This is a genomic window from Halobiforma nitratireducens JCM 10879 (genome assembly GCF_000337895.1).
GTDB classification, from domain to species: Archaea; Halobacteriota; Halobacteria; order Halobacteriales; family Natrialbaceae; genus Natronobacterium; species Natronobacterium nitratireducens.
The window spans coordinates 1-81,102 of record NZ_AOMA01000146.1 but is presented as its reverse complement, the minus strand read 5'-3'; the positions used below and the strand labels follow the sequence as shown (position 1 = coordinate 81,102).

The window sequence follows — 81,102 nt, the reverse complement described above, 5'->3', positions numbered from 1 at the left end:
CGCTACCGCCTACGTCACGATCCTACTTCAACGTTCAAAGCTGAGTTTTTGAGTCGTGTAGTCCGGTTCGAGAGTCCCATCGTCGACGTGGCGGCGGCGGATCGGCGGGCTACTCGACGGAAACGGCAAGCGAGGCCGTTACTTTGCGAGTACCGACCCGAGGGGGTGATCGGATGGGGGTCCCACTGTCTTACCGTGTCGCGAGTGGCGTCCGAGTACGGTGCCCGATGCGAACAGTTCTTTTATTGCTCGGCTCGTATGCGGGGTCGTGACCGTCCAGTTTCCGACTGACCGCGAGGGCGACGTCTCGATCCGGCCCGCCGAACGCGCGGACCTGCTCGCGGTCGTCCGGATCGAAAACGCCTCGTTTCCCCAGCCGTGGCCGTACGACGCGTTCGATCGGTTCCTCGGGGAGCCGGGCTTTCTGGTCGCCGTCGTCGAGGGACGGGTCGCTGGTTACGTCGTCGCCGACGTGACCTCGAGCGTCGGGCGACGCGTCGGCCACGTCAAGGACATCGCGGTACACCCCGAGCGCCGCGGCGAAGGCGTCGGCTCGGCACTGCTCTCCCGAGTGCTCGCCGTGATGGCCGCTCACGGAGCCGAGAGCGTCAAGCTCGAGGTGAGACGCTCTAACGAACGGGCCAAGCGTCTTTACCGGGAGTTCGGATTCGAGGCACTCCGACGGGTGCCGGACTACTACGACGACGAGGATGCGATCGTGATGATCCGGAAGCTCGAGTGAGTCGCGGTCCGTGTGGCTCCGTTCTCGGTCGGAGGAAACAAGCGTCACCGACCGGAGAACGCAGTGGTTTCGAACGAGCGTGACGGGGACGTTTTACCGCTTGCCACGTACCGTTCGAACATGGGATACGCCTGCCCTGTCTGTGACGCCGACCAGGCCGACGCGGCCCACCTCGCGAACCACCTCGCGATCACGGCCTCGCTCGGCCGCGAGGAGCACCGCGAGTGGCTCGAGGAGCACGCACCCGATTGGGGCGATCGAAACCCCGACGAACTGGGAAAGATCGTCGCCGAGCATGCACCCGAAATCGAGACGCCGGAGTTCGAAGGCGGGCCGGGACACGATCACGGCCATGACCACAGCCACGACCCTGGTCGTCCCAAGGGGATAGACGGGTTCGAGGACGGGCTCGCCCGCCAGAGCCGAGGCCCTGGTCGTGGCGCGCTCACCTCCGAAGCCGAGAGCGTCCTGCAGGAAGCGAGAGAACTGACTCGGCGAATGCAGGAGGGAGGTGGGGACGCCGGCGTCGACGGTCAGAGGGAGTCCGACGCCGAGCATCGACACGAATCCGAGGGTGGGTCCGACACGGCAGATGGCGACCGTGACGGCGGCGACGCGTAACTGGTAACTCCCTGCCGATGTCACGCTCTCCTATGCATACGGTCGGAACGCTCTCGCCGTCGTCGATCGAGGAAGCACACACGCAGTACGAGACGGTCGGGCCTGCAGCCCAGACGGTCGTCAGCGAGGTGGCGAAAGCCATGGAGTTCGACCGCGAGGAGTACGACGAGCGAGTTACGAGCGAGGTTGTCGAGACCGCTCGCGACGCGCTGTTTGCGAGCCTGCTCGAGGTACGGGTCGGCAGTCGTGGGGAGTTCGATTCCTGGCAGGAGTCGTACGATGGAGAGGTGACGACGGTCGGACACGAGAACGTCGATCGGGTCGTCTGGCACGCCGGACCGGACGGACAAGCAGTGGCCGCGACTTTCCAGGAGAAAGAGGACGCAGCAGTCGCGACCCTCCGCCGGCAGGCGTTCGGACGGCTGTACCGCGATCGACTGTAAGCCGTCGTTGTCGGCTGGTTCCGTCGTCTATCGCCACCTATTCGACCCTCGAGAGCACAGCGTTCGACGATGACGCCACCGGACGAGTCGACGGCGAACACCGGTACCGGGCCCGACGCGGACGACTGGAGTCTCGTCGAGGAGGTGACCGAGTACGAGACTGGCTGGTACGACGGCGGCTACGATCTGGTCGAACAGCCCGACGGCACCGAGAAACGCTACTACTGGGCGGACTTGCCGCCAGCGGTCGTCGTCGTCGCTCGAATCGACGGAGGCGTCCTCGCTGAGACTGAGGACGGCTTCACGGACGATGGGGCCGACGACGAGGATCGACTCCTGTTCGTCGAACAGTATCGTCCCACGATCCGCGAGACCCATCTCGAGTTGCCCGCCGGTATCGTCGAGGACGGCGAATCGTACACGACGGCAGCGGCTCGCGAACTCGAAGAGGAGACCGGGTTTCGACCGTCGAGTACGGCGCTTTTACAGGAGTACGCGGTCGCAACCGGTGTGCTCCGACACGATCGTGGCGTCGTCTACGCCGAGGGACTGGAACCCGGACAGCGGGAACTGGACAACAACGAGTTCCTCGCGGTGACGACGGTGCCGGTCGACGAGGCGCTCGAGCGTGCTCGCGAGCAGCCGGCAAACGACTCGACGATGACGGCACTGTCGCTGGCGAAAGAAGACGGGTTCCTCTGACCACCTGCTAGGACTGGAGTCGTGGGGTTCGTGTTGCAGCCTGTAATTGGACTTCGGGAATCGGTGGGTACGTTGCACGGGAGGCACGGCCGACTGCGGGCTCGAGTCAGTACAGTTGTTGCATCGAGTCGGTGCTCCGTCTCGAGACGAACCCCTCGATGGCAGTTACTTCTCCGCCGTCGTACACGCCCTGTCCGCGCTCGCGGACGGGAACGACTTCGCCGCGGGCGGTCTCGATCCGGTAGGCGATATCGAACGCACGCCGCTCTTCGAGAGCCTCCTGTACCGCCGACCAGACGGCGTCGCTGTCGTCGTCGTGAATGACGTCCTCGCCAAGCGAGACCTGCCCGGAAACGAGCTCCTCTCCCTCGTAGCCGGTGAGACGCTTGGTTCCCTCGGAGGCGAACAGTACCGGCCACCCCTCCTCGTTGGCGACTCGGTATGCCATTCCCGGCAGATTGTCGACGTACGACGTCAGGTGATCGACGATCTCGACCTGTCGATCGACCAGACCGTCGGCGTCGTTCATTTCGCGGTCGACACGGTCGGCCCGTTCGTCGATGCGTTCGACGCTGTCACTGATCGTTTCGACGGTCTGGGCCTGATTGTCGTTGACGTCGGCGACCTCTTCGACTCCCGTCGCGGCCTCGTCGATGGTTTCGGTGATCCGCTCGAAGCGGTCGATGACTACCTCGAGTTCGGCGCTCGTTTGCCGGAGGTACTCGTCGGTTTGGTGTGCCTCTCGTCGGGTCTCGCTCGTTCGTTCCTGCAGCGCCTCGAGCTGGTCCGAAATCTCGTCGGCGTGATCGCTTGTCTCCGCTGCGAGCGATTTGACCTCGTCGGCGATGACTGCGAATCCGCTCCCGTCGCTTCCGCTGCGTGCAGCCTCGATCGAGGCGTTCAGCGCCAGTAAGTTGGTCTCGTCGGCTACGTCCGAGATGACCTCGATGACCGCATCGACCTCGTCCATCTTTGCCTCGAGTTCCTCGGTGACGGTCGTGAGGCGTTCGGCGGAGTCGNCAGCCTCGATCGAGGCGTTCAGCGCCAGTAAGTTGGTCTCGTCGGCTACGTCCGAGATGACCTCGATGACCGCATCGACCTCGTCCATCTTTGCCTCGAGTTCCTCGGTGACGGTCGTGAGGCGTTCGGCGGAGTCGACGACATCGACCATCGTCTCCCAGACCTCCTGGCTGGTTTCCTGGCCCTCCTGTGCGGCTTCCCGGGCGTTGACGGCTGCGTTCGACACTTCCTCGGAGGTCGCTGCGACTTCCTCGAGCGAGGCCCCCAGGTCCTCGATCTCCCGGTAGAGATCGGATATCTCCTCGCTCTGGACGGTCGCGAGATCGGACGTTTCCTCGACGTGGTCCCCGATCGTTCGCACGTGGTCGACGGCTTCGGCGAGTTCGCCTCGCCCCTCGTTTGTCATACCTGGTGATGGCCACAGAGGTGTATAAGAATTCTTGCCAACGGGGGTGACGAAGCTGCGGGGTGGCGAAGACGGGGGTTAGTGGTCGTGGTCGTGATTGTGATCGTGGTCGTGGTCGTGGTCGTGCGAATGCCCACCGTCACTCGCTTTCCCGATGTCACCACCGGCGACGAGTGCGTCGTGGTCTCCTTCGATCATGTCCATGTTCTTCAGGTTGTCCCGCTCCTCGAACTCCTCGACAGCGTGGAGCAGGTCTTCCTGTGTGAGTGTGGTCCGATCCTCGGTCAGCGCCTCGAGGACTGCCTCGCGCAGTACCATCCGGAGGTCGCTGCCGGTCAGCCCTTCGGTCGCCTCCGCGATGAGTTGGGGATCGAACTCCTCGATGTCCATCTGTCGGGTGATGACCTGAAGGATGTCCGCCCGCATGTTGTAGTCGGGTTTGGGGAAGTTGATGATCTCGTCGAAGCGCCGCCAGGCGGCGTCGTCGAGCTGATCCGGGTGGTTCGTCGCGCCGATCAGCAAGACGTCGTCCTCGATCAGCGAGATGTTGTCGATGCTCTTGAGAAGGGTGTTCACCGCCCGTTTGAGGGCAGCGTGCTCGTCGCTCCGGCGAGTCTTGGCGACGAAGTCGAACTCGTCGATAAAGAGGATACACGGCGAGAGTCGTTTCGCGACCTCGAACGTCTTGTCGACGTTTTTCGCCGTTTCGCCGAGGTACTGTGAGGTAATCATCGAGAGTTTGACCTCGACGAACGGCAGGTCCATCTCGCGGGCCAGGGCCTGTGCGGTCGAGGTCTTCCCGGTTCCTGGCGGTCCGACGAACAGCAACTTCCCGATCTCACGGAGGCCGATCTCTGAGAGATAGTCCCGGTGTTCGATCGCCTTCGCGATCTTGTCCAGTTCGTTCTCCTGGCCCTCGGTGAGTACCAGATCGTCGAGCGTGATCTCGACTTCCTCGGGTGCTCGGACGTCGACGAGATCGAGCATGTCCTCGTCTTCTTCCTCGTCGAAGTACTCGTCGAGCAGCCCGTCGATCCAGACGCGGTCGGCCTGGATCGGGCGATTGCGCTCGCGAGCCTCCTCGTGGGTGGCGTCGCCCTCGTAGACCTCGTGGTCCTCGAAGTGGTTCGAGAGAGTCGGGTTCTCGAGGAGTCGCTCGTCGTCGACGCGTTCGAGGAACCACTCTTCGGCGAGGTCCTGCTGGGTCAGCGTGATCGTCCCCGAGAACTCGTCGCGTTCGGTAAACATAAGATCGGAGACGGCTTCCCAGGGCCGGTCGACGCCGGTCGCCTCGCGAGCGGTGGCGTTCGTCGCCGAGAGGGGCCGGGTGATGCCGGCGCGGCGTCGTCCCCCGTCGTCGTTGGCGTCGCTGTCGTCGCCGTCCCCGCTCGAGCCGGGACCGGAGCTGGAATCCGAACCCGAACCCGAACCCGCCCCGGAGCCCGATCCCGAGCTGGTCCAGAACACCTGGCGGAACGACGGCGGCAGATCGTTTTCGTCTAACGTCCGGTCGTCCGAGTACACGCTCGTCGTGAGCAGAAACTCGACGACGTCGAGCGCCGCGTCACTCATTCGTTCGACGTAACGCACACACGGTCTTAACAGCGTCGTCCTCGCTATCGGTTGTGAGTCACTCGCTCGCTGTCGTCAGCCCGGTATCTTTCGGCCTCGAGCCGCCAGTCTCGAGCCCGTTTGGCGACCGCACCCGGCATAACGGTTTTCGTCCGTCGGCGCACACCTGTCCGTATGGACGTACTGATGGGTCTCGGGGGCAGCGACGAATCGATCAAGACCCTTCGCCGCACGATCGAGCGGACGAAGGAGGTCGACGACGAACTTACCGTCGCGATTCTCGAGAAGCCGGAGTCGAAACGGTCCCAGGAGGAGATGCGCGAACGGGCGGAAACGCTACTCGAGGACGCGGATATCGACGCCGAGGTCGTCGTCCTCGAAGGTGATCCGGGAAGTGCACTCGTCGACTACGCGGAACAGGGGGAGTTCGATCAGTTGGTCATCGGTGGCGGTACGCTGAGTCCGATGGGGAAGATCCAGCTGGGTCCGATCACCGAATTCGTCCTGCTGAACGCGCCGACGACGGTTAAACTGGTTCGATAACGATGTCGGGAACTTACGAGCGTGACTATCCGGACGACTCGTCGGGTCCGTTCCCCGCACCGCCGACGACGTTCGAAGACGGGGACGGCCGGCCGATCGACGTCCGTGCGCCGGACTCCTTCGACGCGGTCATCGACGACGTGGTCGGGATGTACGACGCCTTCGATCCGACCGACCGCGCCCAGGGAATTCCGCCGACGGGCGAAGATCGCATCCGAAACTGGCTCGAGACGATCTCCGGCGAGAGCATCAACGTCGTCGCGCGACACGACGGCGACGTGGTCGCTCACGCGATGCTGGTGCCGGACGCCGACGAACCGCCGGCGCTCGATCTGGGCGAGAACGAAAACGAGAACGCGGGCGAGGAGTCCCCTCTCGGCCCCGGGGACATCGAGTGGGAACTCGCTATCTTCGTCCTTCAGGAGTACCAGCGCGCCGGGATCGGAACGGTGTTGTTGAAACAGTTGCTCGGTCACGCCGGGTCGGTCGGTATCACACACGTCTGGCTGACCGTCGAGCGGTGGAACAATCCGGCGATCGCCCTCTACGAACGGGTCGGGTTCGAGAGGACCGGCGGCGAGAGCTTCGAACAGGAGATGGCGATCCGGTTGGAACCTACCGACGGCGGTGAGTCCGACTCGAGTCAGACCGAGTAGGAGTAGGAGTAGGAATACGAACCCGGACTCGAGTCAGACCGACAACACCGGCTGACTCGCGTACGAGAGCACGTACTCGGCGGCTTTCTCGAGCACTTCGGCGGACGGTTCGGTCACTGGCTCCCGGGGGAGGACGATGAAGTCGGCGTCGAGTTCGTCGGCGGTGTCGAGGACGACGTTGCCCGGATGCCGGGTTTTCCGGCTCTGTGAGAAGCCGTCGTCGACCGACGTCGACAGCGACACGCCGTACTCGTCGGCGATCGATCCGACGTCTTCGAAGAACCCCTGTGTCTTTTCGGCGATGTCGTCCTCGTCGACCGTCCCGGCATCGAGCCCCCGAACGACGCCCCGACCGAGCACGAACAGGGCGTGGACGTTGGCGTCGTACCGATCCGCGACGGCGACGGCGTGCTCGACGGCGGTGGCGGACTCGTCGCTGCCGTCGACCGGCGCGAGGACGGTGTCGACGGAAAACTGCTCGCTGTCGTCCATACGGCCCAGTCTGTGCCCCGACCAAAAAAACCCTCCCCCACGGGTTACACCTCGCGGGAGCGGAGCTGTCTCCCTGCATTCGACCCGAGGCTCCGTTCAACCGGGCTTTCGGCCGGGAATCGCCGGCCGGTTGCCGTCCGCTCGAGCGCCGGCGTTCCGGTGGAATTTAAGCGGGTTCGACCGTAACGACTGGATATGTTCGACACGGTCGTGGTCGCCACCGACGGCTCCGAGAGCGTCGAGCGGGCCGTCGACGTCGCGCTCGATCTCGCCGACCGCTTCGATGCCGAGGTACACGCGCTCTCGGTCGTCGACGCCAGCCAGGTCGATGCCTCACCCGAGCAGCTCCGGGACGAACTTCGTACCGCGCTCGAGACGACTGCCGATGCTGCCCTCGCTACCGTCGAGGATCGAACCGACGACGACACCGAGGTCGCGACGGCGGTCCGGGAAGGACGTCCGGCCAGTGAAATCTGTGAATACGCCCGCGAGGTCGACGCCGACGTGATCGCGACCGGCACCCGGGGCCGGCACGGTGAGAACCGTCTCCTGCTGGGCAGTGTCGCGGAACGCGTCGTCCGGACTTCTCCGGTGCCGGTACTGACGGTACGACAGCTCGATCCGATGGCCGGCGAGGAATCCGCCGACGCCTGATACGGGTTGCTGTACCGATCTCCTGGTGCAACCGCCTCGGAGTCGCGGTTACTCCGGAACTGACTACAGCCGTCCGAAGTTCGGTTCGGCGGCGTCGCCCGGAGCTCTCACGGAGTCCTCACGGAGTCCTCACGGAGCCCTCACGGAGGGCGAGGAGGCCGAGAGGGCGAAGAGACCAAGGAGACCGACAGTAAGCGTGTCGACTCACCGTCGTTCACAAGCGTTCACACTCACACTCTCGAGACCGGCGCTTACTTCCCCCACCGTCCCCCATCGGTGGACATGTACGACGAACTCATCGATAGCGGCGACCTCCCGATCGCCCGGAAGTCCGTGCTCCCGGGAACCGGCTTCTTCCTGCCCGACTCCCTCGAAGAGGATCTCGAAGCCGAACGGACGGCGGCCGCACTCGAGGGGGCCGAAGTCGCAGTGGTCGCGGACCCGGATGCGGACGGTCTGGCTTGTGTTGCGTTGCTCAGAGAAGCCTACGACGACGTGCGAGCGGTTCCGGAGCCCGAGAACGCCGACGACGAAGCCGACACGGACACGGCCGCCGACCCCGAAGCCGACCCGACCGATGAGACAGTTGACGAACCGCTCGACCTCTCCACTCCCGAGGAAGCCGTCGACGCACCGGAACCAACGCCCCACGAGGTCGCGTTGATCCCTGCCAGCCCTCACGATGTCGAGGACGCGCTCGGGCGGGTAGCCGAACACGCTGCCGAGGGAATCGACCTCTACGTCTGTGATCTCTGCCCCGACCGCTACGAGTACGTCGAGGCGGAACTCGAGGCAGCCCTCGAGACCGCCGCCTCCGTCGCCTGGTACGACCACCACCAGTGGGACGACGCGGTCGCCGAGGCCGTCCGCGAGGCGGGCGTCGACCTCGTCGTCGGCGACTCCGACGAGGAGTGTTCGGCCGACGTGGTCTATCGCTCCCTCGAGTACGAGTTCAACCCAGTCTACGAGGAACTCGCGGCAGTCACGCGGGATCACGACCTCTGGCTGCAGGAGGACCCCCGCAGCGACGACCTCGCGGACTACGCCTACTGGACGGACCCCGCCGAGTACGTCGAGGTCGTCCGCGAGTACGGCGTGGACCTGCCCGACTGGGTCCGGGAGTTCATCGAGGAGCGACGAGTCGAGAAGGAGGCGTTGATCGACCGTGCAGTCGCCCGCGCGGAGTTTCGCGAGATCGGCGACTACACGGTCGGGGTCACCTACGGCCGCTGTTCCCAGAACGAGGTCGCCGAGGCGATGCGCGAGCAAGGTGCGGACGCCTCCGTCGTGGTCAAACCCGCCGGGTCGGCCTCCATCCGGGGGACCGAGGCGTTCGACCGCTGTCACGAGGTCGCGGGCAAGGTCAACGGTGGCGGGCACCCGAAGGCTGCGGGCTGCAAGCCCGATATCTACGACGACATGCTCGACTACGCGAACCACTGGACCTCCCGCGGTGCGGTGACGAAGCAGGTCATCCTCGACGCGTTCCGGGAGGTTGTCGAGGCCGAAGCGGACGACGAAAGCGACGACAGTCAGGCCGCGGCGTAACGTCCGTCGAAACTCGCCGGCGACGCTATCTTCCGTGCGTCTTTCATCGGTTTACTCCGCAGCGTCGGCCGACACCTCGAGCGATGGCAACGTCTCGAACTCGGCCGGCTCGAACCCGAATACCTCGCCGTAGAACGCGAGCTCGAGTTCGTACGCGCGCTTTCTCGACTCCGCGCGACGGAAGCCGTGTTCCTCGTCTTCGAAGACGGCGAGTTCGTGGGGGACGTCGCTGTCCGCGAGCGCGCCGGCCATCGACTCGGCCTGCGAGAGCGGGACGACGGGATCGTCCTCCCCCTGGAGGAGCAGGACTGGCGCGTCGATCTCGTCGGCGTGGTGGAGCGCCGACCGCTCCCGGTAGGTCTCCTCGGCTTCGGGGTAGGGGCCGACCAGCTGGTCGAGATACCGCGATTCGAACTTGTGGGTGAGTTCCGCGAGTCGCTCGAGGTCGGCAACGCCGTAGTAGCTCGTGCCGGCCGCGAACGCGTCGTGGAAGGCGAGCGCAGAGAGGACGACGAACCCACCCGCGCTCCCGCCCCTGACCGCGATCCGGTCGGGATCGACCCGACCCTCCCCGGCGAGGTGACGGGCGGCATCGATACAGTCCGTGACGTCGACGTGTCCCCACTCGTCGTACAGCGCCTCGCGGTACGCCCGACCGTAGCCCGTCGAACCGCGGTAGTTGACGTCCGCGACGGCGAACCCGCGGCTGGTGAAGTACTGGATAGCGGGGTCGAACCCCGGTTGGGTCGTGCTGGTCGGGCCGCCGTGGACGAATACCAGCAGCGGCGGCTTCTCGCCTTCGGGCGGCTCGGCGTCGGGGTTCGTCGGCGGGTAGACGAACGCGTGGGCGTCGGCCCCGTCGCGGGTCTCGTAAGTGACGTGCTCAGGTCGGGAGAGGTAGGCGTCGTCTCCCTCGTCTGCCGTCTCGCGCCGGAGCACGTCCCGACTCGAGTCCTCTGGTGACCATCGCACGATTCCGGTCGGTTCGGTTGGACCGCCGGCCGGCACGAGCACCGATTCGCCGGCGTCGTCCGTCACGAGTCGCGGCGCGTACGTGTCGTACGGGAGGTCGACGACCTCGCGGGACCCGTCCTGCTCGAGCAACTCGAGTGACCGTTCGCCGTCGCGGGTAACGATCGCGGCGACGCGGCCGTCCGCGAGGAAGCCGTACGTCGAGAACCCCAGCAGCCACTGGGGGACGCCGTACTCGGCTGCCTCCTCCCGATAGGGGACCCACTCGTCGCCGTCGCGACGGTAGAGGTTCCACCAGCCGGTTCGGTCGGAGACAGCGTGAAGCGCCCCGTCGGCCCGCCACTCGGGCTGGCAGACGGATACGGATTCGTCGGAGCCACCCATGACGATGCGCTCGTTCTCGAGATACCCGTCCTCGGTGACGTCGGCGAGGTGGAGTTCGGTGCCGTCCCAGGGCAGTCCGGGATGGTCCCAGGTGAGCCAGGCGAGCGCCGTTCCGTCGGGTGAAAGCCGCGGTGCGGCGTAGAAGTCGTGACCCGCCGCGACGACCTGCGGCTCCTCGCTCCCGTCGGCCGCGAGTCGGACGAGCGTCGAGACCGGTTCGTCCGCGTCGCCGTCTGTTTCCTCGCTCGCGGCGTCGTGGTTCTCCCGGACGCAGTACAGGAAGCCGTCGCCGCCGGCCTCGAAGTCCGCGTACCGGAGTCCCCGTTCGGTCGCCGGCTCGGGTGTGATCGGCTCGGGACCGCCGTCCTCGCTTACGGACTGGCGATAGACGCGCTGGTCGTCGTAGCGAACGTAGAAGACGACGCCGTCCCTGACCTCGAAGTCAGCGCCGCCGTACTCGTGGACGAGCGTCCGGACGTTGTCGTCCTCGGGCGTTACTTCCTCGAGGTCGTCGTCTCCAGCCCCGTCGTCGCGTTCTCCGTCCGCGTCGCTGCGGCGGACGACTACCCCTCGTCCTCCTTCGTCGGGACGTTGCTCGCGCCAGTAGGCCGTGTCGCCGTCGACCGTCAGATGCTCGAGATCGATCCCGCCGTTCGCGACCAGTTCCGCGGAGACCGGCGACTGCCAGGTCCCGTATGGAGCTCGGGCCTCGTCAGTTGGTTTCACACCTCGCGAATGCTCGAACGGTCCCCATGAACGCTCCGGTCACTCCCCACAGGAGGGCAGTGCCTGTTTGCATATTCGACGGCGGATGCGAACGCGTCGACGGCGTCGACAACGGCCGCTGTTTGCTGTGTCGGATTGACCGTCGAGCCCGCGCGACTCGCGTTCGTGATCGATCGAAGAGAACGCTGAGAGGTGGGTTACTCCTGGGACGCGAGATACCGCATCACGAGCTGCAGAACGTGAACGAAGACGCCGGCCACGGCGATGTAGACGCCGATGATCTGCAAGCCAGTCGAGACGTTCCGTCGGTCCCTGACCTGCCAGATTTCGTAGCCGAGTCGAAGCATAAAGCCGAGGAAGATCAGGACGAACCCGACCGACAGCAGGATCGGCAGAACGAACGAGCCGACGGCGATGACGATCACACCGCCGATAAACGAGACGTTCGCGAACCGACCCCAGTGCTCGAACGTCGCCGAACGGGCGTAGACGTATCCCGTCACGCCGGCCGTCATCAGCGCAGTGACGATCGCCGTTATCCCGAGAATCTCGAGGCGGGCTTCCGGCGTCGTAACCTGGAGAACGCCGGCACCGAAGATTCCGAACGCCAGTTGCAAGAGTACCATGCCACCGAAGGCCGTCCCCATGTCGTCGTTTTTGACGCCGCGCTCGGCGATCAACTCGCCGACGAAGATCGCCGCACCGTAGACGAGCACGCCGAGTATCGGCGCGGCCCCGAACAGGACCTCGTTGACGACGGCGAGTTGCGTGCTTGCGAAGACGTACATCAATGCGACCGTGATTACCATCAAGCCGCTCGCGCCACCGATGACCCGGCCTTCTCGTCCGGTCAGCCTGAATCGGCCGGTCTCGTGGGGCGTATCGAAGGAACTCATCGCTGGAGCGTATCTCCTGGCCGGTGAAAAGGATACTCCTTACGGCCGCCCGCCGACCCAGACACGAGCGACTACTCGCCGTCCGCGAGGCCTGTATCGATGTCGGCGTCGGCGTCGCTTGGGTTCCATCGATCCGAGTACGCCACCCCGCAAGAACACTGTGCGTAGGCGTGGACGACGTCACCCTCGGCGTATATCCCGCCGACGTCTTCGTTCTGTTCCTCGGTGAACGCGAAGACGAACTGGACCTCGTGGTCGGCGTCGTCGCCCGGGGTCTCCGGACAGGTACCACCTGCGAGATCCGCGTTTACGATCCCCTCGTGGTCCATCGCCGATTTGGCGAACTGCATCGCGCCGGTGCCCGTCGCGGCCTGGAACGCGCTGCGGCCACGCTCGCCGTCGACGACGATCAGCGTCCCGCCCGCGACGCGCTCGCCGAACTCCGTCAGCCGATCGTCGGAGACGTAGGAGTCGGCCAGAAAGAGGGCGACGTCGTCGGGTCGATCGCCCGCAAGGAACTCCGCGCGGGCGGGAAACTCGCCGTCTGCGTCCGCATCCGTGGTCATGCCCCGCTGTCGGCCTTCGAGGGGGATAAAAGCCGCGACCCCGTCCGAGACTGGCTCCGGGTCGATGCGGTGGCGACCTCGACTCGAGGTCACCGGTTCCGACACATGAAGATTACGGCCAGGGCCTTCGAGAGGCGGTCTACCTGCAAAAACACTTATCTGTGTTACCTTCCCTTTCACGACTATGTCCGGAACCGACGGGTCTCGCGTTCGCCGGAAGCGGGGTGGTAGTTGCGAGCGCGGTCCCGGCGGAATCCGAACGCGATCGCGATTCGAGCACGTCCAGTCGATCGACATCGTACGAGTACGTCGACTCGAACGCGAACGACAACCTCAACGAGCCTGACTCACTATGGCAACGACGAACCAGACCAAACGGCAGACCCAGAACGCGGACGCGGAGACAGAGTCGGACGGCATCACCACGCACGTCCTCGAGTTCAGTCTCGGGGAGAACCGGTACTGCGTCGACATCGGCTACGTCGCGGAGATCGTCAACACCGAGGAGTTGACACCGGTTCCGAACACGCCCGACCACATCGAGGGCGTCATGGACCTGCGCGGGGAGACGACCAAGATCGTCAACCTGCGGATGATCTTCGGGGACGAGGACCCGTCGCTGGGCAGCCGGATCATCGTGTTCAAGCGCAAGCGCGGTTCCGACGAGCGAATCGGCTGGCTCGCCGACGAGGTCCACCAGGTCGAGGAGATCAACACGAACGAGGTCGACACCTCGGTCGAAGGCGAAGGAATCGCCGGCGTCATCCGTCGTGACGACGAGTTCGTTCTCTGGATCAACCCGACCGACGTACGCGTGTAAACGACCCCACCCTACTTCGCTCACCGCATAGGCGGTTCGCTCGTTGGGGGAGCGTGGGAGCGAAGGTCCCGCACGACTTGAGGCCGGGGGCTCTGCCTCGAAATTTCTGAGGCGGTCCGCCGGGTCGATCGATTCACTGCGTTGCCCCTCGAGCAGCCTCACGGACGAGTCAGACCCTCTGTATCGACGTTTACCAGGATGGGGCGACCCCTGGTACGGTTTACTGTCGTCAACCACCGCCGATCGCCGACCCCGTTCTGGTGATCGGCGGTAGACAGTTACAGCAATCCGTCTCACTCCCACAGTCACCCGACCAGTGGGAGCTCGACGACTACCACGCTTCCCACGGGTTCGTTGTCCTCGATCCACACGTCTCCCTCGTACCGGTCGACGAGGGTTTCGACGAGATAGAGGCCCAGTCCCGTCCCGTCGCTGTCGAGCCCTTTCTCCCCTTCACGGAAGATATCCGCTTTTTGATCGGCGGGAATCCCAGGTCCGTTGTCCTCGATTCGAACGCAAACGACGTTCTCGTCGGCGTGTGCGGAAACGGTGACTTCCGGTACGTCTTCGTCGTTGTGTACGATCGCGTTCGCCAGCAGATTTCGGAACACGGACTCCAGCAACTCGTCGGCCAGTACGGTGACATCCGGGAGCGGACCGTCCACGGTGAGCAACGCTCGTTCGTGGTTCGAGCGGATATCGTCGACCTGACTCCTGAGAACGGACCGCAATCGGACGGGTGAACGGTCGACACCGACCTGTAGCAGCACTTCCGTGACGTCGCGGGCCGTCTCGGTGATATCGACCGCGCTACGGGCCGCTTCCAGCACCTGCTCGACGGCCTCGCCGTTCTCATCGTCGACACGTTCCAAGAGGAGTTCGGTGTACGCAAGCACGACTTGAAGCTCGTTGCGGACGTCGTGGCGGACGACCTGGTTGAGTAGCTCGAGGTCGTCCCGCTGTCGTTCGAGGGTGCGTTCGTACTCTTTCCGTTCGGTAACGTCTCGAGCGTAGCCGAGCACGGCGTCGTTGCCGCTGCCGGACAGCTCGTAGGGAATCTTGACCGTATCGAACGTCTTGGTTTCGCCGTCGGCAGTCGTCAACTGCTCTTCCGGAATCTCCTTGCGCTCACCGGATTCGATGACCTCGAGGTCGTCGGACCGGAACTGTTCGGAATCCTCGATCGAGGGGATGATCTCGGATTCTTTGCTCCCTTCGACGTCCGCAGGCGTCGTTCCGTACGCGTCGGCGGTCGCCTCGTTTGCGAGCAGGTACTCGCCGTCCTGGTCTTTGGCGAAGATCAGATCCGGAATGAGATCGACGATCTGTCGGAGCTCTTCGTGGGCCCGCTGGATAGCCCCTTCGTACTCGGTGCGTGCACTCACGTCGCGATAGACCCAGAGGCGACCGTACCGCCGATCCGCGTCGACGACCGGCGTCGAATAGAACTCGAGTACCCGGCCGTCCGTAAACTGCAGTTCGGAGTCGTGTACGTCGTCGGGACGGTCGTACAACCGCTCGACCGTGGCGGTGAACTGTTCGGGCTCCGGCTGTTCGAGCACGTCGACGGCGTCCGCCAGCAACGCTTTCCCGTCGCTTGGCACCTCGTCTCGATCGGCCAGGTCCCACAACTCGAGGAATCGGTCGTTGTAGTGAAGCACGTTCCAGTCGAGATCGGTCACAAGCGTCCCGTCTTTGGTCGCCTCGGTCACGGCCTCGAGAAGAGAAGACTGGCGTTGCAGTCGTTCTCGCCGTCGCTTTCGCTCGGTGATGTCCGTCGAAACGGCACAGACGGCCTCGACGGTTCCGTCGTCGCCGTACACCGGCGACTTCCGCGTCAGCCGAACGGTCTCGCCCGCTGCTGTCGGCACTGTCTCCTCCGTTTCGATCGGCTCGCCGGTCTCGAGGACGCGCTGATCCTGCTCCCGAGAGGCGGCAATTCGGTCTTCGGGAAACAGGTCTTCGTCGGTGAGCCCCGAGACATCCGCGTCCGCGTCGATCCCGAACAGGTCGCGACACGCCCGGTTCATCAGGAGGAACCGGCCGTCGGTATCCTTCAGAAACACTGCGGCGGACATGGTCTCGAGGATGGCCTCGAACCGACGGTGCATACGGTTCAGCGTTCGCTCCTGTTCGTTTCGTTCGGTCACGTTCCGCGAGGTGCCGACGATTCCGGTCACCTCGCCGTCCTCGAGGATCGGTGTCAGCTTCGTCTCCCAGCTCGTCGTACCGGCGTCGAACGACAGCGTCTCCTCGTACTCGATCGGCTCGCCCCGTTCGACACAGCGTCGGTAGTTCTCGGTGACTGCTGTCCCCTGGTCGTCCCCGAGGAGTTCCTGTGGCGTCTGTCCCCGGAGTTCGTCCTCGCTGAGGCCGGTCTGTTCCCGGTGGGAGGCGTTGTTTCGCCGGAAGGTGAACCTGTACTCGCCGCCTGCTCTGTCGTCTCTCCGTTCGACGTCGACCAGAAACACGGCGTCGTCGATGGCCCGAAAGATCGTCTCGTAGACGTTTTCCGACCGCGTACCGAGTGCGTCTCTCGAGTCGTTATCGGCGGCTGTCTCGGAATCGTGTCCCATCGTGTCTCATCTCGAGGGACACCTCTAGGCGAACGATACTGATATGTCTCGCGGCCGGAAGCGAGAGCCTGCCACGAAACCACGACCAACTGCTTGGCTGTGTCGTTCCGCGAGCCACCGAGAATCGGTCGAGCCGCTCTGTCACCGCCGCTACCGCACGGTTCCCTCGGTTCCCTCGGTTCCCTCCGTTTCCGTCTGTAACTCGTCGACCTCCTCGACCAGTTGATCGATCGTCTGTTGCTGGTGGTCCGTCGCCGCGACGACCCGAGCTGCCGCCGCCTCGCTCTCGTCGGAGCGGTCCCGTACCGTCTCCATAGTCGAGGTGAGTTCCTCGACGCTTGCCGTCTGGTCGTCGACGACGCGGGCGACCTCCGAGATTCCGTCAGTTGCCTCCTGGACCGACTCCGTGATCCCCTCGAGTGTGTCCAGGACCGCCTCGATCTGCTCGTCGGCGTGGTCGATCCGCTCCCGGGACCGATCGACTGCGTCCGTCGTCTCCGTCGATTGTGCCTGGAGCTCCTCGAGGCTGGCCGAAATCTCTTCGGTGTGCTGTTGTGTTTCGTCGGCCAGCGTCTTCACGTGGTCGGCGACGACCGCGAACCCGTCGCCGCTCTCGCCTGCACGCGCGGCCTCGATGTTGGCGTTGAGCGCGAGCAGGTTCGTCTCGTCGGCCACGTCGGCGATGACCTCGACGACCTCGCCGATCTCGTCCATCTTCTCCGAGAGAGCGCCGACGCTGTCGACGAGTTCGTCGCCGATCTCGACGACGTCTCCCATCGCCTCCCGTGCGTCCTCACCGGCCTCGAGACCGTCATCGACAGCATCGCTCGCGTCTTCGGCTGCCGAATCGACCTCGTCTGCCTGTGCAGCCAGCTCTTCCATCCCGGCCGCGAACGACTGCATCTCGGTTACCGAGTCCTCGAGGAGGTCGTGCTGTTCGGAGACGTTCCCCGAAATCTCGTCGGCGGCTGCGCTGGCTTCGTCGACGGCGGCTTCCATCTCGGCCGCGCGTTCGGTGACCCGGCCGGTAAGCGTCTCGAGGGTATCGGCCATGTCGTTGACGTCGTCGATGATCGCCGTCAGATCCGCATCGAGCACGGCGAACTCCGCCCGGTGATCGGCTCGGGCCGTGAGGTCCCCGCGGCCGATCCGGTTCGCCGTCGCCTGGACTTCACGGACGAGATCGGCCGTGGCGTCCCGCTCGGTTACCACGTCCGTCTGGTCGACGACGACCTCGATGACGCCGACGAGCTGGTCGTCCTCGTACAGCGGGGTCGCCGAGAAGTCGATGTGTTTCTCGTCGCCGTGGCGATCGACCATCGTGCTGGTGTCGCCGTAGCGGTTCCGTGACGGGTCGGACAACTCCACGTCGAACTCCCGGTGGGCCCGTTCGGGTGCCTGCAAGACCTTGTCCGCCAGGGTATCCGCCCGGCGGCCGTCCGGGTAGAACAGCTCCGAGACGCGGTCGTGACCGATTGCCTCTTGGCGGTCGACCCCCGTCAGCTCGGCGATGGCCGCGTTCCACTCGCGGACCTGCCCGTCTGCGTCGAGCACGAACGTCGGCACCCCAGTGCCGTCAAACAGCTGCTGGTAGCCGGCACGACGGAGCGTTTCGGCGTCGCCCGGTTCGTCGGCTCCGACTCCCGACGGCTCGGCTCCGTCGTCGGTCTCCGTCTTCTCTCCGCGGTTCGCTCGGTCGACCGTCCGTTCACTCATTCCTATCACTCTGAAGGTCAAACCTGGGGTAGTTAAATCTCGTGGCGGAATCGCCGGTTTCGGGACGGGTTTCCCGGAACCAGCGCTCGAGTTTTCCGTTTTCTCGTTTGGGTCCGATATCGTCTCTGTCTCTCGTCTCTGTCTCTCATCGCTCGCTCGGAGCCGGTCGCTGCTCGAGACCAACAGGCAGGTGGTGCCAACAGACAAAAAAGATCGCGGCCCGGGAGACCCAGGCATCAGATTCCCGTTTTCCGATCGTCTGTCTCGGTTTGGCCCCGCGTTACGCTTCCGTCGCTGCCGGGGCGTGTTCCGTCGAGATGTTGTCGATAATCTCGTCGACGTCCAGCCACGTAACGAGCGTCGTCTCTCCGTTGGTGTTTTTCTTGACGATCCCTTCGACGAACTCGTGTTGGGCACCGACGTCGCCGTCCATCGCGCTGTTTGGATCGTCGATCTGGGATTCGCGGTAGGTGACCGCCTGGGAGACGTCGGTCACGCGAACGCCCAACTTCTGTTTGTCGTCGTCGCGTTCCAAGACGACGATGTAGTGATCCTCGGAGAGTTCGTTACGCTCGACGTCGAGCATGGCAGTCGGATCGAGGACGCCGGTGATCTCACCGCGGAGGTCGGTCACGCCGTCGATCGCGTCGGGGCCGCGGGGGAACCGCGTGATGTCTTTCATCTCGACGATCGCGCTGACCCGATCGATCTCGATCGCGTAGCGGCTATCCCGAAGGTAGAACTCGAGCATCTGGATCGTGTCCTCCTGGTTGTGCGTCGAGGCGATCAGCGAATCCCCTTGCTCGAAGACCTCCTTCCGGCGGGCGATGGTCGCGTCGCCGTACGTGTCCTCACCCTGTCCGACTGCGGAGGCGTCGACGATGCTTTCGCCGCCGACGACGCTCCCGTCTCCGGTGCCGGCGATCGCACCGCGCAAGGCGGGATCGATCCCGTCCGCGGTCTCGTCGCCGACGGCGTCGACCATCGCCTCGAGCCCGTCGTCGGAGTCCGTCTCGGTTTCGGATGCGGATTCGTCCTCTTCGGGGTCGGATTCGTCGGCGCTGGCGTCGTTTTCGGCGGTGTCTTGGTCTTGGTCTTGGTCTTGGTCCTCGTCGTTGTCCACGTCGTCACTCCCAGCGATCCCCTGTTCGTCGTAGGTGACGGTTTCTCCATTTCCGTCTGCATCCCGGGCACCGTCTCCGTCACCATCCGTAGTTGCTTTCGACCTCGACTCCGGCTCCGATTCCGGTCCGGACTCCGATTCCGAGGACGCCTCTTCCGAACTCGAGTCAGCCGCCGGCGTCGCCGTCCCATCGACGCCTTCGTCTCCCGCGTCAGCCTCCGTCGGTTCTGTGTGTGCGTTTCCGGACGTGGCTTCGTCGTCGGTTTCGGTCCCGGCCTCGTCGTTCTCACTCTCGGTTCGGCTCCGTCCCGATCGGTTCCGTATCTCCCGGATGCGCCGTGCTCTGTCGTCGGTCATGCTGATACCTCTCGTTTCGTGAGCCGTTCGTCGAGCGTTGCAGCCATCGACGCGAACACGTCTCGCATGTCGTTTTCCTCCTCGACCGCGAAGATCGAATTACCGGCCGCGAACGCCCGTTGGAAGGCAACTCGCTTCCGGACCCGGTAGATCGGCGTCTCCGGCAGCGCGTCTTCGAACCACTCGAGCATCTCGTCGGCCGCGTTCGTGTTCTCGATGCGGTTCGCCACGAGCGCTCGTGGTTCGATGTCGACGTCGTGATCCATCTCGAGTGCGCCGACGTAGTCGAACAGCAACTCGAGCGAGCGCTTGCTCGTGGGTTCGGCAAGCGCCGGAATGATCAGATTTTGCGCGGCGACCAGCCCGTTGTCCGTCACTGCACCCAGGTGTGGCGGACAGTCCACGACGACGAAGTCGTAGTCGTGGGTCCCACTCTTGCTCTCGCTCTCGAGCCGCGTCAGCAGCCGATCGAGACGCAGTTCAGCGTCGGCTTCGGCCGCAAGCGTCGACGCGGCGGCGTTCATGTCCACGTTGCTCGCCACCACGTCCATCTCCTCGTGTTCGTAGACGATCTCTTCGCGGGGGACGTCGTCCGGATCGACGAGCGCGTCGAGCAGTGTCGGCGGCTCGGCGTCGTAGGCCTCGAGCAGGCCGAGTCCCTCCGTCGCGTTCCCCTGGGGATCGAGGTCGACGAAGAGTACGTCGCGACCGCGATCGTTCAGCGCGCCGGCGAGGTTGATCGCGACGGTCGTCTTCCCGACACCTCCCTTCTGATTTGTCACACAGAGCCGAGCGGGTTCCGCCATTCTCCTGGGTCGTTCCCGCTCTGCCCACATAACTCACACGGCCAACCGCCGAAACGGCGGCGAGCGATGGGTCGAATCGGCCAAACTCTTTATCAAGCGAACATCACAATTCAGTTAGCATGGTAGGGAACGTATCGTCCGCTGACCACGCCGACGGCGGCCGACCGTACCGATCGGACGGCCTGCAATCGTCGCCAACGAGGGCCTGACGCAGTGACACGTATGAGCACTATCTTCTCTTCCAGCACGGGACGACGGAACCGACCGGCCGCGGCCGGTATCGGAAAGGAATCGCGGGCGAGCTATCGCCTCGAACGCGAGCGTCAGCTTCGGTGTCACTGATGGTCCGGGCCGTCATCGCAGACGACTCCGCCGTCATGCGGGAAACCCTCGGGAAGATCCTCGAGGACGCCGGTATCGACGTCGTCGGGCGGGCCAAAAACGGTACCGAGGCCGTCGACCTCATCGTCGACGTCGAGCCCGATGTCGCGACGATCGACATCCAGATGCCGGGGTTGACCGGCCACGAGGTGATCGAAGAGGTGATGGCCCAGAAGCCGACGCCGATGCTGGTCATCAGCTCGCAGACGACGAAAAACGCCGAGGCGACGTTCGAGGCACTTGAGGCCGGGGCGGTCGACTTCATCGCCAAACCCAGCGGCGACAACTCCGTTCCGATCTGGTCGAAACAGGACGAGATCGTCGACCAGGTGCGGGCCGTCGCCAGGGCGGACGTGTCGGCCACGACCCGGGCCGACTCCGACGGCGGTGCCGGCACTGCTGCGGGCCGCTCGAGTCGCCCCGAACCGACCACCGTCGAGGTGGATGCGACCGAGGAGTTCCCCAACGATCCGACGCTCGTCATCGGCGCATCGACCGGCGGCCCTCGGGTCGTCGAACGAGTGCTGTCCGAACTGCCCGAGCGCGCAGGGTTACGAATTCTCGTAGTTCAACACATGGCTGATCACTACACAGAACGCTTCGCGACGCGTCTCGACGAACGTACCGACTACGACATCCGCGAATCGACCGGCCGCGACCGCGTCGGGCCCGGAGAGGGTGTCCTGGCCAAGGGCGGTCGCCACCTCGCGGTCACCGGCTTCAGGAACGGTCGACTCACCGTCGAACACGACGACGGTCCCGAGCGACACAACGTCAAGCCGGCCATCGACGTGACGATGGAAACCGCAGCCGAGACGATCGGCCACCGCGGAAATCTCGCGGGCGTCGTCCTGACCGGGATGGGTGCCGACGGCGCTGCGGGGCTGGCCGCGATCAAAGACGTCGGGGGCAAGGCTATCGCTCAGGACGAATCGACCTCCCGTGTCTACGGGATGCCCAAGGAAGCCGCAGATCAGGTCGATCTCGACATGGTGCTGCCGAAAGACCGGATCGCGGAAGGCGTCGTCAACGCCTTCCGGGGGTGGTCCTCGTGAGCGATCCGACCAGTACGTTCGTCCAGGAGAGCAAGGAAGACGTCCGGAAACTCAACAACGCTCTGCTGGAACTCGAGGACGCGTCGAACCCCGAGGAATCGAACGCGATCGAGACGGTGTTTCGGGTCGCGCACAACCTGAAAGGGAATTTCGGCGTGATGGGCTATACGAAGGCCAGCAATCTGGCCCACGCCATCGAGGACCTGCTCGATTGCATCCGTGATGGCGAACTCGCAGTGACCGGCGAACGGATGGACCTGATCTTCCGGGGGGTCGACCTGCTTGAGCAGATGGTCAACGAGATCTCCGACGACGGCGAGACGGAGACGAACCCGGAGGAGACGATTTCGGCGATCCGCGACTCGATCGAGGAAAACACCGGTGCGGACGCGGCCGAGGACGACGTCGACGCCGGGAACGATGGTGCCGACGAGGAACTCACCGACACTCACGACGTCCCCGTCGAGTCCCTCCGTGAGACCGTCGACCTCGCCGCCGACGAGGAACTGGTTCGGGCGGTCGTCGTCATCGACAACGAGGAAGCGCCACACGTCGACGCGATGTTCGTACTCGACGCGACCGAAGACGAGTACGACCTCGTCGAGACCGTTCCGGGCGATGACGTCCTCGAGTCCGAGGAGTTCGACGGGACACTCGACACGTATCTCCGGACGGACGCGAGCGTCACGGCCGGCGATGTCGTCGGGTTCTACGAGGACAACCGGTACGTCGCCGAGGCGACGGCGACGCCGGTGACAGCTTCGGTCGCGGGTGACTCAGGCCAAGGTCCAGGGACCGACGACACCGACGATGCAGCCGCCGGAAGCGACGACGGAGCCGACGGCGAGTCGGACGCCGACGACGACACCGGCACTGAGACGACCCACAGCACCCAGGAGGTCGAGTCCATCCGCGTCGACGTCGAACAGATCGACCAGCTCTACAATCAGGTCGAGGAGATGGTCACGAGCCGGATCAAGCTCCGCAAGATCATCGAGGAACACGACCTCGTCGAAGCCGAAGACGAACTCGAGGAGCACGGCAAGATCACCTCGAGTCTCCAGGATACCGTCCTCGAGATTCGGCTGGTCCCGCTGAAGAAGATCGTGGGCAACTTCCCTCGGGTCGTCCGGGACCTCTCGCGCAAGCAGGACAAGGAGATCGACTTCCAGATGGAGGGAGTCGACATCGAGATGGATCGTTCGATCCTCAACGAGCTGGGCGATCCGCTGATGCATCTGATCCGGAACGCGGTCGACCACGGGATCGAATCCCCGGCGGAGCGCGAGAAGAAGGGCAAATCCCGTGAAGGAACGATCAAGCTGGTCGGCGAGCGCGAACGTGATCGCGTATCGGTCACGGTCGAAGACGACGGCCGCGGCCTCGACGTCGACGAACTCCGGGAGAAGGCCGTCGAGCAGGGGGTCAAGACCGAAGAGGAGATCAAGGTACTCGACGACTCCGAAGTGTACGACCTGATCTTCCACCCCGGCTTCTCGACGACAGAGGAGGTCACCGAGGTCAGTGGCCGTGGCGTCGGCATGGACGTCGTCAACCAGGTCGTCCGTGGCGTCGACGGGTCGATCAACGTCGAGAGCGAACCCGACGAGGGGACCTCTATCACGCTCATGTTGCCGGTCAGCGTCGCTATCGTCCGAGTGCTGTTCGTCACCGTCGGCGACGAGCAGTACGGCGTCCCCATCAAGAACATCGACGAAATCTCCGAACTCGAGGACGTGACCGTCGAGACCGTCGAGGGGAGACCGGCAGTCACCCACGACGATCGGGTCTATCCGCTGCTTTCGCTTGGCGATCGACTGGACGTGCCGGATGCCGAGCACGCGAGCGACGACATGGTCGTTCGCATCAAAGACGACGTTCGCCAGGCCTGTCTGCGTTGTTCGGACGTCGTCGGCCAGGAGGAAGTCGTTATCAAGCCGTTCGAAGGCGTGCTCAGTGGGACCCCTGGGATCAGCGGTGCGTCCGTCCTCGGGGAGGGTGAGGTCGTGATGATTCTCGACGTGGAGACACTCTAAGTTTTACTAACTTGTTAGGTTGAATTTTCCACTCTTTCTCTATCGATAGCGGTACAGATAACCGTTCCGTCCTTCGTGTGCCGCGAAAACGACATCGGATCGGTCAACATCGTTAAGTCGGATGGGTGTATTCACTCCCCTATGGACGTATTGATCACAGACGATTCCGGGTTCATGCGGGATCTTCTTCGCGAAATCCTTGAGGAAGACCATAATATCGTCGGTGAGGCCGAGAACGGCGTCGAAGCAGTCGAACTTTACCAGGAAGAAGAGCCGGACATCGTTTTCATGGATATCGTGATGCCGATCAAAGACGGAATCGAGGCGACCGACGAGATCACGGACATGGACCCCGACGCGAAGGTCGTCATGTGCACCAGCGTCGAGCAGGCCGAGCAGATGAAAGACTCGATCAAGGCCGGGGCCGAGGGATACATCACCAAGCCGTTCCAGAAGGAGAGCGTGCTCGAAGAACTCAACAGCATCGCTGCCGGGTAACTCGCCATGGAGATCGACATCCGCGAACTCGAGACTTACCAGCAACTCGCCCACGACGGCGCACAAGCGGCTGCCGACTCCCTCTCGCAGCTGACGGGCATCACCACGAACGTCCAGATCACGAACGTCTCCTTGATGTCCTCCGCCGATCTCAAACAGGAGTTCATCGGCAACGAATTCGCCGGCGTCAGCGTCGATCTGAACGGCGAAATTTCCGGCGAGGTCGCCCTGGCGTTCGACGAAGAAGGGCGGCGAGCGATCACGGACACGCTCGTTCCTGCCGACGATCCCGGGAAGAAAAAAAGCAGCATCGAGGAAGTCGGCAACATCATGTCGAGTGGTTTCGTCGACGGCTGGGCGAACTACCTCAACGCCCGGATCAAAAGCTCGCCACCGACCTACATTCAGGGGACAGGAACCGACGTACTCCCCCAGTCCGCGACCGAAGGTGACAACCACCTCTTCGTCTTCCGTAGCCGCGTCGAAGCCGGCCAGGACGTCGACGACGCCGTCGACTTCCGCATTCTCCTCGTGCCGGACTCGACTTCCCTCGAGCGGACCATGGAACCCGAGACCGCGGGCGGAATCTCCTTCGAGAAGCTCGAGGTCTTCACCGATATGACCAAGGAGGGTGCCGAAAAGGCAGCGACGAACATCACCTCGATGACGGGGATCGACACGACGGTCAACGTCAGCCGGCTCACGCTGGTCCCGATCGAAGACATCCCGACGGCCGTCGGCTCCAAACGCTACGTCGGCACCGTCATGGAGTACGAAGGCAAGATCAGTGGCTTTCTCGTCATCCTGTTCGACGAGCCATCGGGCCGGGCGGTCGTCGACTCGTTGGTCCCGATGGAGACCGACGAGCAGTGGGGCGACGTCGAGCAGGAGGCGCTCAAGGAGCTGTCGAACATTATGACGAGCGGCTTCGTCGACGGCTGGGCGAACGTGTTGAACGCCGAAATCAAACACCAGCCGCCACAGTTCGTCGCCGACACTGGCGCATCCGTAATGACACCGATCACGGCGCGTATCGGCGAGACCGACGACCACGCGTTCTTGCTGGACTCGAGTATCGAGACCAACAGCGACCAGGTCTTTTCCTGCCAGATGCTCGCACTCCCGCGGCGGGACGAACTCGAGCAGGCACTGGACGACCTGCTGGTCGAAAACTCGGAGAACACGCGAGTCGATCCCGAGGATCTCTTCGAACAACAGAAGAAAGACTACTGACCGGTCTGCTGGCGGTGGTTTCCGCCACACTCGGTCCCGAACCCGGAACCGACCCAGACCCGACCCGGACGGCGATCGGGACCTAATCGTTACGCTAGTCCACTCGAGTCGACGGTCGTGATCGTGTTCGAGCGCAACGACCAACCGATCAGGTGTTGACGTCTTCGATCCGTTCGCTGACGATGATTCGCCCTTTCGGCGTCAGCGAGATATTGTCGCCGCTCTCGACGATCAGATCCTTCTCCCGGACGGAGTTCAACACGTTCGTCACGTAGGCTGGATCGCCGTCCAGCATGTTCGTAAAGTCGATCTCGCCGCCGGTGGCGTGGACGCTGACGAGGACGCGCTTCTCGGGGTTCGAGAGGTCGATCTCGTCGACCTCCTCGCGGAGATCGTCGAACTCGAGGCGGAGGAACCTGGCGAGCAGGTTCACGTACTGGCTCTTCGAGGGCGCGATCAGCGATGTCTTGGTTAGCCCGCCGTCGTCGATGTACTTCACGACGAGCGTGACGCGGTCGTCGCTGTCGCCGATCTTGTTGCCACGGTCGATCGACATGACTCGCTCGACGTCGAAGCTGAAGTTGTCCTGCTTCGTCCGGACCTCGATCCGGCGGTTCTTGATCTTCAGTTTCCCGGGGACGACCGGCGTGTCTTTTACCCGGCCACCGACCCTGGCCGGGTGTTTTACCGCGACCCTCCGTCCGTTCAGCAGACAGCGAAAGAGGAGCGCGACGAACTTTTCGGCGGTTTCACCCTTGCTCTCGATCACCGCACTTCTGGTCGATCCTTCTTCGTCGCGGTAGCCGACCGTCACGGTGTCGTTGAAGAACTGCCTGACGTGGTTCGGGACGCTGCCGACGTTGACGTCGATGACCCGCGAGAGCGGGACCGTCTCCTTTCCGTCGCCGGAGGCGAGCACGAGCCGCCGTTTCGTCATGATGACCCGGCCGCTCACCGGCTTCCCACTCGATCCGTCGTCCCCACTGCCTCGGTTCCCGAGAAAGAAGCGGCCGGTGAAGTCGGCGACGATGTCTTCGTTCATGGTCGGTCGTTCTGAATGCCGTACTGTAGCGGTTTCGGCGTCATATTCGTTTTCATTGGCCGATCCCGTCCGACTCGATGTTCGATTCGCCGGCGGACCGAGTAGATATCCGACTCAGCGCTGTTTCACCGTGGAACAGGTCAGTCCGGCCGCGTGATGTGGAACGGTAGCCCTTCGACCCCGTCGCGCTGGAACGACTCGATCGTCGAGTTGACCTCGTGGTACTCGAGGATGTTCTCCTGGATCATCCGCTCGATGATGTCGGCCCGGAACTCCAGGTCGTCGTAGATGTCCCGGGTTTCGGCGTACCCCAGCAGGGTCGCAATCTGCTCTTCGAGGACGTACGAGTTGTTCATCCCCTGGAAGATGATCTCGTCCTCGACGGGGTCCCAGTAGAACACCTGTCGGGTGACGACCCCGTCCATCTCCTCGGAGTAGCCCTCGATCTCCTGGACCGAGGTGACCCGACGGAGGACGTCGTCGCCCTGCTTGACGCGGTTCTGGAACAGCGCCACGTCGGCGTTGTCCATGAACGTCTCGGGGACGTTGATCGGGTCGCCGGTAAACCGCTGGATCATCGAGACGATGTCGCTCGCGTGGAAGGTCAGCATGACGGGGTGGCCAGTCTGGGCCGCCTGGAACGCCATGCGACCCTCCTCACCACGGACCTCACCCACGACGATGTATTCGGGACGCGAACGCAACGCGGCCTCGACCAGGTTGAACATGTCGACGTCGGCGCTGTCGTCGCTGCGACTCTCTCGGGTGAGGAGTTGCTGCCACGTGTTGTGTGGCGGCAACACCTCGGCGGTGTCCTCCGCGGTGTAAATCTTCGAGTCTCGCGGGATGAACGACATAATCGAGTTCAGTGTCGTCGTCTTCCCCGACGCCGTCTCGCCGACGACGAACACCGTCCGCTCGTTCTCGAGACAGAGCCAGAGGTACGCGGCGAGTTCCGGCGAGAGCGTCCCCCAGTTGGTAATCTGGGTCACGGAGAGGGGGACCTCGTCGCCCTGACGGATCGTCAGGGAGGGACCTTTCACACTGACGTCGTCGCTGTAGATGACGTTCAGACGCGAACCGTCCGGCAGCGTCGAGTCAATGATCGGCTCGGCGTCGGTCNCCGCTCAGAGATGTGTATAAGAGACAGCCTCGGGCGTCCCGAAGTCGACGGACGTTTCGACCAGCCCGAAGACCCCGTGATCGACGTAACACTCGTTGGGACCGATCACGTGAATGTCCTCGTTCTCCGGGTCACGCATAACCGGCTCGAGCGGTCCCAGTCCGACTATGTCACGATTCAGTCGGTAGCGGATGTTCTCGTAGGTCTCCTGTGGAACCTCCTGGATACCGGGGTGGAACTTGACCCGCAGCCGGTCGATGAGGTTGTCGAGGTCTTCGTCTTTGATGTGGGTCGTCTCGTCGAGGAGTTCCTCGATGCGGTCGTCGTACTCGGCTTCTTTCTCGGGGGCCTCCTTGGTCGCACTCCGGCGCAGCAGGGAGTCTTTGATCTTCTCGAAGACGTCTTGCTCTTCCTGGGTTAGCGTCGGCTCGACCGCGAAGTACTGCATCTTCGTCCCGACGTCGCCGTAGACGTGGCTGTAGATTGGCCCCCCGACGGGGTAGATGACGTTCGGGTGGGCAACCTCGTGTTCGTCCGTCGGCTCGTCGACCAGCATCGGGAACTCGCCGGTGATCTGGCGGAACTTCTTTAGATGTTCCCTGAGGTGCGGTCGGCGAGCTGCAAGCTCTTGGAGCTCGTCCGACGGCTTTGGCCTCCCCATTTCGGTCATCCGACAACCACCGCGTTAGGCAACGCTGCGGTTCTCGATGACGATACCAGTTCCGGATCGGACCGAGTACCCGATCCGATCACCGACCTGTTCGCCCATGCCCGCGAACCGCTTGATGAACAGCTGTCGGCGGATGTCGTTGCCGACCTCGATCATCTCGAGTTCGATGAAGACGTCAGCGATAGAACGGAACGGGCCGATCGCCTCCTCGCCGACCGTCGAGGGGTCGACGGTTAGAACGATCACCTTCCCCTGGGAGATGACGTCCCGGAAAAACGAGATGATCTCCAGGGCCGCTTGTCGTTCCTCGTTTTCCCTGACCAGCGCCTCGAACTTCGGGTCGTTACGCAGGATGGCGTCGAACGTGTCGACGACGATGATGTCGGCCGACCAGATGGTATCTTCCTCCATCAAATCCGTCAGGAGGTCCTGGCGGTTCTGCTCTTTGTCCGAGGAGAGCACGCCGCCGCTATCGAGATCGCCGTGCAGAAACAGCATGTTCTCGAACAGCAGGTGTTCCTCCACGTTGTAGTTCAACGAGTCCATCTGCTCGATGAACCCTTTGACCTCGAGTTCGGTCGAGAGGAAGGTCACCGATTTACCGGTTTCACAGAGGCCGTACGCGAACCGCTGGGAGAGGGCACTCTTCCCGGCCCCGTAGTCGCCTTCCATGAGGACGATGCTGCCGGTCGGGATGCCACCGCCCAGTTCCTTGTTCAGTCGGTCCCGATCGTCGAGTCCGATCGAGAAGATGTTGTTTAGCTTACTCATGGTCGGTCTCGTCGGAGATCAGGACGGAGTTGATGAACTCGACCTGCCACGGCTCGAGGTCCGCGCCGTCGTCGGGGACGAGAACGGGCTTGCCTCGGTCGTCAGGGTCGGCGTACCCGTAGTAGTCGTCCCGAAGTTCCGTTCCGGACTCGGTCTGGACGACTTCGGGGTCGGCCCAGACCATCGGATCGTGCTCTCGGTCCCGGTTTCGATCGCGTTCGGTCGTCTCGGTTTCGACGACGCCCGATTCGTCGATGACGATTCGCTGTGTCGTATTCGACTCGTTCCCGTCGTTTGCTTCCGTCCAGCGGTCGTCGGCGTCGGGTTCGACGTGGGCGTTCGTTCCTGGTTCGCTTTCGGCTTCGATTCCGATTTCGTTTTCGGATGTCGGCTCGCTTTCGGCTTCAATTCCGATCTCGTTTTCGGATGCTGGCTCGCTTTCGGCTTCCCCTTCGAACCCGATGTCCGCTGACTGATCCGGTTCCGTCTCCGCGACCAGTTCCTCCGGACTCACTTCGCCGACATCTGGCCCGTCGGTCGTCTCGGCCGCGTTCGTAGCGTCGTCGACTGCGTCGACCGGCACGTCGACGGCGTCGTCGACGGTCACGTCCGTCACCGTCGCGTCGCTGATCTCCGTAGCTTCGGCGGGACCGTCGCTTTCACCTTGGCGTTCGCCTTCGGCCGTAACACTGGGGGACTCGTCTGCAGACTCGACTTCCGTGTACGTGAGCTCGGTCTCTTCGTCGTCGGCGTCGGTTTCCTCGACCACGACCGGGTCTTCGTCGTCGGTCTCGAGGGAAGCTTCGAGCGGTTCTTCGCCGTCTTCTCCGGTTTCCTCTTCTGTCACGTCGCTGTCGTCGGCTGCGGGGCTCTCGTCGGCCTCGGCGTCGAGGTCAGGTTCGGAATCCGACGCGGGATCGGACGCGGACTCGTCGTCCGTTTCGCCCGGTTCCTCCACCTCGATCTTCCGACGGGTGGAAATACCCTCGTCGGCGAGCCACTCGTCGAACGGCTGGCGTTTCTTGGCCGGCGTCGCGATCTGACTGATCCGCCACAGGCTCCGTTTGTGATCGACACCGAGCGAGGAGCGTGGCTCGGGGTCTTCCAGGTCGGGGCCGCCGTCGAACCCGTTCAGCATCGTCTGCAGGTACGATTCGACCGACGCCGAGACCCAGCCGATCGTCTCGTAGAACCGCAGCGTCTGGGCCGCCCCGTCGAGACCGGCCTGTTCGACGAGGTACTCGAGCCAGTCCATCACGACGTACTCGGTGTCGTACTCGGAGGGAATCTCTGCCAGGTACGGTCGTCCGCCGTCGTCCCACGGAATGTGTTCGTCCTGGTCGCCAGCGTCATCCTCTTCGAGCTCCGAGATCGGAGCCGATTCGGCGGTGTCGTCCCCGACGTCCGGTTCGTCGAACGTCGCGGTCTCGTCAGTGTCGTCGGCCAACTCTTCGCCAGTGTCGTCGACGCCGAGTTGGTCTTCTAGTTCGTCGTCGGATTCCTCGACGACGCCGATACCGGCCTCCTCGAGTTCGTCGCTGGGGCTCGTCGTCTCCCCGTCGTCGAACTCGAGGTCGTCACCGTCGTCGCCGTCGAAGTCGTCCTCGTCTTCGCTTCCTGTACTGGCGGCATCCCCCTCGTCCCATTCGGCTTCGCCCGACTCGTACTCCGATTTCAACTCGTTGAACGAGAGATCGTCGCCGGTGGCATCCGCGTCGGTGTCGGGCTCGGTTTCCGTACTCGAATCTTCGTCGAAGTCCTCGAGATCGTCGCCATCGTCGAAATCGTCCATGCCGCCGTCGTCGAAGTCGTCCTCGACGTCCTCGAACCCATCGTCCATACCGAGGTCGTCGAAGTCGTCACCATCGTCTTCGTCGATGACGCTCTCGTCGAGGAACTCCTCGGCTTCGGCGTCTGTGATGTCCTCGTCTACGTCGTCGTCGCCCGACTCCTCGTCACCGCCGTCGAAGAGGCTCTCGCCACCGAAGTCGCCGGTTCCACCGGCCATTCCGGCAGCAGCGCCGCCCCCGCCTCCGTCGAACTGGTCGCTCAGGGAGTCGCCCTCGACGAACGGGTTGACACCCTGGGTCACCATCTCGTAGACTTCCAGCAGCTTGCGAATGTCCTCTTCGATCTCCTCGAGCGAGTCGCTGATCTTCTCGTTCTCGCTTTGAACCGTGTTGACAGTCGACGAGAGCGATCCGACATCGTTTTCCATCTCTTCGACGCGAGCCTCGAGTTCGCTCGAGTGGCCGTTCCCGTCGTCGTCCATCTCGTCGAGGGACATGTCGTCGCCGCCGAGTCCCTCGTCTTCGAGGAAGTCGTCGCCACCGTCGAAGTCGTCGCCTTCGTCTTCCAGGAGATCGCCGCCACCCATGCCTCCGTCGTCGCTGGTACTACCGCCGCCACCGCCTCCGGCATTGGGCATTAGCCCCTGATCGCTCGTGCTTCCCGTTCCGGAGAAGTCGTCGCCCATCAGGTCGTCGTTCCCGGAGTCGCCCGTGCTCCCGTCCTCGTCGTCTCCGAGTATGTTTCCGATTATTGACAGTAACATAGTAGCGTGTCACTCGAGTGGCTCGATCCGTTCGCAGCCCCAGCGTGTTCGCCCGTGCCCATCCGATCGGGGCCGCGATACGTACTCATCTGTGAATGCTTTGCAAGTCGATGTATTAAGTAATTCTGGCCGTCCGTCGGGAAGTCGCGACTGCCGACCGGCAGTCGTCGTTCGCGCCCGCGGAATCGGCTCCATATCGACGCTTCGGAACGTCTCTCCGGGCGAAGGTTTCTTTTCTCGTGGTCCCGAACTACGCGTATCGGTCCGGACATGCCAGAACGTAACGAGGGACGGAACTCGAGTTCGAACGAGACATCGAACTCGGGTTCGAACCCAAACACGAACCCGAAAGACAACGCTGACGTACCGCCCGTCCTGCCCAGCGAACAGCAGACTGCTTCCGAGGCCGGCGGCGTCCTCTCGCCCGAGGATCTGGACATCTCCGACAGTCCCTACGTCAGCGAAATTTCCGACGGCCGGTACGTCGTCTCAGCCGACAAATCGTCGCCAAACGTCCCGGATAAAAGCGAGTCGCTCCCGTCCCGGAAGTCCCAATCGAGCGCCCCGGCCGGCTCGGGTGCCGGGGCTGGGGGGAACCGGAACCAGGACCCCAGCCTCGAGGCCGACGCTGGACGGAGTCACGGCGGTGCGGGGGCTCCTGCGGATCGTCCGGGCCCGAACCAGGGCCAGGGCCAGGGACAAGGACAAGGGCAAGATCGACGCCACCCTCGAGAGCAAGCAGCCGACCGCGGACGGGGAGCGGGCGCACCGATACAGAGTCCCGAAACCGCACGCTCGGTCCTCGCCGACGAACTCGAGCGCGTCGATGCCCGGTACGCCGTCGACATCGTCTCCCGGTTCGGAAACGAAACCGTTCGCCACCGGATGACATCCGACGACGTCCTCGATACGTTCAACAGCCTCGTGTTCTGGTACGCCCGGAACGTCGCCCGCGACACCAGGACCGACCGGGCCGCATCGCTGCTGTTCGCCAAGTCCGACTTCGACGCTCCGCTCTCGGAGCCACAGGTTCGGACCGCCCTCCGGGAGCACGGACTCGACGAATCCGACTCGATCGAGGACCTCCTTGAGTCACTCGAGTAGCTTACCGTTCTTTTCGACACCTCTCGTGGCCTCTCGATTCCTCTCAAAAACACCGGTTTCAGCCCGTCCCGTCCGTTTTTACGATCTTTCAAAACTGACGGTTGCACGGACTGACACGTCAGAGCGAACGGCAGTTATAATACTGGCACGATCATGTTATACGTTATAAGAATAGAAATTACATTCCGGCGAAACAAAAAGAAGACGCGATGTTTGCGTTAGCGGAGAGCATCCACGCGTATATCTGGGACCTCATTCGAGATAGCGACATCTGTAGTTGTGAGTGACGGGAATCCACACCTCTGGTTCTGCTGCTCGATCGCGAAGTTCGTGCCCGAGGGTGGATCGCGCTACGTCGACCGGCCGATATCAGTGGCCGGTCCCGTTCAGGAAGATGACTCCGGCCATGAACAGCGAAAGAACGATGGTGAAACTAAACAGGAGGATCGCGCTGTGGACCGATTCGATTCCTCGATTCGGAAGCGATAATCGGTGACCGTCGTCGGGACTCATTTCGTCCGATAGTTGGGACTCGGGTATAAACCGTTTTTCGGCCGTTTCGCCAGTAGTCGAGAACGAACCGAGTACAGGCTACAGATCGACCGTGATCAGCGCGTCGATGAGCCGCTGGGTGATCGCCCCGGTGATCGCGCCGAGCCAGAGCAAGGCCGTGAAGTGAATGTACGAGTTCCCGAAGTGACCGCCGTCGGTTACTCGGATCACCATCGAGGAGATGAACGCGTTGAAGATCAGCACGATGATGATCAGATATCGGAGCATGAGGATGTCGTACTGTTCGGTGTGAATGAGCGAACCACCGATATCGGGCCCCATTCCCGCGGCAGTATCTACGTCGAAACCCGACATCAGAATAGCGAGCTCGAGGCCGATGAAGAACGCAAACGCCGACGCGGCCGTGATCCCGTAGATGACGCCGATGAGCGTCGTCGTCTGCTGTTTACGCTCCTCGCGCAGATTGACGATCTCGTTCATGTTCTGACTGATGAGCTCCCCCAGCCGCTTGGGGCTCCCGCCCATATCGCGGCCGACGAGGTACATCTCGCTGAACTTCTGGATCAGATAGGAGGCGACGTCGCCGGTGAAGTACGTCCAGGATTTCTCCGTGCTCAGGCGCATGCTCAATCGGCGGTACAGGTCGTCGACGGCGTCGGTCAGCGGCCCGAAGTCCTTCGTCCGCAGCGTCGACAACACTTCGGAGGTCGTCGCCTGCTTCGCGCTCTCGCTGGTTCCAAGCGCCCTGATGAAGTTCGGGAACTCCCGGTCGCGGTTGAACACTTGCCGTTCGTAGTACCAGAAGACGAACCCGGGAATCAACAGCGGCGAGGTCGCGATCGGCATGTAGAGCAACAGCGGAATCGCTCTGATCGGGACGTGTTCCGAGCCCGGGATAACCTTGAAAAAGATCAGCGTCATCACGACGATAAAGACCGTACTCAGTGCAACCCCGACGACCGTCGAGGCCAGGAGGAGTTTCTTGGTCCGCGTTCGGTAGCCGTTCTCGAGGTACCAGATGGGGTCCGACGGCACGACGGCCCGGATCACGAACATGAACCCGAGCTGGACGAACAGGAACAGGACGATCACGAGCACGACCATCAGTGTCGGGTCGGTTCCCGTCAGTAGCGGCAGGACGACGGCGAACACCAGCGCGAACGTCATCGAAATCAGCAGCGCGAGGTACAGGTCCTTCAGGACGTCCAGGTTCCCCAGCGATTGCCTGTAGGCCGTCGAGTACTTCTCGATCAGTACTTCCTGCTCCTGGACGAGGAACTCGTCGAGTCCCTGACCGGCCTCGAGGGTGTAAGCCATCCGTTCGAAGAGGTCTGAGACGGATTCACTGGGAACCGCTTTCGCCCGCCGTCGACAGGCATCGCCGAGGCTCATGTGCCAGACGTCGACGAGGTCGACGACGCGTTGCATTTCGACGGCTAACTCGCCGTACTCGTCTTCCTTGGCGAGTTGTCGCATCACCTCCATCCTGTCGATGTTCGTCGTCGACAGGATCGTCATGTGGATCACGAACAGATGGAACCGGTTTTCCATCTCGATCCGGCGACTGTCGACGGCGATCTTCGGATAGCCCAGCGCCGATCCGAGGATCAGCAGGCCGAACACCGGGATCAGTAGCTGGACTAGGAAGAACGCATCGATCCAGAAGGCAAGCACGATCGACCCGAGAAAGAGCAGGAACGCGGGAAGGAGAATCGCGAGTACGTACAGCCGTGCCGGGAGTTCCATCTCTTCGTAGGCGCGAACGATGGACTGCCCGAAGTTGGCTGCCGACGAGGCGCTTTCAGCGATACTCATGGGGGGTCGTCGCGACGAGGCCGTCAGTCACGGGGAACGACCGACGGCGATCGGCCCGTTCGTACGACGCACGTCGTCATGCTCGGAATACAAAACTTCCGGCCCAGACGTTTTCGTTGCGCTTCTAGTACGGCTTCGTGCACTGCTATACGGTGTCGACGCCGAACTCGTCGGAGCCGGATGCTGACGCGTCGCCGTCTTCACCGTCCGACTCCGATGGCTGTTCGTCAACTGGCTCTTCTTCCACACCGGTCGGTTCCGGCTCTCCATCGAGCAATCCGGGGTTCGGCGCTCGTTCCGGCGTCGCGATCCAGGCGACGTACTGGAGGCTGCGCTTGTGATCGTCCGAGTTCAACGCCGAGCGCGGTTCCGGGTCGTCGGTCCGTGGGCCGCCGTCGAATCCGTTCAGCATCGAGTGCAAGTACGTCCGAACCGGGTCGGAAATCCAGCCGATCGATTCGTAGTACGCAACCGTCCGCGACGCACCGTCGACCCCTGCCGCGTCGACGAGGAACTCGAGCCACTCGAGGGTCAGCAACTCGGCGTCGTTGCGAGAGGGGATTTCGACCAGGTACGGCGGTTCGTCGAGGTCGCCATTGGCGGGCGTATCGTCGGTATCGTCGTGGTCCACAACGTCGGATTCGCCGTCGGAAGTGCCGTCCTCCTCGAGCGATTCCAACTCCGCCGGCTCGTCCTCGCCTTCTTCGCGGCCACCGTCGAGTGGCGCATCCTCCTCTCGGTCGTCGAACGTGTCATCGTCGGGTTCGTCCTCGAGGGGGTCGGTCTCGAGATCGTCGTTTTCGTCTTCGTCGAACTCGTCGGCCAGCGGATCGTCGGTCTCGTCCTCGATTCCGTCGTCGAACGCTTCGAGATCGTCGTTTCCGTCTTCGTCTTCGTCTTCGTCTTCGTCTTCGTCTTCGAGTTCGACTTCCTCCTCTTCTTCCTCGAGGGCAACGTCGTCTACGAAGTCGTCATCGTCGTCCTCGGAGTNTTCGTCTTCGTCTTCGTCTTCGTCTTCGAGTTCGACTTCCTCCTCTTCTTCCTCGAGGGCAACGTCGTCTACGAAGTCGTCATCGTCGTCCTCGGAGTCGTCGAAATCGTCGTTCAGGAAGTCTTCGGCTTCCGCCTCTGCAAGCTCGTCGTCGATGTCGTCCTCCTGGGTTCCGAAGGCCCCTTCCGTGGCGCTCTCGAAGGCGTTGCCGATCTCTTGATCGCCGACGAAGGGGTTGATCCCCTGCGTGACGATCTCGTACATCTCCACCAGCTTCTCGACGTTCTGTTCGACGGTGTCGACCGAGTCGCTGATCTTCTCGTTTTCCCCGCGAACGGCTTCGACCTGTCCCTCGAGTGAGTCGATCTCCTTCTCGACCTCGTCGAGCCGATAGTTGAGTTCCTGCTCATCGTCTTCGTCGTCTTCGCCGTCTTCGAACAGCGAGTCGTCGCCCATCAGGCCGTCGTCGGCACCGCCCAACAGGTCATCGGCGTCCCCGCCGTCCGCTTCGTCCGGTTCGTCGTCGCCGTCGTCGAGTATGCTCATGGTTGTGTGGTCGAAGTTCGTTGCGCTATTCGCTCCCGTCCTCGGTTGGAACGTGGAAATCGATGCTGTCCTCGTTGCCGTTCACGATTGCGGTCACTCGCGTGTCGCCGCTGACAGTTACGTCGCCTTTGTTCTCGATGTCGACTGTCACCTCGACGACCCCGCCCGGTCGCCAGGAGTCGTCTTCGACGTCGACACGCTGAACCTCGAGGTAGTCACTCGAGACGTAGCGACCGTCGACGAGAATATCGACCTCCGAAGTGGTGGCGTCGAGACTCCCGGAACCGATGTTTTTGACGAGGATGGTGAGTTCGGTGACCTCTCCCGTTTCTTCGTCTTCCTCGTACAGTGCGTCGACGTGGCCCGCGTCGCTCGTAATCTCGATATCGGTTTCGATTTCTTCGGCCACGTTCGAGCCTCTGGTTTCGACCGCGTCGCTTAGCTGATTGACCTCCATGACTACGGTGCCAGCGATGCCGGCCGCGACGATCATGCTCGCGACGAAGAGGATGATGTGGGTGGCGGAGACACTCGCCATTTAGCTCCCCTCCGATTCAGCGACGGCTTTGGCGTCCGAAACACCTGTTTCGGTCACGAGTTTGACGCGCTCGAGGTCGTCGTGTGTGAACCCGTACTCCGTCTCAAGCGTGTCGTTGTCTTCGTCGATCGTCACCTCGAGGTCGGTTCCTGGTCGCCAGATCGCGGTGTCCTCGAGTCGTTCCTCCTCGCCGTCGGGCTGGTGGTCGATCACGACGGTCTCGAGGTCGTCGGGATCGACGAACTGCCCGTTTAGCAGCAGGTCGGTATCGCGCAGATCGAGGGCGAGCGTGCCGGTATTCTCGGCGGTGACGACGGTTTCGTCGCCGTTGCCATCGTCGTCGGTGTCTTCCTGTTCGACCGATTCGATCCCGATCTCCGTGTTCAACTGATCGCGGGTCTGGTCCGCCTGGGCGGCGAAGGCGTCGCCGGTTTCGGAGCCGGCGGTAAAGACAGTGGGGAAGATCACGCTCGCCGCGATGAGAAACGCGATGAGCATGACGGCAGCAGCAGCGCTCGTACTAAACCCCATTATTTCCTCCCGAAGTAAGCCACCTGCAAAAACGCTCCGGCCGACGTGACTGCGTGTTGGCGTGGTTGTGTGTGCGCTGACGTGTTCCGTGGTGGTGGTCGGATTCGTGGAGTGGGCGTGCTCGAGTCGTTCTGTAGCGGTTCGAAATAGTACAGCAACACTCCGAAAGCCCCTGTCCCGCTCGACCCTCCGGGGCTCGCTGTGCGCGCTCGCTTCGCTCGTGTGCTTACGTCGCCCGGGAGGGATCGACCGGGACAGCCCCTTTCAGTCCCACCCGCGGTGGTTTGACCGGTAGGCTACGAGTCGGATGGTAGTCTCTCCGCTCGAGTGGGCCGTTCTGGTTCGATCTCGAGAAATGAGCCGTCACTTCGTGACTGTCGGGGCTCGAGCACCGATCACAACCGCACCGTGTCGCCGTCGTCGCCGTCGAGGACGCTCGGCACTCGTAACTCCGTCACGACCTGGGCGCTGTCCTGGGTCACGACCGTCACCTGTGCGTCGTCACCGCTCTCGAGGTGCTCGAGCGCGTCGGCCTCGTCGAAGTCGATCCGGATCGTTCCGTGGTCGTCGCCCGACTCGAGGACGGCCCGTTCGTCGTCGCCGTTGACCGAAACTGTGACGCCGTTGTCGTCGCCGTCGGCCTGGAGGTACGCCTGCCCGTTCGGGCCGACGAAATCGAGGACGGACCGCTCGAGGTCGATCGGATCGGAGCCCGCCCCGAGGCCGACGGTGACCTCGACGGTGTCGACGGTGGTGCCGTCAGCCGTGTCGATTTCGCCGACGGCGGTGTATATATCGAGGTTGTTCGCCACCTCGGCGGTACTTTGCTCGCCGGTGGCCTGAGCCTGATTCTGTAGCTGGCCGGCAGTGTTGATCAGCACGCCGGCGGCGATAGCCGCGACGAGTACCATCGCGACGAAGAGAATGAGGGTCCCGATGCCGACCTGGGCACGGTCGCGTCCGGGGCCTTCTGTATTCGTGCCGGTCTCGGACTCGAAATCGAGGTCGTGTCTCGCACGAGCGGCCTCGAGACCGGAGTTGGCACTCCGTCCGGGTCCGGACCCCATCCGTCCGGACTCGCGTTCGTGCCCGTCCTCGTCGGTGCTCGTCGCGCTCATCGATAAAAGGGGGGTCGACTTTTACCGACTTAGAGGGTGACTGCAGACGTTTCCGTCAGCGTCGATGGAGCCATCAGCAACTCGACAGTCTGGGAGCCGTCCGCGGTCGTGATCAGGAACTCGGCGTCTTCACCCGACTGGATCGGGGAGAAGTCGTCGTCACCCGTCAGGTCGAGCTCGATCTCGAGTTGTGTGTCGGACTCGAGGATCGCGTCGAAGTCGGTGTCGTCCGTGTAGCTCTCTCCGTTCGACAGCTCGTAGATGTCGAGGTCGTCGAGCTCGTCCGCAGTGCCGCGCTCGGTGTCGTCGCCGACGAACTCGAAGGTCGCCGCTTTCAGGTCGACCGGGTCGGAACCGGGTCCGAGCGAGACCATCATCGAGGCGGTATCGACGTGGTGATCAGTCTGGAGGAGGGTGATCTCTTCTAAGTCGACGTTGTCGCTTTCTTCACCGCCGAGCGTAATTTCGACCTCCTGGTCACCGTCGATATTCTCTTCAGTGATCTCTACTTCTGTCTGTAACACGATCTCATCATCGAAGTCTCCAGATGGCGTTCCATCGACTTCGATTTCGACTTCGTTGTTGTCAGACAGATCGACGCTACTCGACTCTCCGTCACTGCCACTAGTATCGACGTTTTCATCGAGGCCGTTATTGTTGTCCAAGCTAACTTCCTCGATATCTAGGGAGTGGTCGTCGACAATCGTGATGACAACATTGTCTTCTAGCGTCCCGTGATCGTCTGGTTCCGCAACGTTACCCGTTGCAGAATCGATCTGGACGACGTTGGAGACCTGTGCCGTACTCTCTTGACCCGTTGCCTCTGCCTGGGACTGCAAGAGCCCCGCGGTGTTGATCAGGACNGCCGCGATCGCGGCGACCAGCACCATCGCGATGAAGACGATGAGGGTCCCGATCCCCACCTGACCGCGTTCTTCCTCGTCTGTTACTCGTTCGAACATGGTTGGAATATGTTTGTTGCGTCCGGCGAGTGCAGGTGACACCACATGGCTCCCGCTGGTAGTCGCCGGAACGTATCAGTCTCTTCTAACTAATCTCTCTTAAGTCTGTTCGCCATCCTTACACTATATAACTCTTTTTTCCGACCAGGGGCCTGAAAGGCTGGTTTACAACCCAAAACTTGCTGTCAGACTAATTTATAGAAACGCAATAATGTCTGAAACTAAATTATCGGTATCTGAAAGAAGTGAAAATAACCGCTCGGTTGACCGTCGTTCGGGTCGTGATTCCGGCGGTTAGAGCGTGACTGCGGAGGTCTCCGTCAGCGTCGACGGTGCCATCAGCAGTTCGACGGTCTGGGAACCGTCAGCCGTCGTGATCAGGAACTCGGCGTCCTCACCGGAGTGGATGACCGAGAAGTCATCGTCGCCGTCGAGGTGGAGCTCGATCTCGAGTTGCGTGTCGGACTCCAGAACCGGGTCGAAGCTCCCCGGATCAGCGTTGTAGGAGTCGCCGTTCTCGAGTTCTTTGATGTCCAGATCCTCGAGTTCGTCGACAGTACCGCGCTCGGTGTGATCGCCAACGAACTCGAAGGTAGCTGCGCTCAGGTCAACCGGATCGGAACCGGGACCGAGCGAGACCATCAGCGAGGCGTCAGTGACGACGTGTTCGGTGGTGACGCCTTCGCCTTCGCCCTGGTCAACAATGGTAACGTCACCGTCGGCGAGTGTATCGAATTCATCCGTGTCAGTGTCGTCCTGTTCTCCGGAAATCTCGACAGTGATCGTCCCATCGATTACGTCATCAGAGTCGAACGTGTCCGTAGCCGCATCCGCGCCGCTTTCGTCGTCGACGGAGATGACGTAGTCGTCTTCGTCAGTCAGGTCTAGACCTTCGAACTCGTCTTCGAGTGCTTCTCGAAGCGTTTCGTCCCCACCAACCTGGACTTCTGCCTCTTCAGCACCCGACCCGTCTAATTCGACTACGTACTCCAGATCTTCAATATCTTCTCCGCCCGCTTCGGTTATTTCGTTGTTAAATTCGATATCGACATCCTCGAGCGGATCGATCTCGATTTCGTTTACGTCACCAGTCGCGGAGTCGATCTGGACGACGTTAGAGACCTGTGCTGTACTCTCTTGACCCGTTGCCTCTGCCTGGGACTGCAAGAGTCCCGCGGTGTTGATCAGGACACCGGCCGCGATTGCAGCGACCAGCACCATCGCGATGAAGACGATGAGGGTCCCGATCCCCACCTGACCGCGTTCTTCCTCGTCGGTTACTCGTTCGAACATGATTGTGCGTTGTTTTGCGTCCGGCACCCGCCCTGACGACCGTAGCGTCGCTGCGCAACTGCCGGAGCGTATCAACGCCTTTCAACTACCGCGTAATAAGGCTATTCGCCGATCTGACACTATTTAACTCTACTTGCCGACGTTTCTCCCAATTAAAGAATTTGGCCGATAGATAATCTGTTACTTAACTCTACTTGCCGACCAGGAGGGCACCTATACCAGTTGCTACCTACCAAAGTGACAGAAAGAAAAAGTTCGCTGCCGATCTACAGCGTCACTGCAGAGGTCTCGGTCAGCGTCGAGGGTGCCATCAGCATCTCGACCGTCTGAGAGCCGTCAGCAGTCGTGATCAGGAACTCCGCGGACTCTCCGGAGGCGATCGGCGAGAACTGGTCGTTGTCACCGTCGAGTGCCAGTTCGATCTCGAGTTGCGAGTCTGCCTCGAGAATCGCGTCGACGTCGTTACTCGAGGTGTAGACGTCGCCCGTGTCGACTTCTCTGATGTCGAGGTCGTCGAGCTCTTCGACGGTACCGCGCTCGGTGTCGTCACCGACGTACTCGAAGGTGGCAGCGCTGAGGTCAACCGGATCGGAGCCAGGTCCAAGCGAGACCATCAGCGAGGCTTCGTAGACCTGAAGTTCCGTCTCAGGCTCGTACTCTTCACTAGGTGCTTCTATTTCTACGTCGAGGGCAGCGAACTCTCCACCGTCGTTCTCACCGTCGACTTCAATAGTGATGACTCCATCTTCATTCACGTCACTTTCTTCGATAGTTACAGATTCGCTGGTCCCCTCTTCGTCGTCCACTTCAACCTCGTACTCTCCATCTGTAAGATCCAACCCGAGGAATTCGTCATCAAGGTCTTCCAGGTCTTCCGAAGTACTGAACTCCTCGGTCACTTCTGTGTCTCCTTCATCTGCAGCCAACTCGATTACGAAATTCACGTCCTCTAATTGGTTATCATCGACGTTGTCTGCTCCTTCGACGAACTCAATATCGACGTCCTCGAGTGCTTCACTCACTGGGACTTCGCCAACCTGTCCCGTCGCAGAATCGATCTGGACGACGTTGGAGACCTGTGCCGTACTCTCTTGACCCGTTGCCTCTGCCTGGGACTGCAAGAGCCCCGCGGTGTTGATCAGGACNGCCGCGATCGCGGCGACCAGCACCATCGCGATGAAGACGATGAGGGTCCCGATCCCCACCTGACCGCGTTCTTCCTCGTCTGTTACTCGTTCGAACATGATTGTGCGTTGTTTTGCGTCCGACATCTCCCCTCCCGTGTCGTTGCCGGGAAACTGCCGGAACGTATCAACTGTTTCTAACTACCGTGTAATAAGGCTGTTCGCCGTTTTGACAGTATTTAACTCTACTTGCCAACTCCACAGAAAGCGCGCATAGGCGATGTCTTCCGTCTCGATTACCACATCTCGACGTTCCCTGGAGCCCTTCTAATACGGAATCATGTGATCGTACTGTCTGTTCAGTATCGGCTAATGCGCCGGTACAAGTTATACATCTTTCAATAATAGCCGCTGGTTTCCCGGTCCGTTGGGGGGTCCCTCTAGAAAAGAATACCGAGCTGATTGACGTGACTATCGCGGCACTGTGAAGGACGAAAAGAAAGACGGTCCGTCCGGTTACAGCGTCACTGCGGACGTCTCGGTCAGCGTCGAGGGTGCCATCAGCATCTCGACCGTCTGAGAGCCGTCAGCAGTCGTGATCAGGAACTCTGCGGACTCACCGGACTGAAGCGGGGAGAAGTTGTCGTTGGCTCCAGTCAGGTGCAGTTCGATCTCGAGCTGGTTGTCAGCCTCGAGGATACCCTGGAAGTCGCCGTCTTCGCCGAGGGTGCCGCCGTCACCGTTCTCGAGTTCGTGGATGTCGAGATCGTCGAGCTCAGCGGCCGTGCCGCGCTCGGTGTCGTCGCCAACGAACTCGAAGGTGGCCGAGCTGAGGTCAACCGGGTCCGAGCCTGGGCCGAGCGAGACCATCATCGACGCCTCGTAGACGGCGTACTCGTTGCCCTCGTATTCGTCGGGGCTCTCGAGGTCGAACTCGTCGGTAGTGTCCCCGGTTATGGTGATTTCGATTTCGTCTGCTTCGTTCACGACACCGACTGTGAAGTCTTCCGAGACCGTGGTGGTGAAGTCACCAGTGTCGTCGACCTCAACGTTGAGTTCGTCTACACCGAGAACATTGATTTCGTCGGAGTCTTCACTATCCTCAGCGTCTTGGAGATCGAATTGCGCAGTGTCTCCTGTCTCAGCAGTGATTGTTACACTATCTCCGATGTCGTCGTCGTGTTCATCCACTACTGTAATATCAACGTTGTCGAACTGCTCGTCCTCATCGAAGAGCTCAGCAACCTGCCCGGTCGCTGAATCGATCTGGACGACGTTGGAGACCTGTGCCGTACTCTCTTGACCCGTTGCCTCTGCCTGAGACTGCAGGAGACCCGCGGTGTTGATCAGTACCCCTGCCGCGATCGCTGCGACAAGCACCATCGCGATGAACACGATGAGGGTACCGATACCCACCTGACCGCGTTCTTCCTCGTCTGTTACTCGTTCGAACATTGTTTGTTAGGTCGTCCGGCTTCCCCCGAACACCACGTGTTCAGTAGCCGCCGGAACGTGACCGTCGATTTTTATTGTCCGGTATTAAATCTACTCGCCGCCCGTACCGCACTTAATTCTACTTGCCACGGCCTCTACCGTATAAATCTACTTGCCGAGTTTCGCTCTTCACTTTTATATCTACTCGCCGAATCCCCCATCCCTAAGTAGGCACACTGGTCCGGCAACCAACACGTCGTCCTCGTATCGCGTTGCTCGAGTCCCGTCCCACGCAGTCGAGTGGTCCGTCTCGTCTCAGCTCTTCTCTCTCTCTCCCACTTCCCCCGTCGCTTTCCCCACCACCCCAAAGTCGAGCCACCGTTCGGCGTCCCCGCTCGACTCCGACCAGCCTGCTGATACGGGTTCCTGTAGTCACTTCCTGTCGATCACCAGAACGGGTCGGCCATCGGCAGTAGAGAGTTACAGCAATCCGTATGAGACCTCGCCGACCGAATCCGACTCGTCGTTTGCCGTGGGCTGACCCTCGTTCACGTGACCTCACCCACGGCCGTGGCACTTATCCCGTCGCTTTCCCCTTGCTGTAGCATGGAAATCATCGACGGCGACAAGGTAGAGTGTAGCCGCTGTGACGAACTCCTCTCGCTTGACGACGCCAACGTCCTCGGCAAAACTAACAACCGATCCTACGCGAAGCCGATCTGTGGCGACTGTCTCGAGAAGGTGGGGGTTCCCCAGGGGTACGAACTCGAGCGTGACGTCAGCTATCTCAAACAGGATTCGAAGGCGACCGAGTAGCTCCTCCTCTCGCATTGGGATCGTTTTTCTCGCGACCTCGCGTCTCGAGTTGCCCTGACCGATCGGAGTCGTATCTGTGACTCCCTGACCGTCTTACTGATACTCGCTTTGGTGGCACAGCGTTCCGTAGTCACGATCACAACAGAACGCTTTCGAGTTGCGACCAGCGAGGACGGCCTCGTCTCTCGTTGCACAGACTCGGATGCCCTCCGATCTCACGAAACGAGAAACAACCCTGCGACAGTCGCAAGGAGGGCAAACTAACGCTCGCGTTTTTGTCGCGCAAAACCCGAATCCGTCACTTGCTGTTCATCGCTTCGCTCGCGATGTTCCGTCCACGTGGCTTCAACGCCACTTCCCGTCGTACCCGTACCTCCTCGAGGACGTCCAGTTCGATCAGTCGCTCGTAGATTTCTTCGACTTCGTCGATGTTCATGTCGAGGAACTCGGGGACCTCGAACGGCGAGACACCGGAATAGATCGCCATCAACACTTCCTCTTCTTTCCCCGAGAGCTCGATCTGGGAGGCGTTTTTCTCGGCCCCACGATCCAGTACCGACTTCAGGATCGCGCAGTTCTGGGAGCCACCCGACAGATACGTCTGGACGCTCGAGCCGTCTTCGGTGTGTTCGGCTTCGATAACGGGTCGTTCCTTCGAGCGGACGGTTCGCTCCTCGCTTTCGACGGTACCGACGTCGTCGACCTCGATCTGGACCAGCGAGCCGGACTCGACGGCGAAGTTCGCGACTCCCTCGTTGATCTTCACGCGAGCTTTCTCCCAGGAGCTGTCCTGGACGACCCCGCCTTTCACCGCGGGGTGTTTGATGAGGACGATCTCCCCGTCCAGAATGGCCTTCTGTATCTGGAGTTCGAACTCCTCGACGTTGCCCATCGAGACGAGGTAGACGTCGGCTCCGTAGTTGATGCTGATGTAGTCTGAAACCTTCGCGACGGTCTGGTTGACGTCGTAGCGACCGCGGATCGACTGTATCTCCGACAGCGGAATCGTCGCCTTTCCATCGTTGCTCGCGATGACGATCCGCTTGTTCGACAGGATGATCCTGCCGTTCGACCAGTCGGTGTCGGAAAGCTTCCGGCCGTCCCGCATCACCTGTGTGAACTGACCGGTTACGTCCGCGAGTTTCTGTTCGGACTTGCTCATGCGAAGTCACCACTCGGCATCCCAGCGCCGCCGAGTTTCGAGAGAGCGGAGAAGCCTCGTTTCCGCAACCGATCGCTTTCGGTTCGATCGACGAACCCGGAGAGCCTGTTTCGTGAGGTCTCGGTGCCGATCTTTCCGAGGACGAACAGCGCCTTTACGCGGGCCTCTTCGTCCCGGGCGTCGTCTTCGACCAGATCGAGCAGCCGCCTCTCGAGGTTGTCGCCGTCCAAAAGCGACAGACTCGTCGCGGCGAACTTCGAGGTCATCTCGTCGTCGTCGGCCAACGTCTCGATCAACGCGTTCTGGGCCTCGCGACGATACTCGTCGGTCGCGATTCGTCCCAGCAACCACGCCGCGTTCCGACGCTGGGCCGTCTCCGTGCTCCGATCGAGGATGTCGATCAGCGGCTGTACGACTTCGCTCTCGGTGACGGCCTCGAGTTCGCCGACGATCTTCTCTCGCACTTTGTGGCTCGCGTCGGCCGGTGCCTCGGACAGCAACTGGACCAGCGAGAACATCGCGGTTCGACGGACGCTTTCGGACTCGTCTCGCAGTGCTCCGGCGAGCACTTCGACGGCTTCGACGCTGCCGAGCCGTCCGAGCGCGTCGACGGCGATACGTCGCAGCCGTTCGTCGTCCGCGTCGGCAACGTCTACCAACTCCCGCAAAGCGTTGTTCGTCCCGATGTCGGCCAGCGCGTACGCGACCTCGACGCGAACGCCGTACCGGTCCTGGTGTAGTCGCTTGGAGAGCGCTGGAACGCACTCGGGAGACCCGATTCGACCGAGCGCACGCGCGACCCGCGTCCGGACGCGTGGGTCCGTGTCCTCGAGACGTTCGACCAGCGGTTTGACGACGTTGTCCTCGCCGATCCGGCCGAGACCGGTTGCGGCTGCCATCCGTAGTTCGGGCCGGTCGGCGGTCAGCCCTTGTGCCAGTACCTTCGCTTTCTTCCACTCGGCGACGCCCTCGATCTCCTGGCCCGAAACCTCGCCGATGAACGTCTCGAGTGCGTCCTGGCCGTACTGATCGAGAGCGTCGATGGCTGCCGCTCGGACATCGTCGCCGTCGTCTTCCTGTGATGCGGTGACGAGCGCGTCGACGACGTCGTCGCGCGGATAGCGTGCGTCGTCGGTTTCGGATTCCAGACTCCCGAGTATCTCCGCTGCTCGCCGTCGCACGTCGTCGTTCGAACTCTCCTCGAGGATCTCGACGAGACGTTCGAATTCGGCGTTGCGCTCGAGTTCGAATAGGGACATCTTCTAGATCACCGTCACACCATCGATCGGGACCGGTACGCCGCGAGTACGGTGGTCGCGTCGGTATCGTCGGTCGTCGCTGGCGTCGTCGTTATCGTTGTCGTTCGTATCTGTTCGACCGGTGAATATTCAACGTTCTTGCCGTCGTCGGCTTGGGCTGGGCTCTCGGACTCGAGACTGTCGTCGGGGTCGATGTCGATCTCGGGTGCGGGACTGGAACCGAATCCGACGTCGCGTCCGAGTACGATCGTCGAAGCGAGAGCGATGGCCGATCCTGTACTGGAATCACTCGTCCTCGTCCTCACCGTCGTCACCTGCGTGATCATCGCTGTCGGCGTCGGTTTCACTGCCCGTTCCGTTTCCGTTTCCGTCTCCGTCTCGGTTTCCGTCAGCACCGTCTGCTTCCTCGAGTTGATCTTCGTCCAGATAGCGGTGCTCACCCTCGTAGACTTTGTGATCGACGATGTTCTCCCACAGTTCGTGCTCGTCGATCTCTCCGTTTTGGTGTTGTTCGACCCAACGCCGCTCGATCCGCCAGCCGTCGACCTGCCCGTCGAACCCGCCCTTGACCTCGGTAAACAGGTACTCGACGTCCGAGCCGCGGTCGATGAGACCGCCGCTGAACACCTGGTAGATCGTTCCGATCTCGGCGTCGGATTCGGGGAAATCGTCGGCGTCGGATTCGTAGAACAGGATGAGTTCGCCTTCTTCGGGGTTGTGATACAGTTCGTCGACCCCGATTCCGTTTTGCTCGAGCAGGAAGTAGAACTCGCCCGGTGTTCCGTCCGGGTTCTCGCCGGGTTCGGTCGGCGTCACTTCGGTCTGGTCGCTGAAGACGTTCAGTGGCGAGCTCAGGCAGCCAGCCGTCGCTGCGATCGACACCGATCCGAGGGCCGACAGCGCCTGTCGGCGGCTCAGCGTCGATCGCCCGGCTGACTCTCGAGATGTCGCCGATCGGCGTCGGCGCTCGTCCTCGAGCTCGTCGGCGGTAGTGGTGTCAGTATCGTCGATCGCACGCCCGCGACCCGTAGTCATCGTTACGGTATCGTCTCACCAATGGGTGAAAAGCGCGTCGGCCGTTCTTCCGATCCTATCAGCTCTGTTTACACAATCGCCCAGAGAGTATATTACGGGCCCCTGCAAACAGTTGCGAACACACGACTGGTGCCGCCTCGATGAACGTAACTTCCATCTCCGCCGTAGGGTCCTCTTTGCGAGCCTCCCTCTGTCGTTTCGTTCCCTCCCGTATTCGGGTAGCTCGTCTTTCGACTGAAGGGGAATGTAACCGCTCCACCGGAACGGCGGTAACTCTTCTCGTCCTCGCTCTCGTGTTCGTTTTCCTCGTCGGCTTCGGAACCTCTTTCGCCGCGGGGGCTAGCGTCGGTATCGACCCTGGACCTTCGAGCGACGACGACCACTCCCATGCTCTCTCCGCCACGGATGGACACCACTCCCCGTCCATTGGGGCCGAAGAGAGAACCACACACGAAGCCGTTGCGAGTCCGCTCGAGAGCCCGATCGGTCCGCCAGAAGACGATCTCGCCGTCGTACGGTTCGAAGACGAACACGTCGTTTCGGGTTCGATCGTCGAGAATCTTCCACCAGACCCGGCGGTCTCCGCCGGAGGTGATGAACTCGTCATCGACGAACACGACGACTACGACCACAGAGTTCTACAGACGACGAACGGAGACGTTGCGACGGTCGACAGTGGAGATTCGAGTATCGACAATCGGCCCATCGAACGCGTCGAGAATGATCCGGACCTCGTCATCGTCGGCGAGAACAACACGGTACGGGACGAACTCGAGATAGATCGGGGCGATGGAATCGTCCGGACTGCCGGGAGCGGCGATCCGATCGTCGTCGGCGACGATCCTGTTACCTATTCGAAACACAATACTGTCGATCTGGACGTAAACATTACTGACGTCACCGACGTCGAGGAAGGTGAAACCCTGGCGGTCGATGCCGAAGTATCCAACTCGATGTGGGCCCACGCGTCCGGTGAAACTATCACGTTCCGCTTGCTGGATTCCAGTGGCAACGTTCGAGCCACGTCGGAGGATACCATCAGCGTCGACGGGAACGATCGGACCCCGCTGACGTTCTTCCACGAAACCAAGACGGGAGACTACCTCGCCGACGAAGTCGAAGTCGAACTTTCTCTCGACGACCACGATGGAAGTGGTGACGTGGACACCGCTGACGTGGATATCGGTGCTGCGGGCGTAGCCGTCGCTATCACCGACACGAATCGGCCAGTGGAGGGCGGCGATCTCATCGTCGATGTCGAAATCGATCGGTACGGCGCTGAGCCACCGGGAGAGCAGCGCTATCCGATCAGCTTCTTCGTCGACGGAGAAGAGCAGGAGACGCAGGTACGGTCGCTGTCCCCGGGAAGTTCGACGACCGAAACGTTCAGGTACGAAACCGACGGCGACGACCTGCCGGAAGTCGAAGCGATGGTGACGAGCCGTACCGATACGCACACTGTCGATGTCCCATTGCTCACTCGAGAGGAACACGAGAACAACATCGAGGCAACGATCACCGAGACGAACGTCGATCAGCTGAACCTGACCGGCGAACTCGAGGTCGACGCAACGTTTGACTACGACGGCGAGACGCCGACCGGCCAAACCACGTTCCCGGCGAATTTCACGATCGACGGTACAGTCGAAGAACAGCGAAACGTGACGGTGACGGACCCGTCGCCGACGAACGAGACGTTCGTGTTCGACCGCAACGAGACCGACCCGCCGATTCAGGATGTCGTCATCGCGACGCCAGGTGAGAACGCGACCGTTGTGTTCGATCGCCGAACCGACCTCGAGTTCGTCGACGTTACCGATCCGGCAGCGCGCAACGATACGCTCGAGACGACGGTATCGGTCGAAGATGTCGGTGAAACGCCCGGACAGGACACTTTGACGATCGAAACGGTGAACCCGGTCGCTGCCGACAACGCGACGCGGAACCGAACGATCTCTCTCGAGGGTGGCGAGTCGACGACCGAAACTGTCGCGTTCGACCTCACCGACGATGCCCCACCTCGACTCGAACTCCGGGCGAGCACCGGTGACGCGGCCGAGACCAGGACGGTCGAAGTACGGGACAACGTCCCCGTGTTCGCGGTCGAAGATGTCCGTATCGAGGGGGCTGACGATCCCGACTCCGAGATCGGGGTGATCGGCACGCTCGTCAACGAAGGTGGGGCGACCGGGACCCAGACGGTCGAGCTCACGTTCGATGGCGACCCGATCCGTACCCAGGAGCTCACGCTCGAGCCGGACGAGTCGGAGACACTGTCGGCCGGTGTGCCGACCGCCGATCCGGGGACGTACGCCTACGGTGCGACCACCGCCGACGATACGTACAGTGACACGACGACGGCCGACGAGATGGCCTCGGACTCGTCGCTTTCGCTCCCGTCGCTCCCGGTCGGCCTCACCGGTATCGTTGCCGTTCTCGCGTCGGTTCTGGGCCTCGTCGCGATCGGCGCTGGTGCGCTCAAGTACCGAGAGAATCCGGCCGCCGTCCGTGCTCAGGTTCGCCAACTGCGTAACACCGTCCTCGAGGCCGTCCCGGTCGGCGAGTCGGGGACGGTCGTCGTACGGAACGATCTGCCTCGAGCGTCGCTGGTGCGGGTTCGGGTCAAATCCGGGAACGACGTCGTCTTCATCGAGGACTTCGAGATTGCGGAAAACGAGCGTCGGACGTTCGAGTGTCTGCCCGACGCCGACCGATTCGAGGTCGGGGCCGGCGTCGACGACATCACGTCCCACGAGGAGACGTTCGGCGAGGAAACGGATACGGTCGGCGTGCTCCTCCAGCCGGAAGGGATCACGATCCGAGAGCTGTAGCGTGGATTAGGGCTTTCTTCGGTCGATTGTCGCCCGTCTTCGGAGCTTCGACTGGCGCTTCCCGACAGCCACTCTTGAGAGTGTTCCTGCACTCGAGAGGCAGCGGGTTCCCGTTCGGCGGCCGAGTGGTGCGTGGAAAGTGGATCGCTAGTGAGTCAACAGCAGTATCTTCTCGTCGGTCCGGGCGAGACAGAACGGTCGATCCGGCGGCGTCTCGAACGACTTCGTCGATCGTTCGCTAACGAATAACCGGTCGAACGCCTGTCCGCAGGCCGGACAACCGACGCCGTCGCGGTTCTCGAGGACGCGTTGATCGCCTCCGTCTTTCAGTAACTTCAGTTTCGAACGGTAGTCGTGCATACTGAACCCGTTCTCGAGTGCGATCCGTTCCATACGGGTCGTCCTGTACTGGCAGATATAATTTCACTGGCCGACCCGACTCCAGTCCTCCGAGTGTTCGGCAAACCGACGGCGTGAACCGCCTCGGGGTCAAGCTCCGAGGCACTCGGCCTGTCTTTTCTGTAGAGGCGACTGTCGGGTGACGTTCGCCTTCCTTCACCGCCATGTCGGCCAATAGATTATTGTATCGGGTCCTCGGGCTGATTCTGTGACCAATCGTTCGACGAATAAGACAAAAAAGCAAAGGCGTTTTCGTTCTTCCGGGAGAAGGCAGAGAATAATCTAAACTGTTTCGACCAGCATTAGTATATCGAGAAGCCGATGTTAAAATATCAATAGTTGATACGATCAGTTCCCTGTCGTTTATGGCGTATCAGTTCCAGTGGTCGAGTAGTCGGAGGTGGCGCTCGGACGGAGACGAGATGGGTAGACCGACGGCAACCGGCCGACACCAGCCACTGACCCCCAATCGGTGATCGGGAATGGAAGAGAACGCAACCAGTACGAGGTCCGTTCTCGAGGTGCTGTCGCGAATGACGGCCTCGCGCGAACGGACGACATCGGGTGGCGACGAGGGACATCGCTCCGAGTTCGAACGGAGAGAAGACGGTCCGACCGCGAACACGACCGAAAACGCGACCGCGGAAGGGATCGAACCAGAACTCGACGACCTACTGGCACGGGTCGAGGAGACCCTTCCCTACGACGACGTTTCGTTCGACGAAGCGTTGATCAAGGCGAACCTGGACGAGGTGTTGCTCGTACTCATCGCACTCCACGGAGAGACTCACGGAAAACAACTCCTCGCGGACCTTTCTCACGGCTTCGATGCGAGTCTCAGTCCGGGGACCGTCTATCCCGCTCTCCACGACCTCGAGGAGGAGGACGTACTCTCAATGCACGCGAAGGTCCAGACGAAAGAGTACTCGATCGCGGACGAGGAGTACGTTCACGAGACGGTCGAACGGACGATGGTTCAGCACCTCTCGTTTGGACTGCTACTGTACGCGTTTCTCGAGCGGCAGTAACTATCGCTACACCGCCGTTTCATACGGGACGAATCGTCGCTGTGCTGGTCCGGACATCCGTCCGAGCTCTGGGTCTCGCTCTTTTCGGTTCGCACCGCCCCGATGGGTCGTCCCCTCGGTTACTGGTTTTCGTCGTTTCCGCCGTCCTCGAGGCTCCGTGCGATCTCGCTCAGACTCTCGTTTGGCGGCTCGTGTGCGTCGTAGTACGCCGTCTCGCCCGGTTCCCGTAGTCCGTAGAGAAACTCCGGTTCCACGACATCGACGAGCACGGAGCCACCCGTCGGAATCCCGTGGTCGTCGGCCCACGCGGACAGCTGGTCGGTGGCACCGCTTGGATCGCGGGCCAGATCGGGCGTCTCGTAGACGCCGGGGATCGATAGCTCGTCGCCGGTCAGCGCCCGTTCGACGCGAGCGAACAGTTCGTCGCCGTCGAGGACCAGCCGGACGACCTCGTCGGTCGGGAAGGCGTCGCGGTCGTCCGCCGGAATCTCGAGCCGGACGCCCGTCGCAGTCTCGGTACACGTCGAGCGAACCGTCCGAACCGACGGATGATCGCTCGCGACTCTGTCTACCATGGTCTTAGCTCAGTGTCGTATCTGATCGAAGAGAACCGAGCAGGATCGGTATCGTTACTCGTCTTCGCCGTCGCCGAGCAGCTCGTCGACGTCGGTGCTTCCGCGATCGACGATCGAGGCGTTGATCTGGGCGACCGCGTCGGAAACTTCTCGGCCACGAACCGTGATGCGGCGTCGTTCGCCGTCGCGGTTCGGTCGGTAGCCGGTCTGTCGCTCGCTCATCAGGACTTCCTTCAGGTTCGCGCCTGCGACATCCTCGTTGAGGGGTCGCCCCGCCTCGTCGGAGCCGCCGGTGATCTCGAGGGTGTAGCCGTCGAGGTCGACCGCGCCGCCGTCGACTTCGTCGCCGATCGACTTGCCGATAAAGCGGTTCGCATCCTGTTCCTCGGCCTCGAGCTGGTAGGTCATCCCGGAGTCGGGATCACCGACGACGACAGTGAAACTTGCCATGTCCGACGGAAGACGGTCGTCGCTCAAAAGAACATCGTTTCACAACGAAAGGTGACGCTGTCGTTCGAGGGAGTGAAGTTTTCCCGTGATGGCGAGACGCCGAAAGCGTCTCGGACCACGCTCTGGCACGGTGGTACCAGTGAAGCAGGCACACGTCGTGGCGTCGCCCGACGCCATCTCGATCGAAAACACCGGAAGACGCGAGCGCCTTCCAAGCCCTCGTTTACTTCGTTCACGAGGACAGTCTTCCGTCCGTTCGCTCGTCCTTTCGACCTCGCTCACATCGGTCGCTCGTTCATAGGCCTGCCTTCCCCCTGGTCGCGACCTCGCCGGACTGTGGCGAGGCCGCTCCCGGCCACGTTGCTCGAGTCGGGCCCGGACGCATGGCCTGCTGGGGTCGGCTCGAACAGTCAAGTGTATTGGCTGCGTACCCTCGAGCGTGTTCATCGACCCGGAAGAACTCGAGACGCGCCTGCGAGAGGAGTTCGGCGGCACGAGCCAGGAGCGGCGGGTGGTGGTTCGGCAGGCGGTCGATCTCGCGGACTCGAGTCAGTACCGGGAGAACGCCGGAACGGCGCTGACGACGGCGTTGGTCGTGTCGGAGCTGTCGGATGCACCCTACGGCACCCCCGCGGATCGCTGGAACTGGTGGATCGGCTCGCTCGATCTCGCGTACGGTGGGTTCGCCCGGTTCAGGATCGATCGATTCCCGGCCGGCGACCGTGAGACGTAGCGAGGGGACGCTACGAGTTCGTTGGGGAATTAATGTCAAAGAGTGAGGGAACGAAACGCCTTTTATGGTCACCTGACCAATTAGTCAGTAGTGACCGATCCGGACGTCCGCGACGCGATCATGAGGGCCACGTACGATGCCCTGTGTGAGCACGGCTACACCGACCTGACTGCACAGGACATCGCGGATCGTACAGACAAGAGCAAGTCGCTGCTGTTCTACCACTACGACTCCAAGGAGGATCTCGTCGCCGACTTCGTCGACTACCTCGTCGACTGGTTCGACGAGCGGTTCGCCGAGACGGACGATCGACCACCGGTAGAGCAACTGGCGACGTTCGTCGACTGGTTCCTCTACGGCTCGGCCGACGACGACGAGCGACAGTCGTTTCACACGGCGATGCTCGAGATTCGGACGCAAGCCCCCTACAACGAGCAGTATCGCGAGCAGTTACGAAAGAGCGACGAGCACCTCCGCGAGATCGTCGAGAGCATCCTGCGAGAGGGGATGGAAACCGGCGAGTTCACCGATCACGATCCCGAGGAGACCGCTGCCCTGCTGATCGCGACACTCGACGGCGCGCGTATCCGTCAACTCACGCTCGATCAGGACGACTATCTCGGGCAGGTACGCTCGGCGATGATCGCACGCATCTTCGAGGACCTGCTCGCCGAGGACACGTCGTTCCCAACCGAATCGTTCCCCGGTGACGAGATTCGTTCCCGATCGGACCTCGCTCCCGAGTCCTCGCGCGGAGGCGACGCCCCGTCGCCTGCGGACGCCGATACCACTACCGAGTAGTTTCACCCCCATGAGCGAACGCACACCCTCTTACGACGCGACGTCGACCGCCCGGTCGGATACTGGTCTCGCATCGCCGGTCGCGGCGGTCGCCTTCGAGGCCGTCCCAGACCGCGACCGCTCGCTGGCGGCGACCCTTTGCGTCGTCGCGGGCGAAATCGCCGCGGTGACCGGTTCCTCGCCGGCCCCGTCACCCCGTTCTGACCCGTCTCCGGGACGGAATCGAACGCCGGTTCCGGATTGTGTAATCGATGCAGTCACTTCCCTCGAGGGGTACGCCCGGATCAGGCGCGATCTGGTCGTCACCGACCGGTACGACCGCCTCGAGGAGTCAGTCAGTACCGAACGGCTCGAGACCGGGACCGAGACTGGGACCGAGGGGTCCACCAACGACCGCGACGCTGCCGTTTTAGCGAGCGACTACCTCCACGCAGCGGCGTACGCAGCGGCCGGCGAAGCGCCGGTTCCTGCCCGCCGATCACTCGAGTTGTACCGCATCCTCGCGGCCGGATCGACGACGCTCTCCCACGAGTTCCTCGAGCGGACCGCCTGTCGTGACGAGCACACGGGCCCCGTCAGTACCGACGCCGAGGGTTACGAGACGAACGCATCCGAGACGGGAGAGTGGACCGCAGCCGACAGCGAGACCGCGCCGTTCCCGATGGCCACCGTCGTCGGCGTCGCAGCCGAACTCGGCGCGACCGTGGTCGGGACGAACGAAACCGTCCGCTCGTCGCTCGAGACCTACGGGCGGTCGCTCGCCGCCGCGCTGGTCGCTCGGTCTTCCCGCTCGAGTGTGGGGGTACCGCGGCCGATCGACGAGGAGTTGCTGACGACGGCGGTCCGCGAACTCTCCGGTGAGAGCGATCAACCCGACGGGATTTTCCTCGCCGATTCCAACGACGAGTCGCCGTCCGCGGGTACGGCAACCGTCCCGACCGACGCGGTCGAAGTCCACCTTCAGCGGGCCCACGACGCGATAGGCACCCTCGAGCGAGCGATCGCCTCGGATATCGTCGCCGACGCTGGGTCCGACGACGACTCCGGTCCCCACTGGGGGACCGAGGACCGCTCCCCGCTCGTCCGTCTCGAGAGGGCAACACGGATTCCGTTTCACGTCCAACGATAGCTTATGACCTCGCTTACCCGGCCGATCTGGCCTGCGTACCTGCTCTCGGTGTTCGTCGCCGGCCTCGGACACTGTTATCTCGGCCACTGGAAACGCGGGGTGAGCTGGTTCCTGTTGTACGCGCTCGCGCTCGCGTTCCTGAGCGCCCGGACGATCTCGGGCGCACTCGAGCCGGGCGAGCCGTTCGTCATCACCGCGTTGCAGTTCGAACAGGTCGCGTTCACCAATGTCGCCCTCCCGCTTGCCGTCTTGATCGTCTGCCTGCTCGATGTCTATCTCCTCGGGTTGGCGAAGCGAACGGAGTCGCCGGCGGCGGCGGAGCCACGTTCGAACGGCTCCTGACTGCCGACTGTGCGCTCGGTGAAGTGTGACTGCCGTAGTAGTTGCTGTATTGATTTATCGAGCGGTTTTTGTGGCTCCCAGACGAACAGTTGGTATGGGCCGTCTCGGCACGCTCTTGCTCAAGGGAGTCGGCGTTCTCGTCCTCGCGTTTCTCGTCCTCAGCGCCATCGCGACGCTGGTCGGGATCGCGTTCTCGATCGTCGTGACGGCCTTTTCGATCGCCATCTCGCTTGCCGTCCTGGGGCTGTTCGTCCTGGCGGTCCTCGGGTTACTGTCGCTTTTCGGCGACTCCTCGGATACTGACCGCTTCGAGGGGTTCGACGCGAATCTGGGCTCGAGCGAGTCCGATGCTACCACTACCGCCACCGCCGATCGTCCCCGCGATCCGGAATCCCGGCTCCGGGAGCAGTACGTCTCGGGCGAACTGAGCGAGGCCGAGTTCGAACGCGAACTGGACAGGCTACTCGAGGACGGGACGGGAACGAACGCCGACACTGGACCGAGAGACGGCACCGATCGGTCCCGCGAGTTCGACCGGGATCGTCGTTGACGGTGTCTCGAACACCCGTCGCGGCGACCGAACCGACGGACGCAAACCCCTCGAGTCACAACAGACGGGCATGGAGGTCGAGTTTCTCGGTGGGGCACGCGAGATCGGTCGGAGCGCGATCCTCGTCGACGACGCGCTGTTGCTCGATTTCGGGATGGACTCTGGGAATCCCCCCTCGTTTCCGCTCGAGGGCGACGGCCTCGATCCCGAGGCGGTCGTGGTCAGTCACGGCCACCTCGATCACGTCGGAGCGATCCCGACGTTGCTGTCGGGCGACGCTCGGCCGACGATTCACTGGACGCCGCCGACGGGCGAACTCACGCGGGTGCTCGCGCGGGACACGCTTCGTTTGCACGGTGGGACCTACGACTGTCCGTTCACCGAGACCGAAGTCGCCCGCCTCGCCCAGGTCTCGGAGACCCACGGCTACCGCGAGCCGTTCGAGGCCGCCGGCTACGAGGTCACGTTTTTCGACGCCGGCCACGTCCCTGGCAGCGCCCACGTTCTGATCGACGACGGCGAGACGCGACTCCTCTATACGGGCGACTTCCACACCGAGCGACAGCGGCTGCTCGCCGGAACGACCGCCCGCATCGAGGCTGACGCCGTCATCTGCGAGAGTACCTACTCCGACGTCACCAGGCCGCCCCGCGAGGAGATCGAGGCCGCCTTCGCCGAGAGCGTCGAAGCGACAATCTGGGGCGGCGGCACGGTCGTCGTCCCCGCGTTCGCGATCGGACGTACCCAGGAGATGCTCTGTCTCTGCGAGGAACACGGCCTCGAGTGTTACGTCGACGGGATGGGGCAACGCGTCACCGAGATATTCCTGCGGGAGGGCAACCGCGAGTTTCTCCGCGATCCCGATCTCCTGCGGCGGGCGAAGGGCAACGCCCGGTTCGTCGACGGTCGCGACGGACAGCGAAAGCGCATCGCCGAACAGAACACGGTGATCGTCACGACCAGCGGGATGCTCCACGGCGGCCCCGCGATGACCTACGTGCCGGCGATTCGTTCGCACCCGGCGAACAAGATCACCATGACCGGCCATCAGGTCGAGGGGACGCCCGGCCGCGAACTGCTCGAGACTGGGAGTGCCGAGATCGACGACCGAATGATGCGGGTCAGCGCGCAGGTCGAACAGTACGACTTCTCGGCCCACGCGGACCGCGAGGGATTGTTCGAGTTCCTCGAGTCCTACCGTGATAGCGAGATACTGGTCAACCACGGGGACCGCTGTGTGGCGTTCGCCGAGGAACTGCAGGCCGACGGGTTCGCGGCGACTGCGCCCGAACTCGGGGAGCGGGTATCGGTGTAAGCATCAGTATCTGGATCGGTTCGAATCGTTAGCAAGCGGACAGCTTGGCACCGTCTAGTTAGCGCAGTTTGCGAAACGAGCAGGTCGTAGAGTTAGTTTGGATCAATGCTCGCAGACCTGCTCAGCGAGAGCCACACGGCGGAATTTGATGACTGTTGGTAGCGACCCAGACCGTTTCCCCCTCACAGTGATAGTTTGATACTGGTTGGCACCGTCGTTGAGGGCATGACACCTCCCGGTCGTTACTCACCTCCGCTGGAGTGGCCCCTATCGACTCGAGGTGAGCCTCGATGCCGATGACCCGTGTCCTCGTCGCCTACGGCTCGAGCGAGGGACAGACCGCCGCGGTCGCCGAGCGGATCGGCGAGATACTCGAGACGGAGGGCTGTGACGCGACGCTGGTCCACCTGCAACACCCGCCGTCGCCCCTCGAACCGGCGGTCTACGACGGCGTCGTTGTCGGTGCTTCGGTCCACGCGGGGTCCCACCAGCGCTACGTCGAGTCGTTCGTCCGGAGCCACCGGGAGACGCTGAACCGACGGCCCACTGCGTTTGTCTCGGTCAGCCTCTCGGCCGCATCCGACGACGCCGAGCGTCGGGGGACGGCCGACGAGTTGCTCGATGGGTTCCTCGAGAAAACGGACTGGGACCCGGACGGAACGCTGTCGGTTGCGGGCGCGCTGAAGTACAGCGAGTACGGGCTGTTCACCCGGCTCCTGATGCGCCGACTGGGTGGCAAAGAACGCGGGGATACGGACACTTCTCGGGACTACGAGTACACCGACTGGGAGGCGGTCGAATCGTTCACGCGGGAGTTCGCGACGCTGGTCGACGGGGACTGATACCCGGCAGTGCCCGGACGGTCGCGCCGAGAGCGTGTTCGAGTCAGACGAACCCGATTGCACTCACCACGAACGCTGCCGCGAGTATTGCAGCGAGGACGGCACCGACGGCGAGTGGCACGTTCTCCATCGCCTTCTCGTACAGCGCCATCTCCTCGTACTCCCGACGGAACGCCTCGCGGTTCTCCTCGTCGTAGAAGTACTTCGTCTCCAGCGCGAACCGCTCGGTGACCGCACAGCCCGTACAGACGGGGTCGTCCTCGAGCCGTTCCGTTCGAACGTGCTCGTCGCAGTTGATGCTCCCACAGTTCGGACAGTAGGTCAGTCCCTCGCCGTGCTCGTCGTCGGCCGCGGTTCCGCAGTGGACGCACTCACCCAGGTCGTTTCGCGTCGTCGTTCGGGAGGGGCCAGCGGCGTAGTACGCGAAGCGGTAGTCGTACTCGCCAAGCGAGAGCAGCGAGCGCACGTGGGGAAGGTAGACCGGATCGATCTCGTGGACGGTGATGTCCGAGCGGTTGGGAGTACAGGTCTTCTCGTAGTCGACGTTGTTGTCGCCGGTGTAGTGGACCGTCGTCGTGTGTGCCTGTCGCAGTCGGTCGATCGCCCACTCCTTGTACTCGGTCTCGGTCTGTCGGAATCGCTCGTGCTCGAAGTCGTCGAACGTCCGCTCGAGGTCGTCAGATCGCTCCTCGAGGTCGATCCTGGCCCCGCTTGCGTCCGCGTCTGTCACGAGCGACTGGACGTCGGTTCCCGGGACCAGGGGAGACTCCCGGTCCGCACGCAACACCAGGTTGGTCGTCTCGTCCAGGCTGTGAACGACGCCGACGGAGGTCTCGAAGGTCGCACTCGTTCGAGCAGTGACCGTCACGGTCGGCTCGAGGACGAGTCGTGTTTCGGGTGTCGGCAGAGTGGCAGGGTCGAGCCCCTCGATTTCCGCGACGGCGTCGAAGACTGGGGCGTCCCTGTCCGCAGTGGGGTGGGTAGGTCGAAGCGCCTCGTCACAGAGAATCTCGATTCGGCCGTTGTAGAGGTCCATCCCGATCTCTTCGCCGATCTTCCGGAGGTCCCTGCCGTCGAGCAACTCGACGCCACCCTGGGTCCGGGTCCCGAGCGCGGCAGCGTACTCTTCTGCAGGTCCGGTGAACCGACCTGTGGTGACGACCATCCCCCGAACGGGACCGTCGTAGTCGTAGGTCGCGACCGCCGAGTGGAGTTTCTGGACGACCGGCCGGCTCACGGTGTCCGTATGTTTGCACTCGACGACGACGGCGCGACGCCGTCCGTCGACGACCTCCTCCATCAGGATGTCCCGTCCCTCGTCTGCCGTCCGTGCCGACTGGCGGATGTTCTCGTAGCCGAGGTGGCGGAAGACGTCCTCCATCAGGTCCTCGAACTCGTACCCCGAGAGCGCGTCGAGTACGGCCATTTCGTTCACGGTTTTCTAGAGGTCGACGGAGGTTAGCCTTTCCGTCCTCGAGTTGCCGACCACCACACCCCCGAAAGCGGCAGCCGTTGCCGCCCCGCCAACGCCTTTTTGATGGTTCGTGGTCCGGCCGGTATGACCGATTCCGACCGCGGTCGGCCGTTCGACGCCGAACCTGCCCCGGACGACGACGTCGAACTCGAGGACGCCGAGGAGCAGGCTCTCCACGAGATGCAACTCGGAATCGAGTACATTTATCGTGCGTACGGCTGCCTGCTCGAGTTCCACCACCACGTCGGTCGCGGGATGAATCGGATGAGCGACGCGGAAGCGAAACTCAGGGAGGCCGGCCACGAGGAGTGGGCCGACCGGTTACACGACGACCACCTGCCGGCAGGCGCGATCGGCGATCGGTGGACGTTCGAACTCGTCGACGAGTTCGCCGCCGAGTTTCTCGACGAGATCGACGACCTCGAGGGTTCGATCAGGGACGATCTGGCCGACGGGGTTCCCCACGTGACCGAGCGCCGCCACAAGCGCCAGCTCAGGGAACGTGCGGACTGGGGTCGTGCGGGCGAACGCGGAGCCGACGATACGGCTACCGATCACGAGGTCGAGACCGACGGTACGGCGACCGACCGGGAAGACGAAGCCGACGACGGACCCGAGTAGTCGGGACGGGAGTCCTCGGGCGATGCGAGGGAGAAAGCGGGACTGAGAGTGAGAAGTATTTTCGCACCGCTTCCCGTATCGCCGTCTATGACCGAACGGTACGACGCCATCGTCCTCGGGGTCGGCGGCATGGGAAGCGCCGCCGTCGCCCACCTCGCCGACCGCGGCGTCGACGTCCTCGGCCTCGAGCGGTACGACGTGCCCCACGACTACGGCTCCTCGCACGGCCGCAGCCGTATCTTCCGGCTCGCCTACGGCGAGGACCCCGCGTACGTTCCGCTGCTCCGGCGGGCCGACGAGCTGTGGATGGAGTTAGAAGACGAGCACGACGAGCAGTTACTGTGCCGGACCGGGTCGATCGACGCCGGGCCCGCCGACTCCGACTTCGTCGCGACCTCGGCCCGGTCCTGCGAGGAACACGACCTCGAGCACGAACGGCTCTCGAGTGCGGAGTTGTCGGAACGGTATCCCGGCTACGAGCTTCCCGACGAGTACGAGGCGGTCTTCCAGCCCGACGGCGGCTTTCTCGCTCCCGAGAAGTGTATCGTCGCCCACGTCGACCGAGCCCACCGCGCGGGCGCGACGATCCGTGCCCGGGAACGGGTCGTCGACTGGACGCCGACCGGGACCGACGACGGCGTCCGCGTCGAGACCGATCACGACGCCTACGAGGCCGACGCCCTCGTCGTCACCGCGGGTGCGTGGGCCGCCCGCTTCGTCGACGAACTCGCGGGCGTCCTCGAGCCGGAGCGACAGGTCGTAACCTGGCTCCAGCCCGAGGAGCCGGCGCGGTTCCAGCCGGATCGGTTCCCGGTCTGGAACCTCGAGACGCCCGACGGCCGATACTACGGGTTCCCGGTCCACGACCTCCCCGGGTTCAAATTCGGCAGGTATCACCATCGCGAGGAAATCGTCGATCCCGACGCCTTCGAACGGGAGCCGACCCAGGCAGACGAACGGCTTCTCCGGGAGTTCGCTGAGGCGTACTTCCCGGCCGGCGCGGGGCCGACGATGCGCATGGAGAGTTGCCTGTTTACGAACACGCCGGACGAACACTTCGTGCTCGATACCCTGTCCGACCACCCGCAGGTCGCGATCGGCGCTGGCTTCTCCGGACATGGATTCAAGTTCGCCAGCGTCGTCGGCGAGATTCTCGCCGATCTCGCCCTCGAGGGCGAGACCGACCACGACGTGGACATGTTCTCGCTAGACCGGTTTTAAGTAGAACCCACCTCAGGAGTAGCGGTCGCTCACCTCCAACCAGTCCGGCTTCGAACTCAAGAATACGAGTGGTCGGCCCGTGTTGTGGGTGAGCAAAACCGGTGAGAGTCCGACTTACCTCCACCGAACCATCCCCGAGAACGCGACAATCAAACAGGTCACGGTCGAGTAAGAACCCACGGGGAGCGGTTCGCCGCGTTCGGTATCGACACGGACGAGGACGTACCCGAGAAACCGGAGAATCCAAAGCGAGTCGTCGGGATTCACGTTGGCATCCTGCAGTACGCAGATAATACGGACGGGACCCCCGTTACGTCGCCAGATTTCCAGACCTCTCCGACGAACGCGAACGGTTGGAACGTGTCCGACGCGATCTCTCTCGGAAGAAACACGGCTCGAACGATTGGGGACAACAGCGCAGGACTGTCGCCCAACGCTACGCCGACCTGAAGCGGAAGCGCCGAGCCTTTCTCCACAAGTTATCCTCGGTTGCCGACGCCGGACTCGAGTTCTCGAGCGTCGGATTCGTTCGCCACGGTCGGATCGTCGTTCGTCCCCTCTTCCGATCCGATGTCGTTTGCCAACTCCAGCATCCAGTCGTCGGTGTGGGTGGGTTCGTTTTCGCCGGGCCACGGGTCGTCACCGTCACGGCCACCGGCACCGTCAGCCCCACCGTCGGCGCTCGATATCCTCACCCCGTCGGTATCGCTCCTCCCTGGTTCCCACACGGTGGTACTGCCGTGGTGTTCGTCCGCTTTGTCGCTACCGTCTCGTTCGCCCTCGCCCTCGCCCTCGTCCCCCCTCGCGCTCTCGCCGAGGACGGAGCCGAGCCGAGTACTGATCCGCGAGAGGAGGCCTCGGGCGGACGCCGGGCCCGCCGACACCTCGTCTGCAGTGTCGCCCGCTCTCTCCACGGGGTCGCCGGCGTCGGTGACGGCGGTCGGCGGCGACGGGGGATCGTAGACGTACGTCGTCCCGCCGTGGCGGACGACGTACCGGTCCGTTCGTCGATCGAAGAGGATCGCGGCTCCGACGTCGATCCCTAGCCCGGCCAGCTCCTCGAGGCTCTCGACGGTCACGGTGCCGTGACGTTCAGACTCGTCGGCGCACGTCGAGGGTGGCAGGCGGGCGCGGGTAATCACTCCTGCGTACTGCTCGTGGTGGTCGCGGTAGGCCAACCACTCGCGTTCGGCCCGCGTCGGCTCGGGCAGTCGGCGAGAAGCGACCGCCGTTCCGACCAGGCCGACGAGTCCGACTCCCAGCACCGCCGGGCCGCCGATCGACCGGAGCGGACCCGGGGTCGCAGGCGTCGTCACCGTCTCGTACTCCTCGTCGTGGGTTTCGTCGTACGTGTCCGCACCCTCGAGTTCGTAGGTGTTCCCGTCGTACTCGAGCGACACCGCGTACGGATCGACCGCTCTGCGATATTCGCCCTCGATCTCGCCTTCGATCTCCCGCTCTATCTCGAGGCGGATGTCGGTCTGGCCGGGGCTGGCCCCCAACTCGTTTTCGATCTCGTCGATGGCGGCCCCGACCTCGGTGACGTCGACGGCGAACGCCGCGTCGACGGCCTCGCCCGGCTCGACGCTCGACTCGTTTACCGACACGAGCCGCTCTTCCTGGTGCCAGTAGACGGTCTCCGCTTCGGGGTCCTCGGCGCTGTAGACGAGATCGACCGTCACCGTGACCTCCACGTCCCGTGCCGAATCGGCCTCGTAGCCGGCGGCGAACTCTCCCTCGAGTTCGGGGGCGATCGCAGCGTAGTAGAGTGGCTCATCCTCGAGGACGGTTCCGTTCGGGAACACCTCGGTCGACTCGGTGACGGTCGCCTGGTGGGAGAGTTCCCCCGTCGCCGTCCAGGCTGACTCGAGCCGCTGGTTGGTCTCGACGCCGGGTTCGGCGTAGGCACCGTAGCTCATCCACGCCCCCAGCGTGAGCAGGACGACGAAGGCGATCACCAGTGCCGTCCGATACTCCGCCAGCAGGGCGCGAAGCTCGAGCCATCCCGTTTCGGCCGTCCCGATCGGCTCCGCATTCGCGTCGTCGGTGTCGTTGGTTGCCATTGTCGCGTTTCACTCCGTATCTATCGCGAGCGTCTCGTCCGTCGATCGCCGTTCGGTCGGTCGGTCCGTCTCCGCCGGGCCGTTCGACGCTGCGCTCGAGGTTCGGCCGGCCCGAGCAGGCGACGACCGAGCCAGTAGAATCCACCGCCGAGGATGGCGAGGATGGTCAGCGCCGGCACCCACGGGTGGAGGTCGTACAGCGCGTCCAGGACGGGGGCCGGCAGCACGTACAGGTATCGGTGCTCGGTAACGTAGACCGGATAGTGGCCGGTCTCCGCCGGCGCTGTAATCGAGACCGGCACCGCTTCTGAGGACCGCGAACCGACGGTGGTCGGCCCCGACTCGGCGTCGACCCCTTCGCTTCCCGATTCCAGGTACGCGACGACAGGGACGATTCCGCCGTTGTCCACTTCGTAGGAGATTTCGTCGGTCGTTCCCTGTTCGATCACCATCGGTCGCTCGGACTCGAACTCCGCGCTGATGACGTCGTAGGAGTGGGTTCCTGCCGGCGCGATCATCGCCGCACTGGCGGCGACGACTACCAGCAGGGCGAGGATACCGGCGAGCAGCCGCGGGTCCAGCGTCTCGTACTCCGCCCGGTCTCCCGCCGGTCCGGGCCGCTCGGACGCGAGTGCTGACCGTCCCGTGGGTCGACGCCGCTCCCGGAGCGTTTCGACTGCGTACAGGAACAGCGACAGCCCCAACAGGAGATACGCGATTCCGGCCGTATCGAGGAACGCTCGAATACCGAGCGTCGTCGCGAGCCATCGTTGCCCCCACTCGAGTCCCTCGCCGATCGCCATGACGGCGGTTCCGAGGTTCGGAACCGTGACGACGTCGTCGTTTACCTGGAGCGCGACCGCGACGATCTGGCCGTCTTGAACCGGGGGCTCACCGCCGTCCTGGTCGGTGAAGGGATTCGCGTCTCCCTGGGTGACGTACCCCCGATCGGTCTCGGCGACGACACGGTGGGTCGTCAGACCCCCGCCTTCGATCTCCTGGGCGTCGAAAACGACGACATCGCCGACCGCCGGGTCGTCGGTGACTTCGCTGGGGACGGCGACGAACCCGTCGCCGGTCTCGATCGTTGGTTCCATACTCCCGGTTTCGACGAACCCCAGCAGGATCGGCTGGCCCAGCAACTGTCCAGCGAGCAACGCCACGAGAACGACGATCGCCACCCCCTGGAGCCCCCGGCTCACCCCCCGTCGGATCATTCCCAGTTGAGGCAATTACGTTCTATCATTTGAAGGTTTGGGACATGAAATATTTTGCGCACGCTCGAACTGTTCTACGAACGTAGGGACGACTCAGCGATACGTCCGCACGAGACGGACGGCCGCCAGACCGACGAAGATTCCGAGTGTGAGAGCACCGCTTACCGTTGCAACGGCTGTGGCTACCGTCCCGTGGCCAGACCCGAAGCCGCTTCGGTCCACGTCGGCCGAGTCGTCAGTTCCGTCTCCGGGGTTTCGGTCACCGGTTCCGGCCCCCTCGCGGACCGGGTCCGAGTCGGCGTCACCGGTGTCGTCGTTTGCGCTCACAGTTCCCCGTCGCTCCAGGGTCACGACGTGGTCGGTCTCGGAGACGACGGGGACCGCGTACTCGAGTGTCCGCTCCGTTTCGTTCACGCGCTCGAGGGCAGCGTCGGTCCATCCACTCTCGTCGTAGCGGTAGACGGCGATCGGGTCCGTATCGTCGTCGTCTCCGAGGATCGGTTTCGGCTCTTCGTGCAGGTCACGATCGACGACTAGCCGGTACTCGACGGTCTCGAACGCCGCCACGGAGTCTCCCTCGAGTGTGATCGTGCCGACTGGATCGTCGTCGGTGTCGGCGTCCCTTCGGAGCTGTTCGATGCGCTCGTCTCCGGTCGGCCATCGATTCGTCCCGATGGTGACCGATCCCTCCTCGCCTGCGGGTCCGATCACGACGCGCTCGAGAGTGATGCCGTCGGTCAGCGCCATCCCTGGCAGGTCGATCGTCTCCGGGCCACAACCTCCGGCGTTCGTGACCGAGACCACTCGAGTCGTCTTTTTCGGGGTCTCGACCGCTACGCTCGGACCGACCGGGCAGGGCGATACGGCGGATGCGCCGATCTCACCGTCGGAGATGTCCGTCCCGTCGGAAGCGTCCGGACGTTCGACACGAATTTTTATCCCTTCGATCAACGGGTCTATCGTCTCCCGATCGCGGGTGTCGACGGTGAAACCGACATCGAGCGAACGCTCGGGCTCGAGCGTCGTGCCGTCGTGTTTCTCGTCGATCGCCGTCCGGCTCCCGTCAGAACGGTAGAAGCTGACGCTAGCGGAGTCGTGTTCGAGCCAGATACGGGCACGCTCGTCGCCGGTGTAGTCGAGCCGGAACACGTCGTCGATGCCGGTGGTCGCCTCTGCCGGGACGCCGTCGCCCTCGAGGGCATCGTTGCTGGCCGTGAGATCGATTCCGAGTTCGTCGTTCCCGTCGAAGTGTGCGTATGCCCCGTTCGGTCCGTCGTGTGGCTCGATGGTAACGTTCTCGAGGACGCGGTCACGGTCATGGTCACGGTCACGATCCTCTATCACGCCAGGGCTGCTCCCGCCGGTCGCGGCGACGGTCAGCAACAGGACACACAACACGGCGAGTACGAGCGCCACCGCTCGTCGGCCCGTCGGTCCCCTCCTCGTACGGCGTCTACGATCTCGCGTCGACATGCGTATTCGGTGTGCTCTCGTATTCGAACTCGCGTAACTCACTGCCATCCCCCGGTTCTCCAGTCCGGACGGCCGGCCGTTCGTCGGGGTAGCGTTGCGTTCGACGACGGCGACGACGGCGACGACGGCGAAAGCCGTCGGCGGGAACGCGCCGGCGATCGGGTGTGGCGGGCAGTGGACACGTCGGAGTGACCACTGACGTGGCGACGCGACCGCCGATGCGAGCGGGTGAACGGGTGAGAGTATCGGTGATGGATGACGAGTGATCGGTGATCGGGCGTTCGAGCACTCCTCACGGCCGCGTCGTCACCTGCCTCGAGAGCCCCCAAGCTATCGAGGCGGCCGGTGGTTCGCTCACCGTCGCGTTCCCGCTCGAGGGAACCGCGGCTACCCGTATTGTAATACGGCCGTTGACTCGTGTCCGCTACGGGTCAACGAGAGATTCGCTCTCGTCAACGTCGCCGGAACCCGACGAGTTCCGGTGTGTGTGCAAGATCAGTGGTCTTGTGAACGCCGTGAACAGCGTGGCGTCGGAGACGCCGCGGGCAGACGGCGGAATGCTCCCGTTGCTCGAAGATAGTCCTACCTGTAACGATTTGCACACTGACCGCCGGTCAGTCTGGCGAGCAGGTACGCACTGACGTGCAGTGACTACTATCGATACCAAGGCGGATTCCCCGCCTCACCGTGGGCGGGGGCGATACTACTGGACAACAGTCTGCACACACCCGATCCCGTCTCGAGTACGATCGGTGTGTGTAGTGGTTTGTCCGATAGTATGAAAGGCAAAGAACGTCCGGGCTGGCCGTCCTCGATCAGCTTGGTCCGTCCGTGTCCGCGTGCAAGACGACGGGGTCGTCAGGATCGTACGCGGGCGTCGTATCGCCCGAGTCTTTCTCGACCGCAAGCCCGATGTATGCCTGTTCGCCGGTCGCTAGCTCGAGTTGCTCCTCGTCGCCCTCGAGCCGTGAGCCGTTGTCGGATTCGGGATAGAGGAATATATCCTCCAGAAGTGTTTCGTCGTCGTCCTCCGGGAACTCGGCCCAGAAGTACACGTCCTCCCCATCCGATCCGGCGTTCGTAATCCGGAACAGTTCGTCGAACGTGGTCACGGCACCCATATTGGCACCGTCTCCGGTTCCGTCGACGTTTGCGAGAGAGTTGATGTCGAGTGCGATCTGATTACCGACATCTTCCGTGAATTGCTCACTGATCTCGGAAACCTCCGGACCAAACTCTATACTGAGATACGCCTCGGCGTCGTGGGCGATCTCGACTTCGACGGTCCGTTCGGCCTCAACGGTGCTGAAGGCACCAGTACCGAGCGTCAACCCACCGGCGGCTACGCCACCTGCTGCAACGATAAACGATCTCCGTTTCATGAGTGTACCCGAGGACGGGGTTACTGTGCCTCGGCGTAAATCGTGACGTCTCCCTCGCTCTCACTACCGGAGGGATCGGTCGTATCGACGGTGACGTCGACGTCGACACTCTCGCCAGGGTTGAGCGTCTCGTCTTCGGGCAGCGTTAGCGTCACGTCAGCGTCCTCGAGGTGGACTTCCGTCTCGTTTCCGTCGTCACCGTTTTCGCCGAATTCGACCAGCACGTCGTCCTCGGTCCCCTGGTTGGCGATCGTGACGATCCCTTCGACTTCGGTCACAGCGTCGTCGTTGAAGCCTGTTCCACCACCTTCGGCCGTCACATCGACGCCGAACGCGAGTTCGAGTTCACTCTCCGTCGGGTTGGGATTGGCGATGAAGTCTTCGTCGCCAGTCAGTTCGAGGTAGGCCTGGGCGTCGCCTTCGACGTCGACCTCTACCGACCGCTCGGCTTCTACGGTCGAGAACGCGCCCGTACCGACGACCGCCGCTGCTCCCGATGCCAGTGCTCCCATTCCAATGACGAATTTGCGTCGTTCCATAGTTGGATGCTCCGTCTTGTCGTCTCGTGTTCGCGGGCGACCACAGCTGCCATCCACACGGACCAGCTCGATATCGTCGTTCGCCCGATCCCCACCGCGGGGATTACATCTCGGACAACCCTGCCAAGGGGTATTGTAATACACTCGTGGAGTTAATTTCAATTACCGAAGAACGATCGTCAACACTCGACTGACTGAACCGAACTGGAGTCGGCCATCCGTTGACCTGGTAGAGGTCGGACCCAACGACTCCGACTTGCGGTTCCGGTTCCAGTTGACTCACGGTCACCGAACTCGAAAACGCCGGTCGATGCCGGAATCGATCGTTGACTCGGCGTTAATAGCGTCTTGAACATCGCTTTCGCCCGTCGACCGTCGGCCGACGCCCGTCCGTTCGAGTATTCCACTCGTTGACTCGGTCTGAAACGTCGATTGTGAATTCCGCTCCGTACCGATTGGAACCAAATACTTATTTCTTGCATAACTATTTTACCAGTGAACGTAATATGGACTACCCGACATGGGGGTAACGCAAGCAGGCTCTACTGGGGAAACCGACACATCGGATCACGATACGGCCGATGGGGTGGCCGACACCGACACTGTCGGCCCTGCCGATGCCGAGGGTTCACCAGCCACCGAGCCGACCGACGAAGCGCTCACCGAGGACGAACTCTTCGAGATTCTTTCGAACCGGCGTCGCCGCCACGTCCTCCACGAACTCATGCGCGAAGGGGACGCGATCGACATCGGGACGCTCTCCGAAGAGATCGCCGCCTCCGAGGACGGCCTCGAACTTCACGAGGTTTCCAGCAGCGATCGCAAGCGTGTCTACACGGCCTTACACCAGTCTCATCTCCCGAAGATGGACGAGGCCGGCGTTATCGAGTTCAACCGGGACCGCGGGACCGTAGAGCCCACGGCAGCCCTCGAGGACGTCGAAATCTACATGGATGTCGTACGAGGACACGAGATTCCCTGGAGCGATTACTACCTCGGACTGACTGCGCTGGCTGCAGTTTTGCTCGCGGTCTCTGTGGTCGGTCCCGGGCCGCTCGCGGCGCTGTCCCCGTACCAGTGGGGCGCGTTCGTTCTCGTCTCCTTCGGGGTATCGGCCGTCGCACACCGCTACTACGCCCGCCGAAATCGGCTGGGGATCACGGACGGCCCGCCGGACGTAGCTCTCGAGTACCGGGACGATGACGGTGCCTGACTCACGGCTCCGAACTCGAGTGCGAACGGACGGCCGGCCTCTCGAGTCGGCTTCGAGGCGTGTCGGCCGTTCGCGATGGACGACCACGACCACGACCGAACTGGAACGTGCCCAACGTAACCGAACGATCGCATGACACGGAAACGAAACCGACCGATGACAGGAACGAGACGTACCATACTAGCCATGCTTGCCGGCTCGAGCGGACTGTTGGCCGTCGATACCCTGGCTCTCTCGAACGCCGGGGCCGAGCGAGACGTCGAGATCGACGCCGTGGCGGACGAAGAGGCGTACCTCGGGCTGGTCGAGACCGGCGACTCCGACGATGGTGTCGAAACGAGCGATCTCCTGTTCGGGGACGACGACAAGCGGTTGCCGCTCGCGACGTTCGACGTCGCCAACCAACTCCCGGACGATATCCACGAACTCACGTTAGCGCTCGAGGACGACACGCTCCGGTTCGAAACCGAGGCAGGTACCGTAACCGACGACGGTACCCGACTCGAGGTCGAGGAGTTACGTCCCGGAACGGAGATCGGCGTCGGGATCGATCTGAACCTCGACTGTGACTGGTCGTGTCTCGACGAGCCGATCACGACGCCGATCGAGATCGTCGCCGACGGGGAGACGAGCCACATGGACACCGTGCGTACCCTTACGGTGATCTCCGGCGTCTTGCTCGTGTGCGATCTGCGCTGGTTCGGCTGGAACAAGATTCTCGTCGTTCGGAAACGACGCCAGCTGGACGAACACGGGAATGCCTATCTCGCGTTGCTCGTCGAACTCGTCCCCTGTGACGGCGACAAACGGCGGACCGAAGCGACCATCGACGCGAGTTACGGATCGCTCCCGACGCTTCGACTCCGGTTTCCGGACGCGCGGATCCCCGTCGACGATCGAGGTCCGAGATCGGCCCACCCATCCGCTCCCGATCGGAACACGACCGAGTCTCCATCCGCGTCCGACACCCGGTCCGACGAGGAGTTGCGGGACGCGATCACGAAAGCCCCGACCGTGACGGTCGACACCGAACTCGAGAGCGGTCCTGGTGCCAACGGGCGGGCGAAAAGCGAACCCGAAAGCGACGGCGAACCCGAGTCCCCCTCGAGCCACGACGACCGGTCCCGGTCGCTCGTCCCCGTCCTCGAGGTCGACCCGAACGGCACAGCACCCGGGACTGCGGCGAAATCACGACGGACCGAGACGGTCGATATCGAACTCGAGTCGGGCGACGACGGGAAATCGAACCCGTAACTGTTACTCCGCAACGATCGCTTCGGCGAACCGCGTCATCGCCGCCTCCGGGTCCTCGTTCTCGATCGAGACGATCACGTGATCCACGCCGTACGCGTCCAGCCGAGCGAAGTAGTCCCGGAACCACTCGATGCCGGCCCGATACCCCAGATGAAGCTGTTCTGGGCCTGTGGCGGGATCGTCGGCCACCTCCACGCGGACCGCCATCGCGTACGGCTCGTCGCCGGCGTCGGCCCGCCACCGCTGTACGTACTCCTCGAGGGTGCGCTCCGGCAGGTGATAGAACAGCCAGCCGTCCCCGTGCTCGGCGATCCACTCCCGTGACTGCCGGGCGTTCCCCGTCGGAAGCATCGGAATCGATTCGCTCGTCGGCTCCGGGACGATCTCGAGTTGGCCATCGAGTGATCCCCACTCCCCCTCGAGTTCGGGGCTCTCTGCGGTCCAGAGCGTCCGGATGGCTTCGAATCGCTCGCGGAACAGCTCCCCACGCTCTTCGCGGTCGATGTCGAAGGCGGGAAACTCCGGATCGCGGTCGCCCGACGCGACGCCGAGCACGAGCCGGCCATCCGACAGGCGGTCGACGGTGGCCGCCGATTTCGCGACGTGGATCGGATGCCGGAGCGTGAGGACGACGCTCGCGGTGCCCAGCGCTGGCTCGTCGGTATGGGCGGCGACGTGGGAGAGCCACGGCCAGGTGTCGAACGTCTGTCCTGCGTCGCCGAACGCCGGCCAGTAGGTCGGAACGTCGCGGGCCCAGAGTCCGTCGAATCCCAGCGACTCGGCGTGGCGAGCGAGTTCGAGTTCCCGGTCGATGTCGGGCGTCGACTGACTCGTTCCCGTCAGGGGGAAACCGAGGCCAACCGTCAGTTCGTCGCTCTCGAAGAGGCGTCGATACCCCGCGTTCGCACAGTCTACCCCGGTGCCGTTCGCAGTCGGCATTCGCTCGAGCTATCCGCTGTGGGGGTATGACGGTGACGGAACCGGCATTCGGCCGAGACGGTCGGGGCGGCCGGGACGACGAGTCGACGAGTCGGCGAGTCGGCGAGTCGACCGACTCGCTCGAGGCACTCGAGGCGCTCGGAGACAACCGAAAGAAAACGAGAATCGAACGGCGAGTAGCCGGTAGCAGCCAGTCGTCAATCGGCAGTCGGCAACCGATCAGTCGTCGGCGGGTGTCGCGCCGCTTCCGCTCTCTTCGGCCTGCTCTTTCGTCCAGGCGAGCTTGCCACCGGCCGCGAGGATGTCGCGTTCACGCTCGGAGGCGTCGAGCGTGGCGGTGTACTCCTCGTCACCGACACGGACCGTGAACTCTTCCTGACCGGAGGTGACGGCGTCGTAGACGTCGTCGACGATTTCGACCTCGTCGCCCTGGTCGATGTCCTCGTAGGTCTCTTCGTCGATCGTCAGGGGGACGATCCCGAAGTTGAAGAGGTTCGCGCGGTGGATTCGGGCGAAGCTCTGGGCGAGGACGGCCTCGATACCGAGGTACATCGGACACATCGCGGCGTGCTCACGCGAGGAGCCCTGGCCGTAGTTCTCGCCGGCGACGAGGACGCCGCCGTCGGCTTCCTTCGCGCGCTCGGCGAAGGTGTCGTCGACGCGGCTCAGAGTAAACTCGGAGAGCTTCTCGATGTTCGACCGGTACATCAGGATGTCCTGGGTCGCAGGGATGATGTGGTCGGTCGTGATGTTGTCTTCCATCTTCAGGAGTGCATCACCCTCGATGTCCGATCCGAGTTCGTCCCGGAGCGGAACGTCGCCGATGTTCGGGCCCTTGACGAGCTCGTCGTCGGGGGCTTCGTCGGGCGTGATGAGGTCCGTCTTCGAGCCGTCGTACTCGTCGGGGAGCTCGATGCCTGGGTCCTCGAGGTCGCCGAGTTCGTCGGCGAGGTCTCGGGGGTCGACGATTTCGCCTTTGATCGCCGCAGCGGCGGCGACTTCCGGCGAACAGAGGAAGACGTTGTCGTCTTCGATACCGGAGCGACCCTCGAAGTTGCGGTTGAACGTCCGCAGCGAGACGGAGTCGCTGGCGGGGACGTGACCGATACCGATACACGCTCCGCAGGTCGCCTCGGAGAAGTTGACGCCGGCAGCCATCATCTCCGCGACCCAGCCCTCGCGGGCGAGCATCTCGGAGGCCTGCTTGCTACCGGGCGCGACGATCATCTCCGTAGTCGGGTTGACCTCACGGTCCTCGAGCATCTTCGCGGCAGGGAGAATGTCCTCGTAGCCGCCGTTGGTACAGGAGCCGACGATGACCTGGTCGACGTCTTGGCCCGCGACTTCGCGGACGGGGACGACGTTGTCCGGCATCGACGGCTGGGCGATCAGCGGCTCGAGCTCCGAGAGATCGACGACGATCTCGTCGTCGTACTCGGCGTCCTCGTCGGGCTGGAGCTCGACGTACTCGTCGCCGCGGCCGACACGCTCGAGGTAGTCTTCGGTCTGCTCGTCGGTCGGGAAGATCGAGGAGGTCGCGCCGAGCTCGGTGCCCATGTTGGTGATAGTCATACGCTCGGGCGCGGTGAGCGATTCGACGCCGGGACCGGTGTACTCGAGAATCTTGCCGACGCCGCCCTTGACGCTCAGGCGTCGCAACAACTCGAGGATGACGTCTTTCGCCGTCGCCCACTCGGGGAGCTCGCCCTCGAGGCGGACGTTGACGATCTCGGGCATCTCGATGTAGTAGGGAGCACCGCCCATGGCGACGGTCACGTCGATCCCGCCAGCACCGATCGCGAGCTGACCGAGGCCGCCGGGGGTCGGTGTGTGCGAGTCGGAACCGAGCAGCGTCTTGCCGGGAGCCGCGAAGTTCTCGCGGTGGACGTTGTGACAGATACCGTTACCGGGTCGGGAGAAGTACGCACCGTATTTGCCGGCCGCAGAACGCAGGAAGCGGTGGTCGTCGGTGTTCTTAAAGTCGAACTGGTAGGTCTGGTGGTCACAGTACTGGGCGGCGATTTCGGTCTGGACTTCGTCCAGTCCCATCGCCTCGAACTGCAGCCACACCATCGTCCCCGTCGTGTCCTGAGTGAGGACCTGGTCGATCTCGATACCGATTTCCTCGCCGGTCTCGAGTTCGCCGTCGACGAGGTGATCGTCGAGAACCTTTTCGGTGAGAGTTTGTCCCATAGCACCCGAATCTCGGCTGTCCGGCCTGATAAAACCAGCGTGTTTCCATGAGGAACGACCGTGTTGATTTCGACCAGTGAGCAAGCCTTCCCGCAATTATTGCGGGTCGGCCGACCGGTTGGTCCTCGGCGCGGCCGGGGGGTGCAACCGAACGGATACCCTTTTTTCGCTCCCCGGGTACACACGGACATGTTCCGGTCCGGTGCGTTCGTCGCCGAGCACGTCTCGCCGACGACAGACGAGCAGGTACAACCCAACGGCGTCGACCTCACCCTCGACGTCGTTTTCGAACAACTCGAGCCAGGGTATCTCGGTCGGGACGGCAAACAGATCGGCGACCGGGTCGCCCGCCCGATGGAGGAACTCGAGGAGAAAAACCCCGACACGTACTACCTTCCGGCGGGAGCCTACATCGCACGTTACAGCGAACGTATCGAGATTCCCGAAAACCACGTCGGCTTTGTCTACCCGCGCTCGTCGCTGATGCGCAACTCGTGTATGCTCAACACGGCGGTCTGGGATGCCGGCTACGAGGGACGCGGCGAGGGACTGCTGCAGGTCCATCACGACATCCAGATCGAACGCGGTGCCCGGATCGCCCAGCTCGTGTTCGCGGAAGCCGACCACGAGGAGGTCTACGACGGAAGTTATCAAGGAGAGAACCTCGAGTGAGTCTTCACGCCGCGGTCGGTTCGGAAACCTCTTCTTTTGTTTCGTGATGAAATCCTCGTTTTTATCCCTCTCCACAGCTCTCCCGTCGTCGGCTCCTCGCTGACACCGACGCCGGCAGTCTGGTCGCCCTGGCTGGTTGTACGACGGTCTACAGCACGCTGCCGAAAGAATCACCTACGCTCGGACGCGACGGCGGCGTATTCCGGCCGTTCCCGCACTCGCTCACGCGACCGCAGAGTTGCTCTACGACTTCGCCGACGAAGCCGGCGAAGCCGGCGAGCACGCCGCCGACGCCCTCGAGGTCTGGGGTCGGATCGACGATCACGATCGGTTTCTCGGGTACGATCGGCTGTGGTTGGAACGCCGTGTGGAGTACGCCGAGGAACGCCCGTGGGAGTCGCCACCGGTGACGCCTGATGCGTGTCGAGCATCGAGAGGATCACTTTTCCCCGCTCGAGACGAACGACGGGTATGCGCGGTGATCACGGATGATGGCGACCACACACGTTTTCGTCGCGCTCGCTTCCGTCGCGCCCGTCGCCGCGGCGATCCCGGAACTCCGAGTCCCGCTGGCGGTTGGCGCTCTTCTCGGCGGGATCGCTCCCGATTTCGATGTCGTCCTCGAGCATCGCCGAACCCTTCACTTCCCGGTGTGCGGCCTCGTCGTCGCCGCCTTCGCCGTCGGGGTTGCCGTCGTCGCACCCTCGACTCTCACGGCCGCGGTCGCCGCCTTCGCCGTCGGGGCCTGGCTCCACGCTGTGAGTGACGCCTTCGGTGGCGGCCCCGAGATGGACCCGTGGACCGATCCCAGCGATCGTGCTGTATATAATCACGTGCGCGGGCGCTGGATTCGTCCCCGACGGTGGGTCCGCTACGACGGCGCACCCGAAGACGCGGCGCTCGCAGTTGCTCTCGCGGCTCCGTCCCTGGTCGTCTTCGACGGGTGGCTCGCTGCCGTCGTCGCCGCGGGCGTCACGATCTCGCTGCTCTATGCGCTGGTTCGTCGTCGCCTGGTCACCTGGACGGCAGAGTGTGACCGACTCGAGTAACGCGGCGCGGACGGGCACCGATGCTTGCGACTGCCGGCCGCGAGTCGGAACGCTGATACCAGTTCCGTCCAACCCGTCCGGTATGGTCGATCAGTTTATCATGCAGACCGTCCACCTGATCTTCGCATCGGTCTGGGCGGGCAGCGTCTTCTACGTCGCGTTCGTCGTGCTCCCACTGGCTCGTGACGGACAGTTCAACACCACGGCACCGCTCGAGACGATCTCGGGGAAGTTGACGACTATTTCGCGGGTGAGTGCGCTGGTACTCCTGCTCTCCGGCGGTCACCTGGCGGGGACCCGCTACACGTCGGAGTCGCTATTCGGGACGATCAACGGCCAGTTGGTGTTGGTAATGGTCGCACTCTGGCTGATCCTGGCGGCGCTCGTCGAGGTTGGCTCGAAGCGGTTCGAGTCGGGGCTCAACGGGAAGAAGCTGCGTGAGCCGGCCGCCGATGTGCTCGGGCTGTACCGGGCAGCCGCCGTCGTCGCGATCGCCCTGCTGGTCGTCTCCGGCGCGATCACGACGAACGTCGCCACCCTCATCTAGCGGGGTTCCCGCGGTTCCGAACGGTTCGATAGGTGACGAAAATTCTTACAAAAGATACTTAGTCAGTTACTGTAAGGTACACCGCATGATGGCTAGGGGGAAAGACATGGCACTCTCGTTGCTGGTGGTCGGGACGGCTGCGGTTGCCGGCTACGTGCTCCGTTCGCGACGCTCGAGCGACGAGGACGGCGGGTCACGATCGAAGGCGAACCTCGGCGCACGGATCGTCGACCGCTCTAACGTTCCGCACGGAGCGACGATCGTCGACGCTTCGTCCGACCGGCTCGCGGACATTCCCGGCGCGCGGCGCGCGATCGGCCGCGCGGTTCGGAACGACGCCCGCGAGGAGTGGGCCCACGTCACGCTCGACCGGGACGGTGCCTGGTCGATCGTCGACGCCGTTCGGAACTCACTGCCGTACTACGACGGCGGCGAGACGGAGTACAACGGGGTCTACGTTCGCCACGGTGATCGCGTCGTGTTGCTCGATGCGATCGGCTGGGCGCGACTCGAGCAGCCCCGGCACTGAACCCTGACTCCGGTCCCGACCCCGACCCCGAGGACGATACGGGGACGCTCGTCGGCACTGGACACTGAGTCGCGGCGGTTCGCGAGAGTCGTCACTCTCCGGTTCGGCCGTTCGTTCTCCAGTTTCTCCGTCCTCTTCCTCGCGCAGAATCACAACCACTACCTCGGTTCCCCCCGGAGCTACCGCCATGCAACTGGGCGTCATCGGACTCGGACGCATGGGCCGGATCGTCGTCGATCGACTCCTCGCCGCTGACCACGACGTCGTCGCCTTCGACATCGACGACGACGCCGTCGCGGCGGCCGCGGAGGCCGGCGCGGAACCGGCCGACTCCCTTCCCGACCTCGCCGAAACGCTCGAGGCCGGAGACGGCGAGGGCAAACACATCTGGCTGATGGTTCCCGCCGGCGATGCCGTCGACGCCGCCCTCGAGGAACTCGACCCCCATCTCGAGCCCACGGACGTGGTCGTCGACGGGGGCAACTCCTACTTCGAGGACTCCGTTCGACGGGCCGAGTCCTGTTCCGCCAGGTACCTCGATTGCGGAACCTCGGGGGGGCCGGCGGGTGCGGAACTCGGCTTCTCGCTGATGATCGGCGGTCCCGAAGACGCCTACGAGGAACTCGTGCCCGCATTCGACGCGGTTGCCACGGGGCCGGACGGGCACGAACGCATGGGACCGGCAGGATCGGGTCACTACGTGAAGATGATCCACAACGGCGTCGAGTACGCCCTGATGCAGGCCTACGGTGAAGGGTTCGAACTACTCCACGAGGGCCGGTACGACCTCGATCTCGAGTCGGTCGCCTCGGTCTGGAACAACGGCGCAGTGATCCGATCGTGGCTGTTGGAGCTCTGTGAGGAGGCGTTCCACGAGGAAGGGTCGGACCTCGGCGACGTCGCCGACCGGGTCGAGGGTGGCTCGACGGGCACCTGGACGGTACAGGAGGGACTCGAGCAGGAGGTCCCGCTCCCGTTGATCTACACCGCCCTGGGCGAGCGGTTCGGGTCGCGCGCGGAGGACGGTCGGTTCTCGCGACGGCTCGCCAACCGGCTCCGGTACGGGTTCGGACGACACGAGGTGCCCCGGCGGTAATTCGTCGCGTCCGAAAAATTACTGTGGATTCGCCGCCGACCGAACCACGAAACGGAGACGGTCGAAACTGTTTTGACTCATTCTCGAGTCTGAAGCAGCCATTTCGAATCGGAGACGGAACCATACGACGACTCGTACCGTCATTCTATCTTGGCGTTTCGAGATGGAATTTTGAGGAATATACTTTACTGGTGCTCGTGTATCGGGTGCTATGAACCCATCCTCGAACCCGACGGCGACGGTAGTAGCAGACGGCGACCGACGGCCCAGTATGGCGATCGTCGACTTCGTTGCCCGCGAAACCGGTACCGACGCCGTCGAACTGTCCCCGCTCTACGACGCCGTCGATCCGGACGCCCTCGACTCGCTTTTACGCTCCGACGGGTTCGCTGCCCTCGAGTTCGAGTACGAAGGGCGGACGGTCGAGATCGAAGATGCCGACGGCAGCCTCCGGATTTCGTTCGCTGACGGTACCGTCACCGCCGAGGACAGCCAGGCGACCGTCGACGCTGGCTCGTCGCCCTCGCTGTAGCGGCTCACTGACGATCCTCGCCACCGAGTCGACGTTCCCGTTCTCGAGTGTTCGTCGTGGTGGGGAGTTCTCGGGGTACGGCCGCCCGATTCGGACTCGGTCGATGGTTCCTGTCACACGGACTCGTCTCTCGAGTTCGACGGGCGATACGGAATCGCTGCGTCGAGGCCGACACAACAGGCGACGGAGCTCGTTTCTGCCCGTATTTCGCGGACGTGTCGTCTCGCTTCCCGACGAGTAGCCTCGCTTACGTCTTCCAGTTTCGCGGGTTCGGCAGTTTGGTGCTTCGCGAGTCGGCCTCGAGTGGGGCGATCCGTCGCCTCGAGCCGGTCGTGAATGGATTCGTCTGCGGTACCACCGTCGGGAGAGGGCCGGTTCGGTACGGGCGGTCGATCGAGCCGTCGAGACCCCGTGAGTCGTCGGTCGTCATAGCTGTTTGCTGGAACAGCGAGCGTCCGCACCGCCCTGCTTCCGGCGGAGAACATACCCGTGCCGTTCCTGTGACAAACAGCACTGGTTGTACACAGGGATAAAAACAGTCAAACGGACAGAAAGCGTCGTCGAAAAGATGCGTCCGAAGGTAGCCGACCGGATGACGACAGTCGACAGGTACGTCCTCGAGTTGTTGTCCAACGAGGGGGGGGCTCACGAACTCGTTCTGTCAGTTCGGCTGATCGCAGAGAACACGGGCTGGAGCCGACAGACCGTCCGAGAACACCGATGACGCTGTGTGAACACGACCTCCTCGAGTACTACGACGAAACTGGCGGGACCTACCGGCCGTCGGATCGTGGCCGAGTCTCTCGAGGCAACCTCGACGCCACCGAACTCGAGGACGACTGACACCGTTACACGGGCTCCCGAAGCGCCCAGACATCAGCGGTCGGCTCGAGGTCGCTGGGTTCGCTTCCCCGGTCGGTCAGGATGCCCGCGTGGTACAGCATCGCCTTCAACTGGAAGACCGTCGGCGAGTGGTAGATTTCGCCGTCCTCGAGCGAAGCAAGCCGGAGGTCCCCGTCCTCCGTGAGCACCCGTCCGCGGACGGCTTCGTCTCCCCGGACGAACAGTTCGATAGTGAACGAGGGATAGAGTTCGTGGAGCCAGTCGACGACCTCGACCAGCGACGGCTCCGGGATACCGTGGTCGTGCATGGCCTGGAGTTCCCGGACGAGCAACTCCGTCGCTTCGTAGTCGAACACCACGCGGCGGGCCAGTTGTCCCCACGCCGGCGCGAGGTCGGCGAACCGCTTCGGCGAGCCGTGCCACGCCGCGAACTCCTCGAGGGCCCCTTCGACGCTCCCGTACCGGGCCTTCGCGAACCGGACCACCTCCTCGCCCAGCGGGGTCAGTTCGACCCTGGCGTCGGCGACGATCAGTCCGAGGAACGCGGCCCCGCGTCGGGCCTCCGCGACCGCGTCGACGACGTCGTATTCCGACAGCACCGTCGCGGTATCGCCGTCCGCGTAGTGTGCGAGCGGGTAGCCGAGGTAGTTTTTCGGGTGATTGAGGCCGAACGACTGGTCGGCAACCCCCTGGGCCCCGGCCTGGAAGCGGATCGCCCGCGCGGCCGTCGTCGTCCGATTGCCGACGACGCGGGGGACCTCGAGCGGTTCGACGCCGCCCGCGGGATCGACCCCGAGGACGCCGACGTTCAACTCCCGTGCGAGGGTTCGGTCCGGTTCCGAGATCGCGCCGACCGGTGTGGCGACGTAGGCGACGTTGGCCTCGCCGAGGCGGTCGTGGGCCTGAACGATCCCGCGTTCCGTGTCGACGCCGCCGCTCGCGTACCCCTTCGCTTCGACGGCGATCAGCGGCGGCTCGTCGCCGATCCGCTCGACCGCCAGCAGGTCGGACTCGAGGGTACGGACCCCGACCAGGTCGGGGTAGCCGCTCCCGACCTGGACGTGGTTGAACGGTGCCAGCAGGTCCCGGACTGCCGGATCGATCGGTCGTCCGGGTCGCCACTCCGCCTGGGAGAACTGGGTGTCGGTGACCGCGTACGACCGACCGTCCTCGTCGCCCGGAAAGAGCCGCTGCTTGGCACGGGCGAGTACCTGGGGTTCGGCCAGCGACCGGGCCGTGCTGCTCATACGGGCCGAATGCGAGCCCGCCCTCATAACAGTAGTTCTGTCTCTTATACACATCTCT

The 81,102-nt window shown here is 63.1% G+C and carries 76 protein-coding genes and 2 pseudogenes; 37 read left to right on the top strand and 41 right to left on the bottom strand.

Annotated features, from left to right (window positions below):
- The first annotated feature begins 268 nt into the window (after nt 1-268).
- The 4 genes from rimI to C446_RS14570 all read left to right on the top strand — a co-directional run bounded on the left by rimI (nt 269) and on the right by C446_RS14570 (nt 2,508).
- Entirely contained in the window at nt 269-742 is a 474-nt protein-coding gene (rimI, locus tag C446_RS14585; RefSeq protein WP_006673898.1) for a ribosomal protein S18-alanine N-acetyltransferase, read from the top strand.
- A gap of 120 nt (nt 743-862) precedes the next feature.
- Nucleotides 863-1,363: a DUF5810 domain-containing protein gene (locus C446_RS14580; RefSeq protein WP_006673897.1), complete on the top strand. Its 501-nt coding sequence runs from the start codon at nt 863-865 to the stop codon at nt 1,361-1,363.
- A gap of 32 nt (nt 1,364-1,395) precedes the next feature.
- Nucleotides 1,396-1,806, top strand: coding sequence for a DUF5809 family protein (locus C446_RS14575; protein ID WP_006673896.1), 411 nt, complete (start codon nt 1,396-1,398; stop codon nt 1,804-1,806).
- Nucleotides 1,807-1,875: 69 nt separating this feature from the next.
- Nucleotides 1,876-2,508, top strand: a complete 633-nt coding sequence (locus C446_RS14570) for an NUDIX hydrolase (protein WP_006673895.1) — start codon at nt 1,876-1,878, stop codon at nt 2,506-2,508.
- Between the two features lie 106 nt (nt 2,509-2,614).
- Here C446_RS14570 and C446_RS14565 read toward each other — a convergent pair whose 3' ends face one another.
- Nucleotides 2,615-3,934 carry a methyl-accepting chemotaxis protein gene (locus tag C446_RS14565; protein WP_006673894.1) on the bottom strand — a complete coding sequence of 440 codons (1,320 nt, stop codon included), beginning with the start codon at nt 3,932-3,934 and terminating at the stop codon, nt 2,615-2,617.
- Between the two features lie 78 nt (nt 3,935-4,012).
- Nucleotides 4,013-5,506: an ATP-binding protein gene (locus tag C446_RS14560; RefSeq protein WP_006673893.1), complete on the bottom strand. Its 1,494-nt coding sequence runs from the start codon at nt 5,504-5,506 to the stop codon at nt 4,013-4,015.
- 174 nt (nt 5,507-5,680) lie between these two features.
- Here C446_RS14560 and C446_RS14555 point away from each other — a divergent pair, with 174 nt between their 5' ends.
- Together C446_RS14555 and C446_RS14550 are read left to right on the top strand one after the other, a co-directional pair.
- Nucleotides 5,681-6,049 carry a universal stress protein gene (locus C446_RS14555; protein WP_006673892.1) on the top strand — a complete coding sequence of 123 codons (369 nt, stop codon included), beginning with the start codon at nt 5,681-5,683 and terminating at the stop codon, nt 6,047-6,049.
- A 2-nt stretch (nt 6,050-6,051) separates the two neighbouring features.
- Entirely contained in the window at nt 6,052-6,705 is a 654-nt protein-coding gene (locus C446_RS14550; protein WP_006673891.1) for a GNAT family N-acetyltransferase, read from the top strand.
- A gap of 33 nt (nt 6,706-6,738) precedes the next feature.
- Here C446_RS14550 and C446_RS14545 read toward each other — a convergent pair whose 3' ends face one another.
- Nucleotides 6,739-7,197: a universal stress protein gene (locus tag C446_RS14545; protein ID WP_006673890.1), complete on the bottom strand. Its 459-nt coding sequence runs from the start codon at nt 7,195-7,197 to the stop codon at nt 6,739-6,741.
- Nucleotides 7,198-7,392: 195 nt separating this feature from the next.
- Between C446_RS14545 and C446_RS14540 the strand changes: the two genes are divergently transcribed.
- Together C446_RS14540 and C446_RS14535 are read left to right on the top strand one after the other, a co-directional pair.
- Nucleotides 7,393-7,851 (top strand): universal stress protein, encoded by a 459-nt coding sequence (locus tag C446_RS14540; RefSeq protein ID WP_006673889.1) that lies wholly within the window; start codon nt 7,393-7,395, stop codon nt 7,849-7,851.
- A gap of 282 nt (nt 7,852-8,133) precedes the next feature.
- Entirely contained in the window at nt 8,134-9,399 is a 1,266-nt protein-coding gene (locus tag C446_RS14535; RefSeq protein ID WP_006673888.1) for a DHH family phosphoesterase, read from the top strand.
- A 51-nt stretch (nt 9,400-9,450) separates the two neighbouring features.
- Here C446_RS14535 and C446_RS14530 read toward each other — a convergent pair whose 3' ends face one another.
- From C446_RS14530 to C446_RS14520, 3 genes are all read right to left on the bottom strand, one after another.
- Complete coding sequence (locus tag C446_RS14530; protein WP_006673887.1) at nt 9,451-11,481, bottom strand: S9 family peptidase; 2,031 nt, start codon at nt 11,479-11,481, stop codon at nt 9,451-9,453.
- A 197-nt stretch (nt 11,482-11,678) separates the two neighbouring features.
- A complete protein-coding gene (locus C446_RS14525) occupies nt 11,679-12,377 on the bottom strand; it encodes a hypothetical protein (protein ID WP_006673886.1) in 699 nt (232 codons plus the stop codon).
- A gap of 71 nt (nt 12,378-12,448) precedes the next feature.
- Entirely contained in the window at nt 12,449-12,943 is a 495-nt protein-coding gene (locus C446_RS14520; RefSeq protein ID WP_006673885.1) for a DUF5807 family protein, read from the bottom strand.
- A 352-nt stretch (nt 12,944-13,295) separates the two neighbouring features.
- Between C446_RS14520 and C446_RS14515 the strand changes: the two genes are divergently transcribed.
- Nucleotides 13,296-13,763, top strand: coding sequence for a chemotaxis protein CheW (locus C446_RS14515; protein ID WP_006673884.1), 468 nt, complete (start codon nt 13,296-13,298; stop codon nt 13,761-13,763).
- 305 nt (nt 13,764-14,068) lie between these two features.
- Here the strand turns inward: C446_RS14515 and C446_RS14510 are convergent, their stop codons facing one another.
- From C446_RS14510 to C446_RS14495, 4 genes are all read right to left on the bottom strand, one after another.
- A complete protein-coding gene (locus C446_RS14510; protein ID WP_006673883.1) occupies nt 14,069-16,339 on the bottom strand; it encodes a PAS domain-containing sensor histidine kinase in 2,271 nt (756 codons plus the stop codon).
- Nucleotides 16,340-16,489: 150 nt separating this feature from the next.
- A complete protein-coding gene (locus C446_RS14505) occupies nt 16,490-18,055 on the bottom strand; it encodes a methyl-accepting chemotaxis protein (RefSeq protein ID WP_006673882.1) in 1,566 nt (521 codons plus the stop codon).
- A gap of 280 nt (nt 18,056-18,335) precedes the next feature.
- Nucleotides 18,336-19,535, bottom strand: coding sequence for a chemotaxis protein CheW (locus tag C446_RS14500; protein WP_006673881.1), 1,200 nt, complete (start codon nt 19,533-19,535; stop codon nt 18,336-18,338).
- Nucleotides 19,532-20,341, bottom strand: a complete 810-nt coding sequence (locus tag C446_RS14495; RefSeq protein ID WP_006673880.1) for a ParA family protein — start codon at nt 20,339-20,341, stop codon at nt 19,532-19,534. The genes C446_RS14500 and C446_RS14495 overlap by 4 nt, the downstream gene beginning before the upstream one ends.
- A 341-nt stretch (nt 20,342-20,682) precedes the next feature.
- On the opposite strand from C446_RS14495, the gene cheB reads away from it, so the two are divergent.
- The 4 genes from cheB to C446_RS14475 all read left to right on the top strand — a co-directional run bounded on the left by cheB (nt 20,683) and on the right by C446_RS14475 (nt 25,544).
- Nucleotides 20,683-21,777 (top strand): chemotaxis-specific protein-glutamate methyltransferase CheB, encoded by a 1,095-nt coding sequence (gene cheB / locus C446_RS14490; RefSeq protein ID WP_006673879.1) that lies wholly within the window; start codon nt 20,683-20,685, stop codon nt 21,775-21,777.
- Complete coding sequence (gene cheA / locus C446_RS14485; RefSeq protein ID WP_006673878.1) at nt 21,765-23,813, top strand: chemotaxis protein CheA; 2,049 nt, start codon at nt 21,765-21,767, stop codon at nt 23,811-23,813. Before cheB ends, cheA begins: the two co-directional genes overlap by 13 nt.
- A gap of 141 nt (nt 23,814-23,954) precedes the next feature.
- Nucleotides 23,955-24,311, top strand: a complete 357-nt coding sequence (gene cheY, locus C446_RS14480) for a chemotaxis protein CheY (protein WP_006673877.1) — start codon at nt 23,955-23,957, stop codon at nt 24,309-24,311.
- A 6-nt stretch (nt 24,312-24,317) separates the two neighbouring features.
- Nucleotides 24,318-25,544, top strand: a complete 1,227-nt coding sequence (locus C446_RS14475; RefSeq protein ID WP_006673876.1) for a chemotaxis protein CheC — start codon at nt 24,318-24,320, stop codon at nt 25,542-25,544.
- 148 nt (nt 25,545-25,692) lie between these two features.
- Here the strand turns inward: C446_RS14475 and C446_RS14470 are convergent, their stop codons facing one another.
- The 4 genes and pseudogenes from C446_RS14470 to C446_RS14455 all read right to left on the bottom strand — a co-directional run bounded on the left by C446_RS14470 (nt 25,693) and on the right by C446_RS14455 (nt 31,704).
- On the bottom strand, nt 25,693-26,586 hold the full coding sequence (locus C446_RS14470) for a CheF family chemotaxis protein (protein ID WP_006673875.1): 894 nt from the start codon (nt 26,584-26,586) through the stop codon (nt 25,693-25,695).
- A gap of 140 nt (nt 26,587-26,726) precedes the next feature.
- Nucleotides 26,727-28,379: pseudogene (locus tag C446_RS14465) on the bottom strand (type II/IV secretion system ATPase subunit).
- 15 nt (nt 28,380-28,394) lie between these two features.
- Nucleotides 28,395-29,150 carry an ATPase domain-containing protein gene (locus C446_RS14460; RefSeq protein ID WP_006673874.1) on the bottom strand — a complete coding sequence of 252 codons (756 nt, stop codon included), beginning with the start codon at nt 29,148-29,150 and terminating at the stop codon, nt 28,395-28,397.
- A complete protein-coding gene (locus tag C446_RS14455) occupies nt 29,143-31,704 on the bottom strand; it encodes a FlaD/FlaE family flagellar protein (protein WP_006673873.1) in 2,562 nt (853 codons plus the stop codon). The genes C446_RS14460 and C446_RS14455 overlap by 8 nt, the downstream gene beginning before the upstream one ends.
- Nucleotides 31,705-31,974: 270 nt before the next feature.
- On the opposite strand from C446_RS14455, the gene C446_RS14450 reads away from it, so the two are divergent.
- Entirely contained in the window at nt 31,975-32,808 is an 834-nt protein-coding gene (locus C446_RS14450) for a DUF7500 family protein (protein ID WP_006673872.1), read from the top strand.
- Nucleotides 32,809-33,177: 369 nt separating this feature from the next.
- Here the strand turns inward: C446_RS14450 and C446_RS19385 are convergent, their stop codons facing one another.
- From C446_RS19385 to C446_RS20300, 10 genes are all read right to left on the bottom strand, one after another.
- On the bottom strand, nt 33,178-33,321 hold the full coding sequence (locus C446_RS19385; RefSeq protein ID WP_169331370.1) for a hypothetical protein: 144 nt from the start codon (nt 33,319-33,321) through the stop codon (nt 33,178-33,180).
- A 78-nt stretch (nt 33,322-33,399) separates the two neighbouring features.
- The gene (gene flaJ, locus C446_RS14445; RefSeq protein WP_006673871.1) at nt 33,400-35,136 is read right to left on the bottom strand and encodes an archaellar assembly protein FlaJ; all 1,737 of its coding nucleotides are present in this window, start codon (nt 35,134-35,136) and stop codon (nt 33,400-33,402) included.
- Between the two features lie 145 nt (nt 35,137-35,281).
- A complete protein-coding gene (locus C446_RS14440; RefSeq protein ID WP_455349965.1) occupies nt 35,282-36,583 on the bottom strand; it encodes a FlaD/FlaE family flagellar protein in 1,302 nt (433 codons plus the stop codon).
- A gap of 115 nt (nt 36,584-36,698) precedes the next feature.
- Nucleotides 36,699-37,211, bottom strand: coding sequence for a flagellin (locus C446_RS14435; RefSeq protein WP_006673869.1), 513 nt, complete (start codon nt 37,209-37,211; stop codon nt 36,699-36,701).
- Nucleotides 37,212-37,742, bottom strand: coding sequence for a flagellin (locus tag C446_RS14430; RefSeq protein WP_083861138.1), 531 nt, complete (start codon nt 37,740-37,742; stop codon nt 37,212-37,214).
- Nucleotides 37,743-38,137: 395 nt separating this feature from the next.
- On the bottom strand, nt 38,138-38,860 hold the full coding sequence (locus tag C446_RS14425; protein WP_006673867.1) for an archaellin/type IV pilin N-terminal domain-containing protein: 723 nt from the start codon (nt 38,858-38,860) through the stop codon (nt 38,138-38,140).
- 29 nt (nt 38,861-38,889) lie between these two features.
- A complete protein-coding gene (locus C446_RS14420; protein WP_006673866.1) occupies nt 38,890-39,822 on the bottom strand; it encodes an archaellin/type IV pilin N-terminal domain-containing protein in 933 nt (310 codons plus the stop codon).
- Between the two features lie 294 nt (nt 39,823-40,116).
- On the bottom strand, nt 40,117-41,115 hold the full coding sequence (locus tag C446_RS14415; protein ID WP_006673865.1) for an archaellin/type IV pilin N-terminal domain-containing protein: 999 nt from the start codon (nt 41,113-41,115) through the stop codon (nt 40,117-40,119).
- 266 nt (nt 41,116-41,381) lie between these two features.
- Entirely contained in the window at nt 41,382-42,359 is a 978-nt protein-coding gene (locus tag C446_RS14410) for an archaellin/type IV pilin N-terminal domain-containing protein (protein ID WP_049920257.1), read from the bottom strand.
- 396 nt (nt 42,360-42,755) lie between these two features.
- The gene (locus tag C446_RS20300; RefSeq protein WP_006673863.1) at nt 42,756-43,694 is read right to left on the bottom strand and encodes an archaellin/type IV pilin N-terminal domain-containing protein; all 939 of its coding nucleotides are present in this window, start codon (nt 43,692-43,694) and stop codon (nt 42,756-42,758) included.
- Between the two features lie 585 nt (nt 43,695-44,279).
- Between C446_RS20300 and C446_RS14400 the strand changes: the two genes are divergently transcribed.
- Entirely contained in the window at nt 44,280-44,489 is a 210-nt protein-coding gene (locus C446_RS14400) for a hypothetical protein (protein WP_006673862.1), read from the top strand.
- Nucleotides 44,490-44,787: 298 nt separating this feature from the next.
- On the opposite strand, the gene C446_RS14395 is transcribed toward C446_RS14400, so the two are convergent.
- From C446_RS14395 to C446_RS14380, 4 genes are read right to left on the bottom strand one after another with little or no spacing between them, the layout of a single operon-like run.
- The gene (locus C446_RS14395; RefSeq protein WP_006673861.1) at nt 44,788-45,651 is read right to left on the bottom strand and encodes a CheF family chemotaxis protein; all 864 of its coding nucleotides are present in this window, start codon (nt 45,649-45,651) and stop codon (nt 44,788-44,790) included.
- A complete protein-coding gene (locus C446_RS14390) occupies nt 45,648-46,910 on the bottom strand; it encodes a HEAT repeat domain-containing protein (protein WP_006673860.1) in 1,263 nt (420 codons plus the stop codon). The genes C446_RS14395 and C446_RS14390 overlap by 4 nt, the downstream gene beginning before the upstream one ends.
- 14 nt (nt 46,911-46,924) lie before the next feature.
- Nucleotides 46,925-47,215 carry a hypothetical protein gene (locus C446_RS14385; RefSeq protein ID WP_152419448.1) on the bottom strand — a complete coding sequence of 97 codons (291 nt, stop codon included), beginning with the start codon at nt 47,213-47,215 and terminating at the stop codon, nt 46,925-46,927.
- Nucleotides 47,196-47,945 (bottom strand): hypothetical protein, encoded by a 750-nt coding sequence (locus C446_RS14380; RefSeq protein ID WP_006673858.1) that lies wholly within the window; start codon nt 47,943-47,945, stop codon nt 47,196-47,198. The genes C446_RS14385 and C446_RS14380 overlap by 20 nt, the downstream gene beginning before the upstream one ends.
- A 293-nt stretch (nt 47,946-48,238) precedes the next feature.
- On the opposite strand from C446_RS14380, the gene C446_RS14375 reads away from it, so the two are divergent.
- Nucleotides 48,239-50,776 (top strand): COG1361 family protein, encoded by a 2,538-nt coding sequence (locus tag C446_RS14375; protein WP_006673857.1) that lies wholly within the window; start codon nt 48,239-48,241, stop codon nt 50,774-50,776.
- 147 nt (nt 50,777-50,923) lie between these two features.
- Here C446_RS14375 and C446_RS14370 read toward each other — a convergent pair whose 3' ends face one another.
- Nucleotides 50,924-51,169: a DUF7385 family protein gene (locus C446_RS14370; protein ID WP_006673856.1), complete on the bottom strand. Its 246-nt coding sequence runs from the start codon at nt 51,167-51,169 to the stop codon at nt 50,924-50,926.
- A 488-nt stretch (nt 51,170-51,657) separates the two neighbouring features.
- Between C446_RS14370 and C446_RS14365 the strand changes: the two genes are divergently transcribed.
- Entirely contained in the window at nt 51,658-52,203 is a 546-nt protein-coding gene (locus C446_RS14365) for a PadR family transcriptional regulator (RefSeq protein ID WP_006673855.1), read from the top strand.
- A gap of 119 nt (nt 52,204-52,322) precedes the next feature.
- On the opposite strand, the gene C446_RS14360 is transcribed toward C446_RS14365, so the two are convergent.
- Complete coding sequence (locus C446_RS14360; protein WP_006673854.1) at nt 52,323-52,778, bottom strand: DUF7112 family protein; 456 nt, start codon at nt 52,776-52,778, stop codon at nt 52,323-52,325.
- A 54-nt stretch (nt 52,779-52,832) separates the two neighbouring features.
- Complete coding sequence (locus tag C446_RS14355) at nt 52,833-53,228, bottom strand: 30S ribosomal protein S6e (protein WP_006673853.1); 396 nt, start codon at nt 53,226-53,228, stop codon at nt 52,833-52,835.
- A 439-nt stretch (nt 53,229-53,667) separates the two neighbouring features.
- Here C446_RS14355 and C446_RS14350 point away from each other — a divergent pair, with 439 nt between their 5' ends.
- From C446_RS14350 to C446_RS14320, 7 genes are all read left to right on the top strand, one after another.
- Nucleotides 53,668-53,961, top strand: a complete 294-nt coding sequence (locus C446_RS14350) for a hypothetical protein (RefSeq protein ID WP_006673852.1) — start codon at nt 53,668-53,670, stop codon at nt 53,959-53,961.
- A 90-nt stretch (nt 53,962-54,051) separates the two neighbouring features.
- A complete protein-coding gene (locus C446_RS14345; protein ID WP_006673851.1) occupies nt 54,052-54,762 on the top strand; it encodes a TetR/AcrR family transcriptional regulator in 711 nt (236 codons plus the stop codon).
- Between the two features lie 10 nt (nt 54,763-54,772).
- Nucleotides 54,773-55,891, top strand: coding sequence for a hypothetical protein (locus tag C446_RS14340; RefSeq protein ID WP_006673850.1), 1,119 nt, complete (start codon nt 54,773-54,775; stop codon nt 55,889-55,891).
- A 3-nt stretch (nt 55,892-55,894) separates the two neighbouring features.
- Nucleotides 55,895-56,233: a hypothetical protein gene (locus C446_RS14335; RefSeq protein ID WP_006673849.1), complete on the top strand. Its 339-nt coding sequence runs from the start codon at nt 55,895-55,897 to the stop codon at nt 56,231-56,233.
- 94 nt (nt 56,234-56,327) lie between these two features.
- A complete protein-coding gene (locus C446_RS14330; protein WP_006673848.1) occupies nt 56,328-56,783 on the top strand; it encodes an SHOCT domain-containing protein in 456 nt (151 codons plus the stop codon).
- Nucleotides 56,784-56,853: 70 nt separating this feature from the next.
- Nucleotides 56,854-58,098, top strand: coding sequence for an MBL fold metallo-hydrolase (locus C446_RS14325; RefSeq protein WP_006673847.1), 1,245 nt, complete (start codon nt 56,854-56,856; stop codon nt 58,096-58,098).
- A gap of 296 nt (nt 58,099-58,394) precedes the next feature.
- Complete coding sequence (locus C446_RS14320; protein ID WP_049920256.1) at nt 58,395-58,940, top strand: flavodoxin domain-containing protein; 546 nt, start codon at nt 58,395-58,397, stop codon at nt 58,938-58,940.
- Nucleotides 58,941-58,983: 43 nt separating this feature from the next.
- Here C446_RS14320 and C446_RS14315 read toward each other — a convergent pair whose 3' ends face one another.
- Complete coding sequence (locus C446_RS14315; RefSeq protein ID WP_006673845.1) at nt 58,984-60,366, bottom strand: restriction endonuclease; 1,383 nt, start codon at nt 60,364-60,366, stop codon at nt 58,984-58,986.
- A 132-nt stretch (nt 60,367-60,498) separates the two neighbouring features.
- Here C446_RS14315 and C446_RS14310 point away from each other — a divergent pair, with 132 nt between their 5' ends.
- The 3 genes and pseudogenes from C446_RS14310 to C446_RS20105 form a co-directional block, all read left to right on the top strand.
- Nucleotides 60,499-61,035: a hypothetical protein gene (locus tag C446_RS14310; RefSeq protein WP_006673844.1), complete on the top strand. Its 537-nt coding sequence runs from the start codon at nt 60,499-60,501 to the stop codon at nt 61,033-61,035.
- A gap of 87 nt (nt 61,036-61,122) precedes the next feature.
- Nucleotides 61,123-62,256 carry an N-methyl-L-tryptophan oxidase gene (gene solA / locus C446_RS14305; protein ID WP_006673843.1) on the top strand — a complete coding sequence of 378 codons (1,134 nt, stop codon included), beginning with the start codon at nt 61,123-61,125 and terminating at the stop codon, nt 62,254-62,256.
- 22 nt (nt 62,257-62,278) lie between these two features.
- A pseudogene (locus C446_RS20105) lies at nt 62,279-62,744 on the top strand (transposase); the annotation flags it as partial.
- Here the strand turns inward: C446_RS20105 and C446_RS14300 are convergent.
- The 5 genes from C446_RS14300 to C446_RS14280 form a co-directional block, all read right to left on the bottom strand.
- Nucleotides 62,736-64,319 carry a DUF5305 family protein gene (locus C446_RS14300; protein ID WP_006673842.1) on the bottom strand — a complete coding sequence of 528 codons (1,584 nt, stop codon included), beginning with the start codon at nt 64,317-64,319 and terminating at the stop codon, nt 62,736-62,738. The pseudogene C446_RS20105 and the gene C446_RS14300 sit on opposite strands and share 9 nt — an antisense overlap.
- A gap of 20 nt (nt 64,320-64,339) precedes the next feature.
- Entirely contained in the window at nt 64,340-65,536 is a 1,197-nt protein-coding gene (locus tag C446_RS14295; RefSeq protein WP_006673841.1) for a signal peptidase I, read from the bottom strand.
- Between the two features lie 93 nt (nt 65,537-65,629).
- Complete coding sequence (locus tag C446_RS14290) at nt 65,630-66,952, bottom strand: hypothetical protein (protein WP_006673840.1); 1,323 nt, start codon at nt 66,950-66,952, stop codon at nt 65,630-65,632.
- A gap of 872 nt (nt 66,953-67,824) precedes the next feature.
- Nucleotides 67,825-68,391 (bottom strand): hypothetical protein, encoded by a 567-nt coding sequence (locus tag C446_RS14285; protein ID WP_006673839.1) that lies wholly within the window; start codon nt 68,389-68,391, stop codon nt 67,825-67,827.
- A gap of 20 nt (nt 68,392-68,411) precedes the next feature.
- Entirely contained in the window at nt 68,412-68,903 is a 492-nt protein-coding gene (locus C446_RS14280) for a hypothetical protein (RefSeq protein ID WP_006673838.1), read from the bottom strand.
- 547 nt (nt 68,904-69,450) lie between these two features.
- Between C446_RS14280 and C446_RS14270 the strand changes: the two genes are divergently transcribed.
- Nucleotides 69,451-70,143, top strand: coding sequence for a DUF7344 domain-containing protein (locus C446_RS14270; protein WP_049920254.1), 693 nt, complete (start codon nt 69,451-69,453; stop codon nt 70,141-70,143).
- Nucleotides 70,144-70,329: 186 nt separating this feature from the next.
- Complete coding sequence (locus C446_RS14265; protein ID WP_006673836.1) at nt 70,330-71,397, top strand: hypothetical protein; 1,068 nt, start codon at nt 70,330-70,332, stop codon at nt 71,395-71,397.
- A 3-nt stretch (nt 71,398-71,400) separates the two neighbouring features.
- Here the strand turns inward: C446_RS14265 and C446_RS14260 are convergent, their stop codons facing one another.
- Complete coding sequence (locus C446_RS14260; RefSeq protein ID WP_006673835.1) at nt 71,401-72,336, bottom strand: TIGR03571 family LLM class oxidoreductase; 936 nt, start codon at nt 72,334-72,336, stop codon at nt 71,401-71,403.
- 219 nt (nt 72,337-72,555) lie between these two features.
- Nucleotides 72,556-74,529 carry an aconitate hydratase gene (locus tag C446_RS14255; RefSeq protein ID WP_006673834.1) on the bottom strand — a complete coding sequence of 658 codons (1,974 nt, stop codon included), beginning with the start codon at nt 74,527-74,529 and terminating at the stop codon, nt 72,556-72,558.
- Between the two features lie 189 nt (nt 74,530-74,718).
- On the opposite strand from C446_RS14255, the gene C446_RS14250 reads away from it, so the two are divergent.
- Entirely contained in the window at nt 74,719-75,201 is a 483-nt protein-coding gene (locus tag C446_RS14250; RefSeq protein WP_006673833.1) for a deoxyuridine 5'-triphosphate nucleotidohydrolase, read from the top strand.
- A 148-nt stretch (nt 75,202-75,349) separates the two neighbouring features.
- On the opposite strand, the gene C446_RS19135 is transcribed toward C446_RS14250, so the two are convergent.
- A complete protein-coding gene (locus tag C446_RS19135; RefSeq protein WP_160162978.1) occupies nt 75,350-75,526 on the bottom strand; it encodes a hypothetical protein in 177 nt (58 codons plus the stop codon).
- A 163-nt stretch (nt 75,527-75,689) separates the two neighbouring features.
- On the opposite strand from C446_RS19135, the gene C446_RS14245 reads away from it, so the two are divergent.
- From C446_RS14245 to C446_RS20295, 7 genes are all read left to right on the top strand, one after another.
- On the top strand, nt 75,690-76,250 hold the full coding sequence (locus tag C446_RS14245; RefSeq protein ID WP_049920253.1) for a hypothetical protein: 561 nt from the start codon (nt 75,690-75,692) through the stop codon (nt 76,248-76,250).
- Between the two features lie 82 nt (nt 76,251-76,332).
- Nucleotides 76,333-76,797, top strand: a complete 465-nt coding sequence (locus C446_RS14240; RefSeq protein ID WP_006673830.1) for a hypothetical protein — start codon at nt 76,333-76,335, stop codon at nt 76,795-76,797.
- 85 nt (nt 76,798-76,882) lie between these two features.
- Entirely contained in the window at nt 76,883-77,326 is a 444-nt protein-coding gene (locus tag C446_RS14235) for a hypothetical protein (RefSeq protein WP_239639516.1), read from the top strand.
- 187 nt (nt 77,327-77,513) lie between these two features.
- Nucleotides 77,514-78,422, top strand: a complete 909-nt coding sequence (gene gnd / locus C446_RS14230) for a phosphogluconate dehydrogenase (NAD(+)-dependent, decarboxylating) (RefSeq protein ID WP_006673828.1) — start codon at nt 77,514-77,516, stop codon at nt 78,420-78,422.
- A 211-nt stretch (nt 78,423-78,633) separates the two neighbouring features.
- Nucleotides 78,634-78,954 carry a HalOD1 output domain-containing protein gene (locus C446_RS14225; RefSeq protein ID WP_239639515.1) on the top strand — a complete coding sequence of 107 codons (321 nt, stop codon included), beginning with the start codon at nt 78,634-78,636 and terminating at the stop codon, nt 78,952-78,954.
- Nucleotides 78,955-79,522: 568 nt separating this feature from the next.
- On the top strand, nt 79,523-79,678 hold the full coding sequence (locus C446_RS20100; protein WP_006673825.1) for a hypothetical protein: 156 nt from the start codon (nt 79,523-79,525) through the stop codon (nt 79,676-79,678).
- On the top strand, nt 79,675-79,797 hold the full coding sequence (locus C446_RS20295) for a hypothetical protein (protein ID WP_275039919.1): 123 nt from the start codon (nt 79,675-79,677) through the stop codon (nt 79,795-79,797). The genes C446_RS20100 and C446_RS20295 overlap by 4 nt, the downstream gene beginning before the upstream one ends.
- Before the next feature lie 5 nt (nt 79,798-79,802).
- Here the strand turns inward: C446_RS20295 and C446_RS14210 are convergent, their stop codons facing one another.
- On the bottom strand, nt 79,803-81,044 hold the full coding sequence (locus tag C446_RS14210; RefSeq protein WP_006673824.1) for a hypothetical protein: 1,242 nt from the start codon (nt 81,042-81,044) through the stop codon (nt 79,803-79,805).
- Between the last annotated feature and the right edge of the window lie 58 nt (nt 81,045-81,102).

Bases quoted from the DNA above. Each gene is read 5' to 3' on its own strand.
- C446_RS14580 (WP_006673897.1), top strand. From the start codon at position 863: ATGGGATACGCCTGCCCTGTCTGTGACGCCGACCAGGCCGACGCGGCC.
- C446_RS14575 (WP_006673896.1), top strand. From the start codon at position 1,396: ATGCATACGGTCGGAACGCTCTCGCCGTCGTCGATCGAGGAAGCACAC.
- C446_RS14570 (WP_006673895.1), top strand. From the start codon at position 1,876: ATGACGCCACCGGACGAGTCGACGGCGAACACCGGTACCGGGCCCGAC.
- C446_RS14560 (WP_006673893.1), bottom strand. From the start codon at position 5,506: ATGAGTGACGCGGCGCTCGACGTCGTCGAGTTTCTGCTCACGACGAGC.
- C446_RS14555 (WP_006673892.1), top strand. From the start codon at position 5,681: ATGGACGTACTGATGGGTCTCGGGGGCAGCGACGAATCGATCAAGACC.
- C446_RS14550 (WP_006673891.1), top strand. From the start codon at position 6,052: ATGTCGGGAACTTACGAGCGTGACTATCCGGACGACTCGTCGGGTCCG.
- C446_RS14545 (WP_006673890.1), bottom strand. From the start codon at position 7,197: ATGGACGACAGCGAGCAGTTTTCCGTCGACACCGTCCTCGCGCCGGTC.
- C446_RS14540 (WP_006673889.1), top strand. From the start codon at position 7,393: ATGTTCGACACGGTCGTGGTCGCCACCGACGGCTCCGAGAGCGTCGAG.
- C446_RS14535 (WP_006673888.1), top strand. From the start codon at position 8,134: ATGTACGACGAACTCATCGATAGCGGCGACCTCCCGATCGCCCGGAAG.
- C446_RS14525 (WP_006673886.1), bottom strand. From the start codon at position 12,377: ATGAGTTCCTTCGATACGCCCCACGAGACCGGCCGATTCAGGCTGACC.
- C446_RS14520 (WP_006673885.1), bottom strand. From the start codon at position 12,943: ATGACCACGGATGCGGACGCAGACGGCGAGTTTCCCGCCCGCGCGGAG.
- C446_RS14515 (WP_006673884.1), top strand. From the start codon at position 13,296: ATGGCAACGACGAACCAGACCAAACGGCAGACCCAGAACGCGGACGCG.
- C446_RS14510 (WP_006673883.1), bottom strand. From the start codon at position 16,339: ATGGGACACGATTCCGAGACAGCCGCCGATAACGACTCGAGAGACGCA.
- C446_RS14505 (WP_006673882.1), bottom strand. From the start codon at position 18,055: ATGAGTGAACGGACGGTCGACCGAGCGAACCGCGGAGAGAAGACGGAG.
- C446_RS14500 (WP_006673881.1), bottom strand. From the start codon at position 19,535: ATGACCGACGACAGAGCACGGCGCATCCGGGAGATACGGAACCGATCG.
- C446_RS14495 (WP_006673880.1), bottom strand. From the start codon at position 20,341: ATGGCGGAACCCGCTCGGCTCTGTGTGACAAATCAGAAGGGAGGTGTC.
- cheB (WP_006673879.1), top strand. From the start codon at position 20,683: ATGGTCCGGGCCGTCATCGCAGACGACTCCGCCGTCATGCGGGAAACC.
- cheY (WP_006673877.1), top strand. From the start codon at position 23,955: ATGGACGTATTGATCACAGACGATTCCGGGTTCATGCGGGATCTTCTT.
- C446_RS14475 (WP_006673876.1), top strand. From the start codon at position 24,318: ATGGAGATCGACATCCGCGAACTCGAGACTTACCAGCAACTCGCCCAC.
- C446_RS14470 (WP_006673875.1), bottom strand. From the start codon at position 26,586: ATGAACGAAGACATCGTCGCCGACTTCACCGGCCGCTTCTTTCTCGGG.
- C446_RS14460 (WP_006673874.1), bottom strand. From the start codon at position 29,150: ATGAGTAAGCTAAACAACATCTTCTCGATCGGACTCGACGATCGGGAC.
- C446_RS14455 (WP_006673873.1), bottom strand. From the start codon at position 31,704: ATGTTACTGTCAATAATCGGAAACATACTCGGAGACGACGAGGACGGG.
- C446_RS14450 (WP_006673872.1), top strand. From the start codon at position 31,975: ATGCCAGAACGTAACGAGGGACGGAACTCGAGTTCGAACGAGACATCG.
- C446_RS19385 (WP_169331370.1), bottom strand. From the start codon at position 33,321: ATGAGTCCCGACGACGGTCACCGATTATCGCTTCCGAATCGAGGAATC.
- flaJ (WP_006673871.1), bottom strand. From the start codon at position 35,136: ATGAGTATCGCTGAAAGCGCCTCGTCGGCAGCCAACTTCGGGCAGTCC.
- C446_RS14435 (WP_006673869.1), bottom strand. From the start codon at position 37,211: ATGGCGAGTGTCTCCGCCACCCACATCATCCTCTTCGTCGCGAGCATG.
- C446_RS14430 (WP_083861138.1), bottom strand. From the start codon at position 37,742: ATGGGGTTTAGTACGAGCGCTGCTGCTGCCGTCATGCTCATCGCGTTT.
- C446_RS14425 (WP_006673867.1), bottom strand. From the start codon at position 38,860: ATGAGCGCGACGAGCACCGACGAGGACGGGCACGAACGCGAGTCCGGA.
- C446_RS14415 (WP_006673865.1), bottom strand. From the start codon at position 41,115: ATGTTCGAACGAGTAACCGACGAGGAAGAACGCGGTCAGGTGGGGATC.
- C446_RS20300 (WP_006673863.1), bottom strand. From the start codon at position 43,694: ATGTTCGAACGAGTAACAGACGAGGAAGAACGCGGTCAGGTGGGTATC.
- C446_RS14400 (WP_006673862.1), top strand. From the start codon at position 44,280: ATGGAAATCATCGACGGCGACAAGGTAGAGTGTAGCCGCTGTGACGAA.
- C446_RS14395 (WP_006673861.1), bottom strand. From the start codon at position 45,651: ATGAGCAAGTCCGAACAGAAACTCGCGGACGTAACCGGTCAGTTCACA.
- C446_RS14390 (WP_006673860.1), bottom strand. From the start codon at position 46,910: ATGTCCCTATTCGAACTCGAGCGCAACGCCGAATTCGAACGTCTCGTC.
- C446_RS14380 (WP_006673858.1), bottom strand. From the start codon at position 47,945: ATGACTACGGGTCGCGGGCGTGCGATCGACGATACTGACACCACTACC.
- C446_RS14370 (WP_006673856.1), bottom strand. From the start codon at position 51,169: ATGGAACGGATCGCACTCGAGAACGGGTTCAGTATGCACGACTACCGT.
- C446_RS14365 (WP_006673855.1), top strand. From the start codon at position 51,658: ATGGAAGAGAACGCAACCAGTACGAGGTCCGTTCTCGAGGTGCTGTCG.
- C446_RS14360 (WP_006673854.1), bottom strand. From the start codon at position 52,778: ATGGTAGACAGAGTCGCGAGCGATCATCCGTCGGTTCGGACGGTTCGC.
- C446_RS14355 (WP_006673853.1), bottom strand. From the start codon at position 53,228: ATGGCAAGTTTCACTGTCGTCGTCGGTGATCCCGACTCCGGGATGACC.
- C446_RS14340 (WP_006673850.1), top strand. From the start codon at position 54,773: ATGAGCGAACGCACACCCTCTTACGACGCGACGTCGACCGCCCGGTCG.
- C446_RS14335 (WP_006673849.1), top strand. From the start codon at position 55,895: ATGACCTCGCTTACCCGGCCGATCTGGCCTGCGTACCTGCTCTCGGTG.
- C446_RS14330 (WP_006673848.1), top strand. From the start codon at position 56,328: ATGGGCCGTCTCGGCACGCTCTTGCTCAAGGGAGTCGGCGTTCTCGTC.
- C446_RS14325 (WP_006673847.1), top strand. From the start codon at position 56,854: ATGGAGGTCGAGTTTCTCGGTGGGGCACGCGAGATCGGTCGGAGCGCG.
- C446_RS14320 (WP_049920256.1), top strand. From the start codon at position 58,395: ATGACCCGTGTCCTCGTCGCCTACGGCTCGAGCGAGGGACAGACCGCC.
- C446_RS14315 (WP_006673845.1), bottom strand. From the start codon at position 60,366: ATGGCCGTACTCGACGCGCTCTCGGGGTACGAGTTCGAGGACCTGATG.
- C446_RS14310 (WP_006673844.1), top strand. From the start codon at position 60,499: ATGACCGATTCCGACCGCGGTCGGCCGTTCGACGCCGAACCTGCCCCG.
- solA (WP_006673843.1), top strand. From the start codon at position 61,123: ATGACCGAACGGTACGACGCCATCGTCCTCGGGGTCGGCGGCATGGGA.
- C446_RS14300 (WP_006673842.1), bottom strand. From the start codon at position 64,319: ATGGCAACCAACGACACCGACGACGCGAATGCGGAGCCGATCGGGACG.
- C446_RS14295 (WP_006673841.1), bottom strand. From the start codon at position 65,536: ATGATCCGACGGGGGGTGAGCCGGGGGCTCCAGGGGGTGGCGATCGTC.
- C446_RS14285 (WP_006673839.1), bottom strand. From the start codon at position 68,391: ATGAAACGGAGATCGTTTATCGTTGCAGCAGGTGGCGTAGCCGCCGGT.
- C446_RS14280 (WP_006673838.1), bottom strand. From the start codon at position 68,903: ATGGGAGCACTGGCATCGGGAGCAGCGGCGGTCGTCGGTACGGGCGCG.
- C446_RS14270 (WP_049920254.1), top strand. From the start codon at position 69,451: ATGGGGGTAACGCAAGCAGGCTCTACTGGGGAAACCGACACATCGGAT.
- C446_RS14265 (WP_006673836.1), top strand. From the start codon at position 70,330: ATGCTTGCCGGCTCGAGCGGACTGTTGGCCGTCGATACCCTGGCTCTC.
- C446_RS14260 (WP_006673835.1), bottom strand. From the start codon at position 72,336: ATGCCGACTGCGAACGGCACCGGGGTAGACTGTGCGAACGCGGGGTAT.
- C446_RS14255 (WP_006673834.1), bottom strand. From the start codon at position 74,529: ATGGGACAAACTCTCACCGAAAAGGTTCTCGACGATCACCTCGTCGAC.
- C446_RS14250 (WP_006673833.1), top strand. From the start codon at position 74,719: ATGTTCCGGTCCGGTGCGTTCGTCGCCGAGCACGTCTCGCCGACGACA.
- C446_RS14245 (WP_049920253.1), top strand. From the start codon at position 75,690: ATGATGGCGACCACACACGTTTTCGTCGCGCTCGCTTCCGTCGCGCCC.
- C446_RS14240 (WP_006673830.1), top strand. From the start codon at position 76,333: ATGGTCGATCAGTTTATCATGCAGACCGTCCACCTGATCTTCGCATCG.
- C446_RS14235 (WP_239639516.1), top strand. From the start codon at position 76,883: ATGATGGCTAGGGGGAAAGACATGGCACTCTCGTTGCTGGTGGTCGGG.
- gnd (WP_006673828.1), top strand. From the start codon at position 77,514: ATGCAACTGGGCGTCATCGGACTCGGACGCATGGGCCGGATCGTCGTC.
- C446_RS14225 (WP_239639515.1), top strand. From the start codon at position 78,634: ATGAACCCATCCTCGAACCCGACGGCGACGGTAGTAGCAGACGGCGAC.
- C446_RS20100 (WP_006673825.1), top strand. From the start codon at position 79,523: ATGCGTCCGAAGGTAGCCGACCGGATGACGACAGTCGACAGGTACGTC.
- C446_RS20295 (WP_275039919.1), top strand. From the start codon at position 79,675: ATGACGCTGTGTGAACACGACCTCCTCGAGTACTACGACGAAACTGGC.
- C446_RS14210 (WP_006673824.1), bottom strand. From the start codon at position 81,044: ATGAGCAGCACGGCCCGGTCGCTGGCCGAACCCCAGGTACTCGCCCGT.